Below are 115,343 nucleotides of genomic sequence, written 5' to 3' on the forward strand. Positions count from 1 at the left end.
GCACGATCTCGAATCGTTCCGTTGGCGTTTCCGCCGGGGCCGTCGCCATCATGCTCACGGCTCCGACACCGGGTGCGAGGCCGGTCTCGACGGCCGGCGAAAGAGCTTGGCGATCTGTCGGCCCATCTTCTTCAACGGCAGGAGATAGAGGCCGGACAGGGACTGGTAGTCGCGGACGTCGCGGTCCACGAGGCCGAAATTGAAGCTCTCATTCGGCTCCGGCACGCGGAGCGTCCCGAACAAACGGTCCCAGAACGAGAACAGCAGCCCAAAGTTCTTGTCGTAATGCTTGGGATGCGTGCTGTGGTGCAGCTGATGCCAGTGAGGGCAGAGGATGATGTTGTTCAGCGGCCCAAACGAGATCTTGAGATGCGTGTGCCGGACGAAATCCATCATCAGGATGTTCCGCATGACGTAAACATTGACCCCGAAGATCGTCAGCTCCACGAGATTGAGCTGAATAACCGCCCAGATCCCGAAGCAGATTCCGGGGATCACACCGTCCCACATGCGGTTCATCAATTCGTCGAGCGGATGCACGCGATCCTTCGTGATCCCGACCATGACCTCCGCGGAATGGTGCACCTTGTGCAGCTCCCAGAGGATTGGAAAGCGGTGCTGGGCGGTGTGGTAAAGATAGTAGGAGAGGTCGTAGGCCAGCAGCATCGTCAGGGTGAACAGCACGACCGTCCAGGGCCCGGCGGGCCCGGCGACCAGCGGTTCGCTCAAGCCGAAGACACTGGTGATCGCCAGCTTGGTGGCGTAGCCGACGGCGACGACGAAGGTGACGCCTGCCGGTATCAGCAAGAACGGCATCAGCGCCTTCTTGGTGACCCAGAACAACAGGTCGGCCTTGGCCGAAGGGTGCAGGATCACTTCCCTCGGTACAGCAAACTCGAAGAACTCCTTGAAGGATCGATTTTCGGTCGTTCGCCAATAGGCGAAAACCGCACACGCCAGAGCCGACAGAAGCAGGAGACCTGTCGCTATAAGGCTCGAAGACGACAACTTTTCCAAAATCAACTCAACAATAGGCGTCGTCACCACCCGTCTCCAAGTCTTCTACACCCCCGATACGATCTGTTAGCCTGCCGTTTACGTCTTGTGCACGACGATTTCGGAAGAGCCGAGTATTGACCGGTCTCGCGTAGCGCAGGCCTGCGTGCCCTGTCAAACATGGCCTGTCACTGCTGCACAAATCCTTTAGCGTCGGTAAATATTATCGACCTACGTCAGAGACCCTCCATCTATCTTGGACAGGGCTCCATCGTAACCAGTCGACCCGATCCATCCGACATCAATTTCATGCGAGCCGCTGAGACCGCTGTCGATCAACCTGAAACATAGGTTAGCCTGCGGCGTTGCTCGGCGACGACTTCACAGGGTCGTGAACACCAGACCCGGCTATGTGGCAGGACGACGCGAGCACGCGCTGCTCATCGGTTTTCACTGGAAGCCGCGGTTCAGCCTGACATTGCAGATGCAGTTCGGGCCTGCCGGGCCACCCTCGACGTCGCACCCCCTCACGGAACACGGCCTGCGCGAAGGCTCTTGCCCGAGACGGAAGCCGATCGGCGGTCACGGCTTGGGGCGGAGGAAGCGATGAACAAGGGCTTTGGCGTGCGTGTCACAGTGAGACGGCCGGGTGAACAGGAAGCCGACGTCGCCCCCGTGCTCGTGGTTGCGCGGGACGAGCAGGATGCCGAGCTGGTGGCGGCGCAAGCCGCCGGTGCCGGTGCGCAGGCGGAGGCGTTTCGCGAACTGATCGAGGCCGAAATCGAGGAGCACGGCCTCGACCTCAGGCAGCATGGAACCGTCAGGTCCCTGCCCATGCTGAACCTGTGAGGCCTGCGCCATCGTCCAGGATGCGACCCTGGACAAACTGCCTTGCCCGACCCTTTGGCGCTGAACCCTTGGGCGCGGGACCCTTGGGCGCGGGTGTCGGTGCGGCTCGCTCGACCCTAGATGGTCGATCCAACCGCTGTCGCAAGGAACCGTGCCCCCGATGCATCCATCCCGACGCACCTTCGTGGCCGGTGCCGGCCTGCTCCCCCTCGCGACGCATCTTGCGCAGGCGGCTGCGCCTGCCGAAGCGGAACCGGCCGGCCTGCTGCGTCGCGCCATTCCCTCGTCGGGTGAGAGGATTCCGGTCATCGGCATCGGAACCTCCCGCCGCTACGAGGTCGAGCCGACGCCCGAGAAGGTCGCGCCATTGCGCGAGGCCGTGCAGCGCTTCGTGGCGCTCGGCGGATCGGTGATCGACACGGCGCCGAGCTACGGGACGGCCGAGGACGTGCTCGGCCTCATCCTCCCGCAGGACGGCCTGCGCGAGAAGGTCTTTCTCTGCAGCAAGGTCGGGACGCCCGGGCGCGAGGCCGGGGCGGCGGAGATCGCGCGCTCCTTCAAGCGGATGAACACGGCGATGATCGACCTCGTCGCGGTCCACAACCTCGTTGACCCCGCTTCCAACCTCGCCACGCTGCGGGACCTCAAGGCCGAGAAGAAGATCCGCTATCTCGGCGTCACGGTCTGGCGGGACAGTCAGTTCGCCGATCTCGAGCCCCTGATGCGCCGCGAGACCCTCGACTTCGTCCAGGTGAACTACGCCCTGGACGACCGTCGTGCCGCCGAGCGCATCCTGCCGCTCGCGGCCGACCGCGGCATGGCCGTCATGGTCAACGTGCCCTTCGGGCGCGACCGGCTGCTCAGGGCCGTGCAGGGCCGCGAACTGCCGGGCTGGACCGCCGATTTCGGCTGCGCGAGCTGGCCCCAGTTCTTCCTGAAATACGTCCTCTCGCACCCGGCCGTGACCTGCCCGATCCCCGGGATGGCCAAGGCGTCCTACGTCGAGGACAACCTTGGCGCGGCGCGCGGCCGGATGCCCGACGCCGCCCAGCGTGCCCGGATGGAGGCCCTCGTCGATGCGCTCTGATCCTCTCTCCCGGCGTGCCGCCCTCGCCCTCGGCGCAGCCCTCGCCCTCGCTTCCGCCCTCCCCGCCTCGGCCCAGACCGCCCCGATGCGCATCGGCATCATTGGGGCGGGCAATATTGGCGGCACGATCGGTGGTCTCTGGGTAAAGGCGGGGTACGAGGTGATGCTCTCCTCGCGCCATCCGGAGGAGCTGAAGGGCCTCGTGGAAGGGCTGGGCTCCAAGGCGCGCGCCGGCACGCCGGCCGAGGCCATCGCGTTCGGCGAGGTCGTGCTCGTCGCCGTGCCCTACAAGGCCTACCCGCAGCTGGCGCAGGATTATGCCGGCGCCTGGAAGGGCAAGGTGGTGATCGATGCCGGCAACGCGACGCAGGCCCGCGACGGCGAGGTCTATGCGGAGGTGCAGGCGGGCGGCATCGCCGCGGTCTCGGCCAAGTACCTGAGCGGCGCCCGCGTCGTGCGGGCCTTCAACGCGGCGAACTACAAGGTCTTCGCCAGGAACGCCCATCGCGAGGGCGCCCGCATGGCGATCCCGATCGCCGGCGACGACGCGCAGGCGCTGGCGGTCGCCGGACGGCTCGTGAGCGATGCGGGCTTCGATCCCGTCGTCGTCGGACCGCTCGCCAGGGCCGACAGCTTCGCGATGGGCTCGCCGGGATTCGGCCTGGATCTGACGGCACCCGAACTCAGCGCCCGTCTCGGTGTGACGCGTTGAGTCGCGGGGCGAGCGAGACCGGTCCGGGCTCTGCCAGTCCCCCGCGAGGTCCGACGTCCTGGCTGCAGCGCCTCATCGACGTGCGGGCCGAGGAAGTGCCGGCGCTCGCATGGTCCTGGGCCTACATCTTCTCGATCCTGGCCGCCTACTACGTGCTGCGCCCGATCCGCGACCAGATGGGCGTCGCCGGCGGCATCGAGAACCTGCCCTGGCTCTTCACGGGCACGCTGGTCGGCATGCTGGTCCTGAGCGTCCCCTTCGCCTGGCTCGTGAAGACGCTGCCGCGCGCTCGCTTCGTGCCTTTGACCTACCGCTTCTTCGCCGCCAACATCCTGCTCTTCGCGTTGGCGCTCTACCTCGCTGAGCCGGGCGCGGAGCTGTGGATCGGCCGCGCCTTCTTCGTCTGGCTCTCGATCTTCAACCTGTTCGTGGTCTCGGTCTTCTGGGCCACCATCGTCGACGTGTTCTCGAGCGAGCAGGGCAAGCGGCTGTTCGGCTTCATCGCCGCCGGCGCGACGCTCGGCGCGATTTCCGGCTCGGCCGTCACCGCGATCCTCGCTCGCGACGTGCCGACGTGGGTCCTGCTCGTCGGCGCGGCCCTGCTGCTCGAAGTGGCGGTGTTCAGCATGCGCGGCCTCGCCCGCCTCTCCGACCGTCTCCATGAGACCCCGGCGGCGGCCAGGGCCGCGGCGGAGGAGACGATCGGCGGCAGCGCCCTCGCGGGCATCACCCGCACCTTCCGGTCGCCCTACCTCCTCAACATCAGCCTGTTCCTGCTTCTGTTCTCGGTGACCTCGACGTTCCTGTATTTCGAGCAGGCGGCCATCGCCAAGAAGAGCTTCCCCGATCGCGGCGCGCAGACCGCCTTCTTCGCCGGCGTCGACCTGTTGACGAACCTGCTGACGCTGGGCGTCCAGTTCTTTCTGACGGGCCGCATCGTGCGACGCATCGGGGTTGGCCCGACGCTCGCCCTCTTGCCCGCTGCCAGCATCCTCGGCTTCGCGGCGCTCGCGGCGTCGCCGACCATCACCGCCATCGTCGTCTTTCAGGTCCTGCGCCGGGCGGGCAACTTCGCCATCGCCAAGCCGATCCGCGAGGTGCTGTTCACGGTCGTTCCCCGCGAGGATCGATACAAGGCCAAGAACTTCATCGACACGGTGGTCTACCGGACCGGCGACCAGCTCGGCGCCTGGACCTTCACCGGCATCGCGGCCTTGGGGCTCGGCTCCACGGCGGTCGCCGTGATGGCCGTGCCCCTGTCGATCGCCTGGCTCCTGAACAGCCTCTGGCTCGGTCGCCGACAAGACCTCATGAGAACGGCCACCGACGAACGGGGCTCTGACGAGGAGCCGCCTTCGACGCGCGGCCTCGCCTCACGGGATACTGGAACCATCGGTCGATGACTTGGTGGATGGATCAATCCGAACATCGGGAAGCATAGCTTTGGATCATGACACGGACCCTGCCTTGTGCTTGGCTGCCTCGACCCTGCCGAACATGCGCGTGACAAATACCTTGCCCATTGCCTCGCGCCCCACGCCCGTCCGCTCCGCTCGGCCGCCGAACCTCAGAGGCGATCGGGCCGTGCGATCAGAATTCCGGTGCGCCCATGCAACGTGAGACGTGCGGTGAGGCCCTCAACCCGTCCGCGGGCGAGAGCGCGCCCGGCCTCGACGATGCCACCCGGCAGCGGCTGGGGCGGCACCTGCAGGCGATGTACGAGCCAGTGATCGACGAGGTGCTCGACCCGCGCCTGGCCGAGTTGCTGCAGCAGCTCGACGCGGCGAGGCAGGCGTAGGCCGGTGCCGGGACCGACGCGTCCCTCGCCTGGCGACGGCGCTCGAACCGCTGGGCACACCGACATCGCCGGCTATGGTCCCCGCCAGAGGGAGCGTTCGCGTGAGCCGCATCATCACCAGGCCGGAGCTTCAGACCGTGGAGGCGCGGCGCAGCGCCATCGTCGCCGTCGTGCGCCAGCGGGGCTACGCGACCGCCGAAGCCCTGGCCGCGACCTTCGGCGTCACCGTACAGACCATCCGGCGTGACCTCAACAAACTCAGCGCCGAAGGCCGGCTCGAGCGCTATCGCGGCGGCGGCGGGTTGCCGTCAAGCGTCGAGAACATCGAGTACGCCGACCGGCAGGTGACCCATGCCGGCGAGAAGGCGGCGATCGGCCGGCTCGCGGCCGCGGCGATCCCCTCCCATTGCTCGGTCTTCGTCAATATCGGCACGACGACCGAGGCGGTGGCCCGCGAGCTCGTGCGGCACGACGATCTCAGCGTCATCACCAACAACCTCAACGTCGCCCTCACCCTGTCCCAGCAAACCAGCTTCCGCGTGGTCGTGGCGGGCGGGAGCGTGCGAAACCGCGACGGCGCCGTGCTCGGGCAGCTGACCTGCGACACGCTCGGCCAGTTCCGCGTCGATTACGCCGTCATCGGCATCAGCGGGATCGACGCTGAGGGCACGCTCCTCGACTTCGACTACGAGGAAGTCCGCGCGACCCAGACCGTGCTGGCGCATGCAGCCCACGTCTTCTTGGTCGCCGATCACTCGAAGTTCGGCCGGCGCCCCATGGTCCGGCTCGGGCACCTGTCGCAGGTCCATACCCTGTTCACCGACCGCGCTCCTCCTGAGCGCCTGGCCGCCCTCATGCGGGAGAGCGGCGTCGCCTGCGCCATCGCGCCGGCCGATTGAGTCCGGTTGCAGCGCGAAAACGAAAGTTGCATGTTTTCGGTTGCGAAAACACGTGAGACGCGCAATATCCTGCTCCTCCGGCGCCGACGGCCGGGCGAAGGAGAGGCAGGGTGCAGGCGACGGCCTACGACATGCTCGTCATCGGCGGCGGGATCAACGGGACCGGCATCGCCCGCGATGCGGCCGGCCGCGGCCTCAAAGTCCTGCTCTGCGAGAAGGGAGACCTCGCCGAATTCACCTCGTCCTCCTCAACGAAGCTGATCCACGGCGGCCTGCGTTACCTCGAATATTACGAGTTCCGGCTGGTGCGCGAGGCCCTGGCCGAGCGTGAGCGATTGCTGCGCCAAGCGCCCCATATCATCTGGCCCTTGAGCTTCGTCCTGCCGCACGACGAGGGCCTGCGACCTGCCTGGATGCTCCGGCTCGGGCTATTCCTCTACGATCACCTCGCGCGCCTGCGCACCCTGCCGGGCTCGCGCTCCGTTCGCTTACGAAACTCTGCGCTCGGCAAGCCCCTGCAGGACCGGCTCACCAGGGGCTTCACCTATTCCGATTGCTGGGTCGAGGACAGCCGGCTCGTCGTCCTCAACGCCATGGATGCCCGCGAGCGCGGCGCCGACATCCGCACCCGCACTGCCGTCGATTTCGCCCGGCGCGAGGGCGACGCCTGGGTTGCCGCGATCCGCGATGTCGAGACCGGCCGGACGGAGACCGTCAACGCGCAGATGGTCGTCAACGCCGCCGGCCCTTGGGTCAGCCAGACCTTGGGCGGGACGCTCGGCATCAACAGCCGTGCGGCGGTGCGCCTGATCAAGGGCAGCCACATCGTGGTCAAAAAACTCTATGAGGGCGACCAGGCCTATATCCTGCAGCAGCCCGACAAGCGCATCGTCTTCGCGATCCCCTACGAGCGCGACTTCACGCTGATCGGCACCACCGACGTGCCCTACGAGAACGAGCCGGGCCCGGTGGCGATTTCGGAGGAGGAGACCCGCTACCTCTGCGACTGCATCAACCGGTCCTTCGCGAGGCGCATTGGGCCCGAGGACGTGGTCTGGAGCTTCTCCGGCGTCCGGCCGCTCTTCGACGACGCGGCCGAGAACGCCTCGGCCGTCACCCGCGACTACGTCCTCGACGTGTCCGACCGCGACGGCGCGCTGCCGGTGCTCTCGGTCTTCGGCGGCAAGATCACGACCTATCGACGGCTCGCCGAGCACGCCATCGAGAAGCTCGCGCCCTACCGCCCTGACCTCGGCCCGGCCTGGACCGCGAAGGCGACCCTGCCCGGCGGCGACATGAGGGACGCGGATTTCGAGCGGTTCGTCGCCGAGCTCCAGACCGCTAAGCCGTTCCTGCCGCCCGCCATGACCCGGCGCCTCGCCCGCGCCTATGGCACCCGTGTCGATGGGATCGTTGGCCAAGCGAGGAGTCTGACCGATCTCGGCGAGCGCTTCGGCGACGACCTGACGGCGGCGGAGGTCGCCTACCTGATCGCTCGGGAATGGGTGCGCGGGGCGGACGACATCCTCTGGCGCCGCTCCAAGCTCGGGCTGCGCATCCCGCCCGAGGGCCAGGCGCGGCTCGCCGCCTATTTCGAGCGCCGCTCCGCCGCGGCCTGAACCATCACCGAAGAAGGGCTGCACCGGCGCAAAGACCTGGTAGCCGAGGAAACGCCAGGAGAGGAGAGGCCGCCATGACCCGTTACGTCGGTGCCATCGACCAGGGCACCACCAGTTCGCGGTTCATCGTGTTCGACCGCCACGGCGACATCGTCGCCCTGGCCCAGCGCGAGCACGAGCAGATCTATCCCCGCCCCGGCCATGTCGAGCACGACCCGCTGGAGATCTGGCGCAACACGGGCCTCGTCATGCGCGAGGCCCTGGACCTGGCCGGACTTCAGCCCTCGGACCTCGTGTCGATCGGCATCACCAACCAGCGTGAGACCACGCTGATCTGGGACCGCCGCACGGGCCAGCCGCTGCACAATGCGCTGGTCTGGCAGGACACCCGCGTCGACGGGCTCGTGGCGCAGTTCGCCCGCGAGGGTGGCAAGGACCGTTTCCGCGCCGTCACCGGGCTGCCGCTGGCCAGCTATTTTTCGGGCCTCAAGCTCGCCTGGCTCCTCGACGTCGTACCGGGTGCCCGCGCCAAGGCCGAGGCCGGCGACGTGCTGTTCGGCAACATCGACACCTGGCTCGTCTGGAACCTGAGCGGCGGGTCTGATGGCGGGCTCCACGTCACCGACGTGACCAATGCCAGCCGCACCCAGCTCATGGCGCTGAAGTCGCTGCAATGGGACGATGGGATACTCTCGGCCTTCGGCATCCCGCGCGCGATGCTGCCCAGGATCGTCTCGTCGAGCGAAGTCTACGGCGAATGCCGCGCGCCCTTCGCCGGCGTACCCATTGCCGGCATCCTCGGCGACCAGCAGGCGGCTCTGTTCGGCCAGACCTGCTTCCGGCCGGGCGAGGCCAAGAACACCTACGGCACCGGCTGCTTCGTCCTCATGAACACCGGCGCCGAGCCCGTGGATTCCAACTGCGGCCTCGTCACGACGGTAGGCTACAAGCTCGACGGACAGCCGCCGGTCTACGCGCTTGAAGGCTCGATCGCCGTCACCGGCGCCCTCGTGCAGTGGCTGCGCGACAATCTCGGGATCATCCGCACCAGCGACGAGATCGAGCCGCTGGCCCGGACCGTGTCCGACAACGGCGATGTCTACTTCGTTCCCGCCTTCTCCGGCCTTTACGCGCCGCATTGGCAGGAGAGCGCCCGCGGCATCATCGCGGGCCTGACCCGCTACGCCAACAAGGGCCACATCGCCCGCGCGGCGCTGGAGGCCACCGCCTACCAGACCCGCGAGGTCCTGGAGGCCATGGCCAAGGATTCCGGTATCGCCATCAAGGAGCTACGCACCGATGGCGGCATGGTGCGCAACGACCTCCTCATGCAGTTCCAGGCCGACATTCTCGACGTGCCGGTGGTGCGCCCGAAGGTGACCGAGACCACGGCTTTGGGCGCGGCCTACGCGGCCGGCCTCGCCACCGGCTACTGGAACAGCCCCGACGACCTCATCGCCAACTGGGGGGTCGACCACCGCTGGCATCCGGGCATGGGGGCCGAGCAGCGCAGGACGCTGTACGCGGCCTGGGCCAAGGCGGTGGAGCGCTCGTTCGACTGGACCACGCCGCGAGATTGAGAGGCGACACTGGCGCGGTTCTCCGGCGTTCCGCCTCCTTTCCCGGGACGGATGGAGCGGCAGCGGAACCCGATCGAGGGGGCCGGCACGGGAAGCCGCGAAGCGTCCGAATCCTTGTGCCGTCCACAGTGAGCCGCTGGCCCGGCACTTCTTGCGCTAGCTCCCGGATCACCTTCCGCTGACGCGCCAGGCGTCAGGGAATGGGTGAGGGCCGCAAATTTCTCGGAGACCTGAACGATGCCCTCCCCCTTCCTCGGCGAACTTCTGGGCACCACGGTGCTGATCATCCTCGGCGACGGCGTCGTGGCCGGCGCCCTCCTCGCCCGCTCCAAGGGCGAGAATGCCGGCTGGATCGCCATCACCGCAGGCTGGGCCTTCGCGGTGATCGCCGGCATCTTCACGGCGACCGCCACTGGTAGCGCCGACGCCCACCTCAACCCGGCCGTGACGCTCGCCGCGGCGATCGGCACGGGGGATTGGCACAAGGTCTGGATCTACATCCCGGCGCAGATGCTCGGCGCCTTCCTTGGCGCGGCCATCGTCTGGCTGCACTACCTGCCGCACTGGGCTGCGACCGAGAGTCAGGCCCTCAAGCTCGCCTGCTTCTGCACCGGACCGGCGATCCGCGACGCCCGCGGCAACTGGATCTCGGAGATCATCGCCACCTTCGTCCTCATCTTCGTCATCAACGCCATCATCTCGAAGGCGGTGGGAACCCCGAACGCGATCCCCGCTGGCGTCGCACCCTACCTCATCGGCATGCTGGTCTGGGGCGTGGGCCTCTCGCTCGGCGGCACCACCGGCTACGCCATCAACCCGGCCCGCGACCTCGGCCCCCGCCTCGCCCACGCGGTACTGCCCATCGCCGGCAAGGGCGCGTCCGATTGGGGCTACGCGATCATCCCCGTCGTCGGCCCCTTGGTCGGGGCTGCGCTGGCTGCTCTGGCCGTGCGGATGGTCGGAATGTGATGGGGCGAGCTGCAACTGTCCCCGTTGCCCCGACGACCGCCAACGGGGCGAACGAACCGCAACTCTCGGCCTCGCTCGCGCAGATCCCGACCGTAGGGCCGCCCTATGCATGGCTCCGCTCGGTCGGCGATACAGCATGTTGGTTCCGTGCCGGCAGCTGGGCCGCAGGCTTGCGAGTCGCGCTGAGCGTCCGGTCCGCTATTCGCCTGTGAAGGTAGCGGCCTACTCCTCAGGTTCTATTTTGCGGCAGCAACTGCACTCGCGGCCCGCGCAGGTACGACGGAACCCTCCCCAATCCATGTTCTGCGTAGTGCCTGGGCGAGATCGACAACGCTCATTCTGCGAATCGCCACCGTCTCGAACGTGTCCAGGCCGAGCGAGGCGTAGACGTTGGCGCGGGCGTTCTGAAGGGCTGCGTGGGCGAGATCGTACTTCACCTCGGCGATGAGCGCGTTCATCTCCTCGCGGATCAGGGTGTGCTCGCTGATCTTCTCCGTAACCGCAGCCGCGCGCATCTGCTGGAGCAGGCTGCGCTGAACCCGGTTGAAGTCGGCCGCCGTCTTCAGTTCCTTGACGGTGTGGGCATGGCGGACCCGGCTGACATGGACCTGCGTGATGACGGCCATCGTCAGGGCGAGTGCCCGCTGGCGCAGCAGCGCGTCCTGAGCACCGATCAGGTTTGATCGCTCGGGGTACTGGAAGAGCCGCATGGCGTTCCAGCTTGCTCGCGCGCCCCAGCCGACCCAGTTCGAGTTGTAGAGCAGGCTGTTCGAATCGGCGTTGCCGCCGACGAGGAGGTTGATGCCGGGCAGGAGTTCGAGGAGGGCCGCCTCGGCCTCCTGCTCGTTGATCCGGCTCCGATAGAGAACCTCCCGGATCTCCGACCGATTCTGCAGCGCGACGCGCACGAGCTCGCGGCCGCTCAGCCCCAAGGGAACGCCGACGTTGCTGTCGTGACCGGCACTGAGCCGGAACGTGCTGTCGGGCGGCAGGTTCATGAGGGCGGCGAGCTGGCTGCGGGCGATCTTCAGCTCGCCCTCGACCCGCTGCGACTCGCGCTTGATCTCGATGAGTTCGCGCTCGTAGGTGAGAGCCGAGATCGGCGAGGTCTGGCGGTCGGCGTAGAGCTTGCGCGCGTCGCCGATCGCACGCTCGGTGCGGCCCTCGAGCGCGCGCAGCCGAGAGATCAGGCGCTCGCTGGTGATCGCCCGCCAATAGGCCGTGCGGACGTCCTCGATGATGCGGCTGACGACCCGGCGGCGGACCTCCTCGGCGATCAGGGCCTGATCGGCCGCCTGCTTCGCCCGGACGTAGGACAGACCGAAATCGAGGATGTTCCAGCTCAGCGTCAGGTCGCCGACGCCGACGTTCCGGTCGGAGCTGTAGGACGGCTCCAGCGACTGCCGGCCGCTCAGGATCGAGACACTGGAACTCGCGGCATACCGGTCGCGGCCGGCATAGCCGCTATTGGCCACGAGACTCGGCAGCATCTGGTAATTGGCGAGCTGCAGCTCGTTGACGCGCACCGCGATCTGCATGAGCTCGACGCGGTGATCGAGATTGTACTTCAGCGCGCGAGCGAAGGCCTCGTAGAGGCTGATCGGGCGCGTTGGCGCCGCCTGCTCGGCCATCGCGTTCGTCGCCAAGTCGTCCGCCTGAAGGCCGAGCGTTTCGGTCGTGAGCGGCTCCGGCTTGACCTGACAGCCCCCGAGGCCGCTCAGCACGGCCGCGAGGAGACCGAAGCGGCAGAACCTCGCGCGGGCCGACTTTCCGAAAAATTGAGTCACCGCCCTGCCCTCGACGCTTCGCTGCCCGATCCTGCGTCGGCGCGGCCCTATCCGCGGCGGCGTGCGCAGCGGGTACAAGTCTTGGGGTAGATAAACACGGTTAATGAATTCAAAATTGAGCGACACCCGCTGAGCCTACCCGGGTGCAAATGCCGGGCGCACTCGAACAAGAATGCGTGATCGCGTCGGTTCAGCGGAGGTCCCGGCGGCGTTCCAACCGACGGGACTTGGCTCGCATCGCCCTTGGCCCGGTTACATCAGGCCGAGCGCTCGCTCGAGACGCGCGTGCATGGCGTCCGTAGGCAGCGACATGCTTGCGACGGCGGCTTGTTCGCTGAACAACGGCGCCGGCGCGGCGGCCTCGGGACCCGGTGTCGGTGTCGTACGGATCTCGGCATTGTCCACGTCGATCCGGATGGAGCGCTTCACCACCGTTCCATCGCTCATCACGAACTCGGCGACGAGTTCCACGGCCTGGGCATTCGCCGGCGGGCGTCCCCAGTACATGCTGGCCCCGCCCCGCTCGAGCCATGCCGGCAGCGGCCGGCCGTCGGCCGAGGTCAGGCGATACTCCACGACCGTCGCTCCGGTGCGACTGGGAGCGAGATCGCGGAAGTTCACGACCAGCGCATCGTGATGGCGGATCGCTTCCACCTGAATACCGATGGCGCGCGAGAGCCCGCCATTCGTCCCCGCATCAAGATCGACCGACCGGCCGAGGAAGGGCCGTGCGCTGAACCAGGGCTGTCCGTGATCCTGGCTGGCCTCAAGGCTGCCTTCGCCGCGGGGCGTAGCGCGGTTCACCTCCTGAGTGATGATGGGGCGTGCGGCGTCGAGGGCGGTGGCGCCCCCGAGGCTGCCGGCGTTGTTGACCGCTGCGACGACGGCGCCGTCGGCGGAAATCGCCTCGGCCGTACTCTTGAGCGACCCGATCCCGCGGACGGCGTCGACGACGGCCCCTTGGGCAGTCAGCGACGGCAGCGGCGTCAGCTCGAAGGATCGCGGTGCCGGCGCGAGCGGCACGATCGCCGGAGCCGTGGGCGGGATCACGGGATCGACGCGCTCGACGGGTGTCGGTGCGGCTGCCGCCACGATCACCGGGACGTTGATGACAAGGGACCCGCCCCGACCGTCGCTGACGCGGACGCGGAACAGGTCGTTGCCGCTGAAGCCCGCCTCCGGCACGTAGAGGTAGCGCCCGCCGGGCTGAAGCACGACGCTGCCGCTTGCCGGCGGCTGCGCCAGCTCGAACGCCAGCCGATCGCCGTCCGGGTCCGACGCCGTCACCTCGCCGGTAACCGGCTTGTCCTGGGTCGTGCGCGCGGGTGCCGCGGTGCCCCGCGGCGCTTCGTTGACGGCGTTGATCGTGATGGTCACCGTCGCGACCTGCGTGGCGCCATCGGCGTCGCGCAGCTGGTAACGGAAGCTGTCCTTCCCGGTGGCGCCGGGATCGGGCGTGTAGGTGAAGGTGCCGTCCGCGCGGAGCACGAGGCTGCCCTGGCTCGGACCGCTCACCGGGACTTCGTCGATCCGGATCCCATCGCCGTCGGGGTCCGAGTCGTTGGCGAGCAGGGTCCCGACGAAGACGGAATCCTCATCGACGGCGAAGTCATCGGCAGCGGCGCTGGGCGCGGGGTTGGCGACGGCCCAGGCGAAAGTCCGCGTGACCGAGCCGCCGTTCCCGTTCGCGGCCGAGATTGAGACCGCGTAGGGGCTACCCTGGCTCGCATCCCGGGTCAGCGTGCCCGCGATCCGGCCCGTGACGGCATCGAGCGACAAGCCCGGCGGCAGGCCCGTGGCCGCATAGGTCAGCGCCTGTCCGTCCGCGTCCGCGAAGAAGGACGCGAGTGCGATGCTCACCGTGTCCGCGTCCAGGCTCGACTGATCGGCTAGTCCCTCGGCGGCGGGCGCGTCGTTGACAGCGGCGACAGTGACGGTGACGGTAGCCGTGGCGGTGGCGCCCTGACTATCCGAGATGGTGTAGGTGATGGTGTCGGTGCCGTTGAAGTTCGGGGCCGGCGTGTAGCGCAGCGTGCCGTCGGCGTTGATGGTGACGGAGCCCCGCCCGGCGCTGGCCGCGGTGACCGTGAGCGCGTCGCCGTCCGCATCGGTGTCGTTGGCCAGCACGGTGATCGTGACCGGCGTGTCCTCGTTCGTGGCCGCGGTGTCGGGCACCGCGTCCGGAACCGGGTTGGTCACTGACCAGGTGAAGCTGCGCTGGGCTTTGGCGCCGCTCGAATCGGTGGCTTCGATCGTGACGGCGTAAGGTCCCGACTGGCTGGCGTTCTTCGCCACCGTGCCGGTGACGAGCCCCGTGGCCGGGTCGATCGACAGGCCGGGTGGCAGGCCGGTGGCCGCAAAGGTCAGTGCATCACCGTCCCCATCCGCGAAGAAGGGCCCGAAGGCGATCGCCTTGGCCTCACCCTCCAGATCGGTGCGCGCGGCGAGCGCCTCGGCGGTTGGCGCGTCGTTGACGGGCGTGACGGCGACCGTGACCGTGGTCGTCGCGGTGCCGCCCTGTCCATCCGAGATCGTGTAGGTGATGGTGTCCGTGCCGTTGAAGTTCCCGTTCGGCGTATAGGTCAGCCTGCCGTCGGCGCCGATGGCGACGCTGCCGTTGCCGGCCGAGGCGGCTATGATGCTGAGCGGATCGGCATCCGGATCGACGTCGTTACCGAGCACGTTGATCGTGACGGGCGTGTCCTCGTTGGTCGTGACGGCGTCGGCGACGGCCGTGGGAGCCGGGTTCGTCACGGTCCAGTTGAAGGTCCGCGTGACCGAGCCGCCGTTCCCGTCCGCGGCCGAGATCGAGACCACGTAGGGGCTGCCCTGGCTGGCGTTGGTCGTGACCGTGCCGGCGACGAGGCCGGTGGCCGGGTCGATCGACAGACCTGGCGGAAGGCCCGTGGCGGAGAAAGTCAGCGCGTCACCGTCCGCGTCCCTGAACAAGGGCGCGAAATCGATCGCCTGGGCCTCGCCCTCCAAGTCGGTGCGATCAGCGGGCGCATTGGCGGTGGGCGCATCGTTCACCGACGTCACGGTCACCGCGACGCTCGCCGTGGCGGTGCCGCCGTTGCCGTCCGAGATCGTGTAGGTGATCGTATCGCTGCCGTGGAAGTTCGCGTCGGGAGCGTAGGTGATCGTCCCGTCGGGATTCGCGGTGACGCGCCCGTGAAGGGCCGTGGCGGCAATCACCGAGAGACGGTCGCCGTCCGCGTCGGCATCGTTGGTACGCACGTCGAGCGTGACCGGGACGTCCTCCGCCGTGGCCGCCGCGTCGTCGGCTGCCGTCGGCGCCGGATTGGCGATGGTCCAGGTGAAGGTCGTCACCAAATCGCCGCCCTTCCCGTCCGAGGCGACGATGCCGACGGTATAGGGGCTGCGCAGGCTCGCATCGGCTGCCAGCGTGCCGGTGATCCGGCCGGTGGCAGGATCGATCGAGAGTCCCGGCGGCAGGTCGACCGCGCTGTAGACGAGCGGATCGCCGTCGACCTCGGAGACGTGACGCGGCAGGACGAGGTCGACCGGCGCTCCGTCCGTTCCGGCTTGGTCTGCGAGCGTCGCGACACGGATCGGGGCATCGTTCACGGGGGTCACGGTGACCGTGACCTGAGCCGTCCCATTGCCGCCCTGTCCGTCGGAGATCGCGTAGGTGATCGTGTCGGTGCCGAAGGCGTTCGCGGCCGGCCGGTAGGTGAGCGTGCCGTCGGGATTGATGGTGACGGAGCCCTGGCCCGCGGAGGCCGAGACGATCGTCGCGGTGCCCAGGTCGCGGTCGTTGGCGAGCACGTCAATCGTGACCGGCACGTCCTCGAGGGTCGTGGCGGCGTCGTCGACGGCCTCAGGTGATGGACCCGTGATCGTCCAGGTGAAGGTGCGCGATACCGCGGCGCCAGCCTCGTCGGTCGCGGTGACCGTGACCGTGTAGGGGCCGGTCCGGCTCGCGTTGTTCGGCAAAGTGCCGGAGATGCTGCCGGCGGCGGGATCGATCACGAGGCCCGGCGGCAGCCCCGTCGCGGCGAAGGCGAGACGGTCGCCCCGGTCGACGTCCTGGAAGAAGGCGCCCAGCCCCGCGCCGATGCTCTCGCCGTTCTGGTTGATGCGCGCCGGCAGGGTTCCGGCGGTGGGCGCGTCGTTGACGGGCGTGACCGTGACCGTGACGGTGGCGGTCGCGAAGCCGCCCTGGCCGTCGGAGACGGTGTAGGAGATCGTGTCGGTGCCGAAGTAGTTCGGATCGGAGGCGTAGTAGACGAGCGTGCCGTTGCCCTGGATGGCGACGGTGCCGTTGCCAGCCGAGGCCTGCGTGACGGTGAGCGTGTCGCCGTCCGCGTCCACGTCGTTGCTGAGGACGTTGATCGTGATCGAACCGTCCTCCGGACTGGTCACCGCGTCGGCCCAAGCATCGGGTGCCGGGTTGGTGATGGTCCAGGTGAAGGTCCGCTCCGCGCGGGCGCCGGCCCCGTCCGTGGCGGCGACGGTGACGGTGTAGACGCCGCCCGCTCCGCCCTGGCTGGCGGCCCGGTCGAGGGTACCCTCGATCCGGCCGGTCGCGGCGTCGAAGGTGAGGCCGGGCGGCAGGCCCGTCACCGCGAGGGTGAGGGTATCGCCCGCGTCCACATCCGCCGCGAAGGCCCTGAGAGGGAGACTCACGCTCTCGTTGTCGAGGCTCGCACGGTCGGAGAGCGCAACCAGGGTTGGGGCGTCGTTGAGGGGTTGGACGGTGACGGTGACGGTGGCGGTGGCAAAGCCGCCCTCGCCGTCGGTGACGGTGTAGGTGATGGTGTCCGGGCCCGCGTAGTTGGCGTCGGGCGCGTAGTAGAGCAGCGTGCCGTCGGCCTGGATCTCGACGCGGCCGTTGCCGGCCGCGGCCGAGCCCGGCACCAGGGTGAGTACGTCGCCGTCCGGATCGAGGTCGTTGGCCAGGACGTTGATCGTGGCGTTCCCGTCCTCGGAGAGCGTGAGCGTGTCCGCTCTGGCGTCGGGGGCCGGGTTGGTCACCGTCCAGGTGAAGCTCGTGCTGGCGACCTGGCCGGAGGGATCGCGCGCGCTCAGCGTGACCGTGTAGGCGCCGTTCGTGCCGCCCCCGCTGGCGTTGGCCGCCAGCGTTCCGGTGATCAGGCCGGTGGCCGGGTCGAGGCTCAGGCCCGGGGGCAGGTTGGCGGCCTGGTAGGTCAGCCCGTCCCCGTCCAGGTCCGAGAAGAGCGCGGCGACGGAGAGGATGACGCCCTCCGCGTCGCGGTTGACGCGCGGCGCGCCGGCGGCGGCGGTGGGCGCGTCGTTGGCGGGCGTCACCGTGACCGTGACCGTGGCGGTGGCGCTGCCGCCGTCGCCGTCCGCGATGGTGTAGGTGATGGTGTCGGTGCCGGTGAAGTTCGTGTTGGGCGTATAGGTCAGCGTGCCGCTGGCGTTGATGGTAACGGCACCGTGCCCGGCCGAGGCGGAGTTCGGGACGATGGCGAGCGTGTCCCCGTCCGTGTCGGTGTCGTTGGCGAGCGCGTTGATGGTGACGGGGGTGTCCTCGGCCGTGGTCGCGGTGTCGGGCACCGCGTCGGGTGCGGGATTGGTGACCGTCCAGGTGAAGGCTTGCGTGATCTCCGCGCCGCTGGGGTCGCGGGCCGTGATCGTCACGGTGTAGGCGCCGCCCGGCCTGGCGGCGCTGGCGCCCTTGTCGATCGTGCCCGTGATCTGTCCTGTGGCGGTGTCGATGGTGAGCCCCGGCGGCAGGCCGGTGGCGATGTAGGTGAGGATGTCGCCGTCGATGTCTGCAAACTGTGCGGCGACGGCGAGGCTGACGGCCTCTCCGTCCTGGTTGGTTCGGCCGACGAAGGCGGTGGCGGTGGGCGCGTCGTTGACGGGAGTGACCGTGACCGTGACCGTGGCCGTGGCCAGGCCGCCGTTGCCGTCCGTCACCGTGTAGGTGATCGTGTCCGCACCCGTGTAGTTGGCGTCCGGCGCGTAGTAGAGCAGCGTGCCATCGGGCTGAATGGTGACGGTGCCATTGCCGGCGAAGGCCGAGTTCGGGACGATCGTGAGGGTGTCACCGTCGGTATCGAGGTCGTTGGCGAGCACATTGATCGTAGCGCTCTGGTCCTCGGCCAATATCAGGGTGTCGGCGATCGCTCGGGGGCCGGTATTGGTGACCCGCCAATCGAAGGTCGTCTCGGCGAAGGCGCCGGCCCCGTCGGTTACGCGGACCTTCACTTCGTAGACGCCGCCCGCGCCGCCCTGGCTCGCATTGGCGGTCAGGGTTCCTGAGATGGTCCCGGTCGCCGCGTTGAGGGTGAGACCCGGCGGCAGGCCCGCCGCCGAGTAGCTGCGCGTGTCGCCGCGATCGATGTCCGAGAAGAACGGGGCGAGGGGAAGGCTCAAGGTCTCGCCGTCGAGGCTCGTCCGAACGGGGAGCGAATCCGTGGTCGGCGCGTCGTTCGTCGGCAGGATGGTGACGTCGACGGTGGCCGTGGCGAAGCCGCCCTGCCCATCTGAAATCGTGTAGGTGATGGTGTCGGCGCCGTTGAAGTTCCCAACCGGCGTGTAGGTCAGCGTTCCGTCGGCGTTGACGACGACGACGCCGTGGCTCGCCGAGGCCGACGTGACCGAGAGCGCGTCGGCGTCAGGATCGATGTCGTCGTCGACCACGGTGATCGTGACGGGCATGTCTTCGGTCGTCGTCGCGGTATCGGGCGTCGCATCGGGCGCCGGATTCGCGACGACCCAGCGGAAATCCTTGAACACGCTGCTCTGGCCGTCCGAGGCTGTGACCCTCACGACGTAGCCGTTCACCGGCATGGCGGTGCTGGCGGCCTTGTCGATGTTGCCGGCGATCTCGCCGGTGGTGGCATTGATCGTGAGTCCTGCCGGCAGGCCCGTCGCGCTGAATGTCAGGGCGTCGCGATCGATGTCCGAGAAGAAGGGGGCGAGCGGCACAACCACCGCCTCGCCATCCAGATTGGCGCGGTCGACCAGCGCCTGAGCAGCGGGCGCGTCGTTGACGGGTGTGACGGAAACTGAGACGGTGGCGGTGGCGAAGCCGCCGTTGCCATCCGAGACCGTGTAAGTAATCGTGTCCGCACCCGTGTAATCGGAGTCGGGCGCATAGTAGAGTAGCGTACCGTTGGCCTGGATCTCGACGCGGCCGTTGCCCGCGGAGGCGGACGTGACGGCGAGCGTGTCGCCGTCCGGGTCGGTGTCGTTGGTGAGCACGTTGATGGTGGCGTTCCCATCCTCCGACAGCGTCAGGGTGTCGGCGAAGGCGTCGGGCGCAGGGTTGACCACACGCCAGCTGAAGCCCGTGCTCGCCGTGGAGCCGGCCGTATCGGCGACGGTGACGGTGACGTTGTAGGTGCCGCTCGTACCGCCCTGGCTCGCGTCGCGTGCCAGGGTGCCGAGAATCTCGCCAGTCGCGGGGTCGATCGTCAGCCCCGCGGGCAGACCCGTGGCGCTGAAGCTACGGGTGTCGCCCGCATCGAGATCCGAGAAGTAGGCGCCGAGCGGCAGGGACACGAACTGGGCGTCTCGACTCGTCACCGTTGGGATCGTCCCCGCCACCGGGGCGTCGTTGACAGGGGTCACGGTCACGTCGACCATCGCCGTGGCGGAACGGGTGCCGTCAGACACCGTGTAGAGGATGCGATCGGGGCCGTTGAAATCGCCGATGGGCGTGTAGGTCAGGGCGCCGCCCGCGCCGATGGTCACGGTGCCGTGGGCTGCCTGCGCCGTGGTGACGGTGAGGCCCGTCCCACGCGGGTCGGCATCGTTGGCGAGCACGTTGATCTCGACGGATTGACCCTCCGGCGTCGACACGGCGTCGTTGGTCGGACGCGGCGCGAGGTCGGAGATCTGCCAGGAGAAGTCGGTGCTCGCGGTGCCCCCGTTGCCGTCGGAGGCCGTGATCGTGACGGCGTAGGGGCTGCCCGTGGAGGCGTTGGACGCGAGCGTGCCGGAGACACGGCCGGTGGTCGAGTCGATGCTGACGCCGGGCGGCAGGCCGATGGCGCTGTAAGTGAGCGCATCCCCGTCAACGTCGGCGAAGAGGGGCGCGAAGGTGAAGGAGACCGGTCGACCCTCCTCGCTCGAGAGTTCGGGAGCAGGCGTCGCGGTCGGCGCATCGTTCACTGGCGTCACCGTGACGGGAACGGTGGTCGTGCTGTATCCGCCGTTGCCGTCCGAAATCGTGTAGGTGATCGTGTCTTCACCGTGGAAGTTGGTGTTCGGCGTGTAGGTGAGCGTGCCGTCGGCATTGATCGCGACGGTGCCATGCGGCGCGGAGGCGGCGGTGATCGTCAGAGTATCGCCGTCGGAATCGAGGTCGTTGGCGAGGACCGAAACGGTGACTGCCGTGTCCTCGTTCGTAGTGACCGGGCCGTCCGCGAACGCGCTGGGCGCAGGATTTGTGACCGTCCAGGCGAAGGTCTGCGCAACCGAACCGCCCTGGCCGTCCGAGGCGGTGATCGTGACGGTGTAGGTGCCGCCATTCGACTGGCTGGCATCGCGCGCGAGCGTGCCTGTGATCCGACCTGTGGCGGTGTCGAGCGTCAGGCCCGGCGGCAGGCCGGTGGCGGAGAAGCTCAGCGGGGTTCCATCCACGTCCGAGAAGAAGGACCCGAGGGGGAGGTTGATCGCCTCGTTGTCGAGGCTCGCGCGGCTGGCGATCTCATCGACCGCCGGCGTGTCGTTGACCGGATTGACGACGACCGTGACGCTTGCGGTGGCGGTGCCGCCGTTGCCGTCCAAGATCGCGTAGGTGATGGTGTCGGTGCCGTGGAAGTTCGGGTTCGGCGTGTAGGTCAGGGTGCCGTTGGCGTTGATCGCGACGTTGCCCCGCGGCGCGGAGGCGGCGGTGACGGTGAGGGTGTCGCCGTCCGGATCGGTGTCGTTGGCGAGCACGTTGATGGTGATCGCCGTGTCCTCGTTGGTCGTGAGCGGACCGTCAGGCACCGCGTCGGGTGCCGGGTTGAGGATCGTCCAGGTGAACGAGCGCTGGACCGATTCCCCGCTCGGATCGGTGGCCCTGATGATGACGGTGTAGGGGCTTCCCTGGCTGGCGGTGTTGCTGACCGTGCCTGTGACGCGCCCGGTCGTCGGATCGATCGTCAGGCCCGGCGGCAGGCCGGTGGCGGAGAAGCTCAGCGTATCGCCGTCGACGTCCGCGAACACGGCCCGGAAGTCGACCGACTTCGCCTCGCCCTCCAGGTTGGTACGGTTTGCGAGGATGAGGTCGGCGGTCGGCGCGTCGTTCACGGGCGCGACGGTGACGGTCACGCTTGCGGTGGCGGTACCGCCGTTGCCGTCCGAGATCGTGTAGGTGATGGTGTCGGTGCCGTTGAAGTTCGGGCTCGGCGTGTAGGTCAGGGTGCCGTTGGCGTTGATCGCGACGCTGCCGTTTCCGGCGAAGGCCGACGACACGGTGAGGGCGTCGCCGTCCGGGTCAAGGTCGTTGGCAAGAACCACGACCGTGACGGACCCATCCTCGCTGGTCGCCGCCGTGTCGGCCGCCGCGTCTGGCGCTGGGTTCGTGACCGTCCAGGTGAAGCTGCGCTGGACCGAGCCGCCATTGCCGTCGGAGGCGGTGATCGCGACGGTGTAGGTGCCGCCATTCGACTGGCTGGCGTCGCGGGTGAGCGTGCCGGTGATCCGGCCAACGGCATCGATCGCGAGCCCTGGCGGCAGGCCCGTGGCGGAGAAGCTTAGCGTGTCGCCGTCCAGGTCCGAGAAGAAGGGGCCGAGCGGCACGTTCACGGCGCGCCCGTCCTGGTTGGCGCGGTCGGCGAGGATAGGGTCCGCGGTCGGCGTGTCGTTGACCGGATTGACGACGACCGTGACGCTTGCGGTGGCGGTGCCGCCGTTGCCGTCCAAGATCGCGTAGGTGATGGTGTCGGTGCCGTGGAAGTTCGGGTTCGGCGTGTAGGTCAGCGTGCCGTCGGCGTTGATGGTGACGCTGCCGCGGCTGGCCTGGGCGGCGGTGACGCTGAGGGTGTCGCCGTCCGGGTCGATGTCGTTGCCGAGCACGCTGATGGTGACGGAGTCGTCCTCGGCGACGCTGGCGGTGTCGGGCACCGCGTCGGGCGCCGGATTGAGGATCGTCCAGGTGAAGCTGCGCTGGACCGATTCCCCGCTCGGATCGGTGGCCCTGATGGTGACGGTGTAGGGGCTGCCCAGGCTGGCGTTCCTGGCCACCGTGCCCTCGACCAGGCCCGTGGCCGTGTTGAGCGTCAGGCCCGGCGGCAGGTTGGCGGCCGAGAACGTCAGCGCGTCGCCGTCCAGGTCCGAGAAGGCGGCGCGGAAGTCGACGGCCTTGGTCTCCCCGTCGCTGTTGGTCCGGTTGGCCAGCACGATGGCGGTGGGCGCGTCGTTGGCCGGCGCCACCGTGACCGTGACGGAGGCCGTGGCGGTGCCGCCGTTGCCGTCCGCGATGGTGTAGGTGATCGTGTCGCTGCCGTGGAAGTTCGGGGCCGGCGCGTAGCGCAGCGTGCCGTCGGCGTTGATGATGACCGCGCCGTGGCTGGCGGAGGCGGCGGTGACGCTGAGCGTGTCGCCGTCCGGGTCGGTGTCGTTGGTCAGCACGCTGATGGTGACGGGGGTGTCCTCGGTCGTGCCCGCGGTGTCGGGGGCGGCATCCGGGAAGGGGTTGGTGACCCGCCAAGAGAAGCTGCGGCTGACGGTGCCGCCGGTGCCGTCGGCGGCGGTGACCGCGACGGTGTAGGTGCCGCCCGTGCCGCCCTGGCTGGCGTTGCGGGTCAGGGTGCCCTCGATCAGTCCCGTGGCGGTGTTGAGCGTCAGGCCGGGCGGCAGGCCGGTGGCGGTGTAGGTGAGCGTCTGCCCGTCGGCGTCGGCGAAGAAGGGGCCGAGCGGCAGGCTGACCGCCTCGTTGTCGAGGCTGGCCCGGTCGACCAGCGGATCGGCGGTGGGGGCGTCGTTGACGGGGGTGACGGTGATCGTGACGGAGGCGGTGGCGGCGGCGCCCTGGGCGTCGACGATCCGGTAGGAGATCGTGTCGGTGCCGTGGAAGTTGGGGTTCGGGGTGTAGGTCAGGGTGCCGTCGGGGTTGATCGTGACGGAGCCGCGGCCGGCGGCGGCGTTGGTGATGGTGAGCGTGTCGCCGTCGGGATCGCGGTCGTTGGCCAGCACCGCGATCGTGATCGCCGTGTCCTCCACAATCGTCACCGCATCGGCGATCGCGTCCGGTGCCGGATTCGTGACCGCCCAGCTGAAGGAGCGCTGGACCGAACCGCCCTTGCCGTCCGACGCCGTGACGGTGACGGCGTAAGGTCCCGACCGGCTGGCGTCCCGCTCCAGCGTGCCGGTAATCCGTCCCGTAGCCGCGTCGATCGCGAGCCCCGGGGGCAGGTTGGTGGCCGTGTAGCTCAGCGGGTCGCCGTCGATGTCGGTGAAGAAGGGCGCGAGCGGCAGGTTGATCGCCTCGTTGTCGAGGCTGGTGCGGTTCGCGATGGGGTCGGCGGTGGGGATGTCGTTGATGGCGGCGACGGTGACGGTGACGGTGGCCGTGGCGGTGGCGCCCTGACTATCCGAGATGGTGTAGGTGATGGTGTCGGTGCCGTTGAAGTTCGGGGCCGGCGTGTAGCGCAGCGTGCCGTCGGCGTTGATGGTGACGGAGCCCCGCCCGGCGCTGGCCGCGGTGACCGTGAGCGCGTCGCCGTCCGCATCGGTGTCGTTGGCCAGCACGGTGATCGTGACCGGCGTGTCCTCGTTCGTGGCCGCGGTGTCGGGCACCGCGTCCGGAACCGGGTTGGTCACCGTCCAGGTGAAGATCTTCGTGGCCGAGCCGCCATTGCCGTCCGCGGCCGTCAGCGTGACGGTGTAGACGCCGCCCGATCCGCCCTGGCTGGCGTTGCGGGCGAGGGTGCCGGTGATCTGGCCCGTCGACGCGTTGATCGAGAGGCCGGGCGGCAGGCCGGCGGCCGTGTAGGTCAGGCTGTCGCCGTCGACATCGTTGAAGACCTGCCGCGCGTCGAACGTCACGGCCTGGTTGTCGGCGTTGCTCCGGTTGAGCGGCGCGTCGACGAAGGCCCGCACGGTGCCGTTGGCCTGATCGGGTCCGTTATCGTTGAAGCTGCGCACCGTCACCGTGTTCTGACCGGCATTCAGAACCGGCACGACGAAGTTGCCTGCGACCAGCGTCATGCGCTCGAGCTGGGTCGAGCTCGCCGTCCGGGTGCCCCAGACCTCGACGCCGGCGCTCGTGATGATGAACTGGATGCGCGGAAGGCCGTTGGAGTTGCCGGTCCAAGGCGTTTGGATGTCGCCTCCGCCGACGAAGCGGACCATCGTGTCGGTCCGTCCCGCATTGGTGTCGTCGGTGCTGTTGAGGTTGGTGGCCTCGAACTCGAACCCCGAGGTCGGCGCGATGTTGGTGCCGTTGACCAGGATCGTGCCGCTGTTGTCCAGGATGGTGATGTCGACCACGATCCGCGTCGCCGCCGGATCGGCGCCGGCCGGCACGTCGAAGTTGCGGACGTAATCGATCTGCGGGGTGCCCGTGGCGATCGTGCCGTTCGAGAAGGTCGCGTTGGCCTCGCCGGCGTTGAAGGCACCGTTCGCGTTGGTGTCGACGTAGACGGTGGCCCCCGCGGTGCCGGCCACGGTCGGGGCGGGGTTCGTCACCGTGTAGGTGAAGGTCGTCTCGACGAAAGCGCCGCCGGCATCCGTCCCGCGCACCGTCACCGTGTGGACGCCGCCCGTGCCGCCCTGCGAGGCGTTCGCCGCGAGACGCCCCGAGATTACGCCCGTCGATCCGTTGATCGACAGGCCGGCGGGCAGCCCCGTGGCCGAATAGGTCAGGCTGCCGTCGACGTCCGCGAAGCTGCCGGCCACCGAGAAGGAGGCGTTCGTGGCGTCGATCCCGCTGCGGTTCGGCAGACCGGTGGTCGTGGGCGCGTCGTTCACCGCCGCGACCGTGAGGGCGACGGTATCCGTGTCCGTCCGCGTCCCGCCGGTCCCGCTATTGCCGTTGTCGCTGGTCGTCACCGTCAGGGTGACCGCGCCGTTGTAGTTGGCCGGGGGCGTGTAGACCGTGTTGTTGAGGGCCGCGTTGATCTGGCTCGCCGGGCCGGTCAGGGTCACCGTTCCCGTGCCGTTGCCCGTGACCGTGACGCCGCTGGTCGAGCCGAGGGTGAGGATACCCTGCGGGACCGAAAGGGTGGTCGTGAGTGCGGCGCCGCCCGCGTCGAGGTCGGCAACCGTGATCGCGGTGGCCCCTACGAAGGTGAGGGTGGCGTCCTCGTTGATCGTCTGCGGGCCAGGCACGGTGTTGACCGGCGCATCGTTCACGGCCGTGACCGTGATGCCCACGGTGTCGGTGTCGCTGCGCATCCCACCCGTGCCGGTGTTGCCGTTGTCGGAGGTGGTCACCGTCAGCGTGACCGCGCCGTTGTAATTCGCCGGCGGAGCATAGACCGTGTTGTTCAGCGCCGCGTTGATCTGCGCTGCCGTGCCGGTCACCGTCACGCTGCCTGTGCCGTTGCCCGTGACGGTGACGCCGCTCGTCGAGCCGAGGGTCAGCATGCCCTGCGGGACGGAGAGGGTCGTGGTGAGCGTGCCGGCTCCGGCGTCCACGTCCGAGACCGTGATCGCAGTGGCCCCCGTGAAGGTGAGCGTCGTGTCCTCGTTGATCGTCTGGGAGGCCGGCACGGTGTTGATCGGCGCGTCATTCACCGCCGTGACCGTGATGCCTACGGTGTCGGTGTCGCTGCGCGTTCCGCCCGAACCGGTATTGCCGTTGTCGGAAGTGGCCACTGTCAGGGCGAGCGCGCCATTGTAGTTGGCTGGGGGCGTGTAGATCGTGCCGCCCAGCGCCGCGTTGATCTGTGCCGCCGTGCCGGTCACGGTCACGCTGCCGGTACCGTTACCCGTGACCGTCACCCCGCTCGTGGAGCCGAGGGTGAGGATCCCCTGCGGGACCGAGAGCGTGGTCGTCAGCGTGCCGGCTCCGGCGTCCACGTCCGAGACCGTGATCGCAGTGACCCCTGCGAAGGTGAGGGAGGTGTCCTCGTTGATCGTCTGCGGCCCCGGCACCGTGTTCACCGGCGCGTCGTTGACGGGAGCGACCGTCAGGGCGACGGTGTCCGTGTCGGTCCGCGTCCCGCCCGTCCCCGTGCCGCCGTTGTCGGACGTGGTCACCGTCAGGGAGACGGCGCCGTTGTAGTTGGCCGGAGGCGTGTAGACCGTGCCGCTCAGCGCCGCGGTGATCTGTGCCGCCGTGCCGGTCACCGTCACGCTGCCGGTTCCGTTGCCCGTGACCGTCACCCCGCTCGTCGAACCGAGGGTAAGGATTCCTTGCGGGACCGAGAGCGTGGTGGTGAGCGCGGTCGCCCCCGCGTCGAGATCGGCGACGGTGATCGCGTTCGCCCCCGCGAAGGTGAAGGAGGCGTCCTCGTCGAAAGTCTGCGCGCTCGGCACCGTGTTGACCGGCGCATCGTTGACGGACGTGACCGCGATCGTGGAGCGCGCAGCGGTGCCGGTGATGCCGTCGCTCGTCACGCTGATGTCGATCAGGCGGGCGCTGGTGTCGGGCGCCTCGCTCGTGCTCGCGAAGCTGATCGCCCGCAGCGCCGTCTGGTAATCCGCGGCCGGCCGCGCGCCGGTTAGCGTGAGCGTGGTCACGCCGCCGCTGGTGCTCTGGGAGGCCGTGATGCCGGTGGGAAGCGTGCCGACGCTGAGGACATCGCCGGCCTGGGCGTTCGTGAGCACCACGGTGGCGCTGCTCACGGTGGCGCCCGTGTTCGAGATCGTGACGTCGGTGTCGACGATCGGGATGCCCGCGCCGTTCTCGGCGTAGCTCGCCTGATAGCCGGCGCCCGTGGCGCCGCTGGAATTATTGGCGTCGAGGTCGATCTTCGGGATCGACTTCGTCGCGGGGTTTGTGATGACTAGATCGCCGTCGCCATCGTGACTGAAGGCGGCGGCACCAGTTAAGTTGTTGGCGGCGAGATCGTAGGTGATCTCCCAGGAGGAGACGTTGGTCCAGGTGTAGCGGATCGTCGAGGGTGGCAGCGGATCTTGGGGTTCCTCGTTCTGCGTTCCGGCAGCTCGAACCAAGTTATTGGTCGTGCTGATCTGCAGATGGGTATCTGCCGCAGTCGTGAAGGACGTAAGTCCGGTCTGTGAAGCAGTCACGCTCTCGCGCGGACCGGTATTGCCGTCGATGCCGTCGATGTCGGCAATCTGGAAATTGATATCGGCCGCCAGTGCCTGTCCGTTGTCTGCGCGCACGAGATCCCACCGCACGCGTAGCTGAGCCGCTTGGTTGGCTGGGGTGGTCGCCGCGTTGGTGGAGCGTAGCAGAATCTGAGCGTCGTCTCCGTTCGTGCTGAAAGTGACGGCATCGTCGCTCTGTCCCATTGCGACCACGGTGGCCCGCAGCGACACGGTTACCCCGCCGACGTTGCCAGCGTTGGCCCAGGTGGCGACGGAGCCCAGCACGTTATTATTTACCGCGAAGGCATTGTTCGATCCCGCGATCGTGTTACCGGCGCCATCGCGAACCGTAGGATTACCCGAGATCGTGATCGTCGCCGGCGCGAAGGCATGGACCCATTCGCGCTGGGCCGCCTCGTCGATCGCGACGCCGGACTCGATCATCCCCTGGTGGACCTCGAGATCCCAGTCCGCGTTCAGGGAGGCGTGGCCGGTGGCGTCGTGGGAGGCCGCGATGTCGGCGCCGGTGGCGTCCGCCAGGAGCCGGACCGCCTCGCGGCCTTGCTCGCCCTCGCCGAAGTCGCAGCCGTAGACCAGGATGTCGGCCTCAGGCGAAAGGGCGGCGCGCAGGCTCGCCAGCGCCTCCGCATGCATTCCCTGCCGAAGGGTGTCGGCGTTCAGGACGCCGCTTCCCAGACGCAGCTCGCCCTCGGTGCCGTGGGCCAGGATGTGGATGGCGTCGATGCCCTCGCGCCCCCGGAGCGCCTCGGCGATCTGTTCGATGCCGTCCCGGCTGAGGTCGATGAGCAGCACCTCCGCATTCGCGGGAGCGCCGCGCAGCAGCACGTCGAGATCCGGGACGCGGGAATCGATGACCAGGAGCTCCTGGCGCGGCGCGGCTTCGGGTTGGACGGGAGCGGGGTCCTGGGGCGCTTCCGCGCATTCGGACGTTTGCTGGCTCGTCTCCGCCGCGGCATTCGCCCTGGGATCGCCCGAGGCTGCCGGCTGCACCTCCTCGCCGGCCGGTGCGGCGCCCGCGTCGCCCGCCGCCATCTTCGCATCCGTGGCTCCGCAAGCCACCGTCGCGGTGTTCACCTCGGCCATCGTCTCGCCGGCGGCGGCATCGAAGACCATGCGCGGCTCGAGCGCGCGAATCGGTGCGGCGCGGCCTTGCGGCCGCGGGGACGAGCCAGGCTGGTCGGGGGGGCTGGACGCGGCGTCGACGGTCTTGGAACGGCGGGTCGAGCGCTTCAGCATGACAGATCCGGACGGACATGTGGACGCGCGGCGCCCCGATTGCCGAACGCTAGGATTCGAGGGTTAACGAATTGTCCCTCCCCGCCCGGCGCGCGTGGACACGAACGCGTGTTCCGCATGCATTATGCGATGTGGTCACCAGCGGCTTGCCCCGACCCGACAGGGTGGCCCTGACCGATCAGACCCCGCTCTCGCGGACCAGGACGGCGATGGCGCGCCGCAGGACGCGCCCGAGGAAGCTATCGGCCCGCCCCTCCAGGGTGACCGTCCCACGCAGGACGCCGTGGGGCACCGGGCCGCTCGTGGGCTGCAGGAGCAGGGTGTAATGCGCCTCGACCGGCACGGCGCCGAGGCTCTTGTCCTCGCGCACGGCGACGCCGCCGCCATGCGTCGAGGCGAGGTAGGGGATTTCCACTGCAGCCACGGCGGCCTCGCTGATGGAGGCGAGCTGCACCGGCAGGGACGGCGTGAGAAGGTCGTCGGGCGTGAACCGGCCTGCGGCACCCGCCTTGAGCCGCGACAGGGCCGCTTCCGGCAGGAGGCCCCGAACCTGGACCTGGCCCTCGGAGACGAGGGTCCCGAGATCCTCGCCCCGACCGACCCAGCGGTTCTCGTGAAGATCGGAGGCCAGGGTGGCGACGATTCCTCCGAACGGCGCTGCGAGCACCAGATCCTGCCGCTGCCTGTCCAGTCCGCCGAGCTTTTCACGCAGCGCGTGACGCTCGCGATCGAGGATCTGCGACGACTGCCGATCGGCGGCGTCCGCCGCCCGGCGCGCCCATTTGAGCTCGACCAGGGCGAGGTGGGCGCGGGCGCGGGCGACCTCCTGCTCGAGGAGCGGCGCTTCGAGCCGGGCCAGGACCTGACCCGCCTCCACGCGGTCGCCGGGCCGGACGGCGAGCGCGACGATGCGGGCCGGCGCATGCGCCGTCAGGTGCTCCGAACGCGCCGGCTCGATCACCGCGGCGAACTCGACGTGACGGGAGATCGGCGCGACGAGCGCGACCGCGAGAACAAGGAGGCCGCCCAGGACGCAGGCCGAGCGGGTCGTGAGGCGCACCCGCCCGCGGTTCCGCCACCAGAACACGAGCTCGGTCCAGACCGGCTTGACCACGAACCAGCCGATCTCGACGACGAAGAGGAGGAGGCCGAGAACCTTGAAGGTGACGGCGTAGACCATCACCGCGATGCCCGTGAACAGCACGAGCCGGTACAGCCAGACCGCAAATCCGTAGGCGACGACCAGCTGCCGGGTCCGGCGGTCCCAGATCTCGGGGCAGGGATCGCCGAGGCCGAATAGGGTCTCCCGCAGGGCCCAGCGGCTCAGTGCGAAGGCGCGCGGCTGAAGGTTCGAGATGCCGGTGAGATCGCAGGCGATGTAGTAGCCGTCGAAGCGCATGAACGGGTTGAGGTTGACCGCAAGGCTCACCGTCCAGCCCGCCGTCGCCATGAAGAAGGCGGCGCTGCGCAAGGTCCCCTCGGGCAGGAGCGCCCAGGCGAGGGTGGCGAAGGCCGCCACCGCCAGCTCGACGGCGATGCCGGCGCCATCGATGGCCAGCCGCGCGCGACGGTCGCGCAGCCGCCAGCTGTCGGTCGTGTCCGTGTAGAGGACGGGCATCAGCACCATGAGCGCCACGCCCATGGTCGGCACCCGCGCCCCGTGGTGCACGGCCGTGTAGGCGTGCCCGAGCTCGTGCAGGACCTTCACCACCAGCAGGGCGAGGAGGTAGCCGGCCATGCCCTCCGGCGAGAGGAAGTGCAGGAAGGTCGAGCTGAAGGCGTCCCATTCGCGCGAGACGAGGTAGAGCCCGAGGAGCCCCGCGACCGCGACGACCCACAGCGCCGTCGGACCGGCGAGCCGGCGCGCCGCCGGCAGGGTGCTCTCCAGGAAGGATTGCGGTTGCAGGAGCGGAATGCGGATGAACAGGTAGTTGTGCAGCAGCCAGCCTGCCCAGCCCTGTCGGCCCCGTTCCAGGCGCCGGGCGAGGGCCTGCCAGCCCCCGTTGGGCTCGACGACGAGGCCGGTCTCGTCGGCGAACTTCACGACGAGATTGACATCCTCGCGGGATACGGGCTGCCCGAGCGCCGCGCTCGCGGCGGCCTGCAACGCCTCGGCCGTCTCGCCCGGCCGCCAGGCCTTGAGGACGGCCAGTCCCGTGTCCGTGAGTTCGTGATAGCGGTGGCCGAGGGGATCGTAGATGAGCCAGGTCGGCTCGCCCGTGCTGCTCGGGGCTCCCGCTACGAGACGGAGGTCCTCGCGCAGGGGCGGCAGGGGCTGCGGCCCGATCGCTGCGGCACCCGGCCCCGGCAGGAACGGAATGCCCGTCATAGGCCGAGCTTCTGCCGCGACCAGGACAGGGGCTTGCGGAACAGGTAGAGCCCGAGCGGAACGGTCTCGCCGAAGAGCTGGGCGGTGCCGCGCATGCCGAGGCGCGGCGGCGCGTCCGCGGCGGTGAGCTTGGCGGTGAGGCGGTAGGCGAGCACGCCGGCCTCCGTCAGCTTGGCGAGCGGCGTCGCGACGGTCACCTCCGCCGCGATCGGACGCAGCGGATCGGCATCGGGGAAGATCCGCACCGCGGTGCCGCGCTGGAGCGCGACGGCGTCCGAGACCGGCAGGTCGATCCGAACCTCGACGCGCCTCGGATCGGCGATCTCGAGGATGCGCTGGCCCGTCGTGACCGGCTTGCCGAACCATTCCTTGCGGTCGCCGTAGACGGCGACGCCGGCCCGCTCGGCGCGGACCTGGGTGCGGGAGAACAGGGCCTGCGCGTAGTCGCGCTCCGCGACCTTCAGCGCGAGCTCGGCGCGGGCCTGCCCGACCTCGCGACGGGCCTTCTCGTCGAAGAAGGCGCCCTGCATGTTCTGACGAAGGCGGGTCTCGGCCACGGCAACGTCCCGCTCGGCGACCTGGAAGCCGTTGCGCAGGGCGGTGTCGACGTAGCGGATCACCACGTCGCCGACCGCGACAGGACTGTTCGGCGCGGGGACGATCACCTCGATCACGCCGTCGAGCGGCGCCGCGAGCACGAAGGGACGCTCCGCCACGATCTCGGCCGGCGCCAGGACCGTCATCGGGACGGGGATGGCGAGGGCCGCGAGGCCGGCGAGGCAAAGGCCCGCGATCAGGCCCTTTCGCCGGCGGCCGCCGAGTCTGCGGCGCGGCGCGGCGCTCACCGCCAGTAGGGCGTGGGCACCGGTCTCGGCGAGCCGCGCCGCGAGCGCCGTCTCGTCTTCGCCCCAGGGCGTCTCCCGCGTGAACAGAAGGCCCGCAATGAGTCGGCCATCGCGGTCCTTCAGGGGCGCCCAGAGCGCATGGGGGAACGGGTAGCCGTCGGCCTCCGAGGAGGCCTGCGCGTTCGCGCGCAGGTTCAGCGTGAACAGATCCGCAGCATCCGGCCGGCCCAGCCGCTCGCGCAGCACGGCCTGCAGCCACTGGACCAGCGGCGCGTTCTTCTCGACGGCGGCAAGGCCTGAAATCCGCTCCACCTGCGGCTTGGCCGTACCTCGCTCAGGCAGCCGGACCGCCAGGACCTGGCGAGCTCGGAGGAGCTTGCGCCCCTCGTTGACGAGCGCGAGTTCGAGCTGCTCGCGGTTCTCCGCACGCCGCAGCTCGGCTTCGATCCGCAGGAGCTGACGCAGCGCCGCCCCGCTGTCGTTCGGTCCCACGACGCGGGGCAGTTCCACCTGCCGCGCGAGCGCGGGTCTGCCCCTGTCAGGGCGGGGCGACGGCGCGGGGGCGGCTTCCGGCATCACGCGTGATCCGCCTAGTTTCCGACACGCTCGAAGATCGCGTCGAGGCTCATGCCGGGCAGCACCGCGCCCGACAGCGGCTCGGCGAAGGCGGCCGTGATCTTGATCGTCTGGGACACCGGATCGACCGCCGCGGCCGTGCGGGACACCCGCGCCGCGTAGGTCCGCCCGGTCTCGTCGATCCTCGCGCTCAGCGGCGCACCCTCGCGCAGCCACACCAGCCAGGGCGAGGGGACGATCAGATCGATCTCGAGCTCGCCGTCGCCCACGAGCCGGAACAGCGGCTGCCCCGGCGTGGCGATCTCGTGGTCACGGATGCGGACGTCCACGAGGCGGCCGGCGAAGGGCGCCACGATCGTGCATTCGCGGACGCGTGCGAGCAGGGCATCGGCCGCCCCGCGGGCCTTGTCCCAGTTCGCCTTGGCGGTCTGCAGGTCGAACCGGCCGATCGCCCTGCGCCGGTCGAGCTCCTGCGCGTTCTCGTGGGCGATCCGAGCCGCCTCGGCCTCGGCTTCGGTGGAGCGCGCTTCGGCGCGCTGCTTTGCGCAATCGAATTCGAGGAGAACGTCGCCGCGCGCGAAGAAGGAGCCTTCGCGGAAGGGGATGCGCAGGACGCGTGCATTGAGCTCCGTGGCGATGTTGGCATCGCGCAGGGCCCGGACCACGCCGCGCACGGCCTCCTCCGCCGAGACGCTTGTACAGCCCGCTAGTCCGGCAACGAGGCAGAGCACGAATCGCAAGGCTGGCGTCCCGTTCGAGAACAGACGCCATCTGGCCTTCACATCGTTAATCGCATCCTAAAGGGGCTTAGAATGGAGAGATCCGTTCCGACGTTGTCCGAGAACATGCGTCCACCGGTGCTCGCCTACGCAATGTCTCATTCGGGCACGGTGCAGCACGAGGAAGGGCTCACCGAGCATGTCGAGCCCATTATGGGGCCGCGCTTCCGACGACAATCAAGACGAAGCCTAAAAGTGACTTCATCGGTGCAGGGCAAGGAGCCCTCGTGCTTCCCGGCGATCGGATCGAAGCTGACGCCCGCCGCCGGTCCGTTGCAAGGCACTCGCGGCACTTAGCCCCTGCTTCGGCGCACCTCAGCAATGTGGGTACACGCATTGCGCTCAGTCGTTCACTTCCACAAATCGACCGACGTACCAAAGGACAAGCTTCACGCCGGTCACCCTACGCGAGTGTAGTACGGAGCGGCAGGCAAGAGGTTTAGCAACAACGATTTCTGAGAACGCAATGCATTAAGGCGTTGAGTGGCACGCAAATCAGAGAATGCGAATACCTACATCATTGAGTTGGCCGGATAATTCGTGATGCGGCCGGAAATTCGTCCTCACTATCGAACGACCCTACTCGAAGCATCCCTGCAATCCTGACGTCAGCTGATCGCCTTTAGAGGCGCAAGAAATCGCCCTGTCGGGCGTGGTTCTCGCAGAACGCGGCCGTTTGGGTCGACTCTACCTTGCGTTCCCTCCTGACCCTTGTCGGACCTCAGAGCGTCCGCCTCAGGGCAGCCTGATGGAACGGAAGCGTGGGACCGGGATGGGTGGTCTTCTGCCATTCGGCTTTTTGAAGGGTAGACCAAGGAAGCGAACGTTCGTGCCGCACTCAGCGAAAGCTGCTCCGACGGCACGGTGCAACTCAGATGTAGGTCGACGCCAGGGCGGGCGAGCCTTCGAGGGCGTGAGCGAGCACTTCCAGTCCCTGCGTGATCTGCTGCCGGGTCGAGGGGCCGCCGAGGCAGAGGCGCACGGCCTCGGGCGGGGTACCAGCGACGCAGAACGGGTCGCTGGCGACAACGCCGAGTCCGGCCGACCGGCCCTGGCTGGCGAAGGCCGAGCGCGTCCAGCCCTCCGGCAGCGTGATCCAGACATGGAAGCCATGCGGGTCCGCGGTATAGGTCCCAGCCGGAAGCAGCGACGTTGCGATGCGCTGGCGAGCGGCGGATTCCTCGCGGACGAACTGAGTGATGGCGTCCGCGGTCCCATCCATGATCCATCGCGTCGCCAGCGTCGTCGAGATCGGCGAGGCCATGACGGTGGCGGCGCGTAGGGCGCCGCCGAGCGGCAGGGCTGATCGGGCGCTCGGGGCGACCAGGAAGGCGAGCCGGAGGCCGGCGCCGAGGCACTTGGCCAGGCCGGCCACGTAATAGGTGATTTCGGGCGCCAGTTCGGCGAAGCTCGGCGGCGGCATCGGGCAGATGCGCGCGTAGGCGTCATCCTCGATGATGGTGACCGCATACCGTCGCGCGACCGCGATGATGGCCTCGCGACGCGTTCGCGACAGGGTCGCGGTGGTTGGGTTTTGGAGCAGCGGATTCAGGTAGATCGCTTTGGGGGCGACCTTGGTGCAGGCGGCCGCGAACGCATCGGGGTCGACACCATGCCGGTCCATGGGCAGATCGACGAGGCGCAGTCCCAGATGCGCCGCAAGCGACCGAATGCCCGGATAGGTGATGCGTTCGGCGCAGATGGCATCTCCCGGACAGGCTATCTGGCCCAGCACGCTGAAGAGAGCGCTGTGGGTGCCGGGGCAGATCAGGAGGCGCTCCCGCAGCGCAACGACCCCGCGGCCCTCGAGCCAGCGCAGCGCGGCCTCCTTGTCCTCGTCCGTCCCGCCGAAGCCTTGGTAGCGCAGCAGGTTCGTAAGATCGCCTGACAGATCCGCGAAAGTGGACTGCATGCGCGCCCTCAAGGCGGGCGCGTCAGGCTCGGGGGGCAGATTCATGGTGAAGTCCACCGGCCCGATCCGTGGCGCACCACCCTGATCCGTCGAGCGGACCGGGCGAGCCGGATCAAGCACGAAGGTGCCCTGGCCGACGCGTCCCTCGACCAAGCCACGCTTGTGAGCCTCCACATAGCCTCGGGACACGGTCGTGAAGTTCAGGTCGAGGGCCTCGGCCAGGGCACGTTGGGTTGGCAGGCGCGTGCCTGCCGTCAGACGCCCCGTCCTGATGTCCTCCGCCAACGCCTCGGCGATGGCGAGGTAGTGAGGCTTGCCCCACCGCTTCAGGTCCGGCGTCCACATCCGACCCCCGCCACCCTGAGGGTTTGGCTGTCCCTCTCGCCCAGGCGAGTTCATCGGGTTCACCTGCACACCATCAATATGCGATCAATAGCTGATTGTATGGCTAGCAAGCGCCATACCGTCAGCACTCGACCACGCTGACGGCTGCAATTATACAGACAATGCGATCAAACAACGGCCTGAATTTGTGCAGCGGCTGGTCAGGTTTCACGCTCCTGCTAAAATCGTGGTCAGTGCTGACCCAACGTTTCAAGGTCATTCACCTCACAGCTTGATCGTCTTATTGTATGGTTTCAATGGCGGTCTATTGATCGGTTCATTGATGGGCCTGTTCTGGCACGCCGTTTGCCACGACGGAGATGTGACCGCCCGGAGCTACGGCTGCCGCGGTCCATCCATCGAGGAGTGAGAACCATGCCAGCCGTGAACCGCGAGCCTCACAAGAAGGGCGACTTCCTGGTCGATTACGAGGAGAAGGTCTTCGAGGACGTGAAGGCCGAGCCGGGCCAGAAGGCGCTGGTCACCTTCCACACCGTCGCCTTCGAGGGCTCCATCGGCCTCGTGAACCTGCTCCAGGCCACCCGCCTGCAGCGCAAGGGCTTCGACACCTCCGTCCTGCTCTACGGTCCCGGCATCACCCTCGGCGTGCAGCGCGGCTTCCCGCGCCTAGGGGACGAGGCCTTCCCGGGCCACCTCAACTTCAACAACCAGCTCGAGAAGTTCATGGCCGAGGGCGGCAAGGTCTATGCCTGCCGGTTCTCGACCCAGGCCCTCTACGGCCACGGCGAGGCGGCCTTCATCGAGGGCATCCGCATGATCAACCCCCTCGACGTCCTCGACTGTATCCTCCTGCACAAGCGCGACAACGCGGTGATCATCGACACCTGGACCGTCTGAGCGAGGCTTCGAGCCCATCGACGACGTCGCATCCGGCGGCCGCGCGCGAGGCGGCCGCCGTCGAAGCCAGAGGATCATCCATGTCAGAGACCCGGATCGTGCGGGCCGCCGCAGTCCAGATCGCGCCGGACCTCGATCGGCCGGACGGCACCCTTGAGCGCGTGCTGAACGCCATCGACGAGGCTGCCGGCAAGGGCGCGCGCTTCCTGGTCTTCCCCGAGACCTTCGTGCCCTACTACCCCTACTTCTCGTTCGTGCTGCCGCCGGCGATGCAGGGTGCCGAGCACCTGCGCCTCTACGAGCGCGCGGTCGCCGTGCCCGGCCCCGTGACGCAGGCGGTATCGGCCGCCGCACGCCGCCATTCCGCCGTCATCGTCCTCGGCGTGAACGAGCGCGACCACGGCTCGCTCTACAACGCGCAGCTCATCTTCGATGCCGACGGCACGCTGAAGCTCAAGCGCCGCAAGATCACGCCGACTTATCACGAGCGCATGATCTGGGGTCAGGGCGACGGCGCCGGGCTGGCGGTCGTGGAGACGGCGGTCGGTCGGGTCGGTGCGCTCGCCTGCTGGGAGCATTACAACCCTCTCGCCCGCTACGCCCTGATGGCGCGCCACGAGGAGATCCACGCGGCGCAGTTCCCGGGATCGCTCGTCGGCCAGATCTTCGCCGACCAGATGGAGGTGACGATCCGTCACCACGCGCTGGAGGCGGCCTGCTTCGTCGTGAACGCCACCGGCTGGCTCACCGACGAGCAGGTGGCGCAGGTCTGCCCGGACGAGCGCCTCCGAGGTGCCTGCCGCGGCGGCAACTGCACCGCCATCGTCTCGCCCGAGGGCCGGCATCTCGCCGAGCCGCTCGGCGCCGGCGAAGGCATCCTCATCGCCGACATGGACCTGGCGCTGGTGACCAAGCGCAAGCGGATGATGGACTCGGTCGGCCATTACGCGAGGCCCGAGCTCCTCAGCCTTCTCCACGACGACCGTCCGGCCTCGTTCGTGCACCAGCCGATCCGTTCCCAGACCGATTTCCGGAGCCTCGACCATGAGCAGCCCGCTTCCGACGAGCCTTCCCCCCTTCCCGCCGGTCGTGACGGGCCTGGTCGGAATGCCGACGGAGCGCCTGATCAACGCCTTGCAATCCTACGGTGTTAGGCTTGCCGACAGGCGCGCGGGAGCGCCGAGCCGCCGCGGCGGGGCCGGGCCCTCCGACCACAAGGCCATGACCATCGCGGGCCGCACCGTGATGGTGCCGGTCCATACCGAGACCGCCTTCGACTCGCCCTTCCTGGTGCGCCGTCCGGACCCGGACGGCGTCTCGGTGATCGAGCACGAGGGCGTCGTGGTGGGGAGGGCGACCTTCCCCGGAAAGCCCCGGTTCTACGCCCTCTCCACCTTCGACGGCGTGCCCTACTCGAAGATCGCGGTGCTGCACGGGCGCGACGTGCTCGCCACCACGGTGCTGCAGACCTGCATCCGCTACGCGAGCCGGACGAAGACCTGCCAGTTCTGCTCCATCGGGCAGTCGCTTGCGGCCGGCCGCACCGTCGCGCGCAAGACGCCCGAGCAGCTCGCCGAAGTCGCCCGCGCCGCCGTCCTCCTCGACGGCGTCAAGCACATGGTGATGACCACGGGGACCCCGAACGCCACCGACCGCGGGGCCGCGCTCCTATGCGAGAGCGCCTTCGCCGTGAAGGCGGCGGTCGACTTGCCCATCCAGGCCCAGTGCGAGCCGCCGGACGACGACCGCTGGTTCGAGCGGATGAAGGCGTCGGGCATCGATGCGCTGGGCATGCATCTCGAGGCCGTCACGCCGGAGGTCCGGGCCCGGATCATGCCCGGCAAGGCGAGCGTGCCGCTGGAGCGATACGACGCGGCCTTCGCAGCGGCCGTGCCGGTCTTCGGGCGCGGCCAGGTCTCGACCTACATCCTGGCGGGGCTCGGCGACGCGCCAGAGGCCGTCCTCGCCATGGCCGAGCGCCTGGTCGGGCTGGGCGTCTATCCCTTCGTGGTGCCCTTCGTGCCGATCTCGGGCACGCCGCTGGAGAGCCACCCGGCGCCGACGCCGGAGTTCATGCACGCGATCCTGCAGCCGCTCGCCGACATGCTGCGCCGGGCCGGGATGACCTCCGCCGACATCAAGGCGGGCTGCGGACGCTGCGGCGCCTGCTCGGCGCTCTCCACCTACGAGCGCACGGGGGCGGCGGCATGATCCTCGATCCCGTCGCGCCGTATCAGCCGAGCCATTTCCGCATCAAGTTCGCCACGAGCCCCTGGGAGCAGCGGGCCTGCGTGGCCCTGCGCCGACAGGTCTTCTGCACGGAGCAGGGCATCTTCGCCGGCGACGACCGCGACGACATCGACGCGCACGCGATCCCGATCTGCGCCCTCTCCAGCCTCGGCGGTGACACCGACGCGGTCGTCGGCACCGTGCGCATCCATGAGGTGGCCGAGCGACCCGGTGAGTGGTGGGGCTCGCGCCTGGCCGTCGCCAGGGCCTTCCGGGGCACCGCCGCGCTCGGCGCCGGGCTGATCCAGGTCGCGGTCTCGGCGGCCCATGCGCGAGGCTGCACGCGGTTCCTGGCTCACGTGCAGGAGCGCAACGTGGCCCTGTTCCAGGCCCTGAACTGGGCGAGCCTCGACGCGGTGGAACTCCACGGCCGCCCTCATCACCTGATGCAGGCCGACCTCGCGGCCTACCCGCCGATGCACGACCCCGAGCATGGGCTCGTCACGTTCCGCAGGGCCGCGTGATGAATGCAGCCTTCGACCTCCAGGCCGTGGCTCGCCAGATCCGCGACGCGCGTGGAATCGGTCACAAGCGCGACATCGATGCCGTGGTCGCGCGCCTCGGGCTGAACAGCCGCCACGCCGCAATCCCGGTCGGCGACGATTGCGCCGCGATTCCCGACGGCGACGGCCACCTGCTGCTCGCCATCGAGGGCTTCCTCGACAGCTTCGTCTCCGCCGACCCCTACTTCGCCGGGTATTGCGGGATCATGGTCAACCTCAGCGACGTGGCCGCCATGGGCGGGCGCCCGCTGGCCGTCGTCGACGCCCTCTGGAGCCGGGACGCGGCGGCGGCGGACCCGATCCTGGCCGGCCTGTCCGACGCGGCCGCGCTCTACGGCGTCCCGGTCGTCGGCGGCCACACCAACACGCGCTCGAAGACCGGCAACCTCGCGGTCGCCGTGCTCGGCCGGGCAGGTCCGCGCCTGCTGACGAGCTTCGACGCGGAGCCTGGCGACGATCTCATCGTTGCCATCGACCTGCGCGGAGCTTTTCGCGAGCCGCATCCGTATTGGGACGCCTCGACCGGCAAACCGGGCGAGCGGCTGCGCGGCGACCTCGCGCTGCTCCCGGGGCTCGCGGAGGACGGGCTCTGCCGGGCCGCCAAGGACATCAGCATGGCCGGTGTCGTCGGAACCGCGCTGATGCTGCTCGAATGCTCGCATGTCGGCGGCGTCATCGATCTCGACGCGATCCCAAGGCCGGAACACGTCCCCCTCGCGCGCTGGCTGACGGCGTTCCCGAGCTTCGGCTACGTCCTGAGCGTCCGTCCTGACCGCACGCCCACCGTGATCGCGCGTTTTGCGCAGCGCGACATCGCGGCCGCTCAGGTGGGTCGCCTGGACGAGAGCCGGGTCGCGCGAGTCCGCGATGCCGCCGGCGTGGAGGCCGTGGTCTGGGACTTCGTGGCCGGCCCGCTGATCGGGTGCGGCCGGGATGACGCCGGGACCGCGCCATGAGGGCCCTGCGCATCGCCATCCTCACCCACTCCACCAATCCGCGCGGCGGCGTCGCGCATTGCCTCGCGCTGGCCGAAGCCCTGTGTGCGCTCGGGCACGAGGCGGTGGTCCATGCGCCCGACCCGTCGGGCGGTGGCTTCTTCCGGGATGCCGCCGGTCCGACCGTGTCGGTGGCGGCGACGCCGGTCGCGAGCACGACGGTCGACCTCGTGCGAGCCCGCATCAACGACTACCTGCGCCACTTCGCGACCCCTGCCGCCTGCGACTTCGACGTGTTCCACGCCCATGACGGCATCGGCGGCAACGCGCTCGCGACCCTGAGGCACCGGCGCCTCGTCCCCGGCTTCGTGCGCACGGTCCACCACGTCGACAGCTTCTCGGACCCGGTGCTGGCGGAATGGCAGGACCGCGCGATCCGCGAGGCCACCCGCCTGCTCTGCGTCAGCCGCACCTGGGCCGACTGGATCAGGGACGATTTCGGCGTGAAGGCCGGAATCGTCGGCAACGGCGTGGACCTGACGGTGTACCGACGGGAGCCGACGGAGGCGGATGGGGCCCTGCGGGAGCGCTGGAGTCTCGGGCCGGGACCGGTCGTCCTCAGCGTCGGTGGCTTCGAGGAGCGCAAGAACACGGCCGGCATCATCGCGGCCTTCGCGCGCCTGCGTGAACGCCACCCCGAGGCGCAGCTCGTGGTCGCCGGCGGCGCCTCGCTGCTCGACCATTCCTCCTACCGCGCCCGTTGCCGGGCGGCCCTGTCCGCGGCGGGTCTCGAGGTCGGCCGAGGCTTGCCCGTCGTCGAGACGGGGCCGGTTCCGCAGGCCGACATGCCGGCGCTCTACCGTGTCGCGGACGTCCTGGCCTTCCCCTCCTGGAAGGAAGGGTTCGGCCTGTGCGTGCTGGAGGCGATGGCCTGCGGCACCCCGACCATCGTCTCGGACCTTCCGCCGTTTACCGAACACTTGAACCGGGCCGACGCCCTCTTCGTCGACCCGGCCGACCCCGACGAGCTCGCACGAGCCATGACGGCGGCGCTGACGCCTGAACGCCGCGCCGGCTTGCAATCGGCCGGACGCGCACGAGCCGCCGCCCATTCCTGGCGCGCCTGCGCGGAGCGCCACCTCGATGCCTACATGGCCTGCGCCCGGGCCAAGCAGGAGCCGATCCGTGCCTGAGATGCACTTTCACGTCCGCTGGCCCGATGGACGGCGCGAGGCCTGCTACTCGCCCTCGCTCGTCGTGAAGGACTTCCTCACGCCGGGGGAGAGCTACGCCCTCGACGAATTCGTCGAGAAGACCCGCACGGCCCTCAACATCGCCAGCGAGCGGGTGCGCGAGAAGTACGGCTTCGCCTGCTCCTCCGCCATGGACCAGCTCGCCCGGATCGAGGCCGCGGCCAAGCGGCAGGACCCCGGCGGCCGCGTCACGGTCGAGACCTTCGAGCCCTGAGCCCGCACCCCTCTAAAACCTCACGGAGTGAGAGCCATGACGTCCACGCCCCGTCACGTTCCCGTCGCCGTGATCGGCGGCGGCCAGGCCGGTCTCTCGGTGAGCTACCATCTCAAGCAGCGCGGCATCGAGCATCTGGTGTTCGAGAAGGAGACCGCCGCGCACACCTGGGCGACGCAGCGCTGGGACACCTTCTGCCTCGTCACGCCGAACTGGCAGTGCGACCTGCCGGGCCACCGCTACGACGGGCCGGACCCGGACGGGTTCATGAAGAAAGACGAGATCGTCGCCTACCTCAAGGCCTTCGTCGCTAAGGTGAACCCGCCGATCCGCGAGGGCGTGGCGGTGACCCGCGTCGAGCGGCGGGACGACGGCATCTTCTCGGTCCGGACCTCGGAGAGCGACTACACCGCCAAGGAGGTCGTCGTCGCCTCCGGCGGCTATCAGATGCCGATCATCCCGCGCATGGCCGAGAGGCTGCCGGGTTCGGTCATCCAGATCCACTCGAACCAGTACCGCAACCCGGCGCAACTGCCCGAGGGCGAGGTGCTCGTCGTCGGCGCGGGGCAGTCCGGGGCGCAGATCGCCGAGGACCTGCACCTCGCCGGCCGCAAGGTGCACCTCGCGGTCGGCGACGCGCCGCGCTGCGCCCGGTTCTATCGCGGCCGCGACGTCGTCACCTGGCTCGCCGACATGGGCTATTACGAGATGACCGTCGACAACCATCCGCTGCGCGACGGCGTCCGTGACAACACCAACCACTACGTGACCGGCCGCGACGGCGGCCGCGACATTGACCTGCGCCGCTTCGCCCTGGAGGGCATGAAGCTCTACGGACTGCTGGAGGATTACCGGGACGGCAGCCTGCGCTTTCGCGACGACCTCCAGCGATCGCTCGACGGGGCCGACCGGACCTACAACGGCATCAACGCGGCCATCGACAAGTTCATTGCCGAGAAGGGCATCGAGGCGCCGGCGCAGGAGCACTACACGCCCGTTTGGGAGCCAGGCGAGCCGGTGACCAGCCTTGACCTCGCAGGCTCCGGCGTCACCAGCATCGTCTGGTGCATCGGCTTCACGCCGGACTTCCGCTGGCTCGATGCCTCCGTGTTCAACGGCGCAGGCCACCCCAAGCATAGGCGCGGCGTGACGAGCGAGGACGGCGTCTACTTCATCGGCCTGCCCTGGCTGCACACCTGGGGCTCGGGCCGTCTCGGCGCGGTCGGCCGGGATGCCGAGCACATCGTGCAGGTGATCCAGACGCGGCTGGGCGTTGAACAGTTCGCCCTGAAGGTCGCGGTCTGATCCGGGATTCGAGCGATCCTGTCTGGCCTATGATTGCGGCGTCTGGTTCACGCCACAACGTTCAGGCTGCGTTGGAGCGCGAAAGCAGCGAAGTGCATTCGCCGAAGCAGCGGCGACAGCGGCTTGGCGAATGTCCGCCCGCTTATGGCGCGTATAGGACCTGTGATCCGGCCTTGGCTGATCTCCGCTTTGGATATGGTAGCGACGGCCGCCGAATTGCCGAGATGGGCGCAACTCTGCTCATAGCCAGGTTGCAATTTCCAGCGGCCTAAGGGCGTTCCAATCTCGACCTGCGTCCCGCCAAGAACGCTCGCGGTTCTACTTTGAACGGCAGGCAGTTTGGCGCGCCCGAAAGGATTCGAACCTCTGACCCCCAGATTCGTAGTCTGGTGCTCTATCCAGCTGAGCTACGGGCGCGCGGCGCCTGGACACGGCCAGGGCGGAGGGGTCTTTAGGCCGTCCGTTTTGGCTTGGCAAGTCGGCCAGAACGCGATGCGGTGCAGGGCCGCGCAGGATTTGTCCGCCTGCGCCCTATTTCACCGTGTTCTGGGGGTCGTCGCGGGCCAAGAGTTCGGACGCCCAGGCCGTCGATCGACGACAGAGGAGCGCGCCGGATGACACAGAGCGACCGTCTTTCCCGTCGCGCCGTCCTCATCGGGCTGGCGGCCTCGCCCTCCGGGCTCATGGGAATGCCGGCCCGGGCCGCGACCGGGCAAGGCGCGGGCGCCTGTCTGCTCACGCCGCGCTCGATCGAGGGGCCGTTCTACCTCGATCCGCGTCTCGTGCGCGCCGAGATCGGCGAGGGCCGTCCCGGCGTGAGGCTCGGGCTGCGGCTGCGCGTGGTCGAGGCCGGTCCCTGCACGCCGATCCGGGACGCCCGGGTCGATGTCTGGCACGCGGACGCGCAGGGGCTGTATTCGGGCTATACCGGCCAGGGGGACCGGGAGCGGCTCTCCACGGTGGGGCAGACCTTCCTGCGCGGCACCCAGTTCTCGGACGAAACCGGCCTCGCCCGGTTCGAGACGATCTATCCCGGCTGGTATCCGGGCCGCGCGACGCATGTCCACTTCAAGGTCTTGATCGAGCGCCGCACGCTGCTGACGGGGCAGATGTACTTTCCCGATGCCGTGACCTCCGCGATCTACGGGGCCGGCGCATACGGGAACCGCCTGTTCAAGCGCGACACCCTCAACGCGAACGACTTCCTGCTCCGCCGGGAGGACCCCGAGGGCCGCAGCATCTGCGCGGTCACGCCCATGGGCGACGGCTACCTCGCCGCGCTCACCATCGGCGTGGACCGACGCGGCGCGCAGGGCGGTCCGGGTTTTACCGTGCCGGGCTAGGATGAGATGACGCCGGAAGAGCTCCCGAGCGCCATCCTGAGCTCTTCCACGTCACCCTTCCGGGCGCCTGGGACAGCATCGAGCGGCACGGCCTCCTGTCGACCTCGCGCCTCCTGGACCTGTTCGAGCTGCAGGGTGAGGCGCGCGAGCGGCTGGAGCGGAGGCGCCGGCCGACCGCGGTGGAGATCCGTCACCCCCGGCACAGGCGCGCCATCCTCAATGACCAGAGCCCGATGACCGAGCCTGCCCTCGCCAAGTGCCTCGACGACGGCCTCTCACCCGCGGACTGGCTCGCACTCCTCAACCAACGCATCTTCTTCTGGTGCGACGCGGAGGGGCTGGCGCGCCTGCTTGGCGCTCGCGCCAACCGTTCGCGGGCGGTCGACGTGCTGGTGGCCGACACACTCGGTCTGGCACGTGCCTACGCGCACCGGATCGAGCTCAGCCCGATCAACACCGGCGCCACGCTCCGCAAGCCGGCGCGGCGCGGACCCTCGACCTTCACCCCGCTCCTCGAACTCAGCTTCGAGGATTGGTCGCGCAAGCGCGGACGCCGCGACCGCATCCTCGAGGTCACCGTGATCGGCGGCGTCCCGGATATCGCGCGCTACGTGAAGGAGGTTCGCTGCGTGTCGCCGGCCTCGCTCGATGCCTTCGAGTGATCGGCACCCAGCCGGTCACTCCCACTCGATCGTCCCGGGCGGCTTCGACGTGATGTCGTACGTCACACGGTTGATCCCCTTGACCTCGTTGATGATCCGGGTCGCCACCCGGCCGAGGAAGGCCATGTCGAAGGGGTAGAAGTCCGCCGTCATGCCGTCGACGGAAGTGACCGCGCGCAGCGCGCAGACGTGGTCGTAGGTCCGGCCGTCGCCCATCACGCCGACCGTCTTCACCGGCAGGATCACGGCAAAAGCCTGCCAGATGGTGTCGTAGAGGCCGGCCTTGCGGATCTCCTCGAGATAGATCGCGTCGGCCTTGCGCAGCGCCTCGAGCTTCTCCGGGGTGATGGTGCCGGGGCAGCGGATGGCGAGGCCGGGGCCAGGGAAGGGGTGGCGGCCGACGAAGGCCTCGGGCAGGCCGAGCTCACGCCCGAGCGCCCTCACCTCGTCCTTGAACAGCTCGCGCAGGGGCTCGACGAGCTTCATGTTCATGCGCTCGGGCAGGCCGCCGACATTGTGGTGGCTCTTGATCGTGACGCTGGGGCCTCCAGTGAAGGAGACGCTCTCGATGACGTCCGGATAGAGGGTGCCCTGCGCCAGGAACGCGGCGCCGCCGATCTTCTTCGATTCCGCGTCGAACACGTCGATGAAGAGGCGGCCGATCGTCTTGCGCTTGATCTCGGGATCGCTGACGCCGTCGAGGGCCTCGAGGAAGAGCGCCTGCGCCTCCACGTGCACGAGCGGGATGTTGTAGTGGTCGCGGAACAGCCGAACGACCTCCTCGGCCTCACCTAGGCGCAGGAGGCCGTGATCGACGAAGACGCAGGTAAGCTGCTCGCCGATCGCCTCGTGGATCAGCACGGCGGCGACCGCCGAATCGACGCCGCCGGAGAGGCCGCAGATCACGCGCTCCGAGCCGACCTGCTCGCGGATCTTCGCGATCGCCTCCTCGCGATAGGCGCCCATGGTCCAGTCGCCCGAGCAGCCGGCGATGTCGCGCACGAAGTTGCGGATGAGGAGCGCGCCGTGGGGCGTGTGGGCCACCTCTGGGTGGAACTGGACCGCGTAGAACTTCCGCGCCTCGTCGGCCACCGCCGCGAAGGGCGCGTTCTTCGAGATCGCGACGGTGGTGAAGCCGTCGGGGAGCTTGGTGACCCGGTCGCCGTGGCTCATCCAGACGGGGTAGTGCTCGCCCACGTGCCAGACGCCGCGGAACAGGGCGCAATCGGCCAGGATCTCGATCTCGGCGCGGCCGAACTCGGCGTGGTGCCCGCCCTCGACCTCGCCGCCGAGCTGGGCCGCCATGGTCTGCTGGCCGTAGCAGATGCCGAAGACGGGCACGCCCGCCTCGAAGATGGCCTGAGGAGTTCGCGGCGACAGGTCGCTCGTCACCGATTCCGGGCCGCCCGACAGGATCACGCCCTTCGGCTTCGCCTCGGCGAAAGCCTCGGCAGCCTTGGTGAAGGGCACGATCTCACAATAGACCCCCTCCTCCCGCACGCGCCGCGCGATGAGCTGGGTCACCTGGGAGCCGAAATCGACGATCAGGATCTTGTCGTGGTCTGTGGTCATGGATCCCGAGTTAGACGAGCGCCCGGGGCGGTGCAACGCGGAGCCCCTCCGCCGTGCCCAGCCGATTAATCCGGCGTTCAGCCTCGCCCGGCGAGACGGCCCGCCCCAGCAACGAACAGGAGCCTCATACCATGAGAGCCACCATCTTCGGGATCGCCGCCGTCGCCCTCCTCGGGCTCGCCGCGCCTGGCCAGGCCGCGCCGCTCGCCTTCGGTCAGGGCTTCGCGCCAGGGAGCGCCGTCGAACAGGCCCGCGTGGTTCGGCGCACGGTGGTGCGCGGTCCGCGCTGCAAGACCGTGGTCACCAAGCGCCGCGGACCGCTCGGCCGCGTGACCATCGTGCGCAAGCGCAGCTGCTTCTGATCCGACGGGCGCCGGCCAGCGGCAGGCGCGGCTCCGGCGGGACGGCCTCCCCTCGAGCGTCATCCCGCCAGATTTCGCGAATGGGATCTCACGCCGCCTTGGCGGCCTGAGCCTTCGGCCTGAACAAGCCCATGATCCTTGCCGAGATCGGGGCGATCACGAACTGCGCGACGGGAATCGTCAGGCCGCCGAGGATCAGCCCCAGGACCCCGGACAGGGCCGCCGTCACCATCCATTCGACGACGGAGGCGGCCGAGGGGAGCGCGGCCGCCGCCCAGGCGGCCGCGTCGTGGACGAGGTGGCCGGGCGCCTTGATCGCGAACTCCTCGAGCCCGTGCAGGATGATACCGCCGCCGACCCAGAGCATCGCCGCGGTGCCGACGACGGCGAGGACCTTGAGGAAGTAGGGCATGCCGGCGACGAGACCCCGGCCGATCCCCCGGGTGACCGAACGGATCGCCCGATCGGCGCCGGAGGCCGCGCCCGGTCCAGGCTCGCGCATGCCGAGCAGGCTGGAGGCCGGGCGCGCGTTGGTCGCGAGGGCGACGCCGGCATCGTCGGCCTTCACGATGAGCGCCACGAAGCCGTAGACGATCAGCGTCACGCCGAGGGCGACCACGGCGAGGATGGTCGCCTGCATCGCGACCGAGGATGCGTTCAGCGAGGCCAGGGTCAGCGCCATGACCTCGGCCGAGAGGATGAAGTCGGTCTGGATGGCGCCGCGGATGCGGGCGTCCTCCTGCGCCTGGAGCTCGTCCTTCGAGGCGCCCACGCTCTGCTCGTGAGCCTCGGCCTGGTGGGGGGCGAGGGCGTGCAGCACCTTCTCAGCGCCCTCGTAGCAGAGATAGATGCCGCCCAGCATGAGGAGCGGCGTGATCACGGCGGGTGCGAAGTAGCTCAGCGCCAGCGCGCCCGGCAGCAGGAACAGGAACTTGTTCTTCAGGGAGCCCATCGCGATCCGGCCGATGATCGGCAGCTCGCGGGATGCGGCGAAGCCGACGACGTAGCGCGGCGTCACGGCGGTGTCGTCGATGACGATTCCGAGCGCCTTGGTCCCGGCCTTCGCGGATTGGGCCGCGACATCGTCGAGGGAGGCGGCCGCCAGCTTGGCCAGGGCGGCCACGTCGTCGAGGATTGCGATCAGGCCGATGCTCAAGGCGGTACTCCCTCAGGTCCGTCCGGTCGGGCAAATCGTTGCCCACGGAAAGCCCCGGCTCGTCGGGGCGCTCAAGCCTAACGCCGCATCCAGGATTTCGCAGCGCACGCGGCCGTGATTTCTGCCATGCGGCGAAGGAGGTCGGGCGGCCACGCTCAGGCCCGCAGGAAACCGCGCCGGCGCATCCAGGTCAGGAAGAGCCCGGGCCAGGCCGCCGCCGGCGACCCGGGCACGCCGAGGCCGTAACCGTGGCCGCCGCGCTCGAACAGGTGGAGCTCCGTCGGGATCAGGGCGTTCCGCAGGGCCGAGTACATGATGAGGCTGTTGTCGACGACGGCGATCGGATCGTCGGCCGATTGCGCCAGGAACATCGGGGGCGAGCGCTCGCGGACGTGGGTGTCCACCGAATAGGCCGCCGCCTGGGCGAGCGTCGGGGTCTCGCCGACCAGGACCCGTCGCGTGGAGGTGCGGTCGAAGGGGGGTCGCAGGGTGATCACGGGATAGATCAGGCCTGCGAGTTCGGGGCGGGCCGACAAGGCGTCGCGATCGTCGGTGGGTGGGTAGGACGGGTGCGCCGAGCGGACCGCGGCCTCTCCGACGAGGTGGCCGCCGGCCGAGAAGCCGAGAAGGCCGATGCGCTCCGGGTCGACGCCGAAAGTCGGCGCATCGGCCCGCACGACCCGCAAGGCGCGCTGCACGTCCTGCAGGGCTGCGGCCGGTCCGGCAGCCCAGCCCTCGCCGGGAAGCCGATAGATCAGGACGAAGGCCGTGATTCCTGCTGCCGCGAGCCAATTTGCGACGGGCACGCCCTCGTTGCCGATGTCGATGCGACGGTAGCCTCCGCCGGCCGCCACGATGATGGCCGCACCGTTGGGCTTGCGCGGGCGGACCACGAGGAGGCAGGGCCGCGTGACGTTGGTGATGACGCCTTCGCGGGTCTCGTCGAAGCGGCCGTCGGCCGCCACGGGGCCTCCACCGCCCGGGGGCAGCGCGGGCCAGAGATCGACGATTTCGAGACCTGCGCCGACAGTCCGCAGCGGCTCGGCGGGCATGGCCTGAGCACGCGCGTCGCCGCCCCGCGAGACCGCGGCCGCCGCGCCCGCGAGCAGAGTCCTACGGTCGAGCCTCATCCCGACATCGCGCGCTTGCCGCGTCGCATTCCCAGTCTCCGGCGGCGCCCCTCACAGCGCGATCGCGCCGGTGCTCAGGCGCGCGACGATAGCGGCAACCGGCTCTCCGCTCCACGGCAACAGGCCGGCCGACAAGCCGAACCGCTGTCGAACGTGTGGACATCAGCTCCGGCGTTCAAGATTGGCCACGTAGAACCCATCCGTTCCGGTTCGCGCGGGGCTCATCTGGAGCCCGTGCCCGCTGAACCTCACCCGCTCGGCGAGGAGCGGGACGATCTCGTCGACCAGCGCGCGCGCCTTGAGGACATGCAGATCACCGAAACGTCCGAGCAGGCCGGAGACGGCCGCGTCGTTTTCCTGCGGCAGCAATGAGCAGGTGACGTAGGTGAGGCGCCCGCCCGGCCGGAGCAGCCGGACGGCACGATCGAGCACCTGCGCCTGCTCGGCGACGCGCGCCTCCAGGGAGCCGGGACGCAGGCGCCATTTGGCGTCGGGGTTGCGCCGCCACGTGCCCGACCCCGTGCATGGCGCATCGACGAGGACGCGATCGACGGTTCCGTCGAGATCGGCGAGCACGTCCGCACGCGCCCGGCCGGCGCGGGGCGTGCGGATCTCGGCCTGCGCACCCGAGCGCCGCAGCCGCTCGTGGATGGGTGCCAAGCGCCGCGGATCGTCGTCGCTGGCGATGATCCGGCCCGAATTCTCCATCGCGGCGGCGAGCGCCAGGGTCTTGCCGCCGCCCCCCGCGCAGAGGTCCACCACCGTCTCGCCTGCGCGCGCGCCGCAAAGCAGGGCCGCGAGCTGGGAGCCCTCGTCCTGGATCTCGTACCAGCCTTCCAGGAATTCGGGCTCGACGTGGAGGGCCGGACCGCGGCCGTCCTCGCCGAGGGGGATGCGGAGGCCTTGCGGCGCGATCGGCGTCGGGGCCGGCGCGAGATGGGCGAGGCCGGCCAGGGTGGCGTCTCGGTCGCGCTTCAGCGTGTTGACGCGGATGTCGAGCGGTGCGCGCCGGCCAAGCGCCCGGAGCTCCGTCATGAGGTCGTGGCCGAAGACCTCGGTCAGAGCAGGAAGCACCCAGTCCGGCACGTCGCCAGCAACCGCCGGTGGCGCCTCCACCAGCGACCCGGTCTCGAGGCGTTCGCGCTCGCGCTCCGTCAACGGCGCCGGGGCGAAGCGCTCGCCCGAGAACAGGCCCGCAATGGTCGGCGCCGCAAGCCCGTGCTGAAGCCGCAGCATCCCGATGAGGATCGCGCGCGGGCTGTCCTCGTCCATGACCCAGGCCGCCGAGGCGCGTCGGCGCAGGGCGTCGTAGACGAGGCTGGCGATGGCCGAGCGATCGCTCGAACCGGCGAAGCGGTGCGCTAGGCCCCAATCCTTCAGGGCGTCGGCGGCCGGGCGACGGCGCTCGGCGACGTCGGCGAAGACGTCGATGGCGGCGGAGAGGCGGGCGGCGGGGGTCAGGGTCTCACGTCCTCGCGTTCAGGGCATTCGCCGCGACATGGCCACGCTTCCGGCGTGATCTGGGCTCAGAACCGCGTCGTGCCGCCTCCGTCAACGCCTGGAGCTTCGAAACCGTCATGTTCCTCGTCATCCGCGTCGCCCTCGCCGGCTTCGTCGCGCTCGGCATCGCAGCCTGCGCCACCGCACCGGCTCCCGACCTGACACCGCCCCCGCCCCGCGTCGATGCCAAGACAGGGCTGGAATACGGCTCGCCCGGCCCGCGACGGTAAGGCGCGTATCGTCAGGTCTGCTCGCGCCGGCGCCGGTTCTCGTACGCCTTGAGGTGGGTGTAGGCCTGCCGCAGCAGAGGACAGGCCTCCGGATCGGAGGCGCGGGCGATGAGGTCGCCGACGATGTGGTCGGCCTCGATCCTGCCGCCCCCCTCGATGTCCCGCAGCATCGAGGCCGTGAAGGCGGAGCCTTCCGCCGTCAGAATGCCGCGTCCGGTCAGGACCGGCTTCTCACGCGGAACGGCGCCGTTCGCCGTCGCGACGGCGATGCACTCCTCGTAGAGACCCTCGAGGAAGGCGCGGCCGCCCGGTGCCCCGACGATGTCGCCGATCGTCGCTCGCATCAGGCAGGTCGAGCCGGCCAGCGTGGCCAGGAACACCCACTTCTCCCACATCTCCAGGCCGATCACCTCGCTGAGCCTCGGCTGGAAGCGAACCCCTTCCATCAGCGCCTCGACGGCCAGGATGCGCGCGGAGCGCGTCCCGTCGCGCTCGCCGTAGGTCAGGGTGTGAAGCTCGTTCATCTGCCGGATCTCGCCGGTGGCGCCGAGTGTCGCGACGATGGAGCAGGAGCCGCCGAGGACGCGCTCCCGTCCGAAGCGGGCGTCGAGGATGTCGAGGTGGCGCATACCGTTGAGGATGGGCAGGACCGCCGTTCCTTCCCCGACCGCCGGCGCCACGTCGGCGAGCGCGCCATCGAGGTCGTAGGCCTTGCAGCTCAGGAGAACGAGATCGAAGCCTTCGCGCGCGCCCTCCTTGAGATCGGCCGCCGTGACGGTGGCGGGCTTGGCGATCTGGATGTCGCCCACCGGACTTTTCACGACGAGGCCCGCCGCCGCGAGCTTCTCGGCGCGGGCGGGACGGACCAGGAAGGTCACATCGCGCCCGGTCTCCGCGAGCCGGGCCCCGAAATACCCGCCGGTGGCACCGGCCCCTACGACGAGCACGCGCATTCGGACATTCCTTCTCGCGTCCAAACCCCAGGTCGGAAGTGATCGGCATCATGTGCGCGCCGCGCGCCGCGGGCGCAACCAGCCGGATCGACCGTCAGACCGCGAGCGGGGCGACGAGGATGCGGACCGCGAAGATGATCCACATGAGAAGGAGGACGAGCACGCCGACCGCGTAAGCCTGGAACCGGCGGACCACACGGTTCGACGTCACGTAGATGCCCGCGTGGACGACCCGGCTCGCGACGAAGATCCAGGCGAGGACCACGAAGAGCAGATCGGCCTTGCGCGTGTAGAGCGCCAGGGCGACGAGCCCGTAGAACAGCACCGGCAGCTCGAACTGGTTGGAGAAGGCGTTGGCCGCCTGCTGCGCCTTGGCCGGCCAGTTCCGCTCGCCCAAGGCGATGTCGCCGATCCGCACGCGCCCTGCCCCGACCTCGGCGAAGCGCACGCGGCCCGTCCAGAACAGCAGCGCGAACGTGAGGAGCACCTGCGCGAAGACGGGAGCGAGGATGGCTTGTACGGTCATGGTCCACCCGCAAGACGCGGGCACCCTGGACGGACGGATGCCCCAGGATGCCTCCCATAGGCCATCGACGTCGCGTCTTCGCGGCGCCTGCCCTTCAATCTCACGCCCGGCTCGGGTAGTTCGGGCTCTCCCGCGTGATCGTGACGTCGTGGACGTGGCTCTCGCGCAGGCCCGCATTGGTGATGCGGATGAACTGCGCCCGCTCCTGGAACTCGGGGACCGTCGCGGCCCCGACATAGCCCATCGCTGCGCGCAGGCCGCCCGCGAGCTGATGCAGGACGGCAGCGACGGGGCCCTTGTAGGGCACCTGCCCCTCGATCCCCTCCGGCACGAGCTTGTGGGTCTCGCTGACCTCGGCCTGGAAGTAGCGGTCGGCGGAGCCGCGCGCCATCGCGCCGACCGAGCCCATGCCGCGATAGCTCTTGTAGGAGCGGCCCTGGTGCAGGAAGACCTCGCCCGGCGCCTCGTCGGTTCCCGCCAGCAGGGAGCCCAGCATCGCGACGGAGGCGCCGGCGGCGATCGCCTTGGCGAGGTCGCCGGAGAACTTGATCCCGCCGTCGGCAATCACCGGCACGCCGGATTCGTGGGCGGCCTCGACGGCCTCCATCAGCGCGGTGAGCTGGGGCACGCCGACGCCGGCGACGATCCGGGTCGTGCAGATCGAGCCCGGCCCGATCCCGACCTTGATGGCATCGGCGCCCGCGTCGATGAGCGCCTGGGCTCCGTCGCGCGTGGCGACGTTGCCGGCGACGACCTGGACGGCGTTCGAGAGATGCTTCACCCGGCGCACGGCGTCGAGCACCTTGATCGAGTGCCCGTGGGCGGTGTCGACCACGATCACGTCGCAGCCCGCATCTATCAGGCGCTCGGCCCGCTCGAATCCGCTGTCGCCGGTGGTCGTCGCCGCGGCGACGCGCAGGCGGCCCTGCTCGTCCTTGACGGCGCCGGGATAGGCGACCTGCTTCTCGATGTCCTTCACCGTGATCAGGCCGATGCAGCGGTAATGGTCATCGACGACGAGGAGCTTCTCGATCCGGAACTGGTGAAGCAGGCGCTTGGCCTCCTCCTGGTTGACGCCCTCGCGCACGGTGATGAGCCGCTCGCGGGTCATGAGCTCGGCGACGGTCTGGTTGGCGTTCGTCGCGAAGCGCACGTCGCGGTTCGTCAGGATGCCGACGAGCTTGCCGCGCGAGCCGTTGGGGCCGCGCTCCACCACCGGGATGCCGGAGATGCGGTTCTTCTTCATCAGGCTGAAGGCGTCGGCCAGGGTCTCGTCCGGGTGGATGGTGATGGGGTTCAGCACCATCCCCGACTCGTACTTCTTGACGAGGCGGACCTGCTCGGCCTGCTCCGGCGGCTCGAGGTTGCGGTGGATCACGCCCATGCCGCCGTTCTGCGCCATGGCGATCGCCATCGGCGCCTCGGTCACGGTGTCCATCGCCGAGGCGAGGATCGGCAGGTTGAGGGCGATCGATCGCGTCAGCCGCGAGGCGACGCTCACCTCCGTCGGCATCACCGACGAGGCGGCCGGGCGCAGGAGAACGTCGTCGAAGGTCAGGCCCTCGGTGATCGACTGATGCGTGATGCGGGCCATGAACCAACTCCCGAAAAGCGGTGAGACGCGGCGCCGCGAGGGCAGACCCGCGTGAACGAGTTGGCACGGGGCAGTATCACGGGGGGAAAGGCCGCGCAAAGACGCCAATCGCCCCGCACCCCATAAATTGGCGGGCGACGCGCTATCGGCGGGAGGCGCCGGGACCGGAGATCTTGGGACCCTTGTCGGTCCAGTCCGGCGGCAGGCCGATATAGTCGCCGATGATGCCGTCGACGCCCGGCGCGCGTCCGAAGGCTTCGCAATCGGGATCGAGCGGCGCCTCGCCGAGCGTGGTGATACGGACGCGGTCGTAGGTCGGAATCGCGATCGGCAGCCTGAAGGGATCCTTGCCCGTCGCCAGGAAGGTGCCGAAATCCTGGCCGAACTCGCCTGCCAGATCGTAGGCATCGCTCGCCGGCGAGATCCGGGCCTGGTTGGTGAAGGCGTTCGCCGCCCCGCCCCAGATCATCGCGGCGCGCTGGCGGCTGCGCCGATCCAAGGCTTCCGCCTCGACCGTCAGGCTGCCCAAGCCGATGGGCACCCGCGGGATCGGCACGCGGCCGACGGTCGTGGCGAAGCCGACGCCGACCTGCGAGGCGATCGTGATGCCCGCCGAGGTCGCGATCGTCGCGCCCGCGGCCGGGACGTTGGTCAGATCGATGCGGGTCACCGCGGCGCGAACGGTGAGGTCCGCGGCCTTCGTGGAGACGACGTCGTAGCGCAGCGAGAGCTCGTAGCAGAGCGCCCGGTCGGCCGCGTTCGCGATGAGACGGCGCTCCACGGCGTTCAGGCCTGGGCCGGAGACCGCCTCCGGAAACCGCGTCGGAACGATGCGGACGGTGCGGGTCTGCGCGAGTGCGGCGGGGTCCGCGTAGAGCCGGGCGCGCGTCGCGACCTCCTCCCTGGCGACGAGCCGATCGTAGCGGCTGAGCGACCCGGTCTCGTTGAGGACGACCGTGCCGCAGCCCGCCAACAGGGAAAGAAGGCCCAACGCCCACAGGGGCCGGGTTGACCCCGGGCGACTTCCGAACCGCGACCGCATGCCGTCTCCAACCGCCCTGCCCTCTCGGGCCGGCGCAAAATTGCTGTGCATTGCGGGGAGAGTAGGGACGATGCCCGGACGGGGGAAGGTCATCGAGGGTGGCGGAGGACCGGCTTGCGCGTGCCTGTTGCCGCCTTGCCACGACCTGGGCGGAGGTGAGAGGCGTTCGATCGGAGGTTGACCCTCGGGACTTCCGGAACGAGGTGTCCGGGCCAGGCGCCGGACCGCGCCGGTCCCTCCCGCAACGGACGCCGATGCGCCGCTCCCAGATCGTTCCTCTCGTCGTCGCGACCGCGCTGTTCATGGAGAACACGGACTCGACGGTGATCGCCACCGCCCTGCCGGCGATCGCCAAAAGCCTCGGCGAGGATCCGATTGCGCTCAAGCTCGCGCTCACCTCCTACCTCGTGAGCCTCGCGATCTTCATTCCCGTCAGCGGCTGGGCCGCCGACCGGTACGGCGCGCGCACGATCTTCCGGGCGGCGCTGGCGGTGTTCATGGCGGGCTCCATCGCCTGCGCCGCATCGAGCTCGCTGACCGGCTTCGTCGCCGCCCGCTTCCTGCAGGGTCTCGGCGGGGCGATGATGGTCCCGGTCGGCCGCCTCGTGATCTTGCGCAGCGTGCCCAAGAGCGAGCTCGTCAGCGCGCTCGCCTACCTGACGATCCCGGCCCTGATCGGCCCCGTGCTCGGGCCCCCGCTGGGCGGGCTGATCGTCACCAGCCTGGATTGGCGCTGGATCTTCTTGATCAACATCCCGATCGGGCTCGCCGGCATCGCGCTCGCGAGCGTGTATTTCGAGAACATCCGCGAGCCCGAGCGGCCGCCGCTCGACCTCGTCGGCTTCCTGCTCTCCGGGCTCGGGTTGGCGACGCTGATGCTCGGGTTGGCCTCGATGGGGCGGCACCTGCTGCCGGAAATCCTGTCTTGGGGCTGTCTCGGGGCGGGTGCCCTCCTGCTCGGGATCTACTTCCTCCACTCCCGAAGCGTCGCGCATCCGGTGATCCGCCTCGATCTCCTGCGCTACCCGACGTTCCGCGCCGCGGTGACGGGCGGAAGCCTCTTCCGCGTCGGCACGGGTGCGATCCCCTTCCTGCTGCCGCTCCTCCTGCAGATCGGCTTCGGCCTCGACGCCCTGCAATCCGGGCTCCTCACCTTCGCCGCCGCGGCGGGCGCCCTGCTGATCAAGATGATCGGTCCGCGCGTGCTCCGTATCTACGGATTCCGGCGTGTCATGCTCGTGAATGCGGTCGTCGCCTCCGGCTTCCTCGCGGTCAACGGCCTGTTCACGGCCGAGACGCCCCACGGGATCATCCTGTGCGTCCTGCTCGCCGGCGGCTGCGTGCGCTCCCTGCAATTCACCTGCGTGAACGCGATCGCCTACGCCGACCTCGAGACCCGCGACATGAGCGCGGGCACCAGCCTCGCGAGCGTGGCGCAGCAGCTCTCGCTCAGCCTCGGCGTTTCGATCGGGGCCATGGCGCTCGAGTGGTCCGCGGAGGCGCAGGGGCGCACGGACATCGCGGCGGCGGATTTTCAGCCCGCGTTTCTCGTCGTGGCGCTGATCTCCCTCACCTCGTTCTTCGCCTTCCAGCGGCTCGCGCCGGATGCCGGCGCGGAGGTTTCGGGGCAGAGGCTCGGGTCCGCCAAGGCGGGCAAGCGCTGATCTGCGGGATCAGGCCGCCGCGCGGACCGGGGCACGACCCCCTGCCCGCTTCGGGCGTGTCGCGCCCTTGGCCGCCGGCTTCTTCGTGGAGGCCTGCGGCGCGCGCTGCCGCCAGCCCTGCCAGCTGAGGGCGCCCGGGCCGGCAAGCGCGTAGATCAGGAACCCGCCGGCGAGCCCGAGATCGGCGAGGAAGAGGGTGCGCTCGGCGACCGCATTCGCCCCGGTGTAGGACCAGAACCCGTGCAGGACGATCGCGGTCGCCACGGAGAAGCCGGCGAGCGCGAGGCCCGTGATCCGCGGCAGAACGCCGAGGATGAGGGCGAGAGGCCCGAACACCTGCACGACGACCGCCGCCGTCGCCACCGCGTTCGGTGCGGGCATACCGCTGCCGGCGAGCGTCAGCGCGAAGCCCGAGACGTTGAGCGCCCGGGCGATCCCCGTCGGCAGCAGCGCGCTCGCCAGGAGGAGCCGGGACGCGAGCAGGAGCACGTCATGGGCACGATTGATCACGCTTGAGGCTCCGTTCATCCGAGCGAGAGGCCGAAATTCGCCCGGTTCCCTGAAGGACCCGTTAAGCTTGGGCAGGCTCAGCCCGCGACCCCACCGCGAAACAGCCTGCCGCGCTCGGTCCAGGCCACCACCAGAAGCGCGAGCCCGCCGAGGCCGGCATAGCCGAGGCCGATCGGCAGCACGCTGCCGTCGAAGGCGTGCCCGACGAGGAAGCCGAAGAACGCGCCCACGATCGTCGTGTAGAAGCCGAGGAAGGACGAAGCGGTGCCCGCGATCGCGCCGAGCGGCTGTAGCGCCAGGGCGTTGAAGTTCGGCATCGCGAAGCTGATCATGAACTGGTTGAGCGCCAGCACCGCGAGGAACAGGCCGAGCGGGGGACGACCCTGATAGGCCAACCCGATCCCGACCTGCACGATCGCCACGCCGACGAACAGGCACAGGCCGACATGGGAGACCGGCCGCATGCCGAGCCGGCCGACAATGCGGGCATTGACGAGCGTGGCCGCGCCCATAGCTCCCGCGACGAGCCCGAAGGCGAGCGGGAACCAGGCGCCGAGATGGTAGAGGCCGGTATCGAACACCTGCTGGGCCGAGCCGACATAGCCCAAGATGCAGCCCGTGAGCAGGCCGAGCGCGGTCGCGTAGCCGACGGCGACGCGGTTGCGCAGGGTCGTGCGGATGGCGCTGCCAATCGTGGAGATCGAGAGCGGCCGCCGGTGCTCCGGGTGCAGGGTCTCCGGCATCCGCACGCCGAACCAGAGGGCGAGGATGCCGGCGAGCGCCAACATCGACAGGAAGACGTAGTGCCAGGAGCCGAAGAGCAGCACCACGCCGCCGATCGCGGGTGCGAGCATCGGCACGATGAGGAAGACCATCATCACGAGCGACATCACGCTCGCCATCTCCCGCCCCGAGAAGCGATCGCGCACGATGGCCGTGGCCAGCACCCGGCCGGCGGCCGCGCCGACGCCCTGGACCACGCGGGCGACGACCAGCCACTCGAAGCTCGGCGCGATCATCGCCAGACCGCATCCGACAGCGTAGATCGCGAGCCCGGCGAGCAGGACCCGTCGGCGTCCGAAGCTGTCGGAGAGCGGTCCGTAGCCGATCTGCGCCACGCCGAACCCGATCATGTAGACGTAGACGAGGAGTTGGAGCCGATTGGGATCGGCGATGCCGAAATGCGCCTGCAGGACCGGGAAGGCCGGCAGCAGGTTGTCGATCGACATGGCCGTCACCGCCATCATCAGCGCGACGATGCCGACGAACTCGCCGAAGCCCGGACGGGACGGGTTCGTCCCGGACCTCTGGACGGACGGCATGAGTTCGGGTGCTGGCGTCACCGCGGCGGATCCTCGGGGGTTGGGAAGACGAAACGGTTGCTGAGCCTCGGCGGTTGGGTTGGCAATCGGGTGGCGCGCATGGCAGATCCACGATCGCCGGGCGGCGATGCCGCCGCGTGCGACGCCGCACGCCCAGGACCCTCACGCCGCGACGTCGCCGCGCTTCTTGCCGGAGGCGCGCTCGCCCTCCCGAGCCTGTTTGTCTCGGGACGTGCTCGCGCGGCGGAACCGGACTTCCCGGACCGGGCCGCGGCCTTCGTCGAAACCTATGCCGAGAGCGGGCTCTTCTCGGGTGCCGTGATCGTCGCGGAAGGCGGCCGCCCGTTGTTTCGTCGCGCCTACGGCCTCGCCGATCGGGAATGGGCGGTTCCGAACATGCCTGAGACGCGGTTCCGGATCGGCTCGATCACCAAGCAGTTCACGGCCGCGGCGATCCTCAGGCTCGTCGACGAGGGACGCCTTCGCCTCGACCGGCCCGTTTCCGAGTGCATGCCGGACCTTCCCGACGCCTGGTCGGGGGTGACCGCGCGGATGCTCCTGAACCATTCGTCCGGCATCCCCAACCTCACGGCCCTGCCGGATTACCCCTCGGTCATCTCGCGGATCGACCGCACGCCCCGGGCCGTCGTGGCCTTGCTGGAGCGGGCGGCGGTGCTGTTCCCGCCCGGAGCCGGGCACGAGTACAGCAACACCGGCTACGTCCTGCTCGCGAGCCTCGTGGAGCGGGTCACCGGCCTCAGCGCGGCGCGCTACCTGGGCGACGCGATCCTCGGCCCGCTCGGCCTCGGCGGCATCACCGACGGCGATCCCGGCTCGATCGTGCCGCGCCGTGCCACGGGCTATGCTCATGCCCGCGGAGCCTGGCGCAACGCGCCGCCACTCGCGGCCGGCGTCGCGGCGGGTGCCGGCGATCTCGTGGCGAGCGTCGACGAGCTCGTCGCCTGGGACCGTGCGCTCGTCTCGGGTCGGGTGATGTCGACCGCGTCCCAGGCCGCGATGGTCTCGGATTACGGCTACGGATACGGGCTCGGCCTGTATGTCGGGACCGCCTATGGCCGGAGGCTGTGGTCGCACGGAGGAGCCGTCCCCGGCTTCGTGGCGATCAAGGATTCCTATCCCGACGCCGGCCTCACCATCGCGGTCCTGTCGAACACCGAGACCGCGCCCGCCCAGGCCATGTCCCGGGGGCTCGCGGCGCTCTACTTCGGGGAGCCTGCGCGATCGGACATCGCGATCGCGGAATACGTTCTGGCCCGCTACGTCGGGTTCTATCGCCTCGGCGCCCGCACCATCCTCGCGCTCGCTCTGAGCGAAGGGCGGCTCGTCATGCGGCTCGGCGACGACCCGCCGCTCGCCCTGACGCCCGAGAGCGACCGCGTGTTCAGGACCGAAGTTGGAACCCGCCTCGTCCTCGACGTCGAGCCCGACGGCCGTCCAACCGGAATCTGGCTCCGCAGGGACGGCCGCGACCGCACCGGGCCGAGGATCGACGAGCGCGCCTCCAGGCGCCTCACGGCACGTCTCGTTCCCCGACATGCCATCCCTCGCCGAGCTGCCGAACCGACGCGATGAGCCTGCCTCGGGATCGCCAGCGCCCATGTTCAGGACTAGGATGGGCAGGCACGGCACGCTGGTTAGGCCAAAAGTCCACCTTGATTTGACCGGCCGCCTGCCATCCGCTGCCGCCACGAATAAGAATCAGGAGGATACGCGATGAACAAGCCGGAATTCTTGAGCTCGTCCAACAAGGCGCCGTTCTCGGCCCGCTACGACAACTTCATCGGCGGCCAGTGGGTCGCACCGGTGAACGGCCGCTACTTCGAGAACACCTCCCCGGTCACCGGCCGCGTCATCTGCGAGGTCGCCCGCTCCGACGCGCAGGACGTCGACAAGGCCCTCGACGCCGCCCATGCCGCCAAGGAGGCCTGGGGCCGCACCTCCGCCACCGAGCGCGCGCTGATCCTCAACCGGATCGCCGACCGCATGGAGGAGAACCTCGACCTCATCGCCCGCGCCGAGACCTGGGACAACGGCAAGCCGATCCGCGAGACGACCCACGCCGACATCCCGCTCGCCATCGACCATTTCCGCTACTTCGCGGGCTGCGTCCGCGCCCAGGAAGGCGCCATCTCCGAGATCGACCACGACACGATCGCCTACCACTTCCACGAGCCGCTCGGCGTCGTCGGCCAGATCATCCCGTGGAACTTCCCGATCCTGATGGCGGTGTGGAAGCTCGCCCCCGCGCTCGCGGCCGGCAACTGCGTCGTGCTCAAGCCCGCCGAGCAGACGCCCGCCTCGATCCTCGTCGTGATGGAGCTGATCGGCGACCTGCTGCCGCCCGGCACCGTCAACATCGTCAACGGCTTCGGCCTCGAATGCGGCAAGCCGCTGGCCTCCTCGCCGCGCATCGCCAAGATCGCCTTCACCGGCGAGACGACGACGGGCCGGCTGATCATGCAATACGCCTCGCAGAACCTGATCCCGGTGACGCTGGAGCTCGGCGGCAAGTCGCCCAACATCTTCTTCGCCGACGTCATGAACGAGGACGACGCCTTCTTCGACAAGGCGCTCGAAGGCTTCACGATGTTCGCCCTCAACCAGGGCGAGGTCTGCACCTGCCCGAGCCGCGCGCTCGTGCATGAGTCGATCTACGACCGCTTTATGGAGCGGGCGATCAAGCGGGTCGAGGCCGTGGTCCAGGGCTCGCCCCTCGACCCCGCGACCATGATCGGCGCCCAGGCCTCGAGCGAGCAGCTCGAGAAGATCCTGAGCTACATCGACATCGGCAAGCAGGAAGGCGCCAAGGTCCTCACCGGCGGTGAGCGCAACACTCTCGACGGCGAGTTCGCGGAGGGCTTCTACGTGAAGCCGACCGTGTTCCAGGGCCACAACCGGATGCGGATCTTCCAGGAGGAGATCTTCGGGCCGGTGCTTTCGGTCACGACCTTCAAGGACGATGCCGACGCGCTCTCGATCGCCAACGACACCCTCTACGGCTTAGGGGCCGGCGTCTGGACCCGCGACGGGACCCGCGCCTACCGCTTCGGCCGTGCGATCCAAGCCGGCCGCGTCTGGACGAACTGCTACCACGCCTATCCGGCCCACGCGGCCTTCGGCGGCTACAAGCAGTCCGGCATCGGGCGCGAGAACCACAAGATGATGCTCGACCACTACCAACAGACGAAGAACATGCTGGTGAGCTACTCGCCCAACAAGCTCGGCTTCTTCTAGGCCCAGTGTTCGAGACCACCTCGCCCCGGCCGAAAGGCCGGGGTTTTTTGTCGAGGTCCGGCGCGCCACATGAGCGTGAACGCCCTGCGGGGGTGAAGGAACGGGAGCTGAACCGCCATGACCGGCCCTGCCACAACGATCGATCCCGTCACCGCCGATCAGGCCGGCGTCGACGGCACGCCGCTGCGCGTGACCGCGACGCCCGCCGCGCTGGCCCTCATCGAGGAACTGCGGGCCGACCACGGCCCGGTGATGTTCCATCAATCGGGCGGCTGCTGCGACGGCTCATCCCCGATGTGCTATCCGGTCGGCGAATTCCTCACCGGCGACAGCGACGTGCATCTCGGCCAGGTGGCGGGCGCCGATTTCTGGATCAGCCGGCCGCAGTTCGAGGTCTGGAAGCACACCCACCTCATCCTCGACGTGGTGCCGGGCCGCGGCGGCATGTTCTCCCTGGAGAACGGCCGCGACAAGCGCTTCCTGATCCGCTCGCGGCTGTTCACGGCGGCTGAGAACAATGCGCTGGACGGTGCGTGCCGGATCTAAGCCGGGACCGAGGCGGCCCAGGCACGCGAGGGCGATCCGGGTCGAACGTGAGATCGCGTGACGATCAGGCGTCTGAACCGTCCTACGCCCCTCCACCCGCCTGTCCCCGAAACCCCGTCGCGAGCACGTAGAGCTCGCTCGAATCCGCCCGGCTCGCATTCGGCTTCACGTGGCGGACCACCTCGAAGTCGCGCTTGAGCTCGGCGAGCAGCGTGCCTTCGGTGCCACCCTGGAAGACCTTGGCGAGATAGGCGCCACCCGGTGCCAGGATCTCACGGGCGAAGGCGGCGGCGGTCTCCGCGAGTCCGATAATGCGAAGGTGGTCCGTCTGCTTGTGGCCGGTGGTGTTGGCGGCCATGTCGGACAGGATGAGGTCGGCCAGTCCTCCGAGAAGCCCGGTCAGGATCCCCGGCGCTTCGGGATCGAGGAAGTCCAGGGTGACGAACTCCACCCCCGCCATCGGCTCGATCTCGAGGAGGTCGATGCCGACGACACGGCCGCTCGGGCCGACGACCTTGGCCGCGACCTGCGACCAGCCGCCGGGGGCCGCGCCGAGATCGACGACGCGCTGGCCGGGCCTGAGCAGCTTGAAACGCTCGTCGATCTCGGTGAGCTTGAAGGCCGCGCGGGAGCGGTAGCCCTCGCGCTTCGCCCTGGCGACGTAGGGATCGTTGAGCTGGCGCTCCAGCCAGCGCTTCTGGGAGGCGGTGCGGCCCCGCCCCGTCTTCACCCGCTGCTTGAGATCGCCCCGCAGGCCGCCGCTGGCGCCACGCCGGTCGGTCAACGGTAGCCGCCGCGGCGCCAGACCCCGTCCTCGCGCATCATGTTCATCAAGAGGCCCTCGCGCAGGCCCCGGTCGGCGATCCGCAGGCGCTCCGACGGAAACGCTCGGCGGATCGCCTCCAGGATGGCGCAGCCCGCGAGAACGAGGTCGGCCCGGTCACGGCCGATGCAGGGATTGTCGGCCCGCTGGTCGAGGCGGGTGTCGAGGAGGTCGTCGATCGCGTCGGAGACCTCGCCGTCGCTCATCCAGAGACCGTCGACGCGCCGCCGCTCGTAGCGGGCGAGGCGCAGGTGCATGGCGGCCAGCGTCGTGACGGTGCCGGAGGTGCCGAGCAGGTGGAAGTGCCGCGCCGTGGCGGCGGGCGCCGCCCGGATGGCGAAGCGGGCCAGGAGCTCGGCCACCTCCTCCACCATGCCCTCGAACATCAGCCGCGTGACCTCGCAGCCGCCGTGGCGCTCGGCGAGCGTCACCACGCCGACGGGCAGCGAATCCCAGGCCCGGATGCGCTGGGTGGGGTCGGCGGACGGATTGGTCGCCGACCCGTCGAGCCAGGCGATCTCGGTGGAGCCGCCGCCGATGTCGAAGATTACGACGGATTCGGCGTAGGGGTCGGCAAGCGCCGCGCAACCGGTGACGGCGAGGTAGGCCTCGGTCTGGCGATCGACGATCTCGAGGTCGAGGCCGACCTCCCTCTGGACGCGATCGACGAACTCGGCGCCGTTCACGGCGAGGCGGCAGGCCTCGGTCGCGATGATCTTGGCGCGCACCACGCCGCGGGCCTGCATCTTGGCGCGGCAGATGCGCAGGGCCTCGATGGTCCGCGCGATGGCGGCCTCGCTGAGGCGGTCCGCCGTTCCCAGGCCCTCGCCCAGGCGCACGATGCGCGAGAAGGCGTCGACCACGCGGAAGCCGTGGGAGGCGGGCTCCGCGACGAGCAGGCGGCAATTGTTGGTGCCGAGGTCGAGGGCCGCGTAGGCGTTGCGCCGGTTCGTGCGAGCCGGAGGATACGTCTCCGTCACGGAGGCCACGCGTGGCGGTGTCTGGCCGGCGGCGGGCGGTGCCGGGATCGTCGCGGCGCTCTCGTCCCTCATCGCCGGTGCCGAAATCCCCTGTCGTGGCCCCGGCGAGCAGCCCGGCCATCATTCGAGCCGGAGCCTACAGGGCTTGCGCACAAGTGCAAAGGCTTCCGAGCGCGCGGGGCGGTTCTCGGCCGAGGTCAGGCGCCCGACTTGCTGCCGGCCAGCATCCGCGGCACCGGGCGAAGCAGGCTCTTCACCTGCGAGAAGGGGCGCGGCCGATTTATGACCTCGTCGAGGCGCGACCACAGGGTCTTGGGCGAGAAGGGCTTGGCGATGATCTCGTTGACCCCGATCGAGATTGCCCGGTCGACGACGTTCCTGCGCGGCTGGGCCAGCATCAGGATGATCGGAACGGTCGGCGACGGAGAGGTCATCGGGGTGCGGGCCAGGCGGATGAACTCCTCGCCCGAGAGGATGGCCAGGTCCCAATCGATGATGGTGAGATCGGGCTTGCTCTCAGCGAGCACGCCGAGCGCCTCCGCGCCGTCGGGCGCCTCCAGCACGCGCTTGATGCCGACGCGCATCAGCATGTCCCGCACGATCCGGCGGATGTAGAGGCTCTCGTCGACCACGAGGGCCGAGAGGTCCGGGAAAGTCGGTGTTGCGATCATCGTCCGCGCGTGTCCTGCGGCTACCCGTGCCGTCAGGCTAGACCGGGGACCTTTTCCGCTTTCCTAACGTGATTCGATGCGGCGTCTGGTGATTGGCGTCGGCGCGGCGACAGCCGGCAAAGAAGGTCGGAAATACGCAGTTCGCCGCAGGAAAGTGCCCCAAGCGGAGCCGGAATGGGCAGATGCATCTTGCGATCAGCAGAGGATTCAGTCAGGACTGAGGCGTCATTCTCGGTTACCGCTGCCGAGAGTCATGGTAGTGCGCGGCGTGGGCTGTCTGGGACGGCACGCACGCAATATTCGAAAGAATGGTCGGCGGACGGTTTTTGGCGAGCTTTCTATGGGACGTGGTCGGGATTTTAGGGGGCCGCAGAAGCGCGGCTTCGATGAGGGTGGGGCCGAGCCGCGCTGGCCGGACCAGGCTCCTCCCAGCGGCGGTTATGGCGGCGGTGCCGGCGGATTCGGTGGTGGTTACGGCGGCGTGGCCCGCGCGGCTGCTGTTCCCACGGGTCCGGAGCGCGATGCGACGGTCAAGTGGTTCAACAAGGAGAAGGGCTTCGGCTTCGTCGAGCTGGCTGACGGTTCGGGTGACGCCTTCCTCCACATCCGCGCCGTTGAGGCGGCCGGTCATGCCGATCTGCTCCCTGGTACGCGCCTGACGGTCCATACCGCCCAAGGTCAGAAGGGCCCGCAGGTGACGGATGTCACCAGCGTCGATACCTCGACGGCTGAGGCGGCTCCGCCGCGGCGTGACGTCCGTCCGCCGCGCACGGGCGGCTTCGGCGGCGACCGCTACGGCGGCGGCGGTGGTGGGGGCTACGGCGCACCTTCGGGCGGCGGTGGCGGCGGACGCTTCGCGAGCGGGCCCTCCACGGAGATGACCGGAACCGTGAAGTGGTACGATCCCGCCAAGGGGTTCGGCTTCGTGTCGGTCAATGACGGCGGCAAGGACGTGTTCGTGCATCGCTCCGCCCTGTCTCGTGCGGGCTTGGACTCACTCGCCGAAGGCCAGCAGGTCGTCCTCGGTGTTGTCGAGGGCCAGAAGGGCCGCGAGGCGCAGAGCGTACAAGTCGACGATTGATCGACGTCTGACCTGCTCCCTACGCAGATCGCGAGAACGGCGGCCCATCGGCCGCCGTTCTTGTTTCCGGTAGACGGTTCAACGTTTCATGTTGATCGCAAGTGGTGATTGCGGGGAGGCGTGCGGCTGTAGTTCGGTCCCTACGAGGACCGTACGGCGGGCATCGCGTCCCCGGCGATAGGCTTGATCCATTCGGTCCCGCTGCCCTGATACGGCACCGATTTCGCTTATCGCTCAACTGCCGTTCATGTTCGAAAGATATAAGAGCGCGAGCTTGGCGGCGACCTGCAACACTTGGACGCGCTTCGCGTTGCGGTTCAAGGGCTCGCGATGACGTGCGTACTGATTGCATGGACGCGTCAGGGCCGGAATTGACCAGAAGAACCGGGATATCCACCGAGATGGAAGATCTCTGCGTCTACGCCGACAGGCCATTCGCCTTCGTCGGGCGGTATCTGAGGCGGCGCGCGCTCCCGCACGCGGTCATCCTGCTGTCCGTGCTCGGCGCGGTCTTCTTCTCCGTGTCGACGGATTACGCGCTCAAGGGCGTCGTCGACGCGCTGAGCAAGGGACCCGATGCGGGGATCATCTGGGGGGCGCTTGCGATCCTGGTCGCCTTCATCGCGGCCGACAACATGCTCTGGCGGGTCGCGAGCCTCGTGGGCTCCTTCACCTTCGTCGGCGTGACCGGCGACATCCGTCGCGACCTGTTCCGGCACATGACCGGACACTCGCCCTCCTTCTTCGCCGATCGTCAGCCGGGCACGCTGGCCTCTCGCATCACCGCAACGTCGAACGCGATCTTCACGGTCGAGAACATGTTCGTGTTCAACGTGATGCCGCCCTGCGTCGCGGCCTTCGGCTCGATCCTCTACATCGCCACCGTCAGCCTCACGATGGCCCTGGTGCTTGCCGCCATCTTCGGCGCCGTGGTCGTGCTGATGTTCAAGATGGCCGCGGCCGGCAAGCCGCTCCATCACGACTTCGCCGCCAAGGCCGCGAGCGTCGACGGCGAGATGGTGGATTTGGTCGGCAACATGCCGCTGGTCCGCGCCTTCTCGGCCTTCAAGCGCGAGTACAAGCGCTTCGACGGAACGATCGGCGTCGAGATGCGCTCTCGCCGCTCCTCGCTTCTCTACCTGGAGAAGCTACGCATCGTTCACGCCATCCTCACCGTGCTCGCCGTTCTGGGCCTGCTCTACTGGGCGATCACCCTGTGGGAGGCGGGTCAGGCCACGAACGGCGAGGTCGTCCTCGTCTGCACGCTGGGCATCCGCATCCTCGCGGCGACGCGCGACCTCGCGGTGGCGCTGGTCGATGCCACCCAGCACACGGCACGTCTCTCCGAGGCCCTGCACACCCTGCTGCAGCCCCACGATCTCACGGATCACCCCGAGGCCGTGCCGCTGGCCGGCACCGGCGCCGAGATCACCTTCGACCACGTCGCCTTCGCCTATCCCGACGGTCGCGCCGTCTTCACGGATTTCGATCTTCGGATCGAGCCGGGTCAGCGCATCGGCCTCGTCGGCAAGTCGGGCGGCGGCAAGTCGACGATCTTCTCGCTGCTCCAGCGCTTCTACGAGGTGCAGGACGGCCGCATCCTGATCAATGGCCAGGAGATCAACCGGGTCACCCAGGAGTCTCTTCGCGAGGCCATCACGGTGGTGCCCCAGGACGTGTCGATGTTCCATCGAACGCTGCGCGAGAACATCCGTTACGGCCGGCCCGACGCATCCGACGAGGATGTATGGAAGGCCGCCGCGGCGGCCCACTGCACCGACTTCATCGACGCCCTGCCCGAGGGCTTCGACACCATCGTCGGCGACCGCGGCGTGAAGCTGTCGGGCGGTCAGCGCCAGCGCATCGCCATCGCGCGTGCGATCCTGAAGGACTCCCCAATCCTGCTGCTCGACGAGGCAACCTCGGCCCTCGACGCGGAGTCGGAGGAGGCGATCCGTCACGCGCTCGCCAATCTGATGAAGGGCCGTACCGTCATCGCGATCGCACATCGGCTGTCGACGTTGAAGGACTTCGACCGGATCGTCGTGTTGGAGGGCGGCCGGATCATCCAGGATGGCTCGCCGGACAAGCTCACCCACCTCGACGGCTTCTACCGCGAGCTCATGAAGAAGGAATCCCTCTCCTTCGCGCTCGCTGCCGCCTGAGAGAAGCGGCTGCCCGCCTCTTCAGAGGGGGCGGGCGGCCAGCTCGTTGATCGCCTTCACGATGGCTGAGGCGCGGTAGGGCTTGGTGAAGAACAAGCTGCCCGCGCCGATGCGCGGCGGCGTCTGCGTGAAGCCGGTGGCGTAGATGATGGGAAGGCCGGGCCGCATCGTCCGCGCGACCTCGGCGAGCTGCCAGCCGTCCATCTCGCCGGGAAGGCGGATATCTGTGAAGAGGAGGTCCACCGCGACGCCCTCCTTCAGAAACTCGAGGGCCGTCTCGGCGTTCGGCGCCTGCGTGACGGCGAATCCTGCATCCTCGAGATCGGCCGTAATCACTTCGAGGAGCAGGGCCTCGTCCTCTACCATGAGAATATGCAAGGCTGGGTTCTCGCTCATGCGATGGAAAGCCTTGCCGATGCGAGCTGAGGGCTCGGCATGATGCGCGCGGCAATGTCGTTGAGGGTCGCGCCGGCGGGAGCGGCATCGCGCTTAGGTTCCTCACGATAGCGCGGCAGGTAGAGCCGTACGGTGGTCCCAGTGCCCACGGTGCTCGCGAGGGTCACGTGGCCGCCGGATTGCTTCGCGAAACCGAAGACTTGGCTGAGGCCGAGTCCCGTGCCCTGCCCGACGGCCTTCGTCGTGAAGAAGGGTTCGAAGGCGCGCGCCGCGACGGTCTCGCTCATGCCGCAACCGGTGTCCACGACCTCAATGGCGACGTGGTCGAAGGCCGGAAGCTCCGGGATTGCGGCGGCCTCGGCGGCCGGCAGGTTCTGGGTTCGTATGGTGAGCGTCCCGCCGTTCGGCATCGCGTCGCGGGCGTTGACGGCAAGGTTGAGAAGAACGCTCTCGAGCTGGTTCGCATCGACCGACACCGCCCAGAGATCGTCTGCCAAGTCCATCCGCGGGGAGGTCCCGCCACCCAGCGCGCCGCGCAAGAGCTCGGAGAGATCCCCGATCAGCCGGTTCGGCTCGACGCGCGACGCCTGCAGCGGCTGCCGCCGGGCGAAGGCCAGCATCTTCTGGACGAGGCCCGCGGCGCGCTCGGCTCCGCTCACCGCATTCTGCACGGACCGCTTCACCCGGCTGTCATCCGGCACCGCGCGATCAACACGGTCGAGGTTGGCGATCACGACGCCGAGAAGATTGTTGAAGTCGTGAGCGACGCCTCCGGTCAGCGCACCGATGGCGTCCATCTTCTGGGTCTGGCGCAACATCTCCTCGGCGCGGTCCCTCTCCGCATTGGCCTGCCGGAGAGCCTCGAGAGCCTCGTCGCGTTCCTGAATCCTGGCCACCAGTTCAGCATTGGCCTGGCGGAGTTGCTCCGGCGACGGCAGTGCCAGAAGCCTGGGCAGGAGCGGCCACAACAGGATCGCCGTCGCGAGCGACACGATCGCCGTCGCCGCCTTCACGAGCGCCTCGGCCCCGTAATCCGGCACCCAGAGGGTCCAGATCGAGAAGAAATGGGTCGTGCCACAAGCGAGGATGAAGATCGCGAAGGCCCAGAAGATCCAGCCGAAGGCGACGTCGCGGCGTCGGGTGACGAAGACGCCAAGCGCGACGGGAATGGAGAAATACGCCGTGCCGATGATGAGATCGGCGATCACGTGCGTCCAGATCAGCTCCGGCCGCCAAAGCAGGCAGATGCCGTGCGGCGCGAGGCTGCCCCGCTCCAGAAGGCTTGCGATGGTTTCGAACATCGGAGGTCTCGATACGGCTTCGCCGTGTTCCGGCCGCAGGTCACGTCACCCTGCGCAGAGGATGCCGGATTTTCGGGCGCGGCGTAATGCTGCTACGGTCACAGCACGAACTTTTGTTTAAGCGCCGGGAACAAAATCAGCGAGCCGTCTGCGCCACGCCGCGGTCGGCGAGGCTACTTGCACTCCTCGCGCGTGCGCTTCATGGCCTCGGCGAAGCCCGCAAGGGCATATTCGTCTGTCGTCGGGTTCCCCCGCATCGACGCCGCCTTGATCGTGAGCTTCGCCGTCCGGCCCATCTCGGCGACGACCCGCCCCTCCTCCGCCGGGTTCTGCAGCCAGGCGTTGCCATCCTTCACGACGAGGCCGTAGCGGGCATTGCCGAGGTTGAGCGTCGGATCAGCCGAGCCTGGGCTTCCCGCGGGTCCGGGCTTGCCCTGCCCGGACGCCGGCTTGGCCGGAAAGCCCAGCATCACCGCCACCTCGTTCTGCACGTTCTCGGCTTTGCGGACGGTGACGAAGAGGTAGGCCGTGTCCCGCTTCAGGGTCTTGGGCGAGCGGGTCTGCGGCTGGGCGATGGCATAGCAGACCCGGGTCTTGCCCTGCCCCATGGCGAAGACGTTCCAGTCCCCGAAGATATCGACGGGCTTCGCCTGCTGCATCCCGGGCGCGGGAACGGACGCCTTCGCGTCGGGCTTCTCGCGGCCCCGTCGGCGCTTGGACGGTGCCTCGGACTCCTCGGCAGGCGCAGCCGGTTGAGCGAGAGCTGAGGTGAGCCCGAAAAGCTTGGCCGGTGCGACGTTGCAGAGGAGGAGGATCAGGCCTCCAAGGAGGAGGCCGTAACGAGAACCGGAGCGCATCGATGGATCCTAGCGGCGTTGATTCCCGCTACCGAACGCCCGAACCGGCCGGAATTGCGGCGGAGGTACGATCCGTCGTGTCAGACGGCATGCGCCTCGACGGCGAAGGCGGGCCCGAGCGGGATCGCCGCCAGGGACACCGTCGCTTCCTCCGGCGACGCGACCGCGGCGCGACGGGAGGGCGGGTCGTTGTACGGCGTGTTGTAGCACTTGCGCACGGACGACCAGAATGCGTCGCGCTCCGCAGGAGCCAGGCGGCTTAAGGCGGCATCGATCTGGCTCACCGCCTCGGCGGCCAGGGCGGGCGCCTCTTCCTCACTGATCCAACTCTCGAGGGGCATGAAGGGATCTCCAAAGCTCCGGCCAAGCTTAACCGGCTCGACCTAGCTGGACCATGAACGCGGAGGCATCCGCGCGATTTTACGCCAAACAAAATTCAGGCCGCGCCTGCCGAAAGACGGGAGAGCCACGCTTCCGCCTGGGCTCGGACGTTGGCCGGCGCGGTGCCACCGTAGCTCGTGCGGCTCGCCACGGAATTCTCGACCCCCAATACCGCGTAGATTGCATCGGTAATCCGCGGTTCGGCCGCCTGCAACTCCGCCAGCGACAAATCCTCCAGGCCGACGCCCCGCGCGGCCGCGGCCCCGACGAGCCGTCCGGTGACGTGGTGCGCCTCGCGGAACGGCAGGCCGAGCTCCCGCACCAGCCAATCGGCGAGGTCGGTCGCCGTGGCGTAGCCCGAACCCGCCGCGCGGGCGAGGACCTCGGGCACGGGCTCGAGATCGCGCACCATGCCCGTCATGGCGGCGAGACACAGGGAAAGCGCCTGGAGCGCATCGAAGGTGCCCTCCTTGTCCTCCTGCATGTCCTTGGAATAGGCGAGCGGCAGGCCCTTCATCACGATCAGAAGGCCGGTCAGCGCGCCTATCACGCGGCCGGCCTTGGCCCTGACCAGCTCGGCCGCATCCGGGTTGCGCTTCTGCGGCATAATCGAGGAGCCGGTCGTGTAGCCGTCCGACAGCCTGACGAAGCCGAACTGGGCCGAGGTCCAGACGACCAGTTCCTCGGCGAAACGCGAGAGATGCACCGCGCAGATCGAGGCGGCGGCGAGCGCTTCGAGGGCGAAGTCGCGGTCGGCGACGGAATCGAGGGAATTGGCCGTCGGCCGGTCGAAGCCGAGCGCCTGCGCGGTGGCATGGCGGTCGATCGGGAAGGACGTGCCGGCCAGCGCCGCCGCGCCCAAGGGGCACTCGTTCAGGCGGGTGCGGGCGTCGCGAAAACGGCCGCGGTCGCGCGCCAGCATCTCGACATAGGCGAGGCAATGATGGCCGAAGGTGACGGGCTGGGCCGATTGCAGGTGCGTGAAGCCCGGCATCACGGTGCCGGCATGCGCCAGCGCCTTCTCGGCCAGCGCCCGCTGCAGATCGGCGGCCTGCGCGTCGAGGCCGTCGAGGGTGTCGCGCACCCACAGCTTCATGTCGGTGGCGACCTGGTCGTTGCGGGAACGCGCCGTGTGGAGGCGTCCGGCCGCGGAACCGACGATCTCGGTCAACCGGCTCTCGACCGACATGTGGATGTCCTCGAGTTCGCGGCGGAAGGCGAATGTGCCGCCCTCGATTTCCTGCGCCACCGCCTTGAGTCCGCTCTCGATCGCGGCCACATCCCCCGCAGGCAGGATGCCGGCCTGCCCCAGCATCGCGACATGCGCCAGCGAGCCGCGGATGTCCTGGGGCGCGAGGCGCTTGTCGAATCCGATGGAGGCGTTGATCTCCTCCATGATCTCGGCGGGGCCGCTCGCGAAGCGCCCGCCCCACATCCGGTTGCTCATGTCGCCACAGATCCTTTCAGCAGCCCGGTTCCCGGTCTGGCCGCGATGATGCCCAGGCTCACGATCGCGCTCGCCGCCGGCTCGGTGCTCGCGGCGCTGGGCGCCGGCTTCGCCCTATACGGGACCGGCTCGACCGGCGGCAACTCCGCAGGGGCCTGCGCCGAAGCGGCGCGCAAAGCCCCCGCCCTGGCCTCCTTCGCCCGCGGCGAGGTCGCCGCCATGCAGATCAGCGAGACGCCGCGGCCGGCCCCCGCCCTCGCCTTCAAGGGACCGGACGGCGCCGACCTGACGCTCGCGGACCTGAAGGGCCGCACCCTGCTCGTGAACCTGTGGGCGACCTGGTGCGCACCCTGCAAGGCCGAGATGCCGGCGCTGGACCGCCTCCAGGCCGAGATGGGCGGTCCGGACTTCGCGGTGGTGGCGATCAACCTCGAGACACGCAATCTCGACAAGCCGCCGCTCTGGCTGAGGGAGAACGGGATTTCGAACCTCGCCTATTACGGCGATCCCGCCGGGCGTGTGTTGCCCGCGCTTCAGAAGGAGACCGGCTCGGTCGGCCTGCCGACGACGCTCCTGATCGACGCGCGGGGCTGCACGATCGGCGTTCTGAAGGGGCCGGCAGAATGGGCGGGCGCGGATGCCAAGCGCCTGATCGGAGCGGCGCTGGGTCGGGCCGCTTCATGATTGCGGGCGGGGCTGGTGGCCCCGCCCTTCGTCACGCCGATACGTCAGCCGACGTTACCGGCCCCGAAAGTGGCGTCGCTTTGCGGTGAGCGGCCCTCGTAGAGGCCGAACTGCAGGTAATGCACCATCGGGTCGACGCCGGCTGCCTGCACGTCGGGGTTGGCCGCCAGGTACGCCGTGGTGTCGAACTCCACCGACGGGTCGCGCCCCTCGCGGAAGCCGAACTGGTCGTAATGCGTCAGCGGGTTCACGCCCGCCGCGCGCACGTCGGCATAGGCGTTGAGATAGCCGTCGGTGTCGAAGATGGCATTCGGGTCACGGCCCTCAGCCACACCGAAGTTGTTGTAGTGTGAGCGGGCAAACGCAAAGCTGTCGCCGCCCGCCGTGATGGCGGCACGCGCCACGTCGGGGTTGGAGAGCAGGTAGAACTCGGCGTCGAAGCCGCGGCTCGCCCCGATGTCGCTGGCTCGACCGACGGCCTCGCTGATCGCCCGGCCCTCTCCTTGGCCGAACTCCAGGAAGTGGCGCAGCGGATCGACGCCGGTGGCGCGCACGTCGGGGTTGGAGGCGTAGTAGAACTCGTTGTCGAAGTTGGCCCCCGGGTCCCGGCCCTCGCGGAAGCCGAACTGGTCGTAGTGGGTGAGCGGGTTCACCCCCGCCGCGCGGACATCCGGGTTGGCGGCGAGGTAGCCGGTGGTGGAGAAGAAGGCGTTCGGATCGCGGCCTTCGCGGAAGCCGAACTCGGCGTAGTGCGCATCGGCATCCCGACCGGAGGCCGCCACATCCGGGTTGCGGCTGAGGTAGAACAGGTCGTCAACCAACGGCGAACCATCCGCATTGCTGATCGTCCGGTCGCTGAACTGGAACTCCTCGATGCCGCGGAAGGTGTCGGCTCCGTCAGGGCTGGTGATGGTGGTGGCGCCGTCGGCCCCAACCCCCACGCTGGCGGCGCTGAGCGCGAACGTGAAGATCGCCCGATCCGTGCCCGCTCCGCCATTGAAGCTGTCATTGCCGGCGCCGCCGATGAAGCTGTCGTTGCCCGCCCCGCCGCTGAGGCTGTCGTTGCCGCCCCCGCCGACGAGGAAGTCGTTGGCTGTTCCGCCGGTGACGGTGTCGTTGCCCATGCCAGCGTTGAAGTAGTAGGGTCGCGCTCCCTGAACTGCCGTCAGCGTGTCGTTGCCGGAGGTGCCGAGCGAGACGACCTCGAAGGCGTCGCCTCGCTGGACGCCCGAGACGAGGTCGCGGACGTCGAAGGTCGTCCCGGCGGCTGCGACAAACGTGACTCCCTCATCATCGACGCGGCTCACGTCGCCGGCGAGCGTATCGCCAGCGCCCTCGGCTTGCAGCCGGACGGCGAGGCCGCCGTCCTGCGGCGTCGGGCCGGCGGCCTCGCTAGCATTGCCGTTGCCGACCTGAGCCGAGACGAAGGTCAGGCGGACTTGGCCCGCGGCGGCGGTCGAGACGTTGACGATGTCCGATCCATCCCCGAGGTCGATGCTGTCCGATCCGTCCAGCGATGCGTTGAGATTCGCGGTGTCGTTGCCGCCGCCGCCGAGCAGGCTGTCGCTGCCGAGGCCGCCGGTCAGCGTATCGTTTCCGCTGCCGCCGACCAGGAAATCGTTGGCCGTGCCGCCGGTGACCGTATCGTTGCCCGCTCCCGCGTTGAAATAGTAGGGCCGCGCGGCCTGGACGGCGGTGAGCGTGTCGTTCCCCGACGTGCCGAGCGTGACGACCTCGAACCGATCGCCGCGTTGCGTGCCGGCGACGAGGTCGCGGACGTCGAAGGTCGTCCCGGCGGCTGCGACGAAGCTGATGCCCTCGTCGTCGAAGCGGCTGACCGGACCGGTGAGGACATCCGACCCGTCCTCGGCCTGCAGGCGCACAGCCAGCCCGCCGTCCTGAGCGGTCAGCGTACCCGCATCGTTGATGGTGGCGTTGCCGACTTCGGCCGACGTGAAGGTCACACGAACCTGCCCGGCGGTCGCGGCCGAAACGTTGACGAAGTCGTCGCCCGCGCCGAGGTCCGTGCTGTCGGCGCCATCCGTCGAGACGTTCACGATAGCCGTGTCGCTGCCTGCCCCGCCGATGACGGTGTCGGTTCCTCCGCCGCCGATGAAGCTGTCGTTGCCGTCTCCGCCGCTGAGGCTGTCATTCCCGGCGCCGCCGACGAGGAAGTCATTCGCCGTTCCGCCGGTGACGGTGTCGTTGCCCATGCCGGCGTTGAAGTAGTAGGAGCGCGCCGCCTGGATCGCGGTGAGGGTGTCGTTCCCCAATGTCCCGAGCGTCACCACCTCGAAGGCATCGCCGCGCTGGGTGCCGGCCACGAGATCGCGCACGTCGAAGGTGAGGCCGGGGGTGTTGGAGGCGAAGGTGATGCCCTCGTCGTCGAACCGGCTGACTGGGCCGGTGAGCGCGTCCGAACCGTTCTCGGCCTGCAGGCGAACGGCGAGACCGCCGTCCTGACCGTTCATGTTGTTGGTGTCGTTGATGCTGCCGTTGCCAACCTGAGAGGAGGTGAAGGTCAGGCGCACCTGCCCCGCGGCGGCCGCCGAGACGTTGACGAGGTCAGAGCCGTCGCCGAGGTCGGTGATGTCCGCACCATCCGTCGAGACGTTGAAGACGGCCGTATCGTTGCCTGCAAGGCCAGTGATCGTGTCATCACCACCGAGGCCGGTGATGGTATCGTCGTCGGTAGTACCCGAGAGGGTCTCGCTCGCTGCAGTGCCGGTGATCGTGGCCATGACTTCAGTTCCTCCTGGATGTGGACGTCGTTCGGAAGCTGGCCGTCATGAACCCAAGGCCCGCATGCCAATGGGCATGCTCGCGGTCTTCGGGGGGGCGTGACGTCTTCGGCCCCAACGGCGCCGGCCGTCCAGATGACATGAGCGACAAATCATCGATCGCGGGAGCAGATCTCGGCATAAAAGGGGCCCCGATGAGCTCGGCAATAGAGGACCGGCGGCGAAATACCCGTGAGGAGCCCAAACGGATGCAGCGGCAGCGCCGATTATTTTCTTTATGACCTGGCAAACCTTTGTGCATCGCCGCAGAGCAGCTTCACAATCTCCTGAATAGCTAAGCTTTCCTGACCTGAGCCGGTTGGCCTTCTGCTCCGGGCGCGGTACCGGCAATCGTCACACGGCCGGGTCCCGGCGGGCCGTGTCGGCGATCGATGACATGGGAGAGCTTCACGATGCGGGCGACAGCGTGCCTGATGGTTCTGGCGCTCGGGCTTGGTCTCGGCATACCTGCCGCGGCGCAGGCCCCGGCCTTCCTGCTGGTCGGTCTCGACGGCAAGACCTTCTTCGAGGCAGCCGGCGACCGCAACGGGCCGAACGGCGCCGATGCGCTGGCCATCGTGGACTTGGCCGACGAGGCGCGACCGCGTCTCGCCCACGTCCTGCCCCTCGACAACTCGGTCTACGGGCCGCCCACGAACCTGCAGATCACGCCCGACGGTCGCCTCGGCCTCGTCGCGAGTTCGGTGATGATGCGCCAGGAGGGCGAGGCCTGGTACGCGCAGCCCGACGACCGCCTCCACGTGGTCGACCTGATGGCGAGCCCCCCACGTCTCGTCGATACGATCCGGGTCGGGCAGCAGCCCTCGGGCTTGGCGATCGACCGGACCGGGACCCGCGCGCTCATCGCAAACCGGGCCGGGCGGAGCGTCACATCCCTGACCATCGAGGGGCAGGTGGTCCGCGTCTCGGCGACGATCGGTGTCGGCGACGAGGCCGCCTCCGTGGCGATCGCGCCGGATGGGCGGCGGGCCCTCGTCGCCAAGAACAAGGTCGGGAAGGTCGGCGTGCTGAGCCTCGACGGGTCCGCCCTCACCTACGATTCCGTTCTCGACATGCCGGTCGGGCCAGGCACCTACGGGCTCGAGTTCACGCCGGACGGCGCGATGGCGCTGGCCGGAAATACGGGTCCTGCCCCGAGCGATGGACACGCCGACACCGTGAGCGTGATCCGAGCCGATCGGGCGCGGCCCGTGGTGGCCGACCAAGTCGGGGTCGGCGACACCCCCGAGGCGCTTGCCGTCGCGCCGGATGGGCGCCATGCGGCGGTCTCGGTGGTGCGCGGCGCAGCGGCGCCCCATGCGAGTCCGTCCTACACGCCGACCGGCACGGTGCTGCTGCTGGCCATCGATCCGAAGGGCGTCGTGCGCCGCGTCGGCGAGGCGGAGGCTGGAGCGGTGACGCAGGGCGTCGTGTTCTCGCCCTCCGGTCGCTACGTCTATGTCGGCAACTACGTCGACCGCACGCTCGGGGTCTACCGCGTGGAGGGCGACGCCATCAGCGACACCGGGTTCAAGCTGGCGCTCCCCGGCCAGCCGGGCTCGCTGCGGGGCCGTGCCCCGCGCTGAGCGCCGCTCACAGGATGCCGTCGAGGCTCGTCACGATGCGGGTCGGGGCGAGGTCCGGGTACTCGTCGGGCAGGCCGGTCCGGTTCACCCAGACCGTGGAGAAGCCGAAGGCTACGGCACCTGCGACGTCCCACCGGTTCGAGGAGCAGAAGACCACCCCGCCAGGCGACACGCCGAAGCGGTCGAGAACGATCTGGTAGGCGACCGGGCTCGTCTTGAAGATGCCCGACGCTTCGACCGAGAGCACGGAATCGAAGGCGTCGTCCAGACCCGCCGAGGCCATGGCCCTCGCGAGCATCGCAGCGTCGCCATTCGACAGGATCGCCGTCGCAATGCGGCGCTGGCGCAGGGAGCGGATGACCCCCGCCGCCTCCGGATAGGCGTCGAGATCGCGATAGGCACCGAGGAGCTTGGGCCGAATGCCGGGATCGATCCCCGGATGTCGCGCGAGCGCGAAGTCGAGCGCCCGCTCGGTCAGCGTCCAGAATGAGGCGGAGCGCCCCATCAGGCTTAGGGTCCAGGTGTATTCGAGCTGCTTGGCGCGCCACGTCTCCGACAGCGCCATCGCCTCCGTGCCGATGCCGGCGGCGTGGCGCATCACGGCAGAGTGGACGTCGAACAGAGTGCCGTAGGCGTCGAAGACGGCGATTCCGTCTTCGGGGATCAGATCGGAGCCGGACATGGTGATTCCCTCGATCAGGCCCGACGCAGGGGAAGGCGGAACAACCGCAGCGTCGCGAGCAGGATGAGCCCGTAGGCGGAGGCCCCGGCAAGCCCGAGCAGACCCAGGACGGCGATCTCCCGAAGATGCGGCAGCGGCGGCACGGTCCGCTCCGCCAACGGCAGGCCGAGCACCGCGATGGCGCCAAGCGCCCCGCAGCCGACCGCGACGCCGAGGATGGTGATGCCGAGGCTTCGTCCGGGCGCCGTCCAGCCCTTCCGCCAAGCGAGGACGACGAGGAGGATAAGGTTGGCCCAGGCGCCGACCGCCGTCGCCATGGCGAGGCCGGCGACCCCGTAAGGTCCTGTGAGCACGATCTTGAGCGCGACATTGAGTGCGATTGCCGTGAGCGAGGCCACGAGCGGCGTCGTGGTGTCCTGCCGGGCGTAGAAGCTCGCCACCGCGCTGCGGATGAGCACGACGGCCGGCAGGGCAAGACCGTAGGCGGCGAGCACACCGGCAGCGCGGGCGGAGTCCTCCGCGCTGAAGGCGCCCCGCTGGAACAGCGCCGTCATGATCGGCTCGGGTAGGGTGAGGAAGGCGACCGCGAAGGGTGCGGACAGCGCGAGCGAGAAGCCGGCGGCCCGGTTCTGCGAGGCATGGGCGCCCGCCACGTCGCCGGCCGCGATCCGCCGGCTCATCTCGGGCAGGAGCACCGTACCGGCCGCGATGGCGATGACGCCGAAGGGCAGCTGGTACAGTCGGTCCGCGTAGTAGAGGGCCGAGACGGCGCCGGCGGCGAGCGTGCTGGCCAGGATCGTATCGGCGAAGGAAGCGATCTGAAACCCGGCCGAGCCGATCACCGCGGGGCCGAGCACCTTGAAGAATCGAGTCATCGCCGGGTCCCGCAAGCTCGGCTTCGCGAGGGCCGGTGCGATGCCCGCCCGCCGGCAATCCCACCAGACCAGGGCGAGCTGCAGGAGGCCCGAGACCGAGACGCCCCAGGCGGCCGCATAGGCCACGTTCGGGAAGAGGAAGGCCAGCGCCAGCGCTGCCAGCATCGAGAGGTTGAGGAGCACCGGGGCGCCGGCCGCGGCCGCGAAGCGCCGGTGGGCGTTGAGCACGCCCGAGAGCAGCGTCACCAGCGTCATGGCGAGGAGATAGGGGAAGGTGATCCGCGTCAGCGCCACCGCGAGGTCGAAGCGTCCCGGGTCCTCCGAGAAGCCAGGCGCGAGCGCCCGCACGATCCAGGGCATCCCGGGCAATGCCAGCGCCAGCAGGGCGATCTGGACGATCAGCATCAGCGTGAACACGCGGGAGGCGAAGCGCCGGGCGGCGCCCGCCTCGCCCGTCTCGGAATGGCCTGCATAGGCGGGCACGAAGGCGGTGTTGAAGGCACCCTCGCCGAAGATCGCGCGGAAGTGGTTGGGCAGCCGAAAGGCGACGACGAAGGCGTCGGCGATGGGACCGGCACCGAGGATCGCGGCGGTCACGACGTCGCGGGCGAAGCCGGTGACGCGGGAAACCAGCGTCCAGCCGCCGACTGAGAGGATGGCGCGGATCACGAAGGCTTCCTGCGCTCGCTTCGCCCGTCGCGGGAAGTCACGACGGTCCAGGTTGCGGCCGCCACGTTCATGCCTGATCTCACACGCCGCGCCTCGACCCATCAGCGGCATCAAGAGCCGTTCCGAAGCCGATGCTCAAGGGCGTGGGAACGGCCGCCGACGCTTTCTCACGCCTGTTAGCGTCGGGTCCCTGCCACGACTTAGCCCGCACACCCATCAATGCTCGCGCAGCAGCATGCCCGCGCCGAGGAGTGGTGCGTCGAGGCCGTTCTCCCGCAAGGCGTACCAGAACAACGCCGCGTTCACCCCGACGATTGGAAGGCCAAGGACGGGCTCGAGCCGCTCGGTCACCTGCATGAGGCTCATGTTCGTCCCGCATTGCACGACGGCGTCCAGACGATTCCGGGGCGTCGCCAGCAGCTCGACGATTGCCTTCTCCTTGGCCCAGTCCGGCAGGTGGGCGATGTGGAGAGCAAGCTCGCAGGGGAAGCTCGCCGTCGTCACGACCTCGAAACCGAGGTCGGTGAACATTCGCGCCGCATTGTTGTTGCCCTGTTCGTTGAACGCGGTGAGCAGCCCGATGCGCTTGGCGTTGAGCGCGGTCAGGGCCGCAGGCGCCGCGTCGTGCCATGTCGCCATGCCTCGGTCGAGGAGGTCGGTCACCGCCGCGGTGGCCGCACGAATCCCGTCGAGGCCACCGATGATGTGCTCCAAACTCATACCCAGGATCAGGTACTGCGGCTCGGCGGCCAGCGCCTGATCCACCGCGGCCCTCAATCCGCCGAGGAACTGGCGCTGGTACTCGGCCAGCTCGGCCGCCGTCCCGAAGCGTGGCCGCGGCGTCATCACGTTCGCGGTGTGGAGCCCGATGCCTGCGAGACCCTCAGGGCCGGGATTCCGGCCGATGATGCTCCAGAGTTCATGCTCCGTGCTCGTGTTCGTCGCTGGGACGAGCAGTCCGAACTTCAGCAGGAAGCTGCGCACGTCCGGGTAGCCTAGCGAGGGATCGATGCCGCCAAATCCTTCGGCCGACCCGCCGTCGTGGATGACACCGGGCTGCGCCAGGGCGGGCATCGGAGGCGTGTTGGCATCGGGAACGAGGAAGCTCCGGCCGGACAGGCGACCGATGCGCGTCCTCGGTCCGACGGACGTCGGATGATCTGAGCCTGCCACCCCGAGCCCCTCCGCTTGGTCATGCCCTTCGACGCCAAGGTGACGTCGAGAAATCGGCGCTCAGGCCGGTTCTCCGTCACCGCGAAGCAGCGGTGGCGGGCCGTCACCTCTGCGCGTGGTGGACAGACCCGACGCCGCTTGGCGCCGCCGCCTCAGGCGTTCGCCTCGCCGTACATCTTCTCGACGTGCTCCCAGTTCACCAGGTTCTCGATGAAGGCCTTGAGGTAGTCGGGCCGGCGGTTGCGGTAGTCGATGTAGTACGAGTGCTCCCAGACATCGACGCCGAGGATCGGCTTGGCGCCGTGGACGAGCGGGTTCTCGCCGTTGGGCGTCTTCAGGATCGCGAGTTTGCCGTCCTTCACGGCGAGCCAAGCCCAGCCGGAGCCGAACTGCGAGACGCCGGCCTGGATGAAGTCGACCTTGAACTTCTCGAAGCCGCCGAGATCCTCGTCGATCTTCTGGGCGATCAATCCGGGAGGTGCGCCGCCGCCGTTGGGCTTCATCCAGTTCCAGAAATGGATGTGGTTGTAGTGCTGGCCGGCATTGTTGAAGAGCGGCTGATTGGTGCCGTAGGCGGCCTTCACGACCTCCTCGACGCTCTTGCCTTCGAGGTCCGTGCCTTCGAGCAGCTTGTTGCCCGTGTCGACATAGGCCTTGTGGTGCTTGTCGTGGTGAAACTCGAGGGTTTCCTTCGACATGTAGGGGCCGAGCGCGTCGTAGGCGTAGGGCAATTCGGGCAGGGTGAAGGTCATCGGCATTTCTCCGGGTGGCGCGGCATTCGGCAGGCGGCTCGCGCAAGGCATGCGCCGCGACCGAGCGCCCGCGCCGTAGTTAAGCCGCGGGCCCCGCCTCGGCAACGCCAGAGCCAAGCGCGCGGCAGACGCCTCGGGGCTGGGGATGACCCCGATCCGACGCCGTTTCGGGTAGCGTCGGGTTTTGCAAAACGCCGCCAAGGCTTTACAATATCAGCCGTCCTTTGGCGTGCAGAGATCCGGCGAGCGTTACATGATCATCGCGCTGTTCGCGCTCGCCGTCCTCATGATCATCGGCGGCGCCGCCTCGGTCGTCCAAGGATTTCCTTTCGTCCGGCTGGAGAGTGGCCTTGCCATGGTGATCGCCGGCGCCACGGTCGCCTCGGCCGGCGCCGTCCTGCTGGGCATTGCGGCCCTGACGGCGCGGCTGCGCGGCGTCGAGCAGGCTCTCGGCCGCGGGAGCGAAGCGCGCCCCGAGACCCTGCCGCAGCGGGCCATGGCGGCGACCCGCGCCAACCCGCGGCCAGTGGAGCCGTCGATGGATGCCGGAGCGCTGCCGACCGGGCCGATGGCAGGAGCCGCCCTCGCCGGCCTCGCGGCCCCTCAGGCGCCCCACGCGACCTCGGAACCCGTCTCCGAAGCCGTTGCCGAACCTGCGCCTCAAGCCGCGGAGCCGATGCTCCCGGATTTCCTGCCGCATGCCAAGGAACCGGCGCGCCATCCGGCGCCGGAGGCCGACGCCCAGCATCCCGATGCGGAAGTCCCGGTCCGAGCCGCTGCGGCGCCGGTGGAGGCGGATCTGTTCACCGCCCCCGAGCCCGCCCCGGTGCCCGAGGAGGAGCCGGTGGCGCTTCGCCCTTCCCTCGACGAGCCGCCCCTGGACCCCGCCCCGGACATGCCTCCAGCCGAACCAGAGCTTCAGGTGGTCGGCACCTACGCCTCGGGCGGCAATACCTACGTCATGTATTCCAACGGCTCGATCGAGGCCGAGACGCCCCGCGGCCGTTTCAGCTTCAACTCGCTCGACGAGTTGAAGGCCTTCGTCGATGCGGGCGGCGAGTCCGAATCACGCGGAGCGGCGTGAGGCGAGCTTCCCCGTTGCCACGCTCGTCATCCCGGTCCCGCTTGGCGGCCCAGGAACGACGAGGTATTGGGTGCTCCAAAGTCTGCCGGCGCTGGCCGTGAAGCGGTCACGCCAGCGGGTTCAGCGCGTCGTTCCGCGGTGGCAAAGGCGCCGTCATCGTCAGCCGAAAACCTTCCGGTGGGTATTCCGTCTCGACTTCGGCTCGGACCTGCGTCGAGAGCACACGCTGAAGCAGCCGTGAGCCGAAACCGTGGCGGCTGGGCGGCCGAACTTCGGGACCCTCCGTCTCGCGCCAGAGGAAGCGCAAGCGTCCGGCCGGCGCGCCGGGAAGGACATCCCAGCTGATCGAGACTCGCCCACCCTCCGTGGAGAGGGCACCGTATTTCGCGGCGTTTGTGGTCAGTTCGTGAATTGCCATGCCGATGGGGACCGCGATCTCCGAGGCGAGGTCGACATCCGGGCCTTCGAGGGTGATGCGCCCGATAGAACCGTCCATGGCGCCGTCGGCGTAGGGCTTCAGCTCGTTCGTGAGCAGGTTCCTCAGCGAGGCCGTCTGCCAGGTGTCCTCGGTCAGGACCGAATGCGTGTGGGCAAGCGACATGATCCGCCCGACGAAGGCCTCGTAGAAGGTCTCGATGCTGCTCGCCGTTCGGGCGGTGGAGCCGACGATCGCCTGCACCGTCGCCAGCGTGTTCTTCACACGGTGGTGCAGCTCGCGGATCAGGAGGGTCTGGCGCTCCTCGGCCACCAGCCGGTCGGTGACGTCGGCGACGACGCCGATCAGGCGGCGAGGCAGGCGGTGGTGCGGCTCCTCGCGCTCGAAGCGGCCGGCGAGGTCGATGGTCCGCCAAGCGCCGTCCGCGTGACGGCGGATGCGGCCGCGGGCATGCAGGACGGTGTCGCCGCGCAGCGCCGTCGAGATCGCCTTCCGGAATGGGATGCGGTCGTCGGGATGAAGGATGCGGTCGAGGAAGACGCCCTTGCTGACCGGTCCGTCCTCGGGCGTGCGCCCGAAGATCGCGAACATCCGCTCGTTCTCCCAGATCGCCTGGTCGTCGAGCATGTGCCACTCGAAGATGCCGAGATCGGCCACCGCCGTCGCGATGCGCAGGCGCTGCTCACGATCGCGCAGCGCGTTCCGGGCCTCGACCCGGGTGGTGACGTCCTGGATGACTCCGACCATACCTTCCAGCGAACCGTCGGCGGCGTTGGTCGCCTGCCCACGCGCGCCGATGCAGATTTCGCGGCCATCATCGTCGCGCCGGACCCGGCACTCGAAGGCGTAGGACTGCCGTGCATTGCCGGAATCGCGCACCAGGGCCCGGATGCGCGCGACGGCGTCAGGATCGATCTGGGCGCTGAGGGACGACCAGGACACCACGTGGCCCGGCGGGTAGCCGAGGATGTGTGCGGCCCGGCGCGAGAGGGTCACGAGACCGGTCGCAGCGTCCCAGCGCCACTCGCCGAGCCCTGCGGCGGTCAGCGCGTCGCGGTTCTGCTCGGCGCGAACGATCTCATCGGCATCTACCGCCTCGACGACAAGGACTTGGGGGGCCGCGCGTTCCGCCTCCTCCGCGCGGCGGACGCGGACGTGAAGCGAGGCGCCGTCCGCGCGGCGCCAGGTCCGGATGCCGGCGGGGACCGGGCGTGCGCTCTCCCCGATCTCCGCGAGGGAGCACCCCGTGAGCGCGCCCGGCCCGTAGCCAAGGAGTTCGCAGCAATGGGCGTTCGCCTCGCGGATCGTCTCGCCGTCAAGGACGGCGAGGCCGATCGCGGCCTGGTCGAAGGCGATGCGGAACGGGTCCGCCGCGGCGGAGCCCGGACTCCCCGCCGACCCGTGATCCGATCCGCCGCTCATGACGCAACCTCGCTCAAGGGACGCAACCGGTTGGTTTCACGACGGAACGAGCGATCCGAGTTCCGGCGAACCCGCGCACAATGGCCCTCGACATCGCTGGCCACAAGCCGCTCCGGTTCTGGGGTGCCGAGGGTCCACATCGATCGGGGCGGCGGGTCCGTCAGGCCGGCTCGATCCGGGCAAATTCGAGGTAGGTCGGCCGGCGCCCCGCCGCCATGGCCTTGGCCTCGTAGCGGGTGCCCGGCCAATCGGGCCAGGGCTGCGTCCAATCCGAAGCGGCCCGCGCAGTCCAGCCGAGGCCCGGGCAGCGGGCCGCCCGCACCAGGGTCCAGCCCGCGTAGTCGTCGATGTCGCTCGCGAAACGAAACCGACCGCCGGGCTTCAGCAGCCGTACGATCTCGCGAAGGGTTTCGTCGGAGACGAAGCGGCGCTTGCGCTGCCGTCGCTTCGGCCAGGGGTCGGGGTAAAGCAGGTCGACCCGAGCGAGGCAGGCATCGGGCAGGGCCGCCAACAGCGCGGTGACGTCCTCGTCCCAGACGCGGACGTTGCGCAAAGCCGCCTCGTCGACGGCCCGCAGGAGCTTGACGACGCCGTTGACGAAGGGTTCGGCGCCGATGAAGCCGGTGGCGGGCGCGCGGGCCGCCTGCGCGGCGAGGTGCTCGCCGCCGCCGAAGCCGATCTCGAGGCGGACCTCGTCGATCGGATGGGGAAAGAGCGTCGACGGGTCGAGGCTTTCTCCTGGCGGCGGCAGGGTAACGCGCAGGGCCGGTAGAAGATCTGCCAGCCGCTGTTCCTGCCCGGCGCGCAGGCGCTTGCCCTTACGCCGTCCGAAGAAGGCGCGGTCCGCACTCTCGCTCTGGCTCACCGCGCCCGCCTGCGCGGACGATCCGGTGGCAGGGAGGTCGTCCCCTCCCGTCATCGCGCTCAGGCCAGGGCGGATTTCAGGCGGTCGGCGAGATCGATCCGCTCCCAGGAGAAGCCGCCATCGGCCTCCGGGGGGCGGCCGAAATGGCCGTAGGCCGAGGTGCGCGCGTAGATCGGCTTGTTAAGGCCGAGCGCTGTGCGGATGCCACGGGGGGAGAGGTCGAGGGCGTCCATCAACACGGCCTCGAGCCGTGCTTCGTCGACCCGACCGGTGCCGTGCAGATCCACGTAGATCGACAGGGGCTTGGCGACGCCGATGGCGTAGGCGAGCTGGATCGTGGCGCGGGCGGCGAGGCCTGCGGCGACCACGTTCTTGGCGAGGTAGCGGGCGGCGTAGGCCGCCGAGCGGTCGACCTTGGTCGGGTCCTTGCCCGAGAAGGCGCCGCCGCCGTGGGGCGCCGCGCCGCCATAGGTGTCGACGATGATCTTGCGGCCGGTGAGACCGCAATCGCCGTCGGGCCCGCCGATCACGAACTTGCCGGTCGGGTTGACGTGCCAGACGGTGCCCTCGTTCACCCAGCCCTCGGGCAGGGCCGCGCGGATAAAGGGCTCGACGATGGCGCGCACGTCGGCCGAATCCAGGCTCTCGTCGAGGTGCTGGGTCGAGAGCACGATCTGCGTCGCCTCTACCGGGCGGCCGTTGGCATAGCGCACGGTGACCTGGCTCTTGGCGTCGGGACCGAGCTTGGCCGCATCGCCCTGCCTGCCCTTACGGGCGTCGGCAAGGTCCTTGAGGATCTTGTGGGCGTAGTAGAGCGGCGCCGGCATCAGCTCGGGAGTCTCGTCCGAGGCATAGCCGAACATGATGCCCTGGTCGCCCGCGCCCTCATCCTTGTTGCCGGCGGCGTCGACGCCCTGAGCGATGTCGGCCGACTGGGCGTGAAGATGGATCGCGATGTCGTTGTTCTTCCAGTGGAAGCCGTCCTGCTCGTAGCCGATGTCCCTCACGGCCTCGCGGGTCAGCTCCGTCAAGTGATCGAAGGTGACCGAGTCGGGGCCGCGCACCTCGCCGGCGATGACGATGCGGTTCGTCGTGGCGAGCGTCTCGACGCCGAGCCGCGCCTCCGGCATCGCCGCGATATAGGCATCGACGACAGTATCCGAGATCCGGTCGCAAACCTTGTCGGGGTGACCCTCGGAAACGGACTCGCTGGTGAACAAGTAGTCGGAACGCGGCATTCGAGGCACCCCATGGTCGGGCACGCCTTCATCTCGCGGCGTTTGAACCCAGACTGCGGAAGGCGCCGGTACTGGCATCCGGTCCCCGGTCGGTCAAGCCGGAACAGCGAACAAGTCCGCCAAAAAGGACGAAACGGACGGAAGATCAGCCGTTCAGCTTTTCATCCAGAGCGTGTATCGCGGCCGCGAGCTCGCGACGGCTGCTCTCTGGAAAATGCTCCGCGACGTGCCGGACGACGAGATCGACGAGGCCCTGCCATGGGGTCTCGCCGGCATAGGACTGCTGCGGCTGCTCGGCAAAGCCATCCGTAGGGACGTCATCAAGGCGCTCCATGCCCTCGAAGAAGTAGGAGAGCGGCGTGTCGGTCAGGCGGCTGAAAGTGTCGAGATGGATCGCGCTGATCCGGTTCGTGCCCTTCTCGTACTTCTGCAATTGGGCCGCCGACATCCCGAAGCTCTGGGCCACGCGCTTCTGGGTCAGGGCTGCCTTCTTCCGACGGGCAGCGATCCGCTGGCCCACGTGGACGTCCCGCGCGTCGGTCTTCTGGCCTGCCATGTCCTACCCCGCGCAGCCGCTCTCCAGCGTTGCGAGAGCTTGACCATAACCGCGAAGCCGCGGTCAACCGCGGCGATGGGGTGGCGTCCCCGGCAGGTCTCGAACCTGCGACCCCAGGTTTCATACCACTTCGGCTTCCGCCGCCGCCCGCGTGTCGCGGACGTTCGTGGCCTGGACTATCCCTTCACCCTGGGCCCCGCAAAGCGAGGCCGTTAGGTGCCGCCCGTCTAGTCTCTACACCTTCCCGCACCGCGGGCTTGGCTCGGGATCGGCCGCGGCGAGTGCCGTTGGGCTTTCCCCGACTTTGAGCGGATCCGTCGCGCGGTTTCCCCTCGCGACGCCCAATTTGACCTAGGAAACCTGTGCTCTGTCCAGCTGAGCTACGGAGACTCACCGCGATCTCGTTACCATCATCGCCGGGTCTGGCCAACCGCCGCCCGCCCCTGCGAGACTCGTTAGAGGAGCGATCCGCCATGCCGGTTCATCCGCTCAGGGCAACGAGGGTGCGCCTCGGCCGTGCGCTCCTCTGGAGTGCAGTCGCTGTGACCCCGGTGCAGGCCGCCGTGCCGCCCGATTGCCGGGCCGGGCCACCGCGCGTCGACACGCTTCAAGGCGTTGGTCCCCGCGGCGAGCTCATCCTCGAATCGGGGGACCGCGCCGTTCTCTCCGGCCTGCGCTGGCCCGACGCGGCCGATGTCGGCGTCGGAGCGGAAGCCTCGCTGATGCGGCACCGCGGCCGCCGGCTGACGCTGGTTCGCAGGGGCGAGCCGGATCGCTGGGGCCGAGTGCGCGTGGATGCCGCGCTTGAGGACGATGCGATCGATCTTGCCGGATCGCTCGTCGAGGCGGGACTTGCTCAGGTCCATTCCGGCGAGGCTGAGGCGCTCTGCCGCCCGGCCCTGCTCGGGATCGAGGCCGGCGCGCGGGCCGCTGGTCGCGGGATCTGGCGAACGCCCGTCCGCGACGCCCGCGACGGCGCAAGCCTCGGGACGGAAATCGGCCGCTTCGTCGTCGCGGAGGGCCGCATCGTGAACGTCGGCGAACGGCCGAGCCGGACCTACGTGGATTTCGTCGGGCGGGGCGCCTCCGGCCTGACGGTAACCGTGTCGAAACGCACTTGGCGTCTGCTGTCGGAACGTGGTTTGAGTGCTGCGGTGCTTCGCGGTCGCCGCGTGCGGGTCCGTGGCGTGGTCGAGATGTGGCGCGGACCCACCCTCGACATCGTGAGCGCGGACATGATCGAGGTACTGGACGAGGAGCGGGCGTCGCGGCGCTGATCGTCATGCGGATCGATGAGGAGCCAGCAACGGTTTCGGGAGGCTTGCGCCGTCTTGCGCCGCTCGCGCTCGCGCTCGCGCTTCTTCTCTCCGCCTGTGCCGGCGATCAAACCGGCGCGATCCTCGCGCCCGCCGCCATCACCGTGCCGCCGGAGGCGCCGCGCGTCACCGGGCGGGAGCGAAACACCTCGGATGCGGACCATGCCAAGCTCGTCGCGTCGTTCGGCGGCGAGTACCAGGCTCCGTCCACCCTGAGGATGATCACCGAGGTCACCGACCGGCTGGTGCGCGCCACGGAGCGGCCGGACGAGACCTACAACGTCACCTTGCTCGATTCGCCCGTCATCAACGCCTTCGCGCTGCCGAACGGCCGGCTCTACGTCACCCGCGGCCTGCTGGCGCTCGCCACCGATACGTCCGAGATCGCGGCCGTGCTCGCGCACGAGATCGCGCACGTCACCCTGCGCCATGCCAGCGCGCGCAGCGAACTCGCCCTGCGCTCCCAGCTCGTGAGCCGGGTGGTCGCCGACGTCCTGAACGATCCCGAAACAGGCGCGAAGCTGCAGGACCAGTCGCGCTTCGCCATCGCCCGCTTCTCCCGTGAGCAGGAACTGGAGGCCGACGGCATCGGCGTGCGCACGCTCGCACGCGCCGGCTACGACCCGTTCGGTGCCGGCCGCTTCCTGACCGCTCTGAACCGCACCATCGCCATGAAGACGGGAACGGGTCTGGCGGGGGAGCCGGACATGCTCGCGACCCACCCCGGAACCGCCGAGCGCATCACCCTCGTCACGCGGGCGGCCCGGCTCATCGGTGCGCCGGGGCTGGGCGTCGACGAGCGCGCCCGCTACCTCGCGGCGATCGACGGGATCGCCTACGGCGACAACCCGACCGACGGGATCGTGCGCGGCCGCCGCTTCCTGCACCCAGGCCTCGGCATCGCCTTCGAGGTGCCCGACGGCTTCACGATCGAGAACACCCGCAGCGCGGTGCTCGGCACCACGGGAGAGGGCAGCCGCCGCCTGCTGTTCGATCAGGTCGACAGCCAGGTCGGGCAGGGCCTCGACGAGGTCCTGAAGGCGACCTGGAACGACGCGATCGAGACAGGCTCGATCCAGAACCGCATGGTCGCCGGCCACCCGGCGGTGACGGCTCTCTCTCGCGGCAAGGAATGGACGTTCCGGCTCGCGGCGATACGCGTCGGCGAGCGAACGTTCCGGATGATCATGGCCGCTAAGGGCGGCACCGATCCCGACCCCGCATTCCGTCGGTGGACCGAGAGCCTCGCGGGCGTGAGTGCGGGCGAGGCGGGCGCCCTGCGCCCCTTGCGGATCCAGATCGTTCAGGCCGCCGCCGCCGACAGCGCGGAGGATCTGGCACGGAGGATGGCCGTTCCGGACCGCGCCCTCGACCGCTTCCTGGTACTGAACGGGCTCGAACGCGGGGCCCGGCTGCGCGCGGGCCAGAGCTACAAGCTCGTCGCCGAGTAGGTGGTCCCGCCTGGGCTGCGGCCGATCTCCTTGTTAGGCCGATCCTCGAATAGGAACGCGCCGAATGCACGGGGAACGGCCACGTTTGTCATTCCGGGGCGCCGCAGGCGAGCCCGGAACCCAGAACCGCCGACAGTGCTTCAGCTTGGCCCCTCAGCGGCTCCGGGACCCCGGCTCCGCTTTACGGCCCCGGGATGACAAAGGACGTCGAACGTCTTCCGGACAGCGACGCCAACCCCCGCTCGCAGCCCTCGATCTCAGACGGCCTGCAGCCGCGACGGCCGCGCCTTGGCATGAAAACGCTCGCGCGCTGCCCTGGCGGCCTGCTCGACGCTGCCGAAAACGACGCCGTCGATGGCGTCGAATCTCCGCTCGGACGAGAAGAAGCGGACGCCGCCGCGCTCAGGCACCGCGATGCCGGCTGTGACCTCGCCGATTTCGATCACCCGTGCCAGTGGCTCGGCGTGAGGACCATTGTGGGCACGGGCCGGGGGATGATTGGTGAAGGGCTCGGAGAGCGCCGGCGCGGCGGGTGGGCGGCCCAAGATCTGGGCTGTGCTCTCGATGTGAGTCTGGCGCATGGGAACTCCTGCGGCCGATCTTCGGCCGACTGGGCAGGTGCAGTGGGGCTCGACATGGCAATCAGCGTTGACAGCAGATCAAGATACGGCCGCACCGACCGCAGGTATTCGCGTATGCATCCTGGCGAAGGGTAACGATCACGGCAAGTCATCCTCTACAAGAAGGACCACGAGGCGCGTACGCTCCGCGGTGCTTTAGCGTTTGATAACGCGGCGCAAGCTACACACTTCAAATCACCGCGGTGCGGCGGCGATCCGTGACCGTCGCGACACCCACTTAGAGTGGTTGCGCGACGCGCGTGCGTCAACGGTATGGTTTTTCGAATTCACGCTCCGGCACAGCAGGAATCGCGCCAGACGGCCAAGCCCGGCAGCGGCTTTCTTCGAAATCCGGCGACAAGGCTGTGCCGACCCTCGCCAGCACGGACCGTTCCCAAGCGCCGTCAGGCGCGGGCGACCACGCCGGCCAGGGTATGGAAGTCACCGAAGACCTGTCCTGCGCCGGCGCCGGTGAGATCCGCTCCGGAGCGGTCATGAGTCCAATGGCCGCCGCCTGTGAATCCGGCCACGCGCATGCCGGCGGCGCGGGCCGCGGTCACGCCGGGCACGCTGTCCTCGATGACGAGGCATCGCTCCGACGCGGTGCCCATCGCGTGGGCGGCGTACAAAAAGAGGTCTGGAGCAGGCTTGCCGCGCGACACCATCGTCGCGGAATAGATCCGGCCCTCGAACAGGTGCAGCAGCCCGGTCAGCCCGAGGGAGTGCCGGAGCCGGACGGGATCGCTGCTCGAGGCGACGCAGCAGGGCAGCGTCAGCGCGGCGACGAACTCGGCGACACCCGGCATGGCTTGAAGCCCCTCGTCGAAGGCCCGCAGCGTCTCGGCCTTCACGGCGGCGACGAAGCCCTCCGGGGCCACGATGCCGTAGTCGCGGGCAAGGTGATCCATGATCGAGGGCATCGAGGTTCCGGCGAAACGCACGCGCACGGTGTCGACGTCGATAGGCACCCCGATCCGGTTGAGGCCGTCCGTGAGGCACCGGAGGCTGATCGGCTCACTGTCGACGAGCACGCCGTCGCAATCGAAGATCACGAGGTCGAGGGCCGCTCTCACATCTTCGCCCATGGTTCTTCCGCTGGTTCCGCTGCCCCGGCGGGGTCCTTTGGCACGAGGAGCGCGACCGCGGCAACGCCAGGGACCCCGCGCTTGCACCCGGCACGTCCCGGCCCTACGCAGCCCCGGCCCCCAGGAGTTTCAAGCGTCAGCGATGTTCCGTTTCCTGTGCCGCCTGTTCGGATTCGTGGTCCTGGCCGCGGGCTTCGTGTGTCTCGTCTACGATGGTGCTCGCTCCATCGCGAATAACGGTCTGCGCGTCACGAGCGTCAGCGAACTCCTGTTCACCCTGTTCAAGGAGCGGGCGAGCGCGCTGCAGGGAAGCGTCGAGAGCCTCGCGCCCTGGCTCTGGCAGCTCCTTGTCCTGCCGCTGACCCTGGCACCCGCGGCAGCGGTCGCGCTCGTGCTCGGCGCGCTGCTGCTCTGGCTGGGCCAGAGCCCGCGCGAGCGGATCGGCCATCTCAGCCGGCCATAGGGCGCCCGCCTCTACGAAACGCGGCGGTTCATCCCCATATCCGGCCGGTACCCGACGCCTGATTTCGCGAGGATGTCCCGATGCTCCAGATGTTCCGCAAGCGCCCCGTGATGCCGAGCGCCGCCGAGGCCCTGCCTGGCCGGCCGGACCCGATGCCGACGGCCGAGCGTCATTTCGTCAACGGCAATCCGCTCAAGGGCCCCTACCCGGAGGGCACGCAGCAGATCGTGCTCGGCCTTGGATGCTTCTGGGGCACCGAGCGCAAGTTCTGGCAGCTTCCCGGAGGGGTCTTCGTCACGGCGGTGGGCTATGCCGGAGGGTACACGCCGAACCCGACCTACGAGGAGGTCTGCTCCGGTCAAACCGGTCACAACGAGGTGGTGCTCGTCGTCTACGATCCGGACGTGCTGCCGCTCGAGGCCGTGCTCAAGACCTTCTTCGAAAGCCATGACCCGACCCAGGGCATGCGCCAGGGCAACGATGTCGGCACGCAGTACCGCTCGGGCATCTACACGCTGGATGAGGCGCAGGCCGAGACCGCCCGCCGCATGCGCACCGCCTACGCGGAGGCGCTGCGGGCGAAGGGCTTCGGCGAGGTGACGACCGAGATCAAGCCGCTGGACGCCTTCTACTTCGCGGAAGGCTACCACCAGCAATACCTCGCCAAGAACCCCGCCGGGTATTGCGGCGTCGGCGGCACCGGCGTGAGCTGCCCCATCGGCACCGGCGTCGCGGCGTAAGCTTCGCCTTGTCCCGTCCGGTCGGCCATGCGACACCCCCGCCCGATTCAGGTGGGAGACGACAGGCGATGCTCGAGCGAACCTTCGAACGAGCCTTGTTCGCGAGCCGGTGGCTGCTCGCGCCGTTCTACGCGGCGCTGGGCATCGGCATCGTCGTGTTGCTGGTCAAGGTGCTGCAGGAGCTCGTCCATTTCGTCCTGCACATGTGGGATGCCTCCGAGGCGCAGGTCATCCTTGGCGTTCTGACCCTGGTCGATCTTTCCTTCACGGCCTCGCTGCTGATCATCGTGATGTTCTCCGGCTATGAGAACTTCGTCTCGAAGATCGACCATGCCGACCACAAGGACTGGCCGGAATGGATGGGGACCATCGACTTCACCGGCCTCAAGCTGAAGCTGATGTCCTCGATCGTCGCGATCTCGGCGATCTCGCTCCTCAAGGCCTTCATGGACGTGAAGGGCTCGAGCGATCGCGACCTGATTTGGCTGGTGAGCATCCACATGGTCTTCGTGGTCTCGGGCGTGATCATGGCCCTGACCGACCGGATCGCGGCGGGGCACCACGACAAGTAGGACGACCTGGCGGGGCCGACCCCTATCGTTCCGGCAGATGCAGGGTGAGGCCGCCGATCTCCCGCTTCGACGGGTATGCCGCGTCGATCGCCGCGGCGACGGGGGGATTGTAGCGCTCGTCGAAGAGCGGATCGCCGCGCCTGCCCAGCGTGACGAAGAACCCCAATTCGCGCCGCCGGATCATCGAGACGAAGGCGGCTTCGTCGTAGAGGCCCGAATGCGCGAGTTCCGCCGCGATCGCGGGTTCCCACACGACCCGGCGTCCGGCGCGCAGCGGCAACGTCATGTCGTCCGAGACGACGGGGCGGTCCTCGGCCTGGATCATCGCGACCAGGGGCGCGAGGTCGCGCGCCCTGGCGTCCGCGGCGGCCTGCGAGACGCTCCAATGCGGGAGAAGCCAGACCTGAAGCGGGAGGACCATCACGAGAAGACGGGTCAGCGTCGGGCTCGGCGCCGCTTTCTCCTCCTGCGTATCGAGCGCCTGGGCGACGATCGAGCGCAGAGCGATGCCGATGAAGATCGCTAGCGCGCAGCACCATTCCGTGAAGTAATTCTCGGCGGCGCCGGACTTCATGATCATCGGCAGCATTAGCGTCTTGAGCGCGAGAAATGCCGTGACCACGAGGAGGGCGAGCCCCTGCCGGTCCGCCCGGCGCGTGTTCCGGCACACTGTCTTGAGTTGCGGCCACACCGAATGGATTCCGCTCAGCGCAACGGCCACGTAGAGCACGTGCGAGCTCAGAAACAGCCACAAGTGAACGACCCGGGGCGGGTCGAGGCGGTTGGCGTTGTAGAGGAAGACGTGGCGCACGAAGCCGCCGCCCGTTCCCACCCAGAGTCCGACGAGCGCGACGGCTCCCATCGCCACGGTCGAGGAGATGCCCGCCAGGGCCAGGCGCGGCGCAACCGCGAGCAGCCCGATGAAGGCGGCGGCGGGCGCCGCGATCGAGACCTGCTTGGTATAGACTGCGAGCACGAAGCAGAGCCCGGCGAGGTGGATCAGCCCCGGCCGCTCGAGCGCCCTAACCGCCAACGCCAAGCCGGCGAGGCTTAGGGCGCAGGCGAGAAGGTCGACCCGCATCAGCGGCGCCCATTTCATCACCGGCATGCAGGTGAGAAAGACGAGGCCGCCGAGCGCACCGCACACGATCCGTGTTCGAGTGCTCGCGGTCCTGCCGAGCGCATCGGCGCTGAGGCCTGCGACGAGGAGGCCCGAGGCCAGCGTCGAGAGGAGGCTGACGAGGCGCCCGGCCAGTAGCTCGTCGAGGCCGAGGGCGCCGGCGAGCAATGCCGTCGTGAGATGGTAGACGGGCGGGTAGTGGTAGACGATGGACGGCAGCACGCCTAGCGGCCCGTACGCATCGCCTCGCATGATGTCGCGCATCTGCTGCCAGACGATGCCCTCGCCGTAATCGAAGTCGTAGGGATAGGGCAGGATGACGGCGCTCGCCCGGACGAACCCGACGAGCCAGGCCACGAGCGATCCCGCGAGGAGGACGAGGCCGAGGGCCGCCAGGCTCCGGCCGGGAACGTGGATGCCATGGGCCGGGTGGGGATGCGTGCTGGCGCGGCTCAATGCACCGCCCTCGGACGGGCGCTGATCAGCATCTGCTTGCCCATCGGCTTCATTGGCGACCGGAGATAGGCGGCGATCAGCCCCGGCCAGACTGGGAGGCGGGATTTCACCGTGAGGGGCAGGAAGCGAGGCCGAACATCCGTGACGTCCCAACCATGCGCCCGCAGCAGGTCTGCGAGGCTGATATGGGAGTAGACGGCCACATGCGTGTAATCGTCGAAATACTCCCGGTAGGCGTACCGGTAGTTCGGTTGCAGGATCGTCAGCGTGCCGCCAGGCCCGAGGACCCGCCGGATCTCCGCCAGCGTCGCGATGAAGTCCTGCTGGGTCAGGTGTTCGAAGAGGTTCGACGCGAAGACCAGGTCGACGCTGCCGGCGGCGATGGCGCTCAGGTCGGTCGCTGGCGCGAGCACGGGCTCGACGCCGGGCGCGAGGTGGCGGGCGAGGTCCGGCCAGAGGTCGACCGCGATGCGCCGACGCGCCACCACGGTGTTGATGAAGTCGCCGTATCCGGCGCCCAGATCGAGCACGCAGGCATCCGGCGCGACGACGCGTCGGAAATGGTGTCGCCACAAGGCCTGCCAGAGGATCCGGCGGCGCGGATCGTAGGCGAGGCGCGAGCCGTGATAGTCGCCGCTCACGCGTAACGCCGCCAGTCGGACAGAAGGCCAAGGATCATTCGCGAGCCCACCGCGAGGCCGCGCCAGTTGTTGACGTTGCCGCCCTTGCTCAGGCCGACGCGCGGGTGGAACGTAATTGGGCATTCGAGCAGCACGAGGCCGCTCTGCAGCGCCGTGTCGAGGAAATGGGCATTGAACTCGAGGTTCACCGCCGGATTCAGGTCGTCGAGCAGCCCGATCAGGGCATCGCGGCGGCAGAGCTTGTACGTGGTGCCAACGTCCGTGATCGTGCCGCGCCCGAGATGCTTCGCCTCCAAAAGCTTTCCGACGAAGATGTTGCCGTAATAGATGAAGGTGCTGAGCTGGGTCAGGTATTGGCGCAGCGGTTCCACGGTGCGGGTGCCGTTCACGATATCGGCGTGGGGCGCGTAGGCGAGCAGCTTCTCGATGTCGTAGGCGCGGAACGTTCTGTCGCCTTCGCAAAGGACCACGAAATCGGTGTCATCGAACTTGATCGCCTCGCTAAGGCATCGAAAGACGCAGCGTCCGTACCCCGGGGCGAGTTCGTCGAAGACGATCGCGCCCGCGTCCCTCGCCCGCGCGAGGGTCTGGTCGCTGCTGTTGTTGCTCACGACGATCACGCGCTCGACCAGCGGATGGCTCAGGAAGTCGTCGACCGCGCCGGCGATGCTGGCCTCGTCGTCGTAGGCGGTGAGCGCCACCGTCACGCGGCGGTGTCGCACCGGATCGAAGCGCACCGGCACGTCCGGCTTCTTGTGGCGCAGCAGGTAGAGCAGGTCGAACAGCGCGAGCAGGATCCCGACGAGGATCGGGACGCCGCTGTACCAGACCAGTGCCTCGGCGATCGGGTCGAGCAGCGCGCGCTGCTGCAGGAGGTAGCGCGGAAACACCAGGAGCACGCCGGCGAGGTACATCGCCAGGCCGAAACAGAAGGACAGCACGCCGTAGAGCAGGAAGGGCACGTGCAGCCGGCGTCGCGCGCCACCGCGTCCTGACCTGGCCATCGCCTTCCACCCCTACCCGCACGGATCGAGGGGGAGCCTAACGGGCAAGGGTTAATGGTTCGCGCCGGCCGCCTCTACCCCCACAGCTCGCGCGCCGGCGGATGGATCAGGCTGCCCTCGAAGCGCAAACCCGGCTCGCGATCTCGGGCGAGGAGCAGCGGGCCGTCGAGGTCGACGTAGTCGGCGTGATGGGCGAGGAGCATGGCGGGGGCCATCGCGAGGGACGTGCCGACCATGCAGCCGATCATCAGCGAAAAGCCGCGCGCCCGGGCCTCGTGGGCGAGCATCACCGCCTCGGTGAGGCCGCCGGCCTTGTCGAGCTTGATGTTGATGGCGTCGTAGCGCTGCGCCAGGGCGTCGAGGCCGGCGCGGTCGTGCAGGCTCTCGTCCGCGCAGATCGGGATGGGTCGGGCGATCTCGGCCAGAAGCGCGTCCTCGCCCGCAGGCAGCGGCTGCTCGATGAGCCCGACGCCGGCCGCGACGCAGGCGACGAGGTTCGCCTCGATCGTATCCGCGCGCCAAGCCTCGTTGGCGTCGACAATGAGGCGGGAGTCCGGCGCACCGCGGCGCACGGCGGCGATCCTTTCCGGATCGCCCTCCCCTCCGAGCTTCACCTTGAGGAGCGGGCGCGTGGACGCCGCGCGCGCCGCCTCCTCCATGCTCTTCGGTGTGCCGAGGCTCAGCGTGTAGGCCGTGGTGGCGATCGCCGGCTCGGTCAAGCCCGCGATCTCCCAGGCCGGTTTGCCGAGCTGCTTGGCCTCGAAGTCGAACAGGGCGCAGTCCAGCGCATTGCGCGCCGCACCCGCCTTCATGCTCGTGAGCAGGTCGGCGCGCGAGGTGCCGGCGGCGATCGCTTCCGCCTGAGCCTCAATAAGCTCGCGGACGCTCTCCACCGTCTCGCCGTAGCGGGCGTAGGGCACGCATTCGCCCCGCCCCGCAACGCCGCTCGCCTCGTCGGTGATCGTGGCAAGCACGACCACCGCCTCCGTACGGCTGCCGCGGGCGATGGTGAAGGCGCCTGCGATGGGAAAGCGCTCGACCGTGACGGTCAGGCGGCGAGTCATGCCGAGGCCGCCCGGTTCGAGGGCGGGAACTCGGCGACGATCCGGTCGACGATGGGCTCGACGCCGAAGCGCACGGGGTCGGTGGCCGGCAGGTCATGCTCCCGGGCGAGATCGGCGAGCAGCGCGCGCGCGCACTCCTCGTCCAGGGCCTGGGTGTTCACGGCGATGCCCACGGGGCGGATATTGGGATTGGTCAGCCGGCCGAGCTGGACCGTCAGGTCGATCACCTCACGGATCGTCGGGAGCTTGTGGGCGACGCCGCGCATGGTCGTGCGGGTCGGCTCGTGGCAGACGACGAAGGCGTCGGCCTGCGCCCCGTGCAGCAGCCCGAGGCTCACCCCGGCGAAGGAGGGGTGGAACAGCGAGCCCTGGCCCTCGATCAGATCCCAATGCTCCGAATCGGCGGCGGGCGAGATCCATTCGACGGCGCCGGAGATGAAGTCGGCCACCACCGCGTCGATCGAGACGCCCCGGCCCGAGATGAACACGCCGGTCTGGCCGGTCGCCCGGAAATCGGCGTCGAGGCCGCGCTCGCGCATGCCGCGCTCCAGGGCCAGCACCGTATACTTCTTGCCCGCCGAACAATCGGTGCCGACGCTGAGGAGTCGACGCCCGGGGCGGGGCGTGCCCTTGCCGGTCTCGAAGGTCTGATCGCTGTGGCGGACGTCGTGGAGCTGACGCCCGTTGGCCTCCGCCGCCTCGGCGATGGCCGGGATCGAGCCCAGGCGGACGTGGAGCCCGCTCGCGACGTCGAGCCCGGCTTTGAGCGCCGCGACGATCTCGTCGACCCAATGCTCCGGCAGCACGCCGCCCGCGTTGGCGACGCCGATCACCATGGTCCGGCAGCCCTCGGCCACGGCCTCCTGCAGGGTCAGGTCCGGGATGCCGAGGTCGGCGGCGCAGCCAGGCAGCCGCATCTGGCCGATGCACCATTCCGGACGCCAATCGGCGATGCCGTAGGCGGTCTTGGCGGCCAGCCGATCGGGGACGTCTCCGAGGAACATCAGGTAGGGCGTGGCGATCTGCATCTCGGAGGTCCTCGGCGGAGGCGGCGCGTCGGCTCGTCTATGCGCGATGATTCGGATGAGGCCAAATCCCGATCCGCCAGACGCTGTGGAGCGGTGGCGGCCGTCGCTGAGAGCTCCCTAACTTTCGGCGAGCAAGCCTTCGGCCAGCGCGAGATCCTCGGGCGTGTTGACGTTGAGGAATGGATCGCGCGGCGTGGCCGGCCATTCCACCGCGATCGCTCCCTGCCGGGCCAGGTAGGCGCCGACTCGGCGTTCCTCGCGCTCGACCAGAGCCGCCCTCAGATCGCCGCGCAGCGTCAGCGACCACAGGGCCGTCGTGAAATGCTGGCGTCCGTTGGAGGCCGCCACCGCGATCGGCGCCGTCGACCCGGCTTCGGCAAGGCGTGAGACGAGATCGAGCGGCAGGAAGGGCGCGTCGCCGGTGACGCTCGCCACATGGGTGACGCCGGGATGGTGGAGGACCGCATGGTCCAGGGCCGCCAGGATTCCGGCGAGAGGGCCGGGATGGCCGGGCACGTCGTCAGGTACGATCGGGCCATGGAAGCCGGAGAAGCGGGTCGGGTCGCCGTTCGCGTTGAGGATGAGCCCGGCTCCGCATTGCGGCGCGAAGCGCTCGCGCACCCGGTCGAGCAGGGTCCGGCCGCCGAGCCGCAGCAGAGGCTTGTCGACCCCGCCCATCCGGCGCGAGAGCCCGCCGGCCAGGATGACGCCGAGAACCGGCGGCATGCCCGCTACTCGATGACGATGCGCGGCGCCGCGCGGCTTGCCGGCGCTCCCGCGAGCTTGCTCCAGAGCTCCGCCGCGATGGCCCGGTAGACCTTGGCCTGCGGCCCGTCCGGATCGATCGCCACGACGGGACGGCCGGCATCCGACGTCTCGCGGATCGTCATGTTGAGCGGGATCTCCCCGAGGAAGGGCACTCCCAGCCGCTCGGCCTCGGCGCGGGCGCCGCCATGGCCGAAGATGTGGGATTCGTGCCCGCAATTCGGGCAGACGAAGGTCGCCATGTTCTCGATGACGCCCAGGATCGGCACCGCCACCTTGCGGAACATCGTGACGCCGCGGCGCGCATCGATCAGCGCGAGGTCCTGCGGCGTCGAGACGATGACCGCCCCCGAGAGCGGCGTCGCCTGAGCCATGGTGAGCTGCGCGTCCCCGGTACCGGGGGGCATGTCGACGATCAGGACGTCCAGCTCGCCCCAGGCGACCTCGCGCAGCATCTGGGTGATCGCCGACTGCACCATCGGCCCGCGCCAGATCATTGCCGTCTCGGGCTCGATCAGGAAGCCGATCGACATGACCTTGATGCCGTAGCCGTCCATCGGGGCGAGAAGGCGCTCCTCGATGACCCGTGGCTTGCCCGAGAGCCCGAACAGCTTCGGCACGGAAGGCCCGTAGATGTCGGCGTCGAGGAGGCCGACCTTCAGGCCCTGCGCCGAGAGCCCGAGAGCGAGGTTGCAGGCGGTGGTCGACTTGCCGACCCCGCCCTTGCCCGAGGCCACGGCGACGATGTGGCGGACGCCCGGCAGGGCGGGACCGGTGCGCGGCTGGGCGGGTTGGGCGCCGGGCGAGGGTGGCCGCGGGGCCGGCGCGGCCTGGTTCGGCCCGCGTTCGGAAGTGAGGCTGGCGAACACGCCGGAGACGCCGGGCATCGCCAGCACCACGCCCTCGGCCTTGCGGCGGATGGGCTCGAAGCGCTCGGCCTCGCGCGGGTCAACCAGGATCGAGAACATGACTCGGTTGGTGGAATCGACCACGACCTGCGAGAGGCGGCCCGACGCGGCCAATGTCGTCCCGCTGTCGTCCGCGGGAATGGCCGCCAGCGCCTTCAGCACGTCGTCGCGGGTGATCGCCAAGGTTCGGGCTCCGTCGCGGGTGGCCTCCGGCCTTCCGCGCTCTGTCGTCGGGGTTTCACGACCATGTAGCCCCGCGGGCGGGAAACGCCAGCTCGAACGGCGCCCGGAGGATCAGCGGCGGCGCCAGGGCGGGATCGCGACGAGGTTGCAGCGCTCGATCCGGCCGCGCACGAGGCTGCCGTCGCCGCGGCGGTAGCTGCCGTTCGGGACGATGCGGCAGCCGGGAGGCCCGGGAAGCCGCTGGACGCGGCGGATGTTCACGCTGCCGTAGCGGCGATGGGAGAAGTCGTGACCGCCGATCCGGACGCCGGAGCCGAAGCGGACCTGCGCCTCGGCACCCCCCGGAAGACCGGAGCCGAGGAGGATGAGGGCGAGGGCGACCGAGAGGCGCCCGGCGCCGGATCGACGCCGCCGGCCGTCTGCGGCCGAGGCGCCGAAACCATTGCCGCGCTGGTCCGTTGACGAGGCGACCTCCGGACCCTCCGCAGGCCCGTCGGATGCCGCACGGCATCGCGGCGACGGGCCGCCGGGCGTCCCAGCAGTCTCAGACCGAATCTGGAGTAACGACCGATGCATCAGGGCAACCACCGCGACCACGAGGGCGCGAAGAAGCTGTTCTCGCTCATCAAGGACATCAAGGTCGCGATGATGACGACGGCCGATCCGGACGGCAAGCTCTACAGCCGCCCGATGTGGAGCCAGGAGACGGACGAGAACGGCGACCTGTGGTTCTTCACCAAGCTGCATTCGCCGAAGACCGAGGAGATCAGCCGCGACAACCAGATCAACCTCGCCTTCTCCGATCCGTCGAACCAGACCTACGTCTCGGTGGCGGGCAAGGCCGAGGTCATCCGCGATCAGGCATTGATCAACGACAAGTGGACCGAGAGCATGAAGACCTGGTTCCCCAACGGGAAGACCGATCCGGAGGTCGCGCTGATCCGCGTCCACCCCGAAAAGGGCGAGTACTGGGACAGCCCAAACGGCACGATGCTCCACCTCTACGGCTACGTGAAGGCGACGGTGACGGGCGAGTCGCCGAAGACCGAGACGAAGAAGGTCGATCTGGCCTAGCGGGCGGGGCTGGGCTATGGACCCCGGGCCGGATTGACTTGAGCGGCCCCCGCATGTGCCTCTAGGCGCGGCGGGCGGCTCGACCCGCGGTCGGCGTACCTCCCCATGCTCGATCTCGCGACGCGGGTTCACAACCACAACTTCAAGATCGACCCGATTATCCGGTCGCTGCTCGACACGGATTTCTACAAGCTCCTGATGGCGCAGACGATCTTCCGCCGCCATCGGGACACCCGCGTCACCTTCGGCATCCAGAACCGGAGCCGCTCGCTGCGCCTCGCCGACGTCGTCGATATGGGGGAGTTGCGCGAGCAACTCGATCACGCCCGTTCCGTCGGCCTCAGCCGCGGCGAATCCACCTGGCTGCGCGGCAACACCTTCTACGGCCGCAGGCAGATGTTCTCGGCCGAGTTCATGGAATGGCTGGAGGGCTTCCGGCTGCCCGACTACGAGCTCGAGGTCCGCGACGGGCAGTACGTCCTCACCTTTCATGGACCCTGGCTCGAGACCACGATGTGGGAGGTGCCCGCGCTCGCAATTCTCAACGAGTTGCGGGCGCGCGGCGTGCTGCGGGCGTTGAGCAAGTTCGAGCTGCAAGTCCTCTACGCCCGCGGGATGACGCGGGTCTGGGAGAAGATCGAGCGGCTGAAGCGCCTGCCCGAACTTTCGATCGCGGATTTCGGGACGCGGCGGCGCCACGGCTACCTCTGGCAGGATTGGTGCGTCGAGGCGATGCGGGCAGGACTAGGCGAGGCCTTCCTCGGCACCTCGAACTGCCTCATCGCCATGCGCCGCGAGGTCGAGGCCGTCGGCACGAACGCGCACGAACTGCCGATGGTCTATTCGGCACTGGCCGAGGACGACGCGGCGCTGGCGCGAGCGCCCTACGCGGTGCTGGCCGATTGGCAGCAGGATTATGCCGGCAACCTGCTGGTGATGCTTCCCGACACCTACGGGACCACCGGCTTCTTGAAGAACGCGCCCGACTGGCTGAGCGCCTGGACGGGCATCCGCATCGATTCGAAGGAGCCGATCGCCGGCGGCGATGAGGCGATCGCCTGGTGGCTCCGCCGCGGCTCCGATCCGCGCGAGAAGCTCGCGATCTTCTCGGACGGGCTCGACATCGACGACATTGAGCGGATCCACGGACACTTCCACGGACGCCTGCGGATCGGCTACGGCTGGGGCACGCTGCTGACGAACGATTTCCGCGGGCTCGTTGCGGAGGGGCGCCTCGATCCGATCTCGATCGTCTGCAAGGTGATCGAGGCGGAGGGACGTCCGGCGGTGAAGATCTCCGACAACCCGAGCAAGGCGATCGGACCCGAGGCGGAAGTCGCACGCTACAGCCGCGTGTTCGGCGTGGGCGTGCAGGAGGCGTTGCCCGTCGTGGTGTGAGGCCTCCTCTCAGGCCGGTTCCTGAACGATTGCACCGTACCAGCCAAGACCCCGATAGGTTTCGTAGCCCGGCGTGCGATGGAACGCGGTGACGATCCCGGACTGGGCGTCGCGGTCCGCGCCGCTGGCGCGGCTGCCCGGGTCGAAGGTCAGGGTCTCCGTCAGAATTCCCCGTCCGTCGCAGGCCGCGAGGACGCGCCGGTGGGAATCGACGAGGAGCACGCGCGTGCGACCGCGGTTTTCGTGTGCGACGCGCACGCCCTCGACGATGGCCCGTGCCTGCGGCTCCCAATCGAAATGGATCGCCAGCACGCCGAGCGGCTTGCCCGACGTGGCTCCGCCGGCGCGGATGCTCGCGCAGTAGGTGGCGACTTGCGCGCCACCCAAAGCGGACTGAACCGCGACGTCGGCGGCGATATAGGCGTCGCCGTTCGCGAGGGCCGCCGCCTGCCGGAACCAGATCTCGCCGGAGACATTCTGGCCGATCAGACCAGGGTAACGGTCGGGTCGTCCATGGGCGATGATCCTTCCGCCAAGATCGCAGAGCCAGAGGTCGAGGTAGACGGTGTAGGCGCCGAGGATCACGCCGAGACGCTGGTTTGCGTAGGCCGTGCGTTCGAGCGTTGGCTCGGCCGCGCAATCGACGATCGCGGTGTCGGTCGCCCACCAGCGCACGTCGCAGGTGCGCTCGTAGAGGTTCCGGTCGATGAGCTCGACGGCGTTGAGCGCGAGGTCGATCATGCGGTCGTTCTGCGAGGAATCCGAAAAGGCCTGGACCCGACCCTGAAGTTCCGCGATGCGGTCCGAGACTTCCGCCTCGAGCGCCCGGGCCACCGCCTCGACCTCTGCGCCGATGGAACGGACCTCCTGGGCGACGACCGAGAAGCCGCGGCCGAGCTCGCCGGCGCGGGCGGCCTCGATCAGGGCGTTCAAGGCCAGTATCTTGACCTGCCCGGTGATGCCCTGAATGCGCCGGCTCTTGTCGGCGGAGACCCGTTTCAGCTGCGCGATCTCGTCGGCGATGGCCTTCAGGCCGGTGCCGCCCGTTGTGTCGACCCGCGACGATGAAGATTTGATCCCCGTTTTGGAAGTCACCACCTGCAAGCCCCGGTTGATCAACTCCTCGTGTCTGATCCAGGTTTGGTCAGCAAGGTTTACAATTCTCTAAATTATCAGCCGGCCGCGCTCCCGAAACGTTGAATTTTGCACGTTTGGCGAGCGTGCTGATTATTTGTGCAACTTAGATGCGCTGCTCTCGTTCGGTGTTCAGCCCAAAAGGCTCGGCCGATCACGGATTCGTCAGAATTGCCGAGCCTCGGGCGGATCGTTTCCCGTCACCCGGGGTTCCTCCGGCGGCTGCCCCTCTCGTGGAAGCGGCTACGTGACGTCGAGGCGAAAACCGGATGCTGACGAGACCGAAGCCTCTCCTCACCCCGCCCCGTGCAACGCGGGTCGCGGCGGTCGAGGCCCCGCCACCAGCCCTCGCCTCGTCGCTCATCGTTGCCGGGCTGATCGTGGCCGGACTCTATTTCGGGCGCGAGGTGCTGATCCCGATCGCCATCGCGATCCTGCTCTCCTTCGTGCTCGGACCGCTCGTCAACCTCTTGCGGAAGCTCCATTTCGGCCGCTTCTTCGCGGTCGCGACCTCGGTCCTGCTGACCCTCGGCGTGGTCGGCGCGCTCGGCACTCTCATCGGCGTCCAACTCGCCGATCTGGCCGGCGACGTGCCGCGCTACCGCTACACGATCGAGCGCAAGGTCGAGGGCCTGCGCGACAGCCCGATCGGTCGGGCCACGGATTATGTCTCCAATATCGGCCGCTCGATGCGCCAGCCTGAGGGCGAGGCCGAGAAGCCCGAGCCGGCCCCAGCAGATGCGAGTGCGCCGCCGGTCAAGCCCGTGCTCGTCGAGGTGCGCGAGCGTCAGCCGAGCCCGATCGAGATGGCGGGCACGATCCTGTCGCCGGTGCTTCATCCCCTCGCGACGATCGGCATCGTCTTCATCGTGGTCCTCTTCCTGCTGATGCAGCGAGAGGATCTGCGCGATCGCATGATCCGGCTCGCGGGATCGAGCGACCTGCACCGGACCACCGTGGCGATGGACGACGCCGCGCGGCGCTTGAGCCGGTACTTCCTGGTCCAGCTCGCGCTCAATGCCAGCTTCGGCGTCGTGGTGGGTGTCGGCCTGACGCTGATAGGCGTGCCGAACCCGGTGCTCTGGGGCATCTTCTCGGCCGTGATGCGGTTCGTGCCCTATATCGGCGCCGTCCTCTCGGCGGTGTTCCCCCTGGCCATCGCCGCCGCCGTCGATCCGGGTTGGTCGATGGTCATCGCGACCCTGATCCTGTTCCTCGTGATCGAACCTCTCGTCGGCCACTTCATCGAGCCGATGCTCTACGGGCACTCCACGGGCATGTCGCCCTTCGCGGTGCTGGTCTCCGCCCTGTTCTGGACCTGGCTGTGGGGACCCGTCGGCCTCCTGCTCTCGACGCCGCTCACCGTGTGCCTCGTGGTGCTCGGGCGCCACGTCGAGAAGCTGGAATTTCTCGACATCCTGTTCGGCAACAGGCCGGCCCTGACGCCGGTGGAGAACTTCTACCAACGCATTCTCGCGGACGACCCTGAGGAGGCGCAGGAGCACGCCGACCTTCTTCTGCATAAATGCTCTCTGCCGGCCTATTACGACGAGGTCGTGCTCAAGGGGCTGGAGCTCGCCGCCCGGGACGCCGTGCGCGGCGTGCTCACCGCCAAGCAGAAGACCGACATTCGCGCCTCGATCAGCGAGCTGATCGCGGAGATGGAGGAGCGCGAGAACCTCGTCGCAGACCCTTGCGAATCCTCCCCCCTGCCCGGGGAAATCCCTGCGCCCTGGCGGGAGAAGGGCGCCGTGCTGTGCGTCGCCGGCCGCAGCTTCATCGACGAGGCGGCCTGCGCGATCCTCGCTCAGCTGCTGGCGCGGCGGGGCGTCGGCACCCGGGTCGTACCCTTCTCGGACGTGGCGCGCGCCAACATCACGAATTTCGAACCGGGCCCTGCCCGCATGGTCTGCATCGTCTCGCTGGCGATCAGCGGAGAGCCAACCCATCTGCGCCGGCTCGTCGGCCGGTTGAGGCGGCGGGTGTCCGAGGCGCGGGTCGTCGTCGGCCTGTGGCAGGCGGATGACGACGCGCTGTCCGACGACGCACAGCGTCGTGCGGTCGGCGCGGACGAATTTGTGGCCTCCTTCCGTTCCGCCGTGGAGACCGTCCTGGCCGCGGCGACGGCAGACACGCCGCAGACCAGGGCGAGCGCGGCTCCGCCGCGCGCCGTCAGTCCGGCGACCGTCGATGCTTGAGGCTTGACGCCGCGGGCGCGACATCGCTTCGTTCGCGCGAACCGGTGCGCGAGGCGCGGATCGTCAGGAGCAGCCCCATGAGCGTCGTCGATCTCGCCCGCTTCATGGACGACCTCGCCACCGAATCCGGCCACGCGATCCTGCCCTTCTTCCGCGCGGCCTTCGGCCTGGAGGACAAGGGGCGTGCGGGTGGTGGCTTCGATCCGGTCACCGAGGCGGACCGCGCCGCCGAAGTGTCGCTGCGCAATATGATCCGGCGAACTTTTCCGACGCACGGCATCATCGGCGAGGAGTTCGGCTCGGACCACCCGGAGGCCGAGTGCACCTGGGTGCTTGATCCGATCGACGGGACCCGGGCCTTCATCGCCGGGCTTCCGAGCTGGGGGACCTTGATCGGCCTCATGCATCAGGGCGTGCCGGTGCGCGGCCTCATGCACCAGCCCTATCTGGGGGAGCGCTTTTCTGGGGACGGCGCGCACGCGCTGTTCCGGGGGCCGCGCGGCGAGCGGGACCTCCGGACGCGGCGGTGCGAAGGCCTTGCGGAGGCCCTGCTCGCGACCACCGATCCGAGGCTCTTCGCCGAGGGTGCCGAGCGGGAAGGCTTCGGCCGGGTCGAGGCGGCTGTCCGGATGTCGCGCTACGGCACCGACTGCTACGCTTATTGCATGCTGGCGGCCGGCCAGATCGACCTCGTGGTGGAGGCTGGGCTGAAGCCCCACGACATTGTCGCCTTGATCCCGATCATCGAGGGCGCGGGCGGCGTCGTGACGACGTGGGAGGGCGGCCCGGCGGCGGCTGGCGGCCGCATCGTTGCGGCCGGCGATCGAGGGCTGCACGCGGCCGCGATGGCCATGCTCAACGGGTGAGGGAACGGGCCAGCCCGGCATCGTGCGGGCTGAGCGCGCCGTATAGCGCCCTCAGACCCGCGCCTCCGCCGCTGCGCCAATCCTTTCCCTGTCGAACGGCTCGCTGCCTGGAATGAAGGCGTCGAAGGCGGCCCAGAAATCCTCTCGGACCGCATCGCGCTCGGACAGGATTTCGTGTCGGGCGCCGGGCAGCAGGATGAGATCGCCGGTCCGCAGCGCGGCGGCGAAGCGCTCCGTCTCGGCCGTGCCGCAGACCGGATCGGCACCGGCCGCGACGATCAGGGTCGGGATGGCGATGGCGGGCGCCACCCGCCGGTCGTTCAGCCGCGCCATGGCCCGGAAGGCCGAGGCGGCCCAGGCGATACTCGGATCGCCCACCGCGCCGGCCCCGACCTGCCGTGCGGCATCGGCGTTGCGGGCGTAGCGGTTGGGGTCGGTCGAGAGCCGATTGCCCGCGAAGGGCTTCGTCGCCATCGACGTTCCGTTGCCAAAGAAGATGTAGCGACGCCCGAGGCCCAGCCGGTGCATTGCCCGGGCAAGGAGGCCGGCAGCCGTCGAAAAGCGCACCATCCGGATGGAGAGCATCGGCGCCACGGTGACGATGCGCCGGAACGGCAGCCAACCCTCGAAAGCCCCGGTGAGAGCGATCGCACCGCCCATCGAGTGGGCGAGGCAGAAATGCGGCTCGGGCAACAGTGGGCGCAAGATGGAATCCCGCACGGCCATGAGGTCGCGGCGGTAATCGTCGAAGCGTGCGACGTGGCCCTTATGCGGATCGGTGACCTGCCGTCCGGATTCGCCTTGCCCCCGCCAGTCGAAGGCGACGACGGCCAAGCCGCGCCGGCGCAAGTCGCCGATCGTCTCGTAGTACTTCTCGATGAACTCGGCCCGGCCCTGCAAGAGACAGACGGTTCCCCTCACGTTTCGCGTGGTCGGGCGCCAATGGGCGGCCCGCAGCTCGACGCCGTCATCCGCCCGCAGCGAGACGAGGACGCCGCCGGGCGGGACCGGGTTGCCGGGTGTGGAGTTGAGCGTCAGCATCGGGGTAGCCAAGCCTCAGCAGGTAACGATCGCAAAGGACCCTCGAAAAATCCTGCGGGAACGGCGTGTCCAGGCTCTTGAAGCCCGTCCGCGCGCCCCCGATATTTGTTCTGTGCCGGCCAATATGGCGGCGCAAGGGTCCGGCCCTCGGGCGGACCACACCTATGCATGTTGCTTCTTAAGGAGGATATGTAATGCGTCAGTTCGATCTTGCTCCCCTCTATCGCTCCACCGTCGGCTTCGATCGCCTGTTTTCGGCCCTCGACCAGTTCGTCGCGTCCGATGCGGTTCCGACCTATCCGCCCTACAACATCGAGCGCACCGGCGAGAACGCCTACCGGATCACGGTGGCGGTTGCCGGCTTCACGGATTCCGATCTCTCGATCGAGGTCAAGGAGAATGCGCTGACGCTGAAGGGTGAGCGCAAGGGCGACGCGAACCGCAAGGTTGAGGTTCTGCACCAGGGCATCGCCGCCCGCGGCTTCGAGCGCCGGTTCCAGCTCGCCGACTACGTCCAGGTGACGGGCGCGGTGCTGGAGAACGGCCTCCTCCACATCGATCTCGTCCGCGAGATTCCGGAGGCGAAGAAGCCGCGTCAGATCCAGATCGCCTCGGGCCGTCCCACGAACGCTCCGGTGATCGAAGGTTCGGTGCAGCAGGCAGCCTGATCGCGGCCTTCCTGTAAGGGGAGCGCCCCGGCCATTAGGCCGGGGCGTTTTCATGTTCAGAAGTTCCCGAAGCGATCCCCGCGTCCGGGCTCCTTGCAGCGGTAGCCGATGAAGCAGCCCGGCTCATCGCGGGTCGGCACGAAGGCGCGCGTCGTGATTTCCGTTGCCTCGCAGAAGCCGCGGTCGCGCACGAAGCGGTCGTACGTCGCCCCACCCGTGCCGAGCACGACGCCGCCCTGTTGTGAGACCGTCGCGCGTGCCTGCCGGCACGACATGTCGACCGTGGAGGGGCGCTGGGCCTGGGCGGCTGAAGCCGCGAAGGTGATACTGGCCGCAAGGGCGATGCGGAGCATGGTGGCGTTCCCGTTGGTTCGCACGCCCGATGCGCGATATCGACGGAAACCCCGGATCGGGGAGGCCCGGTTCCCCGATCCTCAAGGCCGTTAGAGGTCGCCGAACACGAACTGGCCCTGGGGGCCGGGGCGCTTCGGCTTGGCGCCCGATTTCGCCGCCTTGGCGGAGGCAAGTGCGGGTGGTCGCTTCGGCTTGGGATCGCCGCGCATTCGCGCCTTGGCACGGTCGCGGGCCACCGCCTCCGGTGCGTGCGGATCGTCGTTCAGCCACTTGCCGCGCTTGATCACCTCGTTCACGCGGCCCTGGTTGACGCCGACCTTGAAGGCGATTTCCTGCTGCGTCATGCCCGTGGAGGCGTGAAGGTCGAGGATCGCTCGGGCGAGCTCCGGCGTCATCTTCTGGCCGGTCAGGCGCCGGGCTGGTTTTACCGTGCGGGTGGCGCGGTCGCGCTCGCGCAGGCGCTCGAGCAGGGCAAGCGCCATGTGCATGCCGTGCTCCCGCAGCGCCTCCTCGAATTCCTTCAACGTCGCCATCGGCGCCTTCCTCGAGGCCGGAACAAACCCGGATCGTCGATCAACGTGCGCGGGAAGTCCGCGGTTTCCGGCGGATCGTTGGGCCTGACACTTCCTCCTGGCAACCGGCACGCGGCTTCATCCACCGGAAATCACGGGCGCTTGGAAACGAGGCACCCCTTCGGCTACACGGCGCTCAAGACCAAGGCCGTCAGGATACAGCCCCATGATCAGTCCGATCCTCACCGTGCCCGAAGCGGGCGCGAGCCCCGGCGCCCCGCTGGTGGATGCCCTGGAAGGCGGCGCGGTCCTCGTCTTTCCGTCTCTCGACTTTCCGCTCGACGCCTTCGAGCAGCGCTTCGTCGAACGCCCCTTCGCGGACGGCAAGGCGAAGAACGTGAACATCCGGGGCGAGGCGGCGACGCTGAAGGGGGCGGCCGGCACTGAGGAGGAGCAGGCACGGCTGCGCGACCTTCTGATCCGCTATCGCGCCTTCGCCAGGGACCTGATCGAGCGGCACCTGCCCGCCTATGCGGGCAAGGTCTCCTTCGCCGGCACCTCCTACCGGCCCTTCGACGTCGACCAGCGCAAGCTGAGCTGGCGGCGCGACGACACCCGGCTTCATGTCGACGCCTTCCCCTCGAACCCGATCGGCGAGAAGCGCATTCTTCGGATCTTCCGCAATATCAACCCGAACGGTCAGTCGCGCCTCTGGCGGGTCGGCGAGGATTTCGGGTCGATGGCCGAGAAATTCCTGCCGCGCCTGCCCGGCTACTCGCCGCTCTCGGCCCGGCTGCTGTCCGCCCTGCGGATCACCAAGGCGCGGCGCTCGGAATATGATCATCTCATGCTTCACCTGCACGACGCGCTGAAGCAGGACATGACCTATCAGGGCTCGGCGCCACAGGCGGACGTGGAGTTCGCGCCCGGCCAGACCTGGGTGACCTTCTCCGACCTCGTGATGCACGGGGCGATGGGCGGCCGCTACATGCTGGAGCAGACGGCCTACCTCGCCGTCGCCGATCAGGTCGACCCCGAGCGGAGCCCGCAGCGCATCCTGGCGCGCAAGCTCGGGCGGCCTCTCCAGTAGAACTCAATCCAACGAGGCAGGCAGCCGATGATCCTCGAAATCGCACAGATCGACGTGAAGGCCGGGATGGAGGCCCAGTTCGAAGCCGGCATCGCCGAGGCGGCCAAGCTCTTCCGGCGCGCCAAGGGCTGCCGCTCCTTCGCTGTGCGCCGCTCCTTGGAGAAGCCCCAGCGCTACCGCCTTCTCATCGAGTGGGAGACGCTGGAGGATCACACCATCGGCTTCACCCAGTCTCAGGACTGGAAGGATTACCGGGCGATGGTCTCGCCCTGCTTCGAGGCGCCGCCCAGCGTGGAGCACACGGAGCTGACGCTGCAGGCATTCTGAACAGGGCGGGCGTCCAGCCAAGGTGACACGCGGGCGGGGAGACCGTACCAAGACGTGTCAGTTTTCGTGACGAGTGCCCCCGCCATGCTTCAGCGTCCTCTCCGCATCGGTACCCGCGGCAGCCCGATGGCGCTGGCGCAGACCGGAATGGTCCGCGACAAGATCGTGGCGGCCAATCCCGGTCTCGAGACGGAGATCGTCGTGGTCAACACGGTGGCCGACCGCATCCTCGACCGGCCGCTCTCCGAGATCGGAGGCAAGGGCCTGTTCACGAAGGAGCTGGAGCAGGCCCTCTACGCGGACGTGGTCGACGTTGCCGTCCACTCGATGAAGGACGTGGAAACCTGGCTGCCCGAGGGACTGATCATCGCCTGCATCCTCGAGCGCGACGACCCGCGCGACGCCTTCCTATCGACGCGGGCGCAGGGCTTCGCCGGCCTCCCCGCGGGGTCGCGCGTCGGGACCTCCTCCCTCAGACGCGCGGCGCAGGTGCTCATGCGCCGGCCCGACCTCACGATCGTGCCCCTGCGCGGCAACGCCAACACCCGGATGCGCAAGCTCGAGGAAGGCACCTGCGACGCGACCCTGCTGGCGCTCTGCGGGCTGGAGCGCCTCGGGATGGCCGACATGGCCCGCAGCGTCCTCTCCGTCGAGGAGATGCTGCCCGCCGTGGCGCAGGGCGCCCTCGGCATCGAGTGCCGGGAAGCCGATGCCGACGTTCGCGCCCTGCTGGCGCCGCTCGCCTCGCCCAGGGCGACCGCGGAACTGGCGGCCGAGCGCGGTCTTCTGGCCGAGCTCGACGGCTCCTGCCGCACGCCGATCGCGGCGCTCGCCCGGATCGACGGCGACACGCTGGCGCTGGACGGCCTGCTGTTCCTGCCCGATGGCAGCGCCCATTGGGGCACGCAGCGTTCCGGCTCGGTGGCGGACGCCGCGCGGATCGGGCGTGAAGCGGGCGAGGAGCTGAAGCGGGCGGCCGGCGATACCTACGCCCGGCACCTGCAATAAGGCGATGTTCGGGGCCGTCCTTTCCCGGACGCCTGGAGCGTCAGCGGAAGGTGATCCGGGATCCAGCGAATGAGTGCCGCGTCAGCGGCTCATGGCTGAAGGCGCAGGGTTCGGACGCTTCGCGGCTTCTCGTGCTGGGCCCCGGATCGGGGTCCGCTTCGCTCCACCCGTCCGGGGAAGGGCCTTGAGTATCGAAGGGATCACGCCACGCTGCGCTCGATCTCCTCCTCGTCGCAGATGACGCCGGCCGTGCTCTCGAACTCCCCGGCGACCCCGATCGCCGCGCGCGCCGGCTCGGCCCGGTCCTGCGCGAAGGTCGCGAGGAACGAGCGCATGACATGGCGCACGCCGGCATCCGTGATCGTGCGCTGGTCGTCGTTGTAGTAGCGCCCCGCATTCACGTTGCTGGTGACGATGTCGTAGGCCGGGAAATAGACGACCCGCGGGTCGCCGGACGCGCAGACCTCGCCGGCCGCCACGCGCAGCACGGATTTCGAGTAGCTGTTCGAGACCATGACGTGCCGGTCCATGTAGGTCGCGATCATCGGCACCGGGGAGACCGTGAAGATGACTCGCGCGGCCGGGTTCACGCTCCAGAGCCGGTCGAGGAAGCCCTGGAGGTCGCCGAGCACCTCGGCGGCGCCGGCATTGACGCATTCGTAGATCTCGGGGTCGAAGGTCCCGCCCGCGACGCCCGGCGCCAGCGGCAGCGCGGCCCCGTCCAAGCGGCAGCGCCAGCCTTCGGTGAGCCCCAGCGTCAGGACGAAGACGTCGAGGGTCCGAAAGAGCTCGCGGACCTGCGCGAAATGCTCCTCCCGCGCGGCCACGACCTCGTCCTCCGTTGCGAAGCCGGCGGGCTCCACGGTGGGGCGGAACGGATCGACGTAGCGCCCGTCCTCGCGCAGCCAGGCCTTCAGGTCCGGCTCGAAGGTGCCGAAGGCCCGGTCGAAGAGCTGTGTGAACTGGCGGGTGTAGTAGAGATTGCCGTAGCGGGCCGAGAAGGTGCCGAACTGGCGGTCGCGCCCCGCCTCGGCGCTCGTGCCGGCGGGCGCGGCCTCCGTGACGTAGTAGTTGAACCCGGCCTCGCGCAGGGCGTCGGCCACCCGCTGGGCGAAGCAGGAGCCGCCGGTCGCGACCTTGTCGGTCCGGCTGATGGCGAAGGTGTCCCGCGGTCGCGGATCGACGGCGAAGGGGGGCACGTTGGTGACGACCTTGCGCCAGAACCGCTCGGCCGGTAGACCGCTATAGGGGTTGCTCGGCATCGACGACCCTCTCCCTCACCGGCTCCGTGCCAAGACGCGGACCGCTTTGAACGGCCTTGTCCCCGCAAAACCCGGCACTTTCCTTGGCGCTGCACAGATTGCCCCGGCGCGCGCTCAACGCGATCAGCTTGTCGGCGCCATCCTGGGCGAGACCGTGGCGCAAGGCCAGACTCGCTGCCCCTGCCCGGCTCGGTCCGAAGATCGCCGTGATCGGCAATTGTCAAGCGCGCGGCGTTGCGCAGGCCATGCGCCTGATGGCGCCGCAGAGCCCCGTGACCTTCGTGCCGATGGCGACCCTGAGGCAGGATTACGGCGACGCCGATGGCCTCGCCCGGAGCCTTTCGGGCTACGACCACGTCTTCTCGCAGTTCTTTCCGCCCGACCTCATTCCCGGCGGCTTCGTCGGCCTGCGCGAGCGCGACCCGCGCCTGCGCCCCTTCCCGACGATCGTCTTTCCCGCCTTCCATCCCGACATGGTCTATGCCGGCGCGGTGTCGAGCCTTGCCGCCCTGAAGCTCGCGCCCTCGCCGATGGGGCAGTACCATTCCGCCATCGCGCTCTGCGCTCACAGGCTCGGACTGAGCGTGGACCAGACGATCACGCTCTATCGCGAGGATGTCTTCCTTCGGCTCGGCTACCTCGATGCCTGGGACGATTCCGTACGGGATCTCCTGGCGAGCGCCGCTCAGGTCGGGTTTTCCCTCGACCAGGAGCTGGCGCGTTGGCCACGGCGCGGGAGCTTCATGCACGTGCTGAACCACCCCAAGGCCTTCGTGATCGGCGACATCGCCCGGCGTCTCCTCAAGGAAAGCGGCTTCGATCCCGAGCCCGTGGAGGTCGAGGATTATCTCGGCGACGAACTGGCGCGAGACGTGGTCTGGCCCGTCTATCCGCCGATCGCGGAGACCTACGGCCTGACCGGCTCCTATCTCTTCAAGATGAAGCCCGCCGAGGGCACCTTCCCGCGGCTCTATGACCTGAGAGGCTTCCTCGCACAGAGCTTCTCGATCTATGACGGCCTGACGTCGGAGGCACTCGCCTGCACGCGGGTGGATGTCTGGCTCGGCACGCCGGAGATCGCCGAGATTTTTGAGACTGCGAAGGCGCGAGCCTGATCCGGGCGGCTCAGCCAGCCGCTTCCATTGGCGCCCGCGCCGTCGTCTGCGCCATCATTTGAGCGATCTCGACGATCTCACGGGTGCGAAGCGGCTTCTGCAGGAACAGGCTGCGTGACACCGGGCTGCGCTCGCGGCGTTCGCCGGCCGAGGCGTAGATCACGGGCCGGTCCGGATGGATCGCCCGATAGGCTTGCGCCACGCTCCAGCCGTCGACGAGGCCGGGCAGGCTGATGTCCGTGAGGAGCCAGTCAATCGCAGCGCCGCGCTGGCGCAGGAGAGTCAGGGCCGCCTCTCCGCTCGAGGCTGCGACGACGCCCACGCCGTGCTGCTCGCACACCGCGGTCAGGGCATCGAGGAGCAGGTAATTGTCCTCGACGATCATGACGTGCGGGCGGGAGGTCATCGGGCAGGTCCGCGCTTGGGCCGGCGGAAAGAAAAGCGAGGAATGGTTAAGCTTGGCTCAACGCCGCCGCTTCGCTTCGGTCGCTTCGTCGACGCGAAGGCTCTCCGCACGGGTGGCGTCCAAGCCTTTGTTGTAGGGCCGCAACGGCTGGGCGGTGGCATGAGCAGGCGTGGCACCGCGCCGCGTCCGCGCCGCATTCTCGGCTCATGCGATCGCATGCTCGCCCCGGCCGAGTGCGCCCTCGCACGCCGCAAGCGGTACGAAACCTTCCGTCAAGGTTGATCGAACCTTCGCTTAACCCGATCACCCTAGAAGAGA

The 115,343-nt window shown here is 69.0% G+C and carries 92 protein-coding genes, 1 tRNA gene and 2 pseudogenes; 44 read left to right on the forward strand and 51 right to left on the reverse strand.

What is annotated here, in order from left to right; all coding sequences use genetic code 11:
• Positions 1 to 54 precede the first annotated feature (54 nt).
• The gene (locus MFF55_RS10295) at positions 55 to 1,044 is read right to left on the reverse strand and encodes a sterol desaturase family protein (protein WP_238243999.1); all 990 of its coding nucleotides are present in this window, start codon (positions 1,042 to 1,044) and stop codon (positions 55 to 57) included.
• Positions 1,045 to 1,602: 558 nt separating this feature from the next.
• Here MFF55_RS10295 and MFF55_RS10300 point away from each other — a divergent pair.
• From MFF55_RS10300 to MFF55_RS10340, 9 genes are all read left to right on the forward strand, one after another.
• On the forward strand, positions 1,603 to 1,845 hold the full coding sequence (locus MFF55_RS10300) for a hypothetical protein (protein WP_238244000.1): 243 nt from the start codon (positions 1,603 to 1,605) through the stop codon (positions 1,843 to 1,845).
• A 160-nt stretch (positions 1,846 to 2,005) separates the two neighbouring features.
• Positions 2,006 to 2,932: an aldo/keto reductase gene (locus tag MFF55_RS10305; protein ID WP_238244001.1), complete on the forward strand. Its 927-nt coding sequence runs from the start codon at positions 2,006 to 2,008 to the stop codon at positions 2,930 to 2,932.
• Positions 2,922 to 3,644, forward strand: coding sequence for an NADPH-dependent F420 reductase (locus tag MFF55_RS10310; RefSeq protein ID WP_238244002.1), 723 nt, complete (start codon positions 2,922 to 2,924; stop codon positions 3,642 to 3,644). Before MFF55_RS10305 ends, MFF55_RS10310 begins: the two co-directional genes overlap by 11 nt.
• Before the next feature lie 62 nt (positions 3,645 to 3,706).
• Entirely contained in the window at positions 3,707 to 5,047 is a 1,341-nt protein-coding gene (locus tag MFF55_RS10315) for an NTP/NDP exchange transporter (RefSeq protein ID WP_238244088.1), read from the forward strand.
• A 206-nt stretch (positions 5,048 to 5,253) separates the two neighbouring features.
• On the forward strand, positions 5,254 to 5,442 hold the full coding sequence (locus MFF55_RS10320; RefSeq protein WP_238244003.1) for a NepR family anti-sigma factor: 189 nt from the start codon (positions 5,254 to 5,256) through the stop codon (positions 5,440 to 5,442).
• A gap of 101 nt (positions 5,443 to 5,543) precedes the next feature.
• Positions 5,544 to 6,341, forward strand: coding sequence for a DeoR/GlpR family DNA-binding transcription regulator (locus MFF55_RS10325; RefSeq protein ID WP_238244004.1), 798 nt, complete (start codon positions 5,544 to 5,546; stop codon positions 6,339 to 6,341).
• 110 nt (positions 6,342 to 6,451) lie between these two features.
• A complete protein-coding gene (gene glpD, locus MFF55_RS10330) occupies positions 6,452 to 7,960 on the forward strand; it encodes a glycerol-3-phosphate dehydrogenase (RefSeq protein ID WP_283206724.1) in 1,509 nt (502 codons plus the stop codon).
• A 74-nt stretch (positions 7,961 to 8,034) separates the two neighbouring features.
• Complete coding sequence (gene glpK / locus MFF55_RS10335) at positions 8,035 to 9,540, forward strand: glycerol kinase GlpK (RefSeq protein WP_238244005.1); 1,506 nt, start codon at positions 8,035 to 8,037, stop codon at positions 9,538 to 9,540.
• Between the two features lie 237 nt (positions 9,541 to 9,777).
• Complete coding sequence (locus tag MFF55_RS10340) at positions 9,778 to 10,509, forward strand: MIP/aquaporin family protein (protein ID WP_238244006.1); 732 nt, start codon at positions 9,778 to 9,780, stop codon at positions 10,507 to 10,509.
• Positions 10,510 to 10,745: 236 nt separating this feature from the next.
• On the opposite strand, the gene MFF55_RS10345 is transcribed toward MFF55_RS10340, so the two are convergent.
• From MFF55_RS10345 to MFF55_RS10370, 6 genes are all read right to left on the reverse strand, one after another.
• Complete coding sequence (locus MFF55_RS10345; RefSeq protein WP_238244007.1) at positions 10,746 to 12,296, reverse strand: TolC family protein; 1,551 nt, start codon at positions 12,294 to 12,296, stop codon at positions 10,746 to 10,748.
• A 252-nt stretch (positions 12,297 to 12,548) separates the two neighbouring features.
• A complete protein-coding gene (locus MFF55_RS10350) occupies positions 12,549 to 28,703 on the reverse strand; it encodes an Ig-like domain-containing protein (RefSeq protein ID WP_238244008.1) in 16,155 nt (5,384 codons plus the stop codon).
• Between the two features lie 178 nt (positions 28,704 to 28,881).
• Complete coding sequence (locus MFF55_RS10355; protein ID WP_238244009.1) at positions 28,882 to 31,032, reverse strand: efflux RND transporter periplasmic adaptor subunit; 2,151 nt, start codon at positions 31,030 to 31,032, stop codon at positions 28,882 to 28,884.
• Positions 31,029 to 32,453 (reverse strand): efflux RND transporter periplasmic adaptor subunit, encoded by a 1,425-nt coding sequence (locus MFF55_RS10360; RefSeq protein ID WP_238244010.1) that lies wholly within the window; start codon positions 32,451 to 32,453, stop codon positions 31,029 to 31,031. The genes MFF55_RS10355 and MFF55_RS10360 overlap by 4 nt, the downstream gene beginning before the upstream one ends.
• A 14-nt stretch (positions 32,454 to 32,467) precedes the next feature.
• Entirely contained in the window at positions 32,468 to 33,235 is a 768-nt protein-coding gene (locus MFF55_RS10365; RefSeq protein WP_238244011.1) for an efflux RND transporter periplasmic adaptor subunit, read from the reverse strand.
• Positions 33,236 to 34,103: 868 nt separating this feature from the next.
• A complete protein-coding gene (locus MFF55_RS10370) occupies positions 34,104 to 35,543 on the reverse strand; it encodes an aminotransferase-like domain-containing protein (RefSeq protein ID WP_373874779.1) in 1,440 nt (479 codons plus the stop codon).
• 360 nt (positions 35,544 to 35,903) lie between these two features.
• On the opposite strand from MFF55_RS10370, the gene MFF55_RS10375 reads away from it, so the two are divergent.
• The 8 genes from MFF55_RS10375 to MFF55_RS10410 all read left to right on the forward strand — a co-directional run bounded on the left by MFF55_RS10375 (position 35,904) and on the right by MFF55_RS10410 (position 42,885).
• Positions 35,904 to 36,386, forward strand: coding sequence for an MSMEG_0572/Sll0783 family nitrogen starvation response protein (locus MFF55_RS10375; protein ID WP_238244013.1), 483 nt, complete (start codon positions 35,904 to 35,906; stop codon positions 36,384 to 36,386).
• Positions 36,387 to 36,466: 80 nt separating this feature from the next.
• Complete coding sequence (locus tag MFF55_RS10380) at positions 36,467 to 37,540, forward strand: Nit6803 family nitrilase (protein WP_238244014.1); 1,074 nt, start codon at positions 36,467 to 36,469, stop codon at positions 37,538 to 37,540.
• On the forward strand, positions 37,494 to 38,597 hold the full coding sequence (locus MFF55_RS10385) for an MSMEG_0568 family radical SAM protein (RefSeq protein ID WP_238244090.1): 1,104 nt from the start codon (positions 37,494 to 37,496) through the stop codon (positions 38,595 to 38,597). Before MFF55_RS10380 ends, MFF55_RS10385 begins: the two co-directional genes overlap by 47 nt.
• Positions 38,594 to 39,139, forward strand: a complete 546-nt coding sequence (locus MFF55_RS10390; protein WP_238244015.1) for an MSMEG_0567/Sll0786 family nitrogen starvation N-acetyltransferase — start codon at positions 38,594 to 38,596, stop codon at positions 39,137 to 39,139. The genes MFF55_RS10385 and MFF55_RS10390 overlap by 4 nt, the downstream gene beginning before the upstream one ends.
• Positions 39,139 to 40,134 carry a sll0787 family AIR synthase-like protein gene (locus tag MFF55_RS10395; protein ID WP_238244016.1) on the forward strand — a complete coding sequence of 332 codons (996 nt, stop codon included), beginning with the start codon at positions 39,139 to 39,141 and terminating at the stop codon, positions 40,132 to 40,134. The genes MFF55_RS10390 and MFF55_RS10395 overlap by 1 nt, the downstream gene beginning before the upstream one ends.
• Positions 40,131 to 41,306: an MSMEG_0565 family glycosyltransferase gene (locus tag MFF55_RS10400; RefSeq protein WP_238244017.1), complete on the forward strand. Its 1,176-nt coding sequence runs from the start codon at positions 40,131 to 40,133 to the stop codon at positions 41,304 to 41,306. The genes MFF55_RS10395 and MFF55_RS10400 overlap by 4 nt, the downstream gene beginning before the upstream one ends.
• A complete protein-coding gene (locus MFF55_RS10405) occupies positions 41,299 to 41,580 on the forward strand; it encodes an MSMEG_0570 family nitrogen starvation response protein (protein WP_238244018.1) in 282 nt (93 codons plus the stop codon). The genes MFF55_RS10400 and MFF55_RS10405 overlap by 8 nt, the downstream gene beginning before the upstream one ends.
• A gap of 36 nt (positions 41,581 to 41,616) precedes the next feature.
• Positions 41,617 to 42,885 carry an MSMEG_0569 family flavin-dependent oxidoreductase gene (locus tag MFF55_RS10410; RefSeq protein ID WP_238244019.1) on the forward strand — a complete coding sequence of 423 codons (1,269 nt, stop codon included), beginning with the start codon at positions 41,617 to 41,619 and terminating at the stop codon, positions 42,883 to 42,885.
• Positions 42,886 to 43,225: 340 nt separating this feature from the next.
• On the opposite strand, the gene MFF55_RS10415 is transcribed toward MFF55_RS10410, so the two are convergent.
• Positions 43,226 to 43,302, reverse strand: a tRNA-Arg gene (locus MFF55_RS10415).
• 197 nt (positions 43,303 to 43,499) lie between these two features.
• Between MFF55_RS10415 and MFF55_RS10420 the strand changes: the two genes are divergently transcribed.
• Together MFF55_RS10420 and MFF55_RS10425 are read left to right on the forward strand one after the other, a co-directional pair.
• Entirely contained in the window at positions 43,500 to 44,228 is a 729-nt protein-coding gene (locus tag MFF55_RS10420; protein ID WP_238244020.1) for a dioxygenase family protein, read from the forward strand.
• 47 nt (positions 44,229 to 44,275) lie between these two features.
• Positions 44,276 to 44,890, forward strand: a pseudogene (locus tag MFF55_RS10425) (DUF7002 family protein); the annotation flags it as partial.
• A 15-nt stretch (positions 44,891 to 44,905) separates the two neighbouring features.
• Here the strand turns inward: MFF55_RS10425 and guaA are convergent.
• Complete coding sequence (guaA, locus tag MFF55_RS10430; protein ID WP_238244022.1) at positions 44,906 to 46,462, reverse strand: glutamine-hydrolyzing GMP synthase; 1,557 nt, start codon at positions 46,460 to 46,462, stop codon at positions 44,906 to 44,908.
• Between the two features lie 131 nt (positions 46,463 to 46,593).
• Between guaA and MFF55_RS10435 the strand changes: the two genes are divergently transcribed.
• A complete protein-coding gene (locus tag MFF55_RS10435) occupies positions 46,594 to 46,824 on the forward strand; it encodes a hypothetical protein (protein ID WP_238244023.1) in 231 nt (76 codons plus the stop codon).
• A gap of 88 nt (positions 46,825 to 46,912) precedes the next feature.
• Here MFF55_RS10435 and MFF55_RS10440 read toward each other — a convergent pair whose 3' ends face one another.
• The 3 genes from MFF55_RS10440 to MFF55_RS10450 all read right to left on the reverse strand — a co-directional run bounded on the left by MFF55_RS10440 (position 46,913) and on the right by MFF55_RS10450 (position 50,571).
• The gene (locus MFF55_RS10440) at positions 46,913 to 47,980 is read right to left on the reverse strand and encodes a DUF808 domain-containing protein (protein ID WP_238244024.1); all 1,068 of its coding nucleotides are present in this window, start codon (positions 47,978 to 47,980) and stop codon (positions 46,913 to 46,915) included.
• Positions 47,981 to 48,135: 155 nt separating this feature from the next.
• A complete protein-coding gene (locus MFF55_RS10445; RefSeq protein WP_238244025.1) occupies positions 48,136 to 49,110 on the reverse strand; it encodes an alpha/beta hydrolase in 975 nt (324 codons plus the stop codon).
• Positions 49,111 to 49,272: 162 nt separating this feature from the next.
• Positions 49,273 to 50,571: an RsmB/NOP family class I SAM-dependent RNA methyltransferase gene (locus MFF55_RS10450; RefSeq protein WP_238244091.1), complete on the reverse strand. Its 1,299-nt coding sequence runs from the start codon at positions 50,569 to 50,571 to the stop codon at positions 49,273 to 49,275.
• 116 nt (positions 50,572 to 50,687) lie between these two features.
• Here MFF55_RS10450 and MFF55_RS10455 point away from each other — a divergent pair, with 116 nt between their 5' ends.
• Positions 50,688 to 50,840 carry a hypothetical protein gene (locus tag MFF55_RS10455; protein ID WP_238244026.1) on the forward strand — a complete coding sequence of 51 codons (153 nt, stop codon included), beginning with the start codon at positions 50,688 to 50,690 and terminating at the stop codon, positions 50,838 to 50,840.
• 11 nt (positions 50,841 to 50,851) lie between these two features.
• Here MFF55_RS10455 and panE read toward each other — a convergent pair whose 3' ends face one another.
• The 4 genes from panE to MFF55_RS10475 form a co-directional block, all read right to left on the reverse strand.
• Positions 50,852 to 51,793 (reverse strand): 2-dehydropantoate 2-reductase, encoded by a 942-nt coding sequence (gene panE / locus MFF55_RS10460; protein WP_238244027.1) that lies wholly within the window; start codon positions 51,791 to 51,793, stop codon positions 50,852 to 50,854.
• Positions 51,794 to 51,887: 94 nt separating this feature from the next.
• Positions 51,888 to 52,319, reverse strand: a complete 432-nt coding sequence (locus MFF55_RS10465; RefSeq protein WP_238244028.1) for an MAPEG family protein — start codon at positions 52,317 to 52,319, stop codon at positions 51,888 to 51,890.
• Positions 52,320 to 52,419: 100 nt separating this feature from the next.
• On the reverse strand, positions 52,420 to 53,913 hold the full coding sequence (gene guaB / locus MFF55_RS10470) for an IMP dehydrogenase (protein WP_238244029.1): 1,494 nt from the start codon (positions 53,911 to 53,913) through the stop codon (positions 52,420 to 52,422).
• A 142-nt stretch (positions 53,914 to 54,055) separates the two neighbouring features.
• The gene (locus tag MFF55_RS10475) at positions 54,056 to 54,955 is read right to left on the reverse strand and encodes a DUF3313 domain-containing protein (RefSeq protein ID WP_238244030.1); all 900 of its coding nucleotides are present in this window, start codon (positions 54,953 to 54,955) and stop codon (positions 54,056 to 54,058) included.
• 254 nt (positions 54,956 to 55,209) lie between these two features.
• Here MFF55_RS10475 and MFF55_RS10480 point away from each other — a divergent pair, with 254 nt between their 5' ends.
• Entirely contained in the window at positions 55,210 to 56,619 is a 1,410-nt protein-coding gene (locus MFF55_RS10480) for an MFS transporter (RefSeq protein ID WP_238244031.1), read from the forward strand.
• A 9-nt stretch (positions 56,620 to 56,628) separates the two neighbouring features.
• On the opposite strand, the gene MFF55_RS10485 is transcribed toward MFF55_RS10480, so the two are convergent.
• Together MFF55_RS10485 and MFF55_RS10490 are read right to left on the reverse strand one after the other, a co-directional pair.
• Positions 56,629 to 57,129: a DoxX family protein gene (locus MFF55_RS10485; RefSeq protein WP_238244032.1), complete on the reverse strand. Its 501-nt coding sequence runs from the start codon at positions 57,127 to 57,129 to the stop codon at positions 56,629 to 56,631.
• 77 nt (positions 57,130 to 57,206) lie between these two features.
• A complete protein-coding gene (locus MFF55_RS10490; protein ID WP_238244092.1) occupies positions 57,207 to 58,451 on the reverse strand; it encodes a multidrug effflux MFS transporter in 1,245 nt (414 codons plus the stop codon).
• 99 nt (positions 58,452 to 58,550) lie between these two features.
• Here MFF55_RS10490 and MFF55_RS10495 point away from each other — a divergent pair, with 99 nt between their 5' ends.
• The 3 genes from MFF55_RS10495 to MFF55_RS10505 all read left to right on the forward strand — a co-directional run bounded on the left by MFF55_RS10495 (position 58,551) and on the right by MFF55_RS10505 (position 62,252).
• On the forward strand, positions 58,551 to 60,044 hold the full coding sequence (locus tag MFF55_RS10495; RefSeq protein WP_238244033.1) for a serine hydrolase domain-containing protein: 1,494 nt from the start codon (positions 58,551 to 58,553) through the stop codon (positions 60,042 to 60,044).
• 141 nt (positions 60,045 to 60,185) lie between these two features.
• On the forward strand, positions 60,186 to 61,706 hold the full coding sequence (gene adh / locus MFF55_RS10500; RefSeq protein ID WP_238244034.1) for an aldehyde dehydrogenase: 1,521 nt from the start codon (positions 60,186 to 60,188) through the stop codon (positions 61,704 to 61,706).
• Between the two features lie 117 nt (positions 61,707 to 61,823).
• A complete protein-coding gene (locus tag MFF55_RS10505; protein ID WP_238244035.1) occupies positions 61,824 to 62,252 on the forward strand; it encodes a DUF779 domain-containing protein in 429 nt (142 codons plus the stop codon).
• Between the two features lie 82 nt (positions 62,253 to 62,334).
• Here the strand turns inward: MFF55_RS10505 and MFF55_RS10510 are convergent, their stop codons facing one another.
• The 3 genes from MFF55_RS10510 to MFF55_RS10520 form a co-directional block, all read right to left on the reverse strand.
• Positions 62,335 to 63,036, reverse strand: a complete 702-nt coding sequence (locus MFF55_RS10510) for an RlmE family RNA methyltransferase (RefSeq protein WP_238244036.1) — start codon at positions 63,034 to 63,036, stop codon at positions 62,335 to 62,337.
• Positions 63,033 to 64,127, reverse strand: a complete 1,095-nt coding sequence (locus tag MFF55_RS10515; RefSeq protein WP_238244037.1) for a Ppx/GppA phosphatase family protein — start codon at positions 64,125 to 64,127, stop codon at positions 63,033 to 63,035. The genes MFF55_RS10510 and MFF55_RS10515 overlap by 4 nt, the downstream gene beginning before the upstream one ends.
• A gap of 125 nt (positions 64,128 to 64,252) precedes the next feature.
• Positions 64,253 to 64,726: a response regulator gene (locus tag MFF55_RS10520; protein ID WP_238244038.1), complete on the reverse strand. Its 474-nt coding sequence runs from the start codon at positions 64,724 to 64,726 to the stop codon at positions 64,253 to 64,255.
• A 340-nt stretch (positions 64,727 to 65,066) separates the two neighbouring features.
• On the opposite strand from MFF55_RS10520, the gene MFF55_RS26785 reads away from it, so the two are divergent.
• A complete protein-coding gene (locus MFF55_RS26785) occupies positions 65,067 to 65,807 on the forward strand; it encodes a cold-shock protein (protein WP_283206725.1) in 741 nt (246 codons plus the stop codon).
• 401 nt (positions 65,808 to 66,208) lie between these two features.
• Positions 66,209 to 67,972, forward strand: coding sequence for an ABC transporter ATP-binding protein (locus MFF55_RS10535; protein ID WP_238244039.1), 1,764 nt, complete (start codon positions 66,209 to 66,211; stop codon positions 67,970 to 67,972).
• 21 nt (positions 67,973 to 67,993) lie between these two features.
• Here the strand turns inward: MFF55_RS10535 and MFF55_RS10540 are convergent, their stop codons facing one another.
• The 5 genes from MFF55_RS10540 to argH form a co-directional block, all read right to left on the reverse strand.
• Positions 67,994 to 68,350 (reverse strand): response regulator, encoded by a 357-nt coding sequence (locus MFF55_RS10540; RefSeq protein WP_238244040.1) that lies wholly within the window; start codon positions 68,348 to 68,350, stop codon positions 67,994 to 67,996.
• A 14-nt stretch (positions 68,351 to 68,364) separates the two neighbouring features.
• Positions 68,365 to 69,669: an ATP-binding protein gene (locus tag MFF55_RS10545; RefSeq protein ID WP_238244041.1), complete on the reverse strand. Its 1,305-nt coding sequence runs from the start codon at positions 69,667 to 69,669 to the stop codon at positions 68,365 to 68,367.
• 173 nt (positions 69,670 to 69,842) lie between these two features.
• Positions 69,843 to 70,526 (reverse strand): invasion associated locus B family protein, encoded by a 684-nt coding sequence (locus tag MFF55_RS10550; protein ID WP_238244042.1) that lies wholly within the window; start codon positions 70,524 to 70,526, stop codon positions 69,843 to 69,845.
• A gap of 80 nt (positions 70,527 to 70,606) precedes the next feature.
• Positions 70,607 to 70,867: a hypothetical protein gene (locus MFF55_RS10555; protein ID WP_238244043.1), complete on the reverse strand. Its 261-nt coding sequence runs from the start codon at positions 70,865 to 70,867 to the stop codon at positions 70,607 to 70,609.
• Positions 70,868 to 70,962: 95 nt separating this feature from the next.
• Entirely contained in the window at positions 70,963 to 72,354 is a 1,392-nt protein-coding gene (gene argH, locus MFF55_RS10560) for an argininosuccinate lyase (RefSeq protein WP_238244044.1), read from the reverse strand.
• A gap of 48 nt (positions 72,355 to 72,402) precedes the next feature.
• On the opposite strand from argH, the gene tlpA reads away from it, so the two are divergent.
• Positions 72,403 to 73,038 carry a thiol:disulfide interchange protein TlpA gene (tlpA, locus tag MFF55_RS10565; RefSeq protein ID WP_373874782.1) on the forward strand — a complete coding sequence of 212 codons (636 nt, stop codon included), beginning with the start codon at positions 72,403 to 72,405 and terminating at the stop codon, positions 73,036 to 73,038.
• Between the two features lie 44 nt (positions 73,039 to 73,082).
• On the opposite strand, the pseudogene MFF55_RS26790 reads toward tlpA, so the two are convergent.
• A pseudogene (locus tag MFF55_RS26790) lies at positions 73,083 to 75,779 on the reverse strand (beta strand repeat-containing protein); the annotation flags it as partial.
• 452 nt (positions 75,780 to 76,231) lie between these two features.
• Between MFF55_RS26790 and MFF55_RS10580 the strand changes: the two are divergent.
• Positions 76,232 to 77,404 (forward strand): YncE family protein, encoded by a 1,173-nt coding sequence (locus MFF55_RS10580; RefSeq protein ID WP_238244046.1) that lies wholly within the window; start codon positions 76,232 to 76,234, stop codon positions 77,402 to 77,404.
• A gap of 7 nt (positions 77,405 to 77,411) precedes the next feature.
• On the opposite strand, the gene MFF55_RS10585 is transcribed toward MFF55_RS10580, so the two are convergent.
• The 4 genes from MFF55_RS10585 to MFF55_RS10600 all read right to left on the reverse strand — a co-directional run bounded on the left by MFF55_RS10585 (position 77,412) and on the right by MFF55_RS10600 (position 81,555).
• Complete coding sequence (locus MFF55_RS10585) at positions 77,412 to 78,086, reverse strand: haloacid dehalogenase type II (RefSeq protein ID WP_238244047.1); 675 nt, start codon at positions 78,084 to 78,086, stop codon at positions 77,412 to 77,414.
• A gap of 14 nt (positions 78,087 to 78,100) precedes the next feature.
• A complete protein-coding gene (gene murJ / locus MFF55_RS10590; RefSeq protein ID WP_238244048.1) occupies positions 78,101 to 79,630 on the reverse strand; it encodes a murein biosynthesis integral membrane protein MurJ in 1,530 nt (509 codons plus the stop codon).
• A gap of 216 nt (positions 79,631 to 79,846) precedes the next feature.
• Positions 79,847 to 80,803, reverse strand: a complete 957-nt coding sequence (locus MFF55_RS10595) for a maleate cis-trans isomerase family protein (protein WP_238244049.1) — start codon at positions 80,801 to 80,803, stop codon at positions 79,847 to 79,849.
• A 152-nt stretch (positions 80,804 to 80,955) separates the two neighbouring features.
• The gene (locus tag MFF55_RS10600; RefSeq protein WP_238244050.1) at positions 80,956 to 81,555 is read right to left on the reverse strand and encodes a superoxide dismutase; all 600 of its coding nucleotides are present in this window, start codon (positions 81,553 to 81,555) and stop codon (positions 80,956 to 80,958) included.
• Positions 81,556 to 81,808: 253 nt separating this feature from the next.
• Here MFF55_RS10600 and MFF55_RS10605 point away from each other — a divergent pair, with 253 nt between their 5' ends.
• Positions 81,809 to 82,639 carry a hypothetical protein gene (locus MFF55_RS10605; RefSeq protein WP_238244051.1) on the forward strand — a complete coding sequence of 277 codons (831 nt, stop codon included), beginning with the start codon at positions 81,809 to 81,811 and terminating at the stop codon, positions 82,637 to 82,639.
• Between the two features lie 106 nt (positions 82,640 to 82,745).
• Here MFF55_RS10605 and MFF55_RS10610 read toward each other — a convergent pair whose 3' ends face one another.
• From MFF55_RS10610 to MFF55_RS10625, 4 genes are all read right to left on the reverse strand, one after another.
• Positions 82,746 to 84,497: a sensor histidine kinase gene (locus tag MFF55_RS10610; protein WP_238244052.1), complete on the reverse strand. Its 1,752-nt coding sequence runs from the start codon at positions 84,495 to 84,497 to the stop codon at positions 82,746 to 82,748.
• A 160-nt stretch (positions 84,498 to 84,657) separates the two neighbouring features.
• Positions 84,658 to 85,416, reverse strand: coding sequence for a tRNA (guanine(46)-N(7))-methyltransferase TrmB (trmB, locus tag MFF55_RS10615; protein ID WP_238244053.1), 759 nt, complete (start codon positions 85,414 to 85,416; stop codon positions 84,658 to 84,660).
• A 5-nt stretch (positions 85,417 to 85,421) separates the two neighbouring features.
• Positions 85,422 to 86,600, reverse strand: coding sequence for a methionine adenosyltransferase (gene metK, locus MFF55_RS10620; protein WP_238244054.1), 1,179 nt, complete (start codon positions 86,598 to 86,600; stop codon positions 85,422 to 85,424).
• A gap of 145 nt (positions 86,601 to 86,745) precedes the next feature.
• Positions 86,746 to 87,156 carry a helix-turn-helix domain-containing protein gene (locus tag MFF55_RS10625; protein ID WP_238244055.1) on the reverse strand — a complete coding sequence of 137 codons (411 nt, stop codon included), beginning with the start codon at positions 87,154 to 87,156 and terminating at the stop codon, positions 86,746 to 86,748.
• 473 nt (positions 87,157 to 87,629) lie between these two features.
• Here MFF55_RS10625 and MFF55_RS10630 point away from each other — a divergent pair, with 473 nt between their 5' ends.
• Entirely contained in the window at positions 87,630 to 88,433 is an 804-nt protein-coding gene (locus MFF55_RS10630) for a thermonuclease family protein (RefSeq protein ID WP_238244056.1), read from the forward strand.
• 5 nt (positions 88,434 to 88,438) lie between these two features.
• A complete protein-coding gene (locus MFF55_RS10635) occupies positions 88,439 to 89,923 on the forward strand; it encodes a M48 family metalloprotease (protein WP_238244057.1) in 1,485 nt (494 codons plus the stop codon).
• 257 nt (positions 89,924 to 90,180) lie between these two features.
• Here the strand turns inward: MFF55_RS10635 and MFF55_RS10640 are convergent, their stop codons facing one another.
• Both MFF55_RS10640 and MFF55_RS10645 read right to left on the reverse strand, forming a co-directional pair.
• Positions 90,181 to 90,504, reverse strand: a complete 324-nt coding sequence (locus MFF55_RS10640) for a hypothetical protein (RefSeq protein ID WP_238244058.1) — start codon at positions 90,502 to 90,504, stop codon at positions 90,181 to 90,183.
• A gap of 443 nt (positions 90,505 to 90,947) precedes the next feature.
• Positions 90,948 to 91,628 (reverse strand): HAD family hydrolase, encoded by a 681-nt coding sequence (locus MFF55_RS10645; RefSeq protein WP_238244059.1) that lies wholly within the window; start codon positions 91,626 to 91,628, stop codon positions 90,948 to 90,950.
• 142 nt (positions 91,629 to 91,770) lie between these two features.
• Here MFF55_RS10645 and MFF55_RS10650 point away from each other — a divergent pair, with 142 nt between their 5' ends.
• From MFF55_RS10650 to MFF55_RS10660, 3 genes are all read left to right on the forward strand, one after another.
• Positions 91,771 to 92,091, forward strand: coding sequence for a PetM family of cytochrome b6f complex subunit 7 (locus MFF55_RS10650; RefSeq protein WP_238244060.1), 321 nt, complete (start codon positions 91,771 to 91,773; stop codon positions 92,089 to 92,091).
• A gap of 80 nt (positions 92,092 to 92,171) precedes the next feature.
• Positions 92,172 to 92,831 (forward strand): peptide-methionine (S)-S-oxide reductase MsrA, encoded by a 660-nt coding sequence (gene msrA, locus MFF55_RS10655; protein ID WP_238244061.1) that lies wholly within the window; start codon positions 92,172 to 92,174, stop codon positions 92,829 to 92,831.
• 68 nt (positions 92,832 to 92,899) lie between these two features.
• Positions 92,900 to 93,403: a TIGR00645 family protein gene (locus tag MFF55_RS10660; RefSeq protein ID WP_238244062.1), complete on the forward strand. Its 504-nt coding sequence runs from the start codon at positions 92,900 to 92,902 to the stop codon at positions 93,401 to 93,403.
• A gap of 22 nt (positions 93,404 to 93,425) precedes the next feature.
• Here the strand turns inward: MFF55_RS10660 and MFF55_RS10665 are convergent, their stop codons facing one another.
• From MFF55_RS10665 to MFF55_RS10700, 8 genes are all read right to left on the reverse strand, one after another.
• Positions 93,426 to 94,979, reverse strand: a complete 1,554-nt coding sequence (locus tag MFF55_RS10665) for an ArnT family glycosyltransferase (protein ID WP_238244063.1) — start codon at positions 94,977 to 94,979, stop codon at positions 93,426 to 93,428.
• Positions 94,976 to 95,620 carry a class I SAM-dependent methyltransferase gene (locus tag MFF55_RS10670; RefSeq protein ID WP_238244064.1) on the reverse strand — a complete coding sequence of 215 codons (645 nt, stop codon included), beginning with the start codon at positions 95,618 to 95,620 and terminating at the stop codon, positions 94,976 to 94,978. The genes MFF55_RS10665 and MFF55_RS10670 overlap by 4 nt, the downstream gene beginning before the upstream one ends.
• The gene (locus MFF55_RS10675; protein ID WP_238244065.1) at positions 95,617 to 96,624 is read right to left on the reverse strand and encodes a glycosyltransferase; all 1,008 of its coding nucleotides are present in this window, start codon (positions 96,622 to 96,624) and stop codon (positions 95,617 to 95,619) included. The genes MFF55_RS10670 and MFF55_RS10675 overlap by 4 nt, the downstream gene beginning before the upstream one ends.
• Positions 96,625 to 96,698: 74 nt before the next feature.
• A complete protein-coding gene (gene dgcA / locus MFF55_RS10680; RefSeq protein WP_238244066.1) occupies positions 96,699 to 97,688 on the reverse strand; it encodes an N-acetyl-D-Glu racemase DgcA in 990 nt (329 codons plus the stop codon).
• Entirely contained in the window at positions 97,685 to 98,716 is a 1,032-nt protein-coding gene (gene dgcN, locus MFF55_RS10685; protein ID WP_238244067.1) for an N-acetyltransferase DgcN, read from the reverse strand. The genes dgcA and dgcN overlap by 4 nt, the downstream gene beginning before the upstream one ends.
• Before the next feature lie 117 nt (positions 98,717 to 98,833).
• Complete coding sequence (gene mobA, locus MFF55_RS10690; RefSeq protein WP_238244068.1) at positions 98,834 to 99,442, reverse strand: molybdenum cofactor guanylyltransferase MobA; 609 nt, start codon at positions 99,440 to 99,442, stop codon at positions 98,834 to 98,836.
• A 5-nt stretch (positions 99,443 to 99,447) separates the two neighbouring features.
• Positions 99,448 to 100,572 (reverse strand): Mrp/NBP35 family ATP-binding protein, encoded by a 1,125-nt coding sequence (locus tag MFF55_RS10695; RefSeq protein WP_238244069.1) that lies wholly within the window; start codon positions 100,570 to 100,572, stop codon positions 99,448 to 99,450.
• Between the two features lie 111 nt (positions 100,573 to 100,683).
• Positions 100,684 to 100,938 (reverse strand): hypothetical protein, encoded by a 255-nt coding sequence (locus MFF55_RS10700; RefSeq protein ID WP_238244095.1) that lies wholly within the window; start codon positions 100,936 to 100,938, stop codon positions 100,684 to 100,686.
• Between the two features lie 204 nt (positions 100,939 to 101,142).
• On the opposite strand from MFF55_RS10700, the gene MFF55_RS10705 reads away from it, so the two are divergent.
• The gene (locus MFF55_RS10705; RefSeq protein WP_238244070.1) at positions 101,143 to 101,646 is read left to right on the forward strand and encodes a pyridoxamine 5'-phosphate oxidase family protein; all 504 of its coding nucleotides are present in this window, start codon (positions 101,143 to 101,145) and stop codon (positions 101,644 to 101,646) included.
• Between the two features lie 105 nt (positions 101,647 to 101,751).
• On the forward strand, positions 101,752 to 103,044 hold the full coding sequence (locus MFF55_RS10710) for a nicotinate phosphoribosyltransferase (RefSeq protein ID WP_238244071.1): 1,293 nt from the start codon (positions 101,752 to 101,754) through the stop codon (positions 103,042 to 103,044).
• 9 nt (positions 103,045 to 103,053) lie between these two features.
• On the opposite strand, the gene MFF55_RS10715 is transcribed toward MFF55_RS10710, so the two are convergent.
• Positions 103,054 to 104,139 (reverse strand): methyl-accepting chemotaxis protein, encoded by a 1,086-nt coding sequence (locus tag MFF55_RS10715; protein WP_373874783.1) that lies wholly within the window; start codon positions 104,137 to 104,139, stop codon positions 103,054 to 103,056.
• A gap of 308 nt (positions 104,140 to 104,447) precedes the next feature.
• On the opposite strand from MFF55_RS10715, the gene MFF55_RS10720 reads away from it, so the two are divergent.
• Positions 104,448 to 106,376 (forward strand): AI-2E family transporter, encoded by a 1,929-nt coding sequence (locus MFF55_RS10720; protein ID WP_238244072.1) that lies wholly within the window; start codon positions 104,448 to 104,450, stop codon positions 106,374 to 106,376.
• 77 nt (positions 106,377 to 106,453) lie between these two features.
• Positions 106,454 to 107,242 carry a histidinol-phosphatase gene (gene hisN / locus MFF55_RS10725; protein WP_238244073.1) on the forward strand — a complete coding sequence of 263 codons (789 nt, stop codon included), beginning with the start codon at positions 106,454 to 106,456 and terminating at the stop codon, positions 107,240 to 107,242.
• Between the two features lie 51 nt (positions 107,243 to 107,293).
• Here hisN and MFF55_RS10730 read toward each other — a convergent pair whose 3' ends face one another.
• Positions 107,294 to 108,283 (reverse strand): alpha/beta fold hydrolase, encoded by a 990-nt coding sequence (locus tag MFF55_RS10730; RefSeq protein WP_238244074.1) that lies wholly within the window; start codon positions 108,281 to 108,283, stop codon positions 107,294 to 107,296.
• A 194-nt stretch (positions 108,284 to 108,477) separates the two neighbouring features.
• Here MFF55_RS10730 and MFF55_RS10735 point away from each other — a divergent pair, with 194 nt between their 5' ends.
• Positions 108,478 to 108,951 carry an Hsp20 family protein gene (locus MFF55_RS10735; protein ID WP_238244075.1) on the forward strand — a complete coding sequence of 158 codons (474 nt, stop codon included), beginning with the start codon at positions 108,478 to 108,480 and terminating at the stop codon, positions 108,949 to 108,951.
• A 56-nt stretch (positions 108,952 to 109,007) separates the two neighbouring features.
• On the opposite strand, the gene MFF55_RS10740 is transcribed toward MFF55_RS10735, so the two are convergent.
• Both MFF55_RS10740 and MFF55_RS10745 read right to left on the reverse strand, forming a co-directional pair.
• Positions 109,008 to 109,304, reverse strand: coding sequence for a hypothetical protein (locus tag MFF55_RS10740; RefSeq protein ID WP_238244076.1), 297 nt, complete (start codon positions 109,302 to 109,304; stop codon positions 109,008 to 109,010).
• A 90-nt stretch (positions 109,305 to 109,394) separates the two neighbouring features.
• Entirely contained in the window at positions 109,395 to 109,838 is a 444-nt protein-coding gene (locus MFF55_RS10745; protein ID WP_238244077.1) for an RNA polymerase subunit sigma-70, read from the reverse strand.
• 205 nt (positions 109,839 to 110,043) lie between these two features.
• Here MFF55_RS10745 and kdoO point away from each other — a divergent pair, with 205 nt between their 5' ends.
• The 3 genes from kdoO (at position 110,044) to hemC (ending at position 112,242) form a co-directional block, all read left to right on the forward strand.
• Complete coding sequence (kdoO, locus tag MFF55_RS10750) at positions 110,044 to 110,907, forward strand: Kdo hydroxylase KdoO (RefSeq protein ID WP_238244078.1); 864 nt, start codon at positions 110,044 to 110,046, stop codon at positions 110,905 to 110,907.
• A gap of 27 nt (positions 110,908 to 110,934) precedes the next feature.
• On the forward strand, positions 110,935 to 111,234 hold the full coding sequence (locus MFF55_RS10755; RefSeq protein WP_238244079.1) for an antibiotic biosynthesis monooxygenase family protein: 300 nt from the start codon (positions 110,935 to 110,937) through the stop codon (positions 111,232 to 111,234).
• 84 nt (positions 111,235 to 111,318) lie between these two features.
• Positions 111,319 to 112,242, forward strand: coding sequence for a hydroxymethylbilane synthase (hemC, locus tag MFF55_RS10760; RefSeq protein WP_238244080.1), 924 nt, complete (start codon positions 111,319 to 111,321; stop codon positions 112,240 to 112,242).
• A 200-nt stretch (positions 112,243 to 112,442) separates the two neighbouring features.
• Here the strand turns inward: hemC and MFF55_RS10765 are convergent, their stop codons facing one another.
• The gene (locus tag MFF55_RS10765) at positions 112,443 to 113,504 is read right to left on the reverse strand and encodes a GSCFA domain-containing protein (RefSeq protein ID WP_238244081.1); all 1,062 of its coding nucleotides are present in this window, start codon (positions 113,502 to 113,504) and stop codon (positions 112,443 to 112,445) included.
• Positions 113,505 to 113,602: 98 nt separating this feature from the next.
• Here MFF55_RS10765 and MFF55_RS10770 point away from each other — a divergent pair, with 98 nt between their 5' ends.
• A complete protein-coding gene (locus MFF55_RS10770; protein WP_373874784.1) occupies positions 113,603 to 114,619 on the forward strand; it encodes a WcbI family polysaccharide biosynthesis putative acetyltransferase in 1,017 nt (338 codons plus the stop codon).
• 10 nt (positions 114,620 to 114,629) lie between these two features.
• On the opposite strand, the gene MFF55_RS10775 is transcribed toward MFF55_RS10770, so the two are convergent.
• Entirely contained in the window at positions 114,630 to 115,025 is a 396-nt protein-coding gene (locus tag MFF55_RS10775) for a response regulator (RefSeq protein ID WP_238244083.1), read from the reverse strand.
• Positions 115,026 to 115,343: the final 318 nt, after the last annotated feature.

The sequence above is a fragment of the Methylobacterium iners genome (assembly GCF_022179305.1).
Taxonomy (GTDB): Bacteria; Pseudomonadota; Alphaproteobacteria; order Rhizobiales; family Beijerinckiaceae; genus Methylobacterium; species Methylobacterium iners.

Coding starts and splice junctions, on each gene's coding strand:
- MFF55_RS10710 (WP_238244071.1), top strand. CDS start 101,752: ATGCTCGATCTCGCGACGCGGGTTCACAACCACAACTTCAAGATCGAC.
- guaA (WP_238244022.1), bottom strand. CDS start 46,462: ATGACCACAGACCACGACAAGATCCTGATCGTCGATTTCGGCTCCCAG.
- MFF55_RS10585 (WP_238244047.1), bottom strand. CDS start 78,086: ATGTCCGGCTCCGATCTGATCCCCGAAGACGGAATCGCCGTCTTCGAC.
- MFF55_RS10305 (WP_238244001.1), top strand. CDS start 2,006: ATGCATCCATCCCGACGCACCTTCGTGGCCGGTGCCGGCCTGCTCCCC.
- MFF55_RS10445 (WP_238244025.1), bottom strand. CDS start 49,110: ATGAGGCTCGACCGTAGGACTCTGCTCGCGGGCGCGGCGGCCGCGGTC.
- MFF55_RS10650 (WP_238244060.1), top strand. CDS start 91,771: ATGTTCCGTTTCCTGTGCCGCCTGTTCGGATTCGTGGTCCTGGCCGCG.
- MFF55_RS10765 (WP_238244081.1), bottom strand. CDS start 113,504: ATGCCGAGCAACCCCTATAGCGGTCTACCGGCCGAGCGGTTCTGGCGC.
- MFF55_RS10630 (WP_238244056.1), top strand. CDS start 87,630: ATGCCGGTTCATCCGCTCAGGGCAACGAGGGTGCGCCTCGGCCGTGCG.
- adh (WP_238244034.1), top strand. CDS start 60,186: ATGAACAAGCCGGAATTCTTGAGCTCGTCCAACAAGGCGCCGTTCTCG.
- argH (WP_238244044.1), bottom strand. CDS start 72,354: ATGAGCAACCGGATGTGGGGCGGGCGCTTCGCGAGCGGCCCCGCCGAG.
- MFF55_RS10775 (WP_238244083.1), bottom strand. CDS start 115,025: ATGACCTCCCGCCCGCACGTCATGATCGTCGAGGACAATTACCTGCTC.
- MFF55_RS10600 (WP_238244050.1), bottom strand. CDS start 81,555: ATGACCTTCACCCTGCCCGAATTGCCCTACGCCTACGACGCGCTCGGC.
- MFF55_RS10475 (WP_238244030.1), bottom strand. CDS start 54,955: ATGCGGTCGCGGTTCGGAAGTCGCCCGGGGTCAACCCGGCCCCTGTGG.
- glpK (WP_238244005.1), top strand. CDS start 8,035: ATGACCCGTTACGTCGGTGCCATCGACCAGGGCACCACCAGTTCGCGG.
- MFF55_RS10515 (WP_238244037.1), bottom strand. CDS start 64,127: ATGAGGGACGAGAGCGCCGCGACGATCCCGGCACCGCCCGCCGCCGGC.
- MFF55_RS10645 (WP_238244059.1), bottom strand. CDS start 91,628: ATGGGCGAAGATGTGAGAGCGGCCCTCGACCTCGTGATCTTCGATTGC.
- MFF55_RS10455 (WP_238244026.1), top strand. CDS start 50,688: ATGTTCCTCGTCATCCGCGTCGCCCTCGCCGGCTTCGTCGCGCTCGGC.
- MFF55_RS10730 (WP_238244074.1), bottom strand. CDS start 108,283: ATGCTGACGCTCAACTCCACACCCGGCAACCCGGTCCCGCCCGGCGGC.
- MFF55_RS10370 (WP_373874779.1), bottom strand. CDS start 35,543: ATGAACTCGCCTGGGCGAGAGGGACAGCCAAACCCTCAGGGTGGCGGG.
- mobA (WP_238244068.1), bottom strand. CDS start 99,442: ATGCCGCCGGTTCTCGGCGTCATCCTGGCCGGCGGGCTCTCGCGCCGG.
- MFF55_RS10705 (WP_238244070.1), top strand. CDS start 101,143: ATGCATCAGGGCAACCACCGCGACCACGAGGGCGCGAAGAAGCTGTTC.
- MFF55_RS10660 (WP_238244062.1), top strand. CDS start 92,900: ATGCTCGAGCGAACCTTCGAACGAGCCTTGTTCGCGAGCCGGTGGCTG.
- MFF55_RS10350 (WP_238244008.1), bottom strand. CDS start 28,703: ATGCTGAAGCGCTCGACCCGCCGTTCCAAGACCGTCGACGCCGCGTCC.
- MFF55_RS10505 (WP_238244035.1), top strand. CDS start 61,824: ATGACCGGCCCTGCCACAACGATCGATCCCGTCACCGCCGATCAGGCC.
- MFF55_RS10320 (WP_238244003.1), top strand. CDS start 5,254: ATGCAACGTGAGACGTGCGGTGAGGCCCTCAACCCGTCCGCGGGCGAG.
- metK (WP_238244054.1), bottom strand. CDS start 86,600: ATGCCGCGTTCCGACTACTTGTTCACCAGCGAGTCCGTTTCCGAGGGT.
- MFF55_RS10360 (WP_238244010.1), bottom strand. CDS start 32,453: ATGCCGGAAGCCGCCCCCGCGCCGTCGCCCCGCCCTGACAGGGGCAGA.
- dgcN (WP_238244067.1), bottom strand. CDS start 98,716: ATGCAGATCGCCACGCCCTACCTGATGTTCCTCGGAGACGTCCCCGAT.
- kdoO (WP_238244078.1), top strand. CDS start 110,044: ATGATCAGTCCGATCCTCACCGTGCCCGAAGCGGGCGCGAGCCCCGGC.
- MFF55_RS10435 (WP_238244023.1), top strand. CDS start 46,594: ATGAGAGCCACCATCTTCGGGATCGCCGCCGTCGCCCTCCTCGGGCTC.
- MFF55_RS10300 (WP_238244000.1), top strand. CDS start 1,603: ATGAACAAGGGCTTTGGCGTGCGTGTCACAGTGAGACGGCCGGGTGAA.
- MFF55_RS10480 (WP_238244031.1), top strand. CDS start 55,210: ATGCGCCGCTCCCAGATCGTTCCTCTCGTCGTCGCGACCGCGCTGTTC.
- MFF55_RS10420 (WP_238244020.1), top strand. CDS start 43,500: ATGACACAGAGCGACCGTCTTTCCCGTCGCGCCGTCCTCATCGGGCTG.
- MFF55_RS10535 (WP_238244039.1), top strand. CDS start 66,209: ATGGAAGATCTCTGCGTCTACGCCGACAGGCCATTCGCCTTCGTCGGG.
- MFF55_RS10310 (WP_238244002.1), top strand. CDS start 2,922: ATGCGCTCTGATCCTCTCTCCCGGCGTGCCGCCCTCGCCCTCGGCGCA.
- MFF55_RS10755 (WP_238244079.1), top strand. CDS start 110,935: ATGATCCTCGAAATCGCACAGATCGACGTGAAGGCCGGGATGGAGGCC.
- MFF55_RS10400 (WP_238244017.1), top strand. CDS start 40,131: ATGAGGGCCCTGCGCATCGCCATCCTCACCCACTCCACCAATCCGCGC.
- panE (WP_238244027.1), bottom strand. CDS start 51,793: ATGCGCGTGCTCGTCGTAGGGGCCGGTGCCACCGGCGGGTATTTCGGG.
- hisN (WP_238244073.1), top strand. CDS start 106,454: ATGAGCGTCGTCGATCTCGCCCGCTTCATGGACGACCTCGCCACCGAA.
- MFF55_RS10625 (WP_238244055.1), bottom strand. CDS start 87,156: ATGGCAGGCCAGAAGACCGACGCGCGGGACGTCCACGTGGGCCAGCGG.
- MFF55_RS10735 (WP_238244075.1), top strand. CDS start 108,478: ATGCGTCAGTTCGATCTTGCTCCCCTCTATCGCTCCACCGTCGGCTTC.
- MFF55_RS10385 (WP_238244090.1), top strand. CDS start 37,494: ATGCCGACGGAGCGCCTGATCAACGCCTTGCAATCCTACGGTGTTAGG.
- MFF55_RS10720 (WP_238244072.1), top strand. CDS start 104,448: ATGCTGACGAGACCGAAGCCTCTCCTCACCCCGCCCCGTGCAACGCGG.
- MFF55_RS10520 (WP_238244038.1), bottom strand. CDS start 64,726: ATGATCGCAACACCGACTTTCCCGGACCTCTCGGCCCTCGTGGTCGAC.
- MFF55_RS10410 (WP_238244019.1), top strand. CDS start 41,617: ATGACGTCCACGCCCCGTCACGTTCCCGTCGCCGTGATCGGCGGCGGC.
- MFF55_RS26785 (WP_283206725.1), top strand. CDS start 65,067: ATGGGACGTGGTCGGGATTTTAGGGGGCCGCAGAAGCGCGGCTTCGAT.
- MFF55_RS10465 (WP_238244028.1), bottom strand. CDS start 52,319: ATGACCGTACAAGCCATCCTCGCTCCCGTCTTCGCGCAGGTGCTCCTC.
- MFF55_RS10635 (WP_238244057.1), top strand. CDS start 88,439: ATGCGGATCGATGAGGAGCCAGCAACGGTTTCGGGAGGCTTGCGCCGT.
- MFF55_RS10610 (WP_238244052.1), bottom strand. CDS start 84,497: ATGAGCGGCGGATCGGATCACGGGTCGGCGGGGAGTCCGGGCTCCGCC.
- MFF55_RS10580 (WP_238244046.1), top strand. CDS start 76,232: ATGCGGGCGACAGCGTGCCTGATGGTTCTGGCGCTCGGGCTTGGTCTC.
- MFF55_RS10545 (WP_238244041.1), bottom strand. CDS start 69,669: ATGTTCGAAACCATCGCAAGCCTTCTGGAGCGGGGCAGCCTCGCGCCG.
- guaB (WP_238244029.1), bottom strand. CDS start 53,913: ATGGCCCGCATCACGCATCAGTCGATCACCGAGGGCCTGACCTTCGAC.
- msrA (WP_238244061.1), top strand. CDS start 92,172: ATGCTCCAGATGTTCCGCAAGCGCCCCGTGATGCCGAGCGCCGCCGAG.
- tlpA (WP_373874782.1), top strand. CDS start 72,403: ATGCCCAGGCTCACGATCGCGCTCGCCGCCGGCTCGGTGCTCGCGGCG.
- MFF55_RS10555 (WP_238244043.1), bottom strand. CDS start 70,867: ATGCCCCTCGAGAGTTGGATCAGTGAGGAAGAGGCGCCCGCCCTGGCC.
- MFF55_RS10640 (WP_238244058.1), bottom strand. CDS start 90,504: ATGCGCCAGACTCACATCGAGAGCACAGCCCAGATCTTGGGCCGCCCA.
- MFF55_RS10740 (WP_238244076.1), bottom strand. CDS start 109,304: ATGCTCCGCATCGCCCTTGCGGCCAGTATCACCTTCGCGGCTTCAGCC.
- MFF55_RS10380 (WP_238244014.1), top strand. CDS start 36,467: ATGTCAGAGACCCGGATCGTGCGGGCCGCCGCAGTCCAGATCGCGCCG.
- dgcA (WP_238244066.1), bottom strand. CDS start 97,688: ATGACTCGCCGCCTGACCGTCACGGTCGAGCGCTTTCCCATCGCAGGC.
- MFF55_RS10490 (WP_238244092.1), bottom strand. CDS start 58,451: ATGCCGTCCGTCCAGAGGTCCGGGACGAACCCGTCCCGTCCGGGCTTC.
- MFF55_RS10550 (WP_238244042.1), bottom strand. CDS start 70,526: ATGCGCTCCGGTTCTCGTTACGGCCTCCTCCTTGGAGGCCTGATCCTC.
- MFF55_RS10675 (WP_238244065.1), bottom strand. CDS start 96,624: ATGGCCAGGTCAGGACGCGGTGGCGCGCGACGCCGGCTGCACGTGCCC.
- MFF55_RS10355 (WP_238244009.1), bottom strand. CDS start 31,032: ATGACGGGCATTCCGTTCCTGCCGGGGCCGGGTGCCGCAGCGATCGGG.
- MFF55_RS10395 (WP_238244016.1), top strand. CDS start 39,139: ATGAATGCAGCCTTCGACCTCCAGGCCGTGGCTCGCCAGATCCGCGAC.
- MFF55_RS10745 (WP_238244077.1), bottom strand. CDS start 109,838: ATGGCGACGTTGAAGGAATTCGAGGAGGCGCTGCGGGAGCACGGCATG.
- MFF55_RS10495 (WP_238244033.1), top strand. CDS start 58,551: ATGGCAGATCCACGATCGCCGGGCGGCGATGCCGCCGCGTGCGACGCC.
- MFF55_RS10375 (WP_238244013.1), top strand. CDS start 35,904: ATGCCAGCCGTGAACCGCGAGCCTCACAAGAAGGGCGACTTCCTGGTC.
- MFF55_RS10340 (WP_238244006.1), top strand. CDS start 9,778: ATGCCCTCCCCCTTCCTCGGCGAACTTCTGGGCACCACGGTGCTGATC.
- MFF55_RS10605 (WP_238244051.1), top strand. CDS start 81,809: ATGATCATCGCGCTGTTCGCGCTCGCCGTCCTCATGATCATCGGCGGC.
- hemC (WP_238244080.1), top strand. CDS start 111,319: ATGCTTCAGCGTCCTCTCCGCATCGGTACCCGCGGCAGCCCGATGGCG.
- trmB (WP_238244053.1), bottom strand. CDS start 85,416: ATGACGGGAGGGGACGACCTCCCTGCCACCGGATCGTCCGCGCAGGCG.
- MFF55_RS10390 (WP_238244015.1), top strand. CDS start 38,594: ATGATCCTCGATCCCGTCGCGCCGTATCAGCCGAGCCATTTCCGCATC.